103 protein-coding genes and 1 tRNA gene (2 of these 104 cut by a window edge) are annotated in these 115,343 nt (G+C 69.2%); 60 read left to right on the top strand and 44 right to left on the bottom strand.

Going from position 1 to position 115,343, the window contains the following annotated elements; genetic code table 11:
• The 5 genes in view from sufD to QRN16_RS05025 are tightly spaced (at most 49 nt apart) and all read left to right on the top strand, a layout consistent with a single transcriptional unit that may run on beyond the window.
• Window positions 1–475 carry the final stretch of a Fe-S cluster assembly protein SufD gene (gene sufD, locus QRN16_RS05045; protein WP_285184962.1) on the top strand. Its footprint begins 743 nt before the window's first position, so only the last 475 of its 1,218 coding nucleotides appear in the window; its start codon lies off the left edge, out of view; its stop codon occupies window positions 473–475.
• 49 nt (window positions 476–524) lie between these two features.
• Entirely contained in the window at window positions 525–1,298 is a 774-nt protein-coding gene (sufC, locus tag QRN16_RS05040) for a Fe-S cluster assembly ATPase SufC (RefSeq protein WP_027505297.1), read from the top strand.
• Complete coding sequence (locus tag QRN16_RS05035; RefSeq protein ID WP_056444665.1) at window positions 1,295–2,563, top strand: cysteine desulfurase; 1,269 nt, start codon at window positions 1,295–1,297, stop codon at window positions 2,561–2,563. The genes sufC and QRN16_RS05035 overlap by 4 nt, the downstream gene beginning before the upstream one ends.
• Window positions 2,560–3,030 carry a Fe-S cluster assembly sulfur transfer protein SufU gene (sufU, locus tag QRN16_RS05030; protein WP_027505299.1) on the top strand — a complete coding sequence of 157 codons (471 nt, stop codon included), beginning with the start codon at window positions 2,560–2,562 and terminating at the stop codon, window positions 3,028–3,030. The genes QRN16_RS05035 and sufU overlap by 4 nt, the downstream gene beginning before the upstream one ends.
• Complete coding sequence (locus QRN16_RS05025) at window positions 3,027–3,374, top strand: metal-sulfur cluster assembly factor (RefSeq protein WP_027505300.1); 348 nt, start codon at window positions 3,027–3,029, stop codon at window positions 3,372–3,374. Before sufU ends, QRN16_RS05025 begins: the two co-directional genes overlap by 4 nt.
• Window positions 3,375–3,381: 7 nt before the next feature.
• On the opposite strand, the gene QRN16_RS05020 is transcribed toward QRN16_RS05025, so the two are convergent.
• The 7 genes from QRN16_RS05020 to QRN16_RS04990 form a co-directional block, all read right to left on the bottom strand.
• Window positions 3,382–4,572 (bottom strand): GNAT family N-acetyltransferase, encoded by a 1,191-nt coding sequence (locus tag QRN16_RS05020; RefSeq protein ID WP_285184950.1) that lies wholly within the window; start codon window positions 4,570–4,572, stop codon window positions 3,382–3,384.
• Window positions 4,569–5,330, bottom strand: coding sequence for a phosphatidylserine decarboxylase (locus QRN16_RS05015; RefSeq protein WP_285184948.1), 762 nt, complete (start codon window positions 5,328–5,330; stop codon window positions 4,569–4,571). Before QRN16_RS05015 ends, QRN16_RS05020 begins: the two co-directional genes overlap by 4 nt.
• Window positions 5,327–5,542 (bottom strand): hypothetical protein, encoded by a 216-nt coding sequence (locus QRN16_RS05010; RefSeq protein WP_056444659.1) that lies wholly within the window; start codon window positions 5,540–5,542, stop codon window positions 5,327–5,329. Before QRN16_RS05010 ends, QRN16_RS05015 begins: the two co-directional genes overlap by 4 nt.
• Window positions 5,543–5,606: 64 nt before the next feature.
• On the bottom strand, window positions 5,607–6,857 hold the full coding sequence (locus tag QRN16_RS05005; RefSeq protein ID WP_261775613.1) for an SDR family oxidoreductase: 1,251 nt from the start codon (window positions 6,855–6,857) through the stop codon (window positions 5,607–5,609).
• A 183-nt stretch (window positions 6,858–7,040) separates the two neighbouring features.
• Window positions 7,041–8,063 (bottom strand): non-homologous end joining protein Ku, encoded by a 1,023-nt coding sequence (ku, locus tag QRN16_RS05000; RefSeq protein ID WP_027505303.1) that lies wholly within the window; start codon window positions 8,061–8,063, stop codon window positions 7,041–7,043.
• Window positions 8,064–8,106: 43 nt separating this feature from the next.
• Complete coding sequence (locus QRN16_RS04995) at window positions 8,107–9,234, bottom strand: lycopene cyclase family protein (protein WP_285186013.1); 1,128 nt, start codon at window positions 9,232–9,234, stop codon at window positions 8,107–8,109.
• Entirely contained in the window at window positions 9,231–10,001 is a 771-nt protein-coding gene (locus tag QRN16_RS04990; protein WP_285184942.1) for an SDR family oxidoreductase, read from the bottom strand. Before QRN16_RS04990 ends, QRN16_RS04995 begins: the two co-directional genes overlap by 4 nt.
• A gap of 141 nt (window positions 10,002–10,142) precedes the next feature.
• Between QRN16_RS04990 and QRN16_RS04985 the strand changes: the two genes are divergently transcribed.
• Window positions 10,143–11,774: an ABC-F family ATP-binding cassette domain-containing protein gene (locus QRN16_RS04985; RefSeq protein WP_027505305.1), complete on the top strand. Its 1,632-nt coding sequence runs from the start codon at window positions 10,143–10,145 to the stop codon at window positions 11,772–11,774.
• A gap of 6 nt (window positions 11,775–11,780) precedes the next feature.
• Here QRN16_RS04985 and QRN16_RS04980 read toward each other — a convergent pair whose 3' ends face one another.
• Window positions 11,781–12,350, bottom strand: a complete 570-nt coding sequence (locus QRN16_RS04980) for a TetR/AcrR family transcriptional regulator (RefSeq protein ID WP_027505306.1) — start codon at window positions 12,348–12,350, stop codon at window positions 11,781–11,783.
• A 134-nt stretch (window positions 12,351–12,484) separates the two neighbouring features.
• Window positions 12,485–15,289 carry an aconitate hydratase gene (locus QRN16_RS04975; RefSeq protein WP_056445197.1) on the bottom strand — a complete coding sequence of 935 codons (2,805 nt, stop codon included), beginning with the start codon at window positions 15,287–15,289 and terminating at the stop codon, window positions 12,485–12,487.
• Between the two features lie 380 nt (window positions 15,290–15,669).
• Here QRN16_RS04975 and QRN16_RS04970 point away from each other — a divergent pair, with 380 nt between their 5' ends.
• The 8 genes from QRN16_RS04970 to QRN16_RS04935 all read left to right on the top strand — a co-directional run bounded on the left by QRN16_RS04970 (window position 15,670) and on the right by QRN16_RS04935 (window position 24,356).
• Entirely contained in the window at window positions 15,670–16,239 is a 570-nt protein-coding gene (locus QRN16_RS04970; RefSeq protein ID WP_285184938.1) for an Rv1476 family membrane protein, read from the top strand.
• A gap of 288 nt (window positions 16,240–16,527) precedes the next feature.
• Window positions 16,528–18,138, top strand: coding sequence for an NlpC/P60 family protein (locus QRN16_RS04965; protein ID WP_502943979.1), 1,611 nt, complete (start codon window positions 16,528–16,530; stop codon window positions 18,136–18,138).
• 95 nt (window positions 18,139–18,233) lie between these two features.
• Window positions 18,234–19,481, top strand: coding sequence for an AAA family ATPase (locus QRN16_RS04960; protein WP_285184936.1), 1,248 nt, complete (start codon window positions 18,234–18,236; stop codon window positions 19,479–19,481).
• On the top strand, window positions 19,478–20,488 hold the full coding sequence (locus QRN16_RS04955; protein WP_374197736.1) for a DUF58 domain-containing protein: 1,011 nt from the start codon (window positions 19,478–19,480) through the stop codon (window positions 20,486–20,488). Before QRN16_RS04960 ends, QRN16_RS04955 begins: the two co-directional genes overlap by 4 nt.
• Window positions 20,485–21,480, top strand: a complete 996-nt coding sequence (locus tag QRN16_RS04950; RefSeq protein ID WP_056444650.1) for a VWA domain-containing protein — start codon at window positions 20,485–20,487, stop codon at window positions 21,478–21,480. The genes QRN16_RS04955 and QRN16_RS04950 overlap by 4 nt, the downstream gene beginning before the upstream one ends.
• Window positions 21,481–21,588: 108 nt before the next feature.
• A complete protein-coding gene (fabG1, locus tag QRN16_RS04945; RefSeq protein WP_037185384.1) occupies window positions 21,589–22,347 on the top strand; it encodes a 3-oxoacyl-ACP reductase FabG1 in 759 nt (252 codons plus the stop codon).
• A gap of 68 nt (window positions 22,348–22,415) precedes the next feature.
• Complete coding sequence (inhA, locus tag QRN16_RS04940) at window positions 22,416–23,240, top strand: NADH-dependent enoyl-ACP reductase InhA (protein WP_027505312.1); 825 nt, start codon at window positions 22,416–22,418, stop codon at window positions 23,238–23,240.
• Between the two features lie 63 nt (window positions 23,241–23,303).
• A complete protein-coding gene (locus QRN16_RS04935) occupies window positions 23,304–24,356 on the top strand; it encodes a ferrochelatase (RefSeq protein WP_222637577.1) in 1,053 nt (350 codons plus the stop codon).
• Window positions 24,357–24,460: 104 nt separating this feature from the next.
• Here the strand turns inward: QRN16_RS04935 and QRN16_RS04930 are convergent, their stop codons facing one another.
• On the bottom strand, window positions 24,461–25,282 hold the full coding sequence (locus QRN16_RS04930; protein WP_222649005.1) for an Rv1486c family protein: 822 nt from the start codon (window positions 25,280–25,282) through the stop codon (window positions 24,461–24,463).
• Between the two features lie 133 nt (window positions 25,283–25,415).
• Here QRN16_RS04930 and QRN16_RS04925 point away from each other — a divergent pair, with 133 nt between their 5' ends.
• The 3 genes from QRN16_RS04925 (at window position 25,416) to QRN16_RS04915 (ending at window position 27,989) form a co-directional block, all read left to right on the top strand.
• On the top strand, window positions 25,416–26,264 hold the full coding sequence (locus QRN16_RS04925) for a DUF3097 domain-containing protein (protein ID WP_056444639.1): 849 nt from the start codon (window positions 25,416–25,418) through the stop codon (window positions 26,262–26,264).
• A 63-nt stretch (window positions 26,265–26,327) separates the two neighbouring features.
• A complete protein-coding gene (locus tag QRN16_RS04920; protein WP_027505316.1) occupies window positions 26,328–26,759 on the top strand; it encodes an NfeD family protein in 432 nt (143 codons plus the stop codon).
• On the top strand, window positions 26,760–27,989 hold the full coding sequence (locus QRN16_RS04915) for an SPFH domain-containing protein (RefSeq protein ID WP_051613228.1): 1,230 nt from the start codon (window positions 26,760–26,762) through the stop codon (window positions 27,987–27,989). It abuts the gene before it with no gap.
• Between the two features lie 3 nt (window positions 27,990–27,992).
• Here the strand turns inward: QRN16_RS04915 and QRN16_RS04910 are convergent, their stop codons facing one another.
• From QRN16_RS04910 to QRN16_RS04900, 3 genes are all read right to left on the bottom strand, one after another.
• Window positions 27,993–28,571, bottom strand: a complete 579-nt coding sequence (locus QRN16_RS04910; protein ID WP_037185388.1) for a hypothetical protein — start codon at window positions 28,569–28,571, stop codon at window positions 27,993–27,995.
• Window positions 28,571–29,167: a hypothetical protein gene (locus tag QRN16_RS04905; RefSeq protein WP_027505318.1), complete on the bottom strand. Its 597-nt coding sequence runs from the start codon at window positions 29,165–29,167 to the stop codon at window positions 28,571–28,573. The genes QRN16_RS04910 and QRN16_RS04905 overlap by 1 nt, the downstream gene beginning before the upstream one ends.
• 115 nt (window positions 29,168–29,282) lie before the next feature.
• Window positions 29,283–29,906, bottom strand: coding sequence for a TVP38/TMEM64 family protein (locus QRN16_RS04900; protein ID WP_285186007.1), 624 nt, complete (start codon window positions 29,904–29,906; stop codon window positions 29,283–29,285).
• Between the two features lie 274 nt (window positions 29,907–30,180).
• Between QRN16_RS04900 and QRN16_RS04895 the strand changes: the two genes are divergently transcribed.
• Genes QRN16_RS04895 through meaB form a run of 3 tightly spaced genes read left to right on the top strand, consistent with a single transcriptional unit; the run spans window position 30,181 to window position 35,401 of the window.
• On the top strand, window positions 30,181–32,112 hold the full coding sequence (locus QRN16_RS04895; protein WP_285184918.1) for a methylmalonyl-CoA mutase family protein: 1,932 nt from the start codon (window positions 30,181–30,183) through the stop codon (window positions 32,110–32,112).
• Entirely contained in the window at window positions 32,109–34,388 is a 2,280-nt protein-coding gene (gene scpA / locus QRN16_RS04890) for a methylmalonyl-CoA mutase (protein ID WP_235578919.1), read from the top strand. The genes QRN16_RS04895 and scpA overlap by 4 nt, the downstream gene beginning before the upstream one ends.
• A 2-nt stretch (window positions 34,389–34,390) precedes the next feature.
• Window positions 34,391–35,401 (top strand): methylmalonyl Co-A mutase-associated GTPase MeaB, encoded by a 1,011-nt coding sequence (gene meaB, locus QRN16_RS04885; RefSeq protein ID WP_285184914.1) that lies wholly within the window; start codon window positions 34,391–34,393, stop codon window positions 35,399–35,401.
• Window positions 35,402–35,403: 2 nt separating this feature from the next.
• On the opposite strand, the gene QRN16_RS04880 is transcribed toward meaB, so the two are convergent.
• From QRN16_RS04880 to QRN16_RS04855, 6 genes are all read right to left on the bottom strand, one after another.
• Complete coding sequence (locus QRN16_RS04880) at window positions 35,404–36,447, bottom strand: nucleoside hydrolase (protein WP_285184912.1); 1,044 nt, start codon at window positions 36,445–36,447, stop codon at window positions 35,404–35,406.
• 12 nt (window positions 36,448–36,459) lie between these two features.
• On the bottom strand, window positions 36,460–37,863 hold the full coding sequence (locus QRN16_RS04875) for a CoA transferase (RefSeq protein WP_285184909.1): 1,404 nt from the start codon (window positions 37,861–37,863) through the stop codon (window positions 36,460–36,462).
• Window positions 37,860–39,161 carry a saccharopine dehydrogenase family protein gene (locus tag QRN16_RS04870; RefSeq protein WP_222648994.1) on the bottom strand — a complete coding sequence of 434 codons (1,302 nt, stop codon included), beginning with the start codon at window positions 39,159–39,161 and terminating at the stop codon, window positions 37,860–37,862. The genes QRN16_RS04875 and QRN16_RS04870 overlap by 4 nt, the downstream gene beginning before the upstream one ends.
• Window positions 39,162–39,199: 38 nt before the next feature.
• Entirely contained in the window at window positions 39,200–40,696 is a 1,497-nt protein-coding gene (locus QRN16_RS04865; protein ID WP_027505325.1) for a glutamate-cysteine ligase family protein, read from the bottom strand.
• A 57-nt stretch (window positions 40,697–40,753) separates the two neighbouring features.
• Window positions 40,754–42,226 carry an SDR family NAD(P)-dependent oxidoreductase gene (locus QRN16_RS04860; RefSeq protein WP_285184905.1) on the bottom strand — a complete coding sequence of 491 codons (1,473 nt, stop codon included), beginning with the start codon at window positions 42,224–42,226 and terminating at the stop codon, window positions 40,754–40,756.
• A 78-nt stretch (window positions 42,227–42,304) separates the two neighbouring features.
• Window positions 42,305–42,390: transfer RNA gene (locus tag QRN16_RS04855), tRNA-Leu, on the bottom strand.
• A gap of 153 nt (window positions 42,391–42,543) precedes the next feature.
• On the opposite strand from QRN16_RS04855, the gene QRN16_RS04850 reads away from it, so the two are divergent.
• Complete coding sequence (locus QRN16_RS04850) at window positions 42,544–43,908, top strand: M20/M25/M40 family metallo-hydrolase (protein ID WP_285184903.1); 1,365 nt, start codon at window positions 42,544–42,546, stop codon at window positions 43,906–43,908.
• A 34-nt stretch (window positions 43,909–43,942) separates the two neighbouring features.
• On the top strand, window positions 43,943–44,473 hold the full coding sequence (locus QRN16_RS04845) for a YbhB/YbcL family Raf kinase inhibitor-like protein (RefSeq protein WP_285184901.1): 531 nt from the start codon (window positions 43,943–43,945) through the stop codon (window positions 44,471–44,473).
• Between the two features lie 11 nt (window positions 44,474–44,484).
• On the opposite strand, the gene QRN16_RS04840 is transcribed toward QRN16_RS04845, so the two are convergent.
• Genes QRN16_RS04840 through QRN16_RS04830 form a run of 3 tightly spaced genes read right to left on the bottom strand, consistent with a single transcriptional unit; the run spans window position 44,485 to window position 46,935 of the window.
• On the bottom strand, window positions 44,485–45,570 hold the full coding sequence (locus tag QRN16_RS04840; protein ID WP_285184900.1) for a quinone-dependent dihydroorotate dehydrogenase: 1,086 nt from the start codon (window positions 45,568–45,570) through the stop codon (window positions 44,485–44,487).
• Window positions 45,571–45,624: 54 nt separating this feature from the next.
• On the bottom strand, window positions 45,625–45,843 hold the full coding sequence (locus QRN16_RS04835) for a DUF5703 family protein (protein ID WP_037185612.1): 219 nt from the start codon (window positions 45,841–45,843) through the stop codon (window positions 45,625–45,627).
• A gap of 48 nt (window positions 45,844–45,891) precedes the next feature.
• Entirely contained in the window at window positions 45,892–46,935 is a 1,044-nt protein-coding gene (locus QRN16_RS04830; RefSeq protein WP_285184897.1) for an NHL repeat-containing protein, read from the bottom strand.
• A gap of 140 nt (window positions 46,936–47,075) precedes the next feature.
• Here QRN16_RS04830 and QRN16_RS04825 point away from each other — a divergent pair, with 140 nt between their 5' ends.
• A complete protein-coding gene (locus tag QRN16_RS04825) occupies window positions 47,076–47,432 on the top strand; it encodes a hypothetical protein (RefSeq protein WP_056444616.1) in 357 nt (118 codons plus the stop codon).
• Between the two features lie 3 nt (window positions 47,433–47,435).
• Here QRN16_RS04825 and QRN16_RS04820 read toward each other — a convergent pair whose 3' ends face one another.
• Entirely contained in the window at window positions 47,436–48,365 is a 930-nt protein-coding gene (locus QRN16_RS04820; protein WP_222631102.1) for an aldo/keto reductase, read from the bottom strand.
• A gap of 161 nt (window positions 48,366–48,526) precedes the next feature.
• Between QRN16_RS04820 and QRN16_RS04815 the strand changes: the two genes are divergently transcribed.
• From QRN16_RS04815 to QRN16_RS04790, 6 genes are all read left to right on the top strand, one after another.
• Entirely contained in the window at window positions 48,527–49,372 is an 846-nt protein-coding gene (locus tag QRN16_RS04815; RefSeq protein ID WP_027505333.1) for an undecaprenyl-diphosphate phosphatase, read from the top strand.
• A 47-nt stretch (window positions 49,373–49,419) separates the two neighbouring features.
• On the top strand, window positions 49,420–50,148 hold the full coding sequence (locus QRN16_RS04810; RefSeq protein WP_285184893.1) for a histidine phosphatase family protein: 729 nt from the start codon (window positions 49,420–49,422) through the stop codon (window positions 50,146–50,148).
• A gap of 65 nt (window positions 50,149–50,213) precedes the next feature.
• Window positions 50,214–50,810, top strand: a complete 597-nt coding sequence (locus tag QRN16_RS04805) for a DUF3090 domain-containing protein (protein WP_027505335.1) — start codon at window positions 50,214–50,216, stop codon at window positions 50,808–50,810.
• The gene (locus tag QRN16_RS04800) at window positions 50,807–51,646 is read left to right on the top strand and encodes an SCO1664 family protein (RefSeq protein WP_374197815.1); all 840 of its coding nucleotides are present in this window, start codon (window positions 50,807–50,809) and stop codon (window positions 51,644–51,646) included. Before QRN16_RS04805 ends, QRN16_RS04800 begins: the two co-directional genes overlap by 4 nt.
• A 47-nt stretch (window positions 51,647–51,693) precedes the next feature.
• Window positions 51,694–52,932: a cysteine--1-D-myo-inosityl 2-amino-2-deoxy-alpha-D-glucopyranoside ligase gene (gene mshC / locus QRN16_RS04795; protein ID WP_027505337.1), complete on the top strand. Its 1,239-nt coding sequence runs from the start codon at window positions 51,694–51,696 to the stop codon at window positions 52,930–52,932.
• A 177-nt stretch (window positions 52,933–53,109) separates the two neighbouring features.
• A complete protein-coding gene (locus tag QRN16_RS04790) occupies window positions 53,110–53,937 on the top strand; it encodes a DUF559 domain-containing protein (protein ID WP_222631106.1) in 828 nt (275 codons plus the stop codon).
• A 77-nt stretch (window positions 53,938–54,014) separates the two neighbouring features.
• Here QRN16_RS04790 and QRN16_RS04785 read toward each other — a convergent pair whose 3' ends face one another.
• The 8 genes from QRN16_RS04785 to QRN16_RS04750 all read right to left on the bottom strand — a co-directional run bounded on the left by QRN16_RS04785 (window position 54,015) and on the right by QRN16_RS04750 (window position 66,244).
• Window positions 54,015–58,157: a TIGR02680 family protein gene (locus QRN16_RS04785; RefSeq protein WP_285184888.1), complete on the bottom strand. Its 4,143-nt coding sequence runs from the start codon at window positions 58,155–58,157 to the stop codon at window positions 54,015–54,017.
• On the bottom strand, window positions 58,154–59,485 hold the full coding sequence (locus QRN16_RS04780; protein WP_222631118.1) for a DUF2398 family protein: 1,332 nt from the start codon (window positions 59,483–59,485) through the stop codon (window positions 58,154–58,156). The genes QRN16_RS04785 and QRN16_RS04780 overlap by 4 nt, the downstream gene beginning before the upstream one ends.
• On the bottom strand, window positions 59,482–60,972 hold the full coding sequence (locus tag QRN16_RS04775; RefSeq protein WP_235578918.1) for a TIGR02677 family protein: 1,491 nt from the start codon (window positions 60,970–60,972) through the stop codon (window positions 59,482–59,484). Before QRN16_RS04775 ends, QRN16_RS04780 begins: the two co-directional genes overlap by 4 nt.
• A gap of 17 nt (window positions 60,973–60,989) precedes the next feature.
• Entirely contained in the window at window positions 60,990–61,307 is a 318-nt protein-coding gene (locus tag QRN16_RS04770; protein ID WP_056444601.1) for a Rieske (2Fe-2S) protein, read from the bottom strand.
• Entirely contained in the window at window positions 61,304–63,790 is a 2,487-nt protein-coding gene (nirB, locus tag QRN16_RS04765; RefSeq protein ID WP_285184883.1) for a nitrite reductase large subunit NirB, read from the bottom strand. The genes QRN16_RS04770 and nirB overlap by 4 nt, the downstream gene beginning before the upstream one ends.
• Window positions 63,790–64,137, bottom strand: coding sequence for a hypothetical protein (locus QRN16_RS04760; protein ID WP_042572487.1), 348 nt, complete (start codon window positions 64,135–64,137; stop codon window positions 63,790–63,792). The genes nirB and QRN16_RS04760 overlap by 1 nt, the downstream gene beginning before the upstream one ends.
• A 90-nt stretch (window positions 64,138–64,227) precedes the next feature.
• Window positions 64,228–65,361 (bottom strand): MFS transporter, encoded by a 1,134-nt coding sequence (locus tag QRN16_RS04755; protein WP_285184871.1) that lies wholly within the window; start codon window positions 65,359–65,361, stop codon window positions 64,228–64,230.
• Between the two features lie 16 nt (window positions 65,362–65,377).
• A complete protein-coding gene (locus QRN16_RS04750; protein ID WP_197027772.1) occupies window positions 65,378–66,244 on the bottom strand; it encodes a PAC2 family protein in 867 nt (288 codons plus the stop codon).
• Between the two features lie 189 nt (window positions 66,245–66,433).
• On the opposite strand from QRN16_RS04750, the gene metH reads away from it, so the two are divergent.
• From metH to QRN16_RS04725, 5 genes are all read left to right on the top strand, one after another.
• A complete protein-coding gene (metH, locus tag QRN16_RS04745; RefSeq protein ID WP_285184869.1) occupies window positions 66,434–70,003 on the top strand; it encodes a methionine synthase in 3,570 nt (1,189 codons plus the stop codon).
• A gap of 53 nt (window positions 70,004–70,056) precedes the next feature.
• Window positions 70,057–70,725, top strand: coding sequence for an HAD family hydrolase (locus QRN16_RS04740; protein ID WP_285184867.1), 669 nt, complete (start codon window positions 70,057–70,059; stop codon window positions 70,723–70,725).
• A gap of 21 nt (window positions 70,726–70,746) precedes the next feature.
• Window positions 70,747–71,028 carry a phosphoribosyl-ATP diphosphatase gene (locus QRN16_RS04735; RefSeq protein WP_197027761.1) on the top strand — a complete coding sequence of 94 codons (282 nt, stop codon included), beginning with the start codon at window positions 70,747–70,749 and terminating at the stop codon, window positions 71,026–71,028.
• A 55-nt stretch (window positions 71,029–71,083) separates the two neighbouring features.
• The gene (hisG, locus tag QRN16_RS04730) at window positions 71,084–71,935 is read left to right on the top strand and encodes an ATP phosphoribosyltransferase (RefSeq protein ID WP_027505349.1); all 852 of its coding nucleotides are present in this window, start codon (window positions 71,084–71,086) and stop codon (window positions 71,933–71,935) included.
• 95 nt (window positions 71,936–72,030) lie between these two features.
• Window positions 72,031–73,413: an FAD-binding oxidoreductase gene (locus QRN16_RS04725; RefSeq protein ID WP_285184863.1), complete on the top strand. Its 1,383-nt coding sequence runs from the start codon at window positions 72,031–72,033 to the stop codon at window positions 73,411–73,413.
• Between the two features lie 15 nt (window positions 73,414–73,428).
• Here QRN16_RS04725 and QRN16_RS04720 read toward each other — a convergent pair whose 3' ends face one another.
• Both QRN16_RS04720 and QRN16_RS04715 read right to left on the bottom strand, forming a co-directional pair.
• Window positions 73,429–74,232: a thioesterase family protein gene (locus QRN16_RS04720; RefSeq protein WP_285184860.1), complete on the bottom strand. Its 804-nt coding sequence runs from the start codon at window positions 74,230–74,232 to the stop codon at window positions 73,429–73,431.
• Window positions 74,229–75,104 carry a RecB family exonuclease gene (locus QRN16_RS04715; protein WP_373428291.1) on the bottom strand — a complete coding sequence of 292 codons (876 nt, stop codon included), beginning with the start codon at window positions 75,102–75,104 and terminating at the stop codon, window positions 74,229–74,231. Before QRN16_RS04715 ends, QRN16_RS04720 begins: the two co-directional genes overlap by 4 nt.
• A gap of 128 nt (window positions 75,105–75,232) precedes the next feature.
• Here QRN16_RS04715 and QRN16_RS04710 point away from each other — a divergent pair, with 128 nt between their 5' ends.
• The gene (locus tag QRN16_RS04710; RefSeq protein ID WP_027505353.1) at window positions 75,233–76,114 is read left to right on the top strand and encodes a tRNA (adenine-N1)-methyltransferase; all 882 of its coding nucleotides are present in this window, start codon (window positions 75,233–75,235) and stop codon (window positions 76,112–76,114) included.
• A gap of 138 nt (window positions 76,115–76,252) precedes the next feature.
• Complete coding sequence (gene arc / locus QRN16_RS04705) at window positions 76,253–78,046, top strand: proteasome ATPase (RefSeq protein ID WP_027505354.1); 1,794 nt, start codon at window positions 76,253–76,255, stop codon at window positions 78,044–78,046.
• Here arc and QRN16_RS04700 read toward each other — a convergent pair.
• Window positions 78,034–78,564, bottom strand: a complete 531-nt coding sequence (locus QRN16_RS04700) for an NUDIX hydrolase (RefSeq protein WP_056444586.1) — start codon at window positions 78,562–78,564, stop codon at window positions 78,034–78,036. The two genes, arc and QRN16_RS04700, sit on opposite strands and share 13 nt — an antisense overlap.
• 57 nt (window positions 78,565–78,621) lie before the next feature.
• Between QRN16_RS04700 and dop the strand changes: the two genes are divergently transcribed.
• The 4 genes from dop (at window position 78,622) to prcA (ending at window position 82,053) form a co-directional block, all read left to right on the top strand.
• The gene (gene dop, locus QRN16_RS04695; protein WP_285184854.1) at window positions 78,622–80,121 is read left to right on the top strand and encodes a depupylase/deamidase Dop; all 1,500 of its coding nucleotides are present in this window, start codon (window positions 78,622–78,624) and stop codon (window positions 80,119–80,121) included.
• Between the two features lie 116 nt (window positions 80,122–80,237).
• The gene (locus QRN16_RS04690) at window positions 80,238–80,429 is read left to right on the top strand and encodes a ubiquitin-like protein Pup (protein ID WP_027505357.1); all 192 of its coding nucleotides are present in this window, start codon (window positions 80,238–80,240) and stop codon (window positions 80,427–80,429) included.
• Complete coding sequence (prcB, locus tag QRN16_RS04685; protein WP_222631127.1) at window positions 80,426–81,304, top strand: proteasome subunit beta; 879 nt, start codon at window positions 80,426–80,428, stop codon at window positions 81,302–81,304. The genes QRN16_RS04690 and prcB overlap by 4 nt, the downstream gene beginning before the upstream one ends.
• Window positions 81,301–82,053: a proteasome subunit alpha gene (prcA, locus tag QRN16_RS04680; RefSeq protein WP_285184849.1), complete on the top strand. Its 753-nt coding sequence runs from the start codon at window positions 81,301–81,303 to the stop codon at window positions 82,051–82,053. Before prcB ends, prcA begins: the two co-directional genes overlap by 4 nt.
• 22 nt (window positions 82,054–82,075) lie before the next feature.
• On the opposite strand, the gene QRN16_RS04675 is transcribed toward prcA, so the two are convergent.
• Complete coding sequence (locus QRN16_RS04675) at window positions 82,076–83,560, bottom strand: bifunctional phosphatase PAP2/diacylglycerol kinase family protein (protein WP_285184847.1); 1,485 nt, start codon at window positions 83,558–83,560, stop codon at window positions 82,076–82,078.
• A gap of 71 nt (window positions 83,561–83,631) precedes the next feature.
• On the opposite strand from QRN16_RS04675, the gene pafA reads away from it, so the two are divergent.
• The 7 genes from pafA to QRN16_RS04640 all read left to right on the top strand — a co-directional run bounded on the left by pafA (window position 83,632) and on the right by QRN16_RS04640 (window position 92,153).
• Window positions 83,632–84,990, top strand: a complete 1,359-nt coding sequence (gene pafA, locus QRN16_RS04670) for a Pup--protein ligase (protein ID WP_197027762.1) — start codon at window positions 83,632–83,634, stop codon at window positions 84,988–84,990.
• A gap of 93 nt (window positions 84,991–85,083) precedes the next feature.
• Window positions 85,084–86,100: a helix-turn-helix transcriptional regulator gene (locus QRN16_RS04665; protein ID WP_285184843.1), complete on the top strand. Its 1,017-nt coding sequence runs from the start codon at window positions 85,084–85,086 to the stop codon at window positions 86,098–86,100.
• Complete coding sequence (locus tag QRN16_RS04660) at window positions 86,097–87,059, top strand: helix-turn-helix transcriptional regulator (protein WP_027505363.1); 963 nt, start codon at window positions 86,097–86,099, stop codon at window positions 87,057–87,059. Before QRN16_RS04665 ends, QRN16_RS04660 begins: the two co-directional genes overlap by 4 nt.
• Window positions 87,060–87,199: 140 nt before the next feature.
• Entirely contained in the window at window positions 87,200–87,475 is a 276-nt protein-coding gene (gene tatA / locus QRN16_RS04655; RefSeq protein ID WP_027505364.1) for a Sec-independent protein translocase subunit TatA, read from the top strand.
• 155 nt (window positions 87,476–87,630) lie between these two features.
• Window positions 87,631–88,572 carry a twin-arginine translocase subunit TatC gene (gene tatC, locus QRN16_RS04650; RefSeq protein WP_056444573.1) on the top strand — a complete coding sequence of 314 codons (942 nt, stop codon included), beginning with the start codon at window positions 87,631–87,633 and terminating at the stop codon, window positions 88,570–88,572.
• A 106-nt stretch (window positions 88,573–88,678) separates the two neighbouring features.
• The gene (locus QRN16_RS04645) at window positions 88,679–91,408 is read left to right on the top strand and encodes a DEAD/DEAH box helicase (protein WP_056445154.1); all 2,730 of its coding nucleotides are present in this window, start codon (window positions 88,679–88,681) and stop codon (window positions 91,406–91,408) included.
• A 49-nt stretch (window positions 91,409–91,457) separates the two neighbouring features.
• Window positions 91,458–92,153: a DUF4333 domain-containing protein gene (locus tag QRN16_RS04640; protein ID WP_285184837.1), complete on the top strand. Its 696-nt coding sequence runs from the start codon at window positions 91,458–91,460 to the stop codon at window positions 92,151–92,153.
• A 1-nt stretch (window position 92,154) separates the two neighbouring features.
• On the opposite strand, the gene QRN16_RS04635 is transcribed toward QRN16_RS04640, so the two are convergent.
• On the bottom strand, window positions 92,155–93,105 hold the full coding sequence (locus tag QRN16_RS04635) for a 5'-3' exonuclease (RefSeq protein ID WP_285184835.1): 951 nt from the start codon (window positions 93,103–93,105) through the stop codon (window positions 92,155–92,157).
• Window positions 93,106–93,159: 54 nt separating this feature from the next.
• Between QRN16_RS04635 and QRN16_RS04630 the strand changes: the two genes are divergently transcribed.
• Complete coding sequence (locus tag QRN16_RS04630) at window positions 93,160–94,284, top strand: M24 family metallopeptidase (protein ID WP_285184833.1); 1,125 nt, start codon at window positions 93,160–93,162, stop codon at window positions 94,282–94,284.
• Window positions 94,281–95,039 carry a maleylpyruvate isomerase family mycothiol-dependent enzyme gene (locus tag QRN16_RS04625; RefSeq protein ID WP_285184831.1) on the top strand — a complete coding sequence of 253 codons (759 nt, stop codon included), beginning with the start codon at window positions 94,281–94,283 and terminating at the stop codon, window positions 95,037–95,039. The genes QRN16_RS04630 and QRN16_RS04625 overlap by 4 nt, the downstream gene beginning before the upstream one ends.
• Window positions 95,040–95,041: 2 nt before the next feature.
• On the opposite strand, the gene QRN16_RS04620 is transcribed toward QRN16_RS04625, so the two are convergent.
• Window positions 95,042–95,881: an alpha/beta fold hydrolase gene (locus QRN16_RS04620; protein WP_285184829.1), complete on the bottom strand. Its 840-nt coding sequence runs from the start codon at window positions 95,879–95,881 to the stop codon at window positions 95,042–95,044.
• A 118-nt stretch (window positions 95,882–95,999) separates the two neighbouring features.
• Between QRN16_RS04620 and QRN16_RS04615 the strand changes: the two genes are divergently transcribed.
• Window positions 96,000–96,572: a TetR/AcrR family transcriptional regulator gene (locus tag QRN16_RS04615; RefSeq protein ID WP_321163706.1), complete on the top strand. Its 573-nt coding sequence runs from the start codon at window positions 96,000–96,002 to the stop codon at window positions 96,570–96,572.
• Here the strand turns inward: QRN16_RS04615 and QRN16_RS04610 are convergent.
• The gene (locus QRN16_RS04610; protein ID WP_056444561.1) at window positions 96,535–96,936 is read right to left on the bottom strand and encodes a PPOX class F420-dependent oxidoreductase; all 402 of its coding nucleotides are present in this window, start codon (window positions 96,934–96,936) and stop codon (window positions 96,535–96,537) included. The genes QRN16_RS04615 and QRN16_RS04610 overlap by 38 nt on opposite strands.
• A gap of 32 nt (window positions 96,937–96,968) precedes the next feature.
• Here QRN16_RS04610 and dprE2 point away from each other — a divergent pair, with 32 nt between their 5' ends.
• From dprE2 to QRN16_RS04590, 4 genes are read left to right on the top strand one after another with little or no spacing between them, the layout of a single operon-like run.
• Window positions 96,969–97,751, top strand: a complete 783-nt coding sequence (gene dprE2, locus QRN16_RS04605) for a decaprenylphospho-beta-D-erythro-pentofuranosid-2-ulose 2-reductase (RefSeq protein ID WP_285184824.1) — start codon at window positions 96,969–96,971, stop codon at window positions 97,749–97,751.
• Entirely contained in the window at window positions 97,748–98,950 is a 1,203-nt protein-coding gene (gene cbiE / locus QRN16_RS04600; RefSeq protein WP_285184822.1) for a precorrin-6y C5,15-methyltransferase (decarboxylating) subunit CbiE, read from the top strand. Before dprE2 ends, cbiE begins: the two co-directional genes overlap by 4 nt.
• Window positions 98,947–99,696, top strand: coding sequence for a precorrin-4 C(11)-methyltransferase (gene cobM / locus QRN16_RS04595; protein ID WP_027505376.1), 750 nt, complete (start codon window positions 98,947–98,949; stop codon window positions 99,694–99,696). The genes cbiE and cobM overlap by 4 nt, the downstream gene beginning before the upstream one ends.
• Window positions 99,697–99,723: 27 nt before the next feature.
• Window positions 99,724–100,521 carry a cobalt-precorrin-6A reductase gene (locus tag QRN16_RS04590; RefSeq protein ID WP_285184817.1) on the top strand — a complete coding sequence of 266 codons (798 nt, stop codon included), beginning with the start codon at window positions 99,724–99,726 and terminating at the stop codon, window positions 100,519–100,521.
• Here QRN16_RS04590 and cobJ read toward each other — a convergent pair.
• Together cobJ and QRN16_RS04580 are read right to left on the bottom strand one after the other, a co-directional pair.
• Entirely contained in the window at window positions 100,450–101,976 is a 1,527-nt protein-coding gene (cobJ, locus tag QRN16_RS04585; protein ID WP_285184815.1) for a precorrin-3B C(17)-methyltransferase, read from the bottom strand. The two genes, QRN16_RS04590 and cobJ, sit on opposite strands and share 72 nt — an antisense overlap.
• Window positions 101,973–102,599, bottom strand: a complete 627-nt coding sequence (locus tag QRN16_RS04580) for a precorrin-8X methylmutase (protein WP_056444549.1) — start codon at window positions 102,597–102,599, stop codon at window positions 101,973–101,975. Before QRN16_RS04580 ends, cobJ begins: the two co-directional genes overlap by 4 nt.
• 183 nt (window positions 102,600–102,782) lie before the next feature.
• On the opposite strand from QRN16_RS04580, the gene QRN16_RS04575 reads away from it, so the two are divergent.
• Window positions 102,783–102,911 carry a hypothetical protein gene (locus QRN16_RS04575; RefSeq protein ID WP_261775611.1) on the top strand — a complete coding sequence of 43 codons (129 nt, stop codon included), beginning with the start codon at window positions 102,783–102,785 and terminating at the stop codon, window positions 102,909–102,911.
• A gap of 15 nt (window positions 102,912–102,926) precedes the next feature.
• Here QRN16_RS04575 and cobG read toward each other — a convergent pair whose 3' ends face one another.
• Window positions 102,927–104,060, bottom strand: coding sequence for a precorrin-3B synthase (cobG, locus tag QRN16_RS04570; RefSeq protein WP_222648933.1), 1,134 nt, complete (start codon window positions 104,058–104,060; stop codon window positions 102,927–102,929).
• A gap of 162 nt (window positions 104,061–104,222) precedes the next feature.
• On the opposite strand from cobG, the gene cobN reads away from it, so the two are divergent.
• The 3 genes from cobN (at window position 104,223) to QRN16_RS04555 (ending at window position 109,746) form a co-directional block, all read left to right on the top strand.
• The gene (gene cobN / locus QRN16_RS04565) at window positions 104,223–107,858 is read left to right on the top strand and encodes a cobaltochelatase subunit CobN (RefSeq protein ID WP_285184807.1); all 3,636 of its coding nucleotides are present in this window, start codon (window positions 104,223–104,225) and stop codon (window positions 107,856–107,858) included.
• 19 nt (window positions 107,859–107,877) lie between these two features.
• Window positions 107,878–108,258: a PPOX class F420-dependent oxidoreductase gene (locus tag QRN16_RS04560; RefSeq protein ID WP_285184805.1), complete on the top strand. Its 381-nt coding sequence runs from the start codon at window positions 107,878–107,880 to the stop codon at window positions 108,256–108,258.
• Between the two features lie 81 nt (window positions 108,259–108,339).
• A complete protein-coding gene (locus QRN16_RS04555) occupies window positions 108,340–109,746 on the top strand; it encodes an HNH endonuclease signature motif containing protein (protein WP_285184803.1) in 1,407 nt (468 codons plus the stop codon).
• An 8-nt stretch (window positions 109,747–109,754) separates the two neighbouring features.
• Here the strand turns inward: QRN16_RS04555 and QRN16_RS04550 are convergent, their stop codons facing one another.
• Genes QRN16_RS04550 through QRN16_RS04540 form a run of 3 tightly spaced genes read right to left on the bottom strand, consistent with a single transcriptional unit; the run spans window position 109,755 to window position 113,450 of the window.
• A complete protein-coding gene (locus QRN16_RS04550) occupies window positions 109,755–111,149 on the bottom strand; it encodes a metallopeptidase TldD-related protein (protein ID WP_222648926.1) in 1,395 nt (464 codons plus the stop codon).
• On the bottom strand, window positions 111,146–112,672 hold the full coding sequence (locus tag QRN16_RS04545; RefSeq protein ID WP_285184799.1) for a TldD/PmbA family protein: 1,527 nt from the start codon (window positions 112,670–112,672) through the stop codon (window positions 111,146–111,148). Before QRN16_RS04545 ends, QRN16_RS04550 begins: the two co-directional genes overlap by 4 nt.
• 10 nt (window positions 112,673–112,682) lie before the next feature.
• A complete protein-coding gene (locus tag QRN16_RS04540; RefSeq protein WP_222631166.1) occupies window positions 112,683–113,450 on the bottom strand; it encodes a TSUP family transporter in 768 nt (255 codons plus the stop codon).
• A 43-nt stretch (window positions 113,451–113,493) separates the two neighbouring features.
• Between QRN16_RS04540 and QRN16_RS04535 the strand changes: the two genes are divergently transcribed.
• Window positions 113,494–114,699 carry a sensor histidine kinase gene (locus tag QRN16_RS04535; protein ID WP_285184796.1) on the top strand — a complete coding sequence of 402 codons (1,206 nt, stop codon included), beginning with the start codon at window positions 113,494–113,496 and terminating at the stop codon, window positions 114,697–114,699.
• 10 nt (window positions 114,700–114,709) lie between these two features.
• Window positions 114,710–115,343, top strand: partial view of a response regulator gene (locus QRN16_RS04530; RefSeq protein WP_056444522.1) — the 5' portion only. The gene runs 29 nt beyond the window's last position; 634 of the gene's 663 nt are visible here — the first part of the coding sequence; the start codon lies at window positions 114,710–114,712; the stop codon falls past the right edge of the window.

Below are 115,343 nucleotides of genomic sequence, written 5' to 3'. Positions count from 1 at the left end.
CTTCGCGGACGACGGTCAGCATCTCGAGCAGCGCCTGCTGGTCAACCACACCGCGCCGCACTGCAAGTCCAACGTGGTCTACAAGGGCGCCCTGCAGGGCGACCCGGCGTCGAAGAAGCCCGACACCCACACCGTGTGGGTCGGCGACGTCGTCATCGGTGCGAAGGCGGAGGGGACGGACACGTTCGAGCTCAACCGCAACCTGATTCTCACCGACAGCGCGCGCGCGGACTCCGTCCCGAACCTCGAGATCGAGACCGGCGAGATCGTCGGGGCCGGTCACGCGAGTGCCACGGGTCGCTTCGACGACGAGCAGCTGTTTTACCTCCGTGCTCGCGGCATCCCGGAGGACCAGGCACGCAAGCTCGTCGTGCGCGGCTTCTTCCACGACATCATCGCGAAGATCCCGGTCGCGTCCATCCGTGAGCGTCTCTCCGACGCGGTCGAGGCGGAACTCGCCATCACCGGCGTCTGACCCCTCGCGCGACCACCTTCTCCCGATTCACAGACAGGCAAGGAACATCATGTCCACTCTCGAAATCCGCGATCTGCACGTCGACGTCGCGAACACCGACGACGCCGCGCAGCCGATCGAGATCCTGAAGGGCGTCGATCTGACGGTCTCGTCGGGCGAGACGCACGCCATCATGGGCCCCAACGGCTCGGGCAAGTCGACGCTCTCCTACGCGATCGCCGGCCATCCCAAGTACCGCGTCACCTCGGGCACCATCCTGCTCGACGGTGAGGACGTGCAGGAGATGTCCGTGGACGAGCGTGCTCGCGCCGGCCTGTTCCTCGCGATGCAGTACCCCGTCGAGGTTCCCGGTGTCTCCATGTCCAACTTCCTCCGCACCGCTGCCACCGCCGTGCGCGGCGAGGCCCCGAAGCTGCGGCACTGGGTGAAGGAGGCCAAGGAGGCGATGACCGAGCTCGACATCGATCCGGCCTTCGCCGAGCGCAGCGTCAACGAAGGCTTCTCCGGCGGCGAGAAGAAGCGCCACGAGATCCTGCAGCTGGGTCTGCTCAAGCCGAAGATCGCCATCCTCGACGAGACCGACTCGGGCCTCGACGTCGACGCCCTGCGGGTCGTGTCGGAGGGTGTCAACCGCTACAAGGAGCGGGAGAACGGCGGCATTCTCCTGATCACGCACTACACCCGCATCCTGCGCTACATCACGCCCGATCACGTGCACGTGTTCTCCGCGGGCCGCATCGTCGAGTCCGGTGGACCCGAGCTGGCCGACGAGCTCGAGGCGAACGGATACGAGCGCTTCACGAAGACCACCGCGGGCGCATGACGGCCGTCGCGTCGGTCGGCACCCTGGACGTCGCGAGGCTTCGGGAGGACTTCCCGATCCTCGGTCGTACCGTGCGAGACGACAAGCCTCTCGTGTACCTCGACTCCGGCGCGACGTCTCAACGTCCGGTGCAGGTGCTCGATGCCGAGCGGCACTTCCTCACCACCTGCAACGCCGCCGTGCACCGCGGGGCCCACCAGCTGGCCGAGGAGGCCACGGACGCCTACGAGGGTGCCCGCGCGGGCATTGCCGCCTTCGTGGGTGCCCGCGCGGACGAGATCGTGTTCACCAAGAACGCCACCGAGTCGCTCAACCTGGTCACGCACGTCCTCGGCGACGACCGCTTCGCGCGGTCGCTGCGTCCCGGTGACGAGATCGTCATCACCGAGCTCGAACACCACGCGAATCTCGTTCCATGGCAGGAGCTCTCACGCCGCACCGGTGCGACGCTCCGGTGGTACGGGGTCACCGACGACGGCCGGATCGATCTCGACTCGCTCGAGCTCACCGACCGCACGCGCGTGGTCGCGTTCACCCACCAGTCCAACGTGACGGGCGCGGTGGCTCCCACCGAGGAACTCGTCCGTCGTGCACGGGCGGTCGACGCACTGGTCGTCCTCGACGCCTGCCAGTCGGTGCCGCACATGCCGGTGGACGTCTCCGCGCTCGACGTCGACTTCGCGGCGTTCTCCGGGCACAAGATGCTCGGACCGTCCGGGGTCGGTGTCCTGTACGGCAAGTCGGCGCTCCTGGCCGAGATGCCTCCCTTCATCACCGGCGGGTCGATGATCGAGACCGTGACGATGGAGCAGACCACCTACGCACCGCCCCCGCAGCGGTTCGAGGCCGGTGTGCCCATGACGTCGCAGGTCGTCGGTCTGGGTGCCGCCGTGGAGTACCTGAACGCGCTGGGGATGGACGCCGTCGCCGCGCACGAACAGACGCTCACTGCTGCCGCACTGTCGGAGCTCGCCACCATCGACGGGCTCCGCATCATCGGGCCCACGGACACGCAGGACCGCGGGGGAGCCGTGTCGTTCGTCGTCGATGGCATCCATGCGCACGATCTGGGGCAGATCCTCGACGACGAGGGCGTCGCCATCCGCGTCGGGCATCACTGCGCGTGGCCGCTGCACCGTCGTTTCGGCGTGGCCGCGACGGCCCGTGCCTCGTTCGCCGTCTACAACACGGTGGAGGAAGTGCACGCGCTGCGCGACGCGATCCGCACGGCACAGTCGTTCTTCGGCGTCGGCGGTGCCGCGTGAGAATGGAACAGATGTACCAGGAAGTGATCCTCGATCACTACAAGCACCCGCACGGTCGTGGGCTCCGCGAGCCGTTCGGCGCCGAGGTGCACCACGTCAACCCCACGTGCGGTGACGAGGTCACGTTGCGCGTGAACGTCGCCGACGGTGTCGTGGCCGACGTGTCCTACGACGGGCAGGGGTGCTCGATCAGTCAGGCGGCCACCTCGGTTCTGACCGACCAGGTCGTCGGACTCTCCGTCGAGGACGCGCTTCTCACGGTGGACGCCTTCTCGGCGATGGTCGGCAGCCGCGGCACCGTCGAGGGTGACGAGGACGTCATCGGCGACGGCATCGCCTTCGCTGGTGTGGCGAAGTACCCGGCACGCGTGAAGTGCGCGCTGCTCGGATGGATGGCATTCAAGGACGCCGTTGTTCGTACTGTGGAGACGCAGGACGAGCACGCGAACAGTGGAGGACGATCATGACCGATACCGACAACGGCGCAGTGGCGCCCGATTCCGTCATCGAAGACCTCGAGGAGGCCATGCGTGACGTCGTCGACCCCGAGCTCGGCATCAACGTCGTCGACCTCGGACTGGTCTACGGAATCACCATCGACGACGAGGCCGTGGTCACCCTCGACATGACGCTGACGTCCGCGGCGTGCCCGTTGACCGACGTCATCGAGGACCAGAGCCGCACCGCCCTGGTGCGCAGTGGTCTGGCCGAGGACCTCAAGATCAACTGGGTCTGGATGCCGCCGTGGGGACCGGACAAGATCACCGACGACGGCCGCGAGCAGCTGCGCGCGCTCGGCTTCACCGTCTAGAGCCGGCTCACCCGATCTCACGCGAGAAGATGCGGTACGTCCTGCTCGGGTCCACCGGGTAGGACGAACGCACCGAGTGGAACCAGCCTCCGTCCGCCAGCACGGGGGCTGCTTCCACGGAGGCGTATCCGCCGTCGTGGATGCGCTGGAACAGTTCGAAGATCAGCAGTGCCGAGGTGCCCTTGTCGGGGCAGCTCGGGTCCACGAACATCATGTCGAGCCGCACGTGCGTGCGGTGTCTGCGTCCGCCGGGCCCCCGCCACCGCGCGATCGTGTGGAGATCGCGCACGATGCCGAACCGTGAGCGCACCGCTCCGAGGGCCGCCTTGTTCACGTCCGGGATCCCCATGACGAAGCCGACGACCTCGCCGTCGAGTTCGGCGAACAGCACGATCTCGGGATCGAGGATCGGACGCATGGTCGCCACGAGCGCATCGAGTTCGTCGGGTTCCACGGGCGTGAATCCCCAGAACGACGCGAATGCGGTGTTGTAGAGCACGCGCAGCTTGGCCACGTCCTCGTCGAACGTCGCCGGATTCATCGGCCGGACGACGACGGACGATCGCGCCTTCCACCTCTGGCCCATCGCGTACTTGCGTGCGAACGGCGGCGACTGGACGAGCGTGTGCGGGTCGTCGTGATAGAAGCTGTGGAACTCCTTGATGCTGGTCATACCCCACGACTCGAGGAGATCGGCGTAATACGGGGGATTGTGGGGCATCCCGACCAGCGGCGGAATGTCGTTGCCGTGCACCAGCACTCCCGCGCTCCACAGCAATGACGGGCTCATCGGACCCACCACGGTGCTCAGCGACCGCCCCCGAGCCCAGGCGGCCACGGCGTCGAGCAGAGCGTGCGCGGCCTCCCGGTCGTCGAGGCACTCGAAGTAGCCGAAGTACGCGGTCTGCTCCTCGTAGTGCGAGATGAAGACCAGGTCGGCGATGGCCGCGATCCGCCCCACGAGCCGCCGACCGCGATACGCGAGGAACGCCTGACTCGTCATCCGGCTCTGCGTCTCCTCAGAGGGCCGACGCAGCATCGAGCCCACGTCCGCGATGTCGCCGGGGATCCAGTTCGGGTCGTTCCGATAGACCGCGAACGGGACCTTCGCGAAGGCCGACCAGTCGCGACGGGTGCGTACCGCTGTGATGGTCACGGCCGCGGTCGTGACCGGCCAACCGACCGTACGTGAGGTCATGAGAGGGCCTCCTCGAGGTCGTCCTGCATCGTGCTCCGGGTCGTCGGTGCCGGCCGCACGACGGACCGGGCGAGCACCGACTCACCGGCCCACACGTACTGCCCCGGCCGTACCAGGACGTCGCCGTCGAGCAGAGCGTCGGGAAGGAACACGTCGCACTGTGACCCGAAGCGGATCAGGCCGTACTGCTCGCCGCGAGCGAGATTCTCACCGACCTCGACGTGGGCGACGATCCGGTCCACCCACAGATCGGCGATCTGCGTGACGAAGACGGTGGGACCGTCGGCGTGCCGGACACCGATGGTGAGCCGCTCGTTGGTCAGGAGGTACTCGCACCCCTCGTCGTAGGGCGTGCGGTGCAGGAACAGGTTCGCCGTCATGCGAGCCATCGACCTGTTGAACGGCGCCGCGCCGCGGTGTTCACGCACCACCACCGCCCCCTCGATCGGTGCGCGATTGCGGTGGACCGAGTGCTCGGTCATGTAGGTGCCGACGAGCCACCCGCTGGCGTCGGAGTCGATCCCGGCGTACTCGGACAGCCGGATGGCGCGCCGCTTCTTCACGGCGACCGGCATCTGGCCCGACTCGACACGCTTGACGTAGGTGATGTACCCGTCGGCCGCCGACACGATGGACGACGGGTCCGGGGGCACCGACCGCTCCGGATCACGGAGGAAGGCGGCGCTGCGCCAGTACGAGTACCCGCCTACGAGCGCAGCGAGAGCCACGGTTCCAGCGGTGGTGGCTGCTCTGGTCACGACGGCTCCACCGCCGTCTCCTTACCGTGGTCGATGCGCTCGACCAGTGCGATGAACGCGTCGTAGAGATGGGTGCGCAGCACGGCGTCGATCGCGACGGCGAGCACTCCGAGGGTCGCGCAGGCGACGTAGTAGACGAGCCCGAGGGTGAAGTTCACGAAATCGCCGAGGAACACCCGGACCCGGTACCTCGCGCCGGTTTCCAGGAACATCGGTTGCGGCGGGACGCGACTCATCGTGCACGACCGAGGACGTCGCGGGTCTGTGCGCTTCTGCTCACGCGGTGACCAGTCGGGGTCGGCGCGCCGTCGCGTCGCGGAACTGGATGACCGACAGGTACAGCGCGAAGAGCGCATCGTGATCCCACGAGGATCCGTCGAAGGACGACGGCATGAGCGACGGTGCGTTGGAACGGCGGATGAGGTCGTTGACGTCGGACCCGAGCAGGGACGCCGTCTTCTCCGCCGGGATCTTGCTGTCGACGATCGCTTTGAACTCCGCCCACGGCACGAGGTCCAGGCCGAGAGCCGATGCCAGGACGGCGTTGCTGTAGGGCACCGGATTGGACGGCACGAGGTGGGGGAGCGTGCCGTCGCCGAGAGCGTTGTCCGCCAGCACGCGCGCGAGCACGTCGACGGGCGCGTAGTTCATGCCCGGACCGTCCCACATCGCACCGACACTGTTCGCCAGCTCGATCGCGCGCCAGAAGCTGTAGACGCGACCCGGGTCCTTGCCGACGGTGGTGCTGCCGAGCACGTACGGCGACTCGACCAGGGTGACGGAGGCGACGCCGTCCCGTGCGAGCCATCCGAGGAGCTGACCGTTGATCCACTTCATCTGACAGTAGCCCGAGTACCACCAGGAATCGGGACGCAGGAAGTCCTCCGGGCTGGTGTAGATGAAGGCGCCGATCGACCCCATGTAGGTGAGGTGCTTGCGACGGTCCTCCAGGGTGAACTGGACGACGCGCAGCAGGGAGACGAACCAGTCCTGTCGCAACTCGAGGTAGCTGGAGTCGTAGTCGGTGGAACTGGCCGAGTTGAACACCTGGTCGACGGTGCCGCGGAGCCGCAGGTAGGTGTCCTCGTCCAGACCGAAGTTCGTCCGGGTCGGAACCGCCTCGATGACGACGATCTTCGCGAGATCGATCCCGGTGATCGAGTACTGGGCGACGGTCTCCTCGAAACGCTCGGCGGCGGAGGAGTCGCCGGCGGATCGGACACCGGCGTAGACCGTCGTGATTCCGGGGCGCAGAGACAGTTCCGCGACGAGATGCGCTCCGACGAAGCCGTTGGCACCGAACACCAGCGCGACCTCGTCAGCGGGCGGCGCCATGGAGCGCACCTGCTCGGCGGTGCTCGGATCGACGATCGGTCGCAGCAGCTCGTGGTCGCCGGCCGACAGCGCCGCGACGTCCGCATACTTTCGCGAGAACAACAGCGACGGCGCGTCGCCCGTCAGAGCGACGACCGGACTGACCAGGTGCCCGTCGTTGGCGACAGTGCTGAACGTGTACTCGTCGAACATGTGATCTCCCCCGATGGATGCGGCGCCCGTCGCCGGTGTGACCGGGACGACTCGCTGTGTCTCTCCAGAGAGAGTAAAAGCATCCTTGGGGTGATCAACCACGTTTGGCGTTGTGAGACATACGGTTCCGTGGGCACTTGATTGTGAGGCCCGTGCGGACGCGCACGCCGTGGTCGTGAGACCTCACGCCCCCTTGCGCTGCTGGTCCTCGTCGCCCGACGACGTGCCGCTCCCGGCCTTCTTCGCCGCCGCCTTCTTCGCGGCCGTCTTCTTGGCGGGCGCTTTCTTCGCCGCCGCCTTCTTGGCCGGTGCCTTCTTCGCGGCTGCCTTCTTCGCCGGAGCCTTCGTCGCGGACTCTTCGTTCCCCGACTCGTCCTTCGTCGATGCCGAGTCGGTGTCGCCGCGACGACCACGGCCGGACCGGCCCGCCGCCTCGACGCTGCGTTGGAGTGCCGCGACCAGGTCGACGACCTCGGCGTCCTCTCCCGAGTCGGTGTCCTCCGGTTCGGCGTGCACCACCTTCTCGCCGCCGTTCTCGATCATCTCGTCGAGGACCTTGCGGAGTTCGATCTGGTAGTCGTCGGTGTACTCGGACGGGTCGAAGTCGCCCGACATGCTCTCGACGAGTGCCCCCGCCATCTTCAGTTCGTTGGGGCGGGGCGCGGTGACGTCGTCGAGCGAGGAGAACTCGGCGGCCCGCACCTCGTCGGGCCACAGCAGCGTCTGGATCATCAGCACGTCGTCGTGCACGCGGAGGGCCGCGAGGCGCGTCTTCTGTCGCAGCGTGAAGTGCACCAGTGCGGTGCGATCGGTCGTGGACAAGGTCTCCCGGAGGAGCACGTACGCCTTCGGGGACGTCGAGTCCGGCTCCAGGTAGTAGCTCTTGTCGAACAGGATCGGATCGATCTGGTCGGTCGGCACGAACTCGAGAACCGGGATCTCGTGCTTCTCGGCGGCGGGCAGCGACGAGAAGTCCTGATCGGTCAGGATCACCCGGTCGCCGTCGGGGGTCTCGTAGGCCTTGTCGATGTCGGCGAACTGCACCGACTCACCGCACACGGAGCACTTCCGGTCGTACTTGATGCGACCGCCGTCCTTGCCGTGGACCTGATGGAACTTGATGTCGTGGTCCTCGGTGGCCGTGTACACCTTGACCGGGACGTTCACCAGGCCGAAGGCGATGGAGCCTTTCCAGATCGATCGCATGTGTCCAATCTTGGGGCACGCCCGGTCACATTTCCACCACCCGTCACGAACGCGTCCCCACCGCTGCGGAGAACATCGCCCGACGGACCGCTCCGAGGATCACGCGGCGGTCGGACGAACCGATCCGCGAGAACAGCGTCAGCATCGCCCGGGACATGCCGGCGACGTCGTCGTCCGACGACAGATAGGCGCGTTGCAGCGTCGACGGCATCTCGAAGAATCGGTCGAAGAACGGCGCGAGGGCATCGGGCGGGAAGGACAGCAGAGCGTCCGCGCCCACCGACCGCAGCCGGGTGACCGCCCGCGATCCCGCCGAGTCGACGCCGCCGCCGTCCAGCACGACCGACGCGATGACGTCCGCTCGGCGCAGGGAGGCAGCGACGCTGTACCCGGTGGCGGTGTGCAGAGCCGGACTCCGCGTCCCGGTGGTGACGACCCCGCGCGTCGGACGGGTCGGCGGACGCATCGCGAAGCGCACCCGCTCGACGGGCTCGTCGCCGCGCAGAGTCACACCCCGCGCAGCCAGTCGTGCGAGCAGCCGACGCGCGAGCTCGGGTGAGGTGAGGCCGGGCCGGCCGACCAGGCAGGTTTCCTCGAGCAACACCGCGCCGCCGCCCAGCGGCACGACGTACAGAAAGGACGGCACCGCGTCCGCGTCGGCACCGTTGTCCCGCCGCCAGTCCATGATCACCGCGGACTCGCCGCCGCAGGCACGTGCGGCGGTGTCCTCGTCGACCACGACCCCGTGGGCCGTCTGCTCGGGGACTCCGGGGCCCACCGCCGAGCCACGGGCGTCGATCACCGTCCGGCCGGACAGGGTCGTGCCGTTCCGCAGGGTCATCGACGTGGGCGTGACCTCCGCCGCGGACTCCGCGACCACCGACACTCCGTCGAGCGTGAGGCCGTCCTGCAGTCGTCCGGTGTCGAGCACCGAGTACTCACGGTCCACCACGTGTCGGCGTGTGCCGACCACGACGGGGGAGCGGGACGTGGACGCGCGCGTCGACTCCGGCACCCAGTCCGGAATCTCGTCGGTCCACATCCCGTACGTGTTGATCCATCGACGATCCGGACGGGGGTCGACGAGAGTCACCGTTGCCCCCGCGGCCGCGCAGCGATGTGCCGCCGCGCGGCCGGACGGGCCGGCGCCGACGACGAGGACGTCGGTCAGAACGTTCCCGTCGCCAGCAGTCCGCCGTCGACGCGCACCGTCTCACCGGTGATCCACGACGCGGCGTCGGACACGAGGAACCCGACGAGCGAGGCCACGTCCTCGGGCGTTCCCAGCCGCTTCATCGGGTAGCCGGCGGCCGCCGCCTCCTCACCATTGGCGACGAGTGCCTCGGCGAACTTGGTCTTGACGACGCCCGGGGCCACCGCGTTCACACGGATCGAGGGTCCGAGCTGCCACGCGAGCTCCTCGGTCAGCCGGATGAGCGCCGCCTTGGACGAGCCGTACGCGGCGATGACTCCGGTGGATCGGATTCCCGCCACGCTGGCGAGGTTCACGACCGAGCCGCCGTGCTCGCCCATCCACGCTCGGTGCGCCTCCTGGATGAAGCCGAGTGTCGCGACGACGTTGACCTCGAAGATCTTGCGGACGCCGGCCAGATCGGCCTCCATCAGCGATCCGTACACCGGATTGATGCCGGTGTTGTTGATCAGAATGTCGAGTGAGCCGAGCTCGGCGACCGTGCGGTCGACCGTCTCGCGGCGGGACTCCGCGTCCCCGGCGTTGCCGGCGATGGCGAGCACGGTGGCCCCCGGTACCGCGGCGCGCAACTCCTCGGCGGTGGCGTCGAGCTGCTCCTTCTTGCGGGCGGTCACCGTCACGGCGGCGCCGCGAGCGAGGAGGTCGGCCGCGATGGCCCGACCGATTCCGCGGCTCGCGCCGGTGACCACGGCGACACGCCCCTGCAGATCCTGTTCCTTCTCCATGCGTCGGAACGTTAGCGGAGTCACGTCTGCGTGGACCGTGGGAGCCCGCGGAGGCGTTAAAATGAGGGATTGCTGCGCAGTCGACTTCGCGCTGCGCCCGGTCTGCCACCGGACAACTACGACGATCGAGGAGTTCGCACCGTGATCACCGCCACCGACCTGGAGGTTCGTGCCGGCGTGCGTACTCTTCTGTCCGCTCCCGGGCCCGCCCTGCGCGTGCAGGCCGGCGACCGCATCGGCCTCGTGGGCCGCAACGGCGCCGGAAAGACCACCACTCTTCGCATTCTGGCAGGAGAGGGCGAGCCCTACGCCGGCTCGGTCACCCGCACCGGGGACATCGGTTACCTGCCGCAGGACCCCAAGGAGGGCGACCTCGACCTGCTGGCCAAGGATCGCGTCCTGTCCGCCCGCGGACTCGACACCTTGCTCCACGACATGGAGAAGCAGCAGGCGCTCATGGCCGAGGTGGCCGACGAGGATCGCCTCGACAAGGCCGTCCGCCGATACGGCGAGCTCGAGGAGCGTTTCGCCTCGCTCGGCGGCTACGTGGCCGAGAGCGAAGCGGCGCGCATCTGCAACAGCCTCGGACTTCCCGACCGTGTCCTGGCGCAGCCCCTACGCACCCTCTCCGGCGGTCAGCGCCGCCGCGTCGAGCTGGCACGCATCCTGTTCGCGGCGTCCGACGGCAGTGGTGGTCGCTCCGCCACCACGCTGCTGCTCGACGAGCCCACCAACCACCTCGACGCCGATTCCATCACCTGGCTCCGCGGCTTCCTGCAGAGCCACGAGGGTGGGCTCATCGTCATCAGTCACGATGTGGAGCTGCTGAACGACGTCGTGAACCGCGTGTGGTTCCTCGATGCCGTCCGCGGCGAGCCGGACGTCTACAACATGAACTGGAAGAAGTACCTCGACGCGCGCTCGACGGACGAGCAGCGTCGTCGTCGCGAGCGTGCCAACGCGGAGAAGAAGGCCGGCGCTCTGCGCGCGCAGGCCGCCAAGATGGGTGCGAAGGCCACCAAGGCCGTGGCCGCCCAGAACATGGCCAAGCGTGCCGACAAGCTGATGGCGAACCTCGACGAGGAACGCGTGTCCGACCGGGTGGCACACATCCGCTTCCCCGAGCCCGCACCGTGCGGCAAGACGCCGCTCATGGCGTCGAACCTCACCAAGATGTACGGGTCCCTGGAGATCTTCGCGGGTGTGGATCTGGCCATCGACCGCGGTTCCCGCGTCGTGGTGCTCGGCCTCAACGGCGCCGGCAAGACGACGCTGCTCCGCATCCTCGCCGGCACGGAGAAGAGCGACTCGGGCCAGATCGAGCCCGGTCACGGTCTACGCATCGGCTACTTCGCCCAGGAACACGACACCCTCGACGACATGGCGTCGGTCTGGGAGAACGTGCGGCACGCGGCACCGGACACCCCGGAGCAGGAGCTGCGGTCGCTGCTCGGTGCGTTCATGTTCACCGGCCCGCAGCTCGAACAGCCGGCCGGCACTCTCTCCGGCGGTGAGAAGACGCGACTCGCGCTCGCCGGCCTGGTCTCGTCGGCGGCCAACGTGCTGCTGCTCGACGAGCCGACCAACAACCTCGACCCGATCTCGCGTGAGCAGGTCCTCGAGGCGCTGCGGAGCTACAAGGGCGCCGTCGTGCTGGTGACGCACGATCCGGGTGCGGCCGAGGCACTGTCTCCCGAACGAGTGATCCTCCTGCCGGACGGCAACGAGGACCACTGGTCGCAGGACTACCTCGACCTGATCACGCTCGCCTGAGTCGGCTCACGGCCGATCGCGACGGACCGACTCCTCGACCAGGTCGAGGACGGCCGACAGGTTCTCGGTGCCCTGGCCCGACGCGATGCGGGTCACGAGACCGTCCATGACGAGGTCGAGGTATCCCAGCAGTACCGCGGTGGGCACGTCGTCCCGCAGTCGGCCCGCAGACTTCTGACGCTCGAGACGTGACAGGACGGCGTCCTGCAGCTCGACCGAGCGCTCCGACCACCCGGCCCGGAACTCGGCGTCGGTCTTGAGCCGTCGGGCGATCTCCAGACGTGTACCGAGCCAGTCGAACTGGTCGGGAGCGGCCAGCATGTCCCGCATCACCTGGACGAGCCCCTGCTCGGCGGCGACGTCCGCCATGCGGCGCGCGTCGTCGCGGGCGAGCGCGAGGAACAGCCCGTCCTTGTCCTTGAAGTGGTGGAAGATCGCTCCTCGCGAGAGCGAGGTGGCCTCCTCGAGTCGCCGCACCGTGGCGCCCTCGTAACCGTATTCGGCGAAACAGCGGCGCGCGCCGTCGAGGATCTGACTTCGGCGCGCCGCGAGATGGTCGTCACTGACCTTCGGCACTCGGTGCTCCTGTCGTGTGCTGGGGACATCGTGCTGATCGCAGAACGCGCACGACCGAACCGGCGATACACGCGGTATCGCGGCGCGGTCGTGCGCGTTCTGCTCCCCTCACGGGGCAGTGATCACTGCGGTGATCAGCCGATCATGTTGCGCAGCACGTACTGCAGGATGCCGCCGTTGCGGTAGTACTCCGCCTCGCCGGGGGTGTCGATGCGGACCACGGCGTCGAACTCGACGGCAGAGCCGTCTTCCTTCGTCGCGGTGACGTGCATCGTCTTCGGCGTGCGGCCCTCGTTCAGCTCGGTGATGCCCGAGATGTCGAAGGTCTCGGTGCCGTCGAGCTTCAGCGACGCCGCCGACTCGCCGGCGGGGAACTGCAGCGGGACGACGCCCATGCCGATGAGGTTGGAGCGGTGGATGCGCTCGAACGACTCGGTGATGACGGCCTTGACGCCGAGCAGGCGGGTGCCCTTGGCAGCCCAGTCACGCGAGGATCCGGAGCCGTACTCCTTGCCGCCCAGGACGACCAGCGGGATGCCGGCGTTCTGGTAGTTCTGCGACGCGTCGTAGATGAAGGCCTGCGGGCCACCGTCCTGCGTGAAGTCGCGGGTGTAGCCACCCGAGACGTCGTCGAGGAGCTGGTTGCGCAGCCGGATGTTCGCGAACGTTCCGCGGATCATGACCTCGTGGTTGCCGCGACGCGAGCCGAAGGAGTTGTAGTCCTTGCGCTCGACACCGTGCTCGTCGAGGTACTGCGCAGCAGGCGTTCCTGCCTTGATGTTGCCGGCGGGGGAGATGTGGTCTGTGGTGACCGAGTCTCCGAGGTACGCCAGCACGCGCGCACCGGAGATGTCCGTGACGGCTTCCGGGTCCTTGGGCATGCCGTCGAAGTACGGGGGCTTCCGCACGTAGGTCGACTGCGGGTCCCACTCGAACGTCTTGCCGTCCGGGGTGGGCAGTCCGCGCCAGCGTTCGTCGCCCTTGAAGACGTCGGCGTAGCCCTTGGTGTACATCTCCTTGGAGATGGACGAGTCGATCGTGTCCTGGATCTCCTTGGGCGAGGGCCAGATGTCCTTCAGGAAGACGTCGTTGCCCTCGTTGTCCTGACCGAGAGCGTCGTGCTCGAAGTCGAAGTCCATGGTGCCGGCCAGCGCGTAGGCGATGACGAGCGGCGGGGACGCCAGGTAGTTCATCTTCACGTCGGGGGAGATGCGACCCTCGAAGTTGCGGTTACCGGACAGGACCGCGGTGACCGTGAGGTCGTTGTCCTGGATGGCCTCGGAGATCTTGGGATCGAGCGGTCCCGAGTTACCGATGCACGTGGCGCAGCCGTATCCGACGAGGAAGAAGCCGAGCTTCTCCAGGTACGGCCACATGCCGGCCTTGTCGTAGTAGTCGGTGACCACCTGCGAGCCCGGCGCCATCGAGGTCTTGACCCACGGCTTGCTGGTCAGACCCTTGTCGACGGCCTTCTTGGCCAGCAGGGCAGCGCCGAGCATGACCGACGGGTTCGAGGTGTTGGTGCACGAGGTGATCGACGCGATGGCGACGGCGCCGTGGTCGAGGACGAACGAGCCCTGCTCGTCCGAGTCGACGCGCACCGGGTTGGTCGGGCGACCCTCGGCGTTGCCGGCGGCGGAGTGCAGCGGAGCCGCATCGTCGTCGGCGAAGGACAGCGTGGCCGGATCCGAGCCCGGGAAGGTCTCGTCGAGTGCCTCGTCCAGCTTCGACGGGGTGGCGTCGACGTCCTCGCCACCCACGTAGTTGTGGATGTCCTTGCGGAACGCGATCTTGGACTCCGACAACAGGATTCGGTCCTGCGGACGCTTCGGTCCGGCGATGGACGGCACCACGTCGCCGAGGTCGAGCTCGAGGTACTCGGAGTACGTCGCCTCGTTCTCGGGGTCGTGCCACATGCCCTGTTCCTTGGCGTACGCCTCGACGAGCGCGAGCTGCTCGTCGGAACGTCCGGTCAGGCGCAGGTAGTCGACGGTCTCCGAGTCGATCGGGAAGATCGCCGCGGTGGAACCGAACTCGGGGCTCATGTTGCCGAGCGTCGCGCGGTTGGCCAGGGGGACCTCGGCCACACCCTCGCCGTAGAACTCGACGAACTTGCCGACGACGCCGTGCTTGCGCAGCATGTCGGTGACGGTGAGCACGACGTCGGTCGCGGTGACGCCGGGCTTGATCTCGCCGCTGAGCTTGAAGCCCACGACACGGGGGATGAGCATGGAGACGGGCTGGCCGAGCATGGCCGCCTCGGCCTCGATGCCGCCGACGCCCCAGCCGAGCACGCCGAGGCCGTTGACCATCGTGGTGTGTGAATCGGTGCCGACACACGTGTCGGGGTAGGCCTGACCGCCCCGCACCATGACGGTGCGGGCGAGGTGCTCGATGTTGACCTGGTGCACGATGCCGGTGCCGGGCGGGACGACCTTGAAGTCGTCGAACGCACCCTGGCCCCACCGCAGGAACTGGTAGCGCTCGCCGTTGCGCTGGTACTCGATGTCGACGTTGCGCTCGAAGGCGTCCGCGCGGCCGAACACGTCGATGATGACGGAGTGGTCGATGACCATCTCGGCCGGAGCGAGCGGGTTGACCTTCTCCGGGTCGCCACCGAGAGCGGTGACGGCCTCACGCATGGTCGCGAGGTCCACGATGCAGGGGACGCCGGTGAAGTCCTGCATGATCACGCGGGCCGGCGTGAACTGGATCTCGATGCTCGGATCGGCGGACGGGTCCCACGCGGCGATCGCGTCGATGTGGTCCTTGGTGATGTTCGCGCCGTCCTCGGTACGCAGGAGATTCTCCGCGAGGACCTTGAGGGCATAGGGCAACTTCTCGGTGCCGGGGACGGCCTTCAGGCGGAAGATCTCGTACGAGTTCTCTCCGACCTCCAGCGTTCCCTTGGCGCCGAACGAATCGATACTTGCGGTCACGTCAGCTCCACTCGTCTTCTGGGCTGCCGTCGACGGGGCTGTGTCGACGGCGTGGCGAGAGCGGGCGGACATCGCCGGTGGGTGAGGGTGCACCCGGGTGGCGTCGAGGCCGCCGCAGTCTCGGTGTTTCGATTCTAACAGTACGCTTGTCCTGTGAGAACGAGTGGCCGAATCGCCGTGTCGCTCTCACCGTGGTGCGCACTCATCGTTCCCCGGCAGCGTTCCGGGCGCAACGAAGGGCTGCCTCCGTGCACCTCGGTGCGCCTCGGACTCGGCGACGGTCCCGTCCCGTAGGGTCCCGCTCGACGGCGCACACACTTCGACCATCATCGCCTCGCGATCCACCGCATCGCCTCGCGATCGACGACAACGGACGGACGATGTCTCTCTCTCCTCTCCCGGCCCTACCGCTGAGTGATCAGCCGCTGGTCGCCCTCCCGATGATCAGCGAGGTGCCGACGTTCGTCGACCTGCAGGCGACCCTCGCCGACGTCGCGGACGACGGGGTGGCCGCGCCGGGTCAGGACGTCGTCGGGCTCGAGGGTGTTGTGGCGCGCGCCGGCGAGCACGGGATCGACCTGAGCATCGTCGTGCTCGACGCGCCGGCGCCGCTCGATTCGCAGCTCCGCGATCTCGCCACGTCGGTCGGTGCCACCGACGGTGGGACGGTCCTCGTGATCGGTCCGGGACAGGTCGGCACGTTCAGCGACTCGATCGATCGCGTGACGCTCGAAGCGGGTCAGGATCAGGCGTACACCGGCAACGCGGTGCAGACCGCGGACAACTTCCTCGACGTGCTCGTCGAGCCCGGCCCACCGTGGACCGGCATCACTCTGGGCCTCGTTCTCGTGGTCGTCGCCGTACTTGGTGGCACCTGGTGGGTGAACGAACGCCGTCATCGTTCTGGAGATGTCACCGATCGAGAGGCCGTCACGCCCGACGGGCAGTGACCGTTCCCAAAAAAGTCTCAACGAATCTTTCTCGGACAACGTCCTGATCAGCGCGGATGCGGTCGGCGGAATGACACATGTGTCATTTGTGACTGGAGTTCCTTAAGCGTTCGAAGTGTCGTACGGTTCGCATGGCACTGCTTGGGGAAGAAGTGTCGCAGAGGGGCTGATCGTTGCTCCCGGGTCGGCCGTTGTCGGCTGTGGTCCGGGATCCTGTCACGCTGCGTCGTGTCCTCCCCACGCGTGCGGTGGGTGAATCCGCACTGCGGACGTGAGGGAGACGAACAGGTGAAGCGATACTCCGGAGGTCGACGGCACGTCGGTCGATCGCGGGCTCTGCGTCGCACGATCGGGGGCGCCGTCGTCGCGACGACGCTGCTGCTGTCCGGGACGGGGTTCCTCGCACCGAGTCTCGCGTCCGCCGTGCCGCCGCCCCCGCCCAATCCCTCCGACTCCGACATCGCCGCCGCCGGTGCGCGCGTGGGGGACCAGCTCGGACGAGTCGGTCAACTCATCGACCAGGTCGCCTCGGCCAACCAGCAGCTCGCCGCGATCGACGCGCAGGTGGCCGTCAAGCGCGAGGACGTCAACAAGGCCCTCGTCGACCTGCAGAACGCTCGCACCGTCGCCGACGCCGCCGCCGCGGCCGTCGGCATCGCGCAGCAGGCCCTCCGCGACGCCGGCCAGATGATCTCCGACGCGCAGAAGAAGTTCGACGCCTTCGCCGTCACCGACTACGTCAAGGGCACCGGGTCCGCCGGTGTCTCCTCACTGCTGGACGCGCAGGGGCCGCAGGACGTGCTCGATCGCGCGCAGATCCTGCGGATGCTGTCCGCCAAGCAGAACGCCACCCTGGACAGCCTGCAGCGGGCGCGTACCGAGGAGGCCAACCGAGACTCCACCGCACGCCAGAGCAAGATTGAGGCCGACCGTGCCTCCGCGGAAGCGGACGCGAAGAAGGACGAGGCGGAACAGGCCATCGCCGCGGCCGTGACCGCACAGCAGGAGCAGGCAGCGCAGAAAGCGGCCGTCGAGGCGCAGCGGGACAGCGCCTCCGCCGAGCTGGAGCAGGCGCGCAACGACGCCGCGGGGCTCGAGGGACAGCGCGACGCGTACTCGCAGTGGGACCAGCAGCGTCAGGCGGAGGAAGCCGCCGCCGCGGCAGCCGCGCAGGCAGCGCAGGAGGCAGCGGTGGCCGCGGCCGCCCGGGTGGCCGCGAACCAGGCCGCCGCCGATCGTGCCGCAGCGTTGGTGGACGGGGAGCGCGACCACACCGACCTGACCGGATCGACGTCGAGCGGCACCTCGTCGGGCGGCACGTCGTCCGGTACCTCGTCCTCGGGCGGCACGTCCTCGGGTACCTCGTCGTCGGGAAGCACGTCGTCGGGAAGCACGTCGTCGGGAAGCACGTCGTCGGGAAGCACGTCGTCCGGCGGCGGTCGCGGGACCGCCACCAAGGATCCGTCGCTCACCGGGTCCGCAGCCATCGAACTCGTCATCGACCGCGGCATGTCCGTGTTGGGCACCCCCTACTCGTGGGGTGGCGGCAACGAGAACGGGCCGACCAAGGGCATCCGTGACGGCGGTGTCGCCGACAGCTACGGCGACTACAACAAGGTGGGCTTCGACTGCTCCGGCCTCATGATGTACGCCTTCGGTGGTCTCGGCATCTCGCTCCCGCACTACACCGGCTACCAGTACACGGCCGGCAAGCAGGTGCCGTCGTCCCAGATGCGCCGCGGCGACATGATCTTCTACGGTCCGGGCGCCTCGCAGCATGTCGCCCTCTACCTCGGTGACGGCAAGATGCTCGAGGCTCCGCAGTCGGGATCGGTGGTGAAGGTGTCGCCCGTCCGTTTCGACGGCATGACGCCGTACGCCGTCCGCATGGTGGAGTGACACCCCGTCCGAGCAGCTAGAACGTCATGTGTCCTCGCCACCTGCAATAGTGGTGCTCGGCAGCAGAGTCCGGGTAGAAAGCGGTGGTTCCACAGGTGACGTCACGAGAGACCGACACGACCGACATCTCTCGGGACGTGCAGACGCTCGAGAAGGCCGTCTACGAGGTCAAACGCGTCATCGTCGGTCAGGACCGACTGGTCGAACGCATCCTCGTCGGGCTTCTCGCACGTGGGCACGTCCTGCTCGAGGGTGTTCCCGGTGTGGCGAAGACGTTGGCGGTGGAGACGTTCGCGACGGTGGTCGGGGGCTCGTTCTCCCGCGTGCAGTTCACGCCCGACCTGGTGCCCACCGACCTCATCGGTACGCGCATCTACCGTCAGGGCAAAGAAGAATTCGACACCGAGCTCGGCCCGGTGGTCGCGAACTTCGTGCTCGCGGACGAGATCAACCGAGCTCCGGCCAAGGTGCAGTCGGCTCTCCTCGAGGTCATGGCCGAGCGCCACGTCTCCATCGGTGGTCACACGTACCCCATGCCGGATCCGTTCCTGGTCATGGCGACGCAGAACCCCATCGAGAACGAGGGCGTGTACCCCCTTCCCGAGGCGCAGCGCGACCGCTTCCTGTTCAAGATCGTCGTGGACTACCCGACGGTCGAGGAGGAGCGCGAGATCGTCTACCGCATGGGCGTCGCGGCACCGAAGCCCAAGCAGATCCTCGACCCGGTCGAGTTGGTGCGCCTCCAGAACGTCGCGGCATCCGTGTTCGTCCATCACGCTCTGGTCGACTACGTCGTGCGCGTCATCGCCGCCACCCGTACTCCGCGCGACGTGGGCCTCGACGACGTGGCCGGCTGGATCGCCTACGGCGCATCACCCCGTGCGACCCTCGGCATCATCAGTGCCTCCCGTGCGCTGGCGTTCCTGCGTGGACGGGACTACGTCGTGCCGCAGGACGTCCTCGACGTGGTGCCGGACGTGCTGCGGCACCGTCTCGTGCTCTCGTACGACGCCCTGGCCGACGAGATCACGCCCGAGCAGATCATCACGCGCATCCTGCAGACCGTGGGTCTGCCGCAGGTTGGCGCCCAGCCGGTCCAGCAGCAGGCGCCGGCTCCCCAGCACAACGGACCCTTGCAGAACGGACCCCAGCAGAACGGACCCCTGCAGAACGGCCCCCAGCAGCAGGGACCGGGCGGACCGCATCAGTTCCAGCCCGGACCCCCGCAGCCCGGTCCCGACGGACCGTCGCAGCAGGGTGGCCCCCAGCAGAACGGTCCCCAGCAGGGTGGCCCGGCGCCGTGGATGCAGAAGCAGACTCCCGCGACCGATCCCACGCGGTGACCATGGCGTCACCCACGGGTGGCCGGCCCGGTGATCCGGTGTTCGGCGCACCCGCCGTGCAGCAGTCGTTGCGCGGTGCGCCCCCGTCCTTCGCCTCGGGATCGCTGGAGGATCCTCGGTTGTCGGCTGCGCTGCGCACCCTCGAGCTGACCGTTCGCCGGCGCCTCGACGGCGTGCTGCACGGCGATCATCTGGGTCTCATCCCGGGCCCGGGTTCCGAGCCGGGCGATGCACGCGAGTATCAGCCGGGCGACGACGTACGTCAGATGGACTGGTCCGTCACCGCGAGGACGACGCACCCCCACGTTCGGCAGAGCGTCGCGGACCGCGAGCTCGAGACGTGGATGGCGATCGACCTGTCGGCCTCCCTCGACTTCGGCACCGCGGGGTGCGAGAAGCGGGACCTTGCCGTCGCGGCCACATCGGCCATCGCGCATCTGACCAGTGGCGGCGGCAACCGCATCGGCGCCGTCGTCGCGACGGGCGAACGCGTCGTCCGGGTCCCCGCGCGGGGCGGTCGGGCGCACATCCAGTCCCTGCTCCGCACCGTGGCCACCACACCGCACGCACCCGACGGCACCCGCGGCGACTTCGTCGGCGCCATCGACGCTCTGCGACGGCCCGAACGTCGACGCGGCATGGTGGTCGTCGTCAGCGACTTCCTCGGTCCGACGGACTGGGAGCGTCCGCTCCGCGCCCTGGCGGCCCGCCACGACGTGCTGGCCGTGGAGGTCGTCGACCCCCGCGACCTCGAGCTGCCGGATGTCGGTGACGTGGTGTTGCACGACCCGGAGACGGGACGGACGCGGGAGTTCAGCACGACACCCCGGTTGCGGGAGGACTTCGCGGCCGCCGCTGCGGCGCACCGCGCGAACGTCGAGAAGATCCTGCGTGGCTGCAGCGCGCCTCGGCTCACCCTGCGGACGGACGGCGACTGGATCGCCGACGTCGTCCGCTTCGTGTCCCGGCGACGCCACGGCGCGAGCATGGGAGCGAGTACGCGGTGAGCCTGTCCGATTTCTCGTCACCCTGGTGGCTGCTCTTCCTCCTCGTGGTCGCGGGCCTGGTGGTGGCCTACGTGCTCGCGCAGCGCCGCCGTCAGCGCAACACCATGCGCTTCACCAACATGGAGTTGCTCGAACGCGTCGCACCGAGGCGCCCCGGACTGGTGCGCCACGTCCCCACGGCGCTCGTGCTCGTGGGGCTGCTCTTCCTGACCGTCGCACTGGCCGGACCGACGTCCGATCAACGGGTTCCGCGTAATCGGGCGACGGTCATGCTGGTCATCGACGTGTCGTTGTCGATGGAGGCCACCGACGTCCAGCCGACGCGACTGGCAGCGGCGCAGGAGGCCGGCAAGCAGTTCGCCGACGGCCTGACTCCCGGCATCAACCTCGGACTCGTCGCGTTCGCGGGCACGGCATCGGTGCTGGTCTCACCGACCACCGATCGTGAGGCGACGAAATCGGCCATCGATCGGCTGCAGCTGGCCGAGCGGACCGCCACGGGCGAGTCCATCTTCACGGCGATGCAGTCGATCGAGACACTCGGCGCGGTGCTCGGTGGATCGGACGCGGCGCCGCCGGCACGGATCGTGCTGCTGTCCGACGGCAAGCAGACCGTTCCCGAGAACCCGGACGACCCGCGCGGTGGGTACACGGCGGCCCGCGAGGCGGAGACGAAGGGGATCCCGGTCTCCACCATCTCGTTCGGCACCAGTTACGGCACGGTGGACATCACCGACGAGCAGGGCGACACCCAGCGCGTCGCGGTGCCCGTCGACGACCCGTCGCTCGAGGAGATCGCACGCCTGTCGGGTGGCAACTTCTTCACGGCGTCGAGTCTCGAGGAACTCACCGAGGTGTACGACACGCTCGAGGAGCAGATCGGCTACGAGACCACCCGCGGTGACGCGAGTCGGCCCTGGTTGATCGCCGGAGTGCTGTTCGTATCGGCGGGACTTGTCACAGCATTGTCACTACGCCAGCGAGTCCCCTGACACGCATCGGTAAAGTACGCGCGGGTCGAGGCGATCGACGACGTCCGTGGTCGCCCACCGACTGGCCGTTGCTGCGAGCAGCACCCCCGAGAGAGAAGGTTCATCCGTATGTCCTCTGCGCCCGAGTCCGCGACACCCGACGCGACGGCCGGCGGGGGATTCGTCTCCCGGTCCGTGCTCGTCACCGGCGGTAATCGGGGCATCGGCCTGGCCGTGGCCCGCCGACTCGCCGCGGACGGCCACAAGGTCGCGGTCACGCACCGCAGCTCGGGTGCACCGGACGGACTGTTCGGGGTGCAGTGCGACGTCACCGACACCGCGTCCGTCGATGCCGCGTTCACCGAGGTGGAGAAGCATCAGGGCCCCGTCGAGGTGCTCGTCGCCAACGCGGGCATCACGGACGACACCCTGCTGATGCGGATGACCGAGGAGCAGTTCACCTCCGTCATCGACGCCAATCTCACCGGCGCGTTCCGGGTGGCCAAGCGAGCGAGCCGCTCGATGCTGCGGGCACGCTTCGGACGGTTCGTCTTCCTCGGTTCCGTCGTCGGTCAGGCCGGCGGACCCGGCCAGATCAACTACGCGTCCTCCAAGGCGGGTGTCGTCGGCATGGCGCGCTCGCTCACCCGTGAGCTGGGCTCGCGTTCGATCACCGCGAACGTCGTGGCACCCGGGTTCATCGAGACCGACATGACGGCCGAGCTCGACGACAAACTCCGGGACACCGCGCGCGAGTACATCCCGCTGAAGCGACTCGGTACTCCCGAGGACGTCGCCGCGGTGGTGAGCTTCCTCGCGTCACCCGATTCGAGCTACGTCTCCGGCGCGATCATCCCGGTCGACGGCGGTATGGGCATGGGCCACTAGCCCACCTCGTCCCGACTCCTGCCCGATCGACTCGGGCACACCAGACTTCACACGAAAGGCACACGCACATGGGCGGACTGCTCGAAGGCAAGACCATCCTGATCACCGGGATCATCACCGACGCGTCCATCGCGTTCCACGCGGCCAAGGTCGCGCAGGAGCAGGGCGCCAAGGTCGTCATCACCGGGTTCGACCGGCTGCGACTGATCGACAGGATCGCCCAGCGACTGCCGGAGCCCGTGCCGCCGGCGATCGAGCTGGACGCGACGAACGAGGAGCATCTCGCCGCGCTCGCCGGTCGCATCTCCGAGGTCGCTCCGGAGGGCATCGACGGCGTTCTGCACTCCATCGCGTTCGCTCCGCGCACCCTGATGGGTCCGGGGTCCAAGCCGTTCCTCGAGGGACCGGGTCCCGACGCCGCCGCTGCGTTCCAAATCTCCGCCTGGTCCTACGCCTCGCTCGCACGCGCCGTGCTCCCCGTCATGAACGAGGGTGGATCGATCGTCGGCATGGACTTCGATCCGCGCACGGCGATGCCGTTCTACAACTGGATGGGCGTGGCGAAGGCTGCGCTCGAGTCGGTCAACCGCTACGTCGCCCGCGAGGTAGGCGAGGCCAAGAAGGTCCGTTCCAACCTGGTCGCCGCGGGCCCGATCAAGACGCTCGCCGCCAAGGCCATCGCGGGTACCGCGACGGGTGACGCGGACAAGATGAACCAGCTCAACGAGTACTGGAACGGTGCGTCCCCGATCGGCTGGAACTTCAACGACCCGACGGCCGTGGCCAAGTCGATCTGCGCGCTGCTGTCGGACTGGCTGCCGGCGACCACCGGGTCGATCGTCTACGTCGACGGCGGCGCGAGCCACAACACCTGGCTGCCCGAGAATCTCTGACATCTCGCCTCGATCCGAGCATCCTCTCGGGTCCACCGAAACGGGTTCCGGCACAATGGCGTCATGACCTACGACGCGCTTCTGCTGCTGTCCTTCGGTGGGCCCGAGGGGCCGGACGAGGTGCGGCCGTTCCTGGAGAACGTCACCCGTGGCCGCGGAATCCCGCCCGAGCGCCTCGATGCCGTCGCCGAGCACTATCACCACTTCGGTGGGGTCTCGCCGATCAACCGACTCAACCGCGAGATCATCGCCGCGGTCGAGACCGAGTTCGCGCTCACGGGCATCGATCTGCCGGTGTACTTCGGCAACCGCAACTGGCATCCCATGGCGGAGGACACCGTCGCCGCGATGAAGGCCGACGGCGTGCGCAACGCGCTGGTGTTCCCCACCTCGGCCTGGGGCGGGTACTCGGGCTGTCGGCAGTACCATGAAGACATCGCCCGCGCCCGTGCCGCCGTGGGGGAGGGCGCTCCGCAGCTCACCAAGCTGCGGCAGTACTACGACCATCCGCTGATGGTGGATGCCTTCGCCGACGCGATCCGCGCGGCGATCGGCAGGCTTCCGGCGGATCGCCGGGCCGGTGCTCGCGTGGTCTTCACGGCGCACTCGGTGCCCGTCTCGGCGGACGAGGCCGCGGGTCCGCCGTCGGCGGGCGGCCACCTCTACAGCCGTCAGGTCACCGAGGCGTCCCGATTGTGCGCCGCCGCAGCAGGTGTCGACGAGTTCGACGTCGTGTGGCAGTCCCGGTCGGGACCGCCGCAGATCCCGTGGCTGGATCCCGACATCTGCGATCACCTCGAGGCCCTGGCGGAGACGGGCGTCGACGCCGTGGTGATCTGCCCGGTCGGGTTCGTCTCGGATCACCTCGAGGTGGTGTGGGACCTGGACACCGAGGCGGTCGAGAAGGCGCAGGAACTCGGCATCGCTCTCGAGCGTGCCGGCACCCCGGGTGCGGACCCTCGATTCGCCCGGCTCGTGCGCACGCTGGTCGAGGAACGCACCGTGGGCACCGCGCCGCTGCGTCTGGGTTCCGAGCCCGCCTTCGGGACCACCGTCGACGGAACGCCGTGCAATCCCGGCTGCTGTGAGCCCCCGGTGCGTCGCCGCCCGGCCTGACAGCTCGAACATCCCGGGAACCACCCACCCGCGAGTACGCCGAAAGTGTCGTGATCCGGGCATGGATCGCGACACTACGGACGTACTCGCGCGAGGGGGTACCGCTAGCGGCGATCGGGCGACAGGTATCCGTCCACGGCGGCGCGCACGGCGGCACGTCGCGCGGCGCGCACGGCGCGACGCAACGGTCGGAGCACGGCCTCGCGGGCCTCGGCACCGCTGCTGCTGGGTGCCTCCGAGGGCGCCGACGTCTGCGCGGCCGCGAGGATGGCGTCCACCCGATCGGCCGTGTCGAGAACTCGGGTGGTGCGTTCGGGGAGCGGCGGGTAGCGATGGCGGCTCGCGATGGCGAGGCGCTCGGCGATCATCGTGTGCGGGTCGCCGCCGGAACGGCCGGTGTCGACCGTCTGCACCGCGGTGAGGGCCTCGGCCGCACTCCGGACGGTGTCCCGCATCGAGTACTCGATCTCCCCGAGCGCCAGCTCCTGGTAGGTGACCGGCACGGTGACGGTGAACACCGTCCACCGCATGACGTCGGGGCCCTCGTCGGTGGGGACGAGTCCGACACCCGGCTGACCCGGCACTCCGATGACGACGCCTTCGCCCGCGAGCACGGCGGCTGCCGAGAACGCGGAGTCGGTCGGCAGCCCGGCGACGTCACCGGGGGCGGGAAGAACCATGTCGACGGTCACCTCGCGGTCGCCGACGGGCGCCGCGGCGCGGACGACTCGGAGCAACTGGGCGATGCCGACGTCACGAGGAGTGGGCCACGGGAGGTCGTGCCGCTCGGCTGTCTCGGGATCGGCGGCGACGACGAGGGCCAACGGTGCCCACTCGGTGAGGGCATCGATCACGTCGTCGGGCGGCGCGGCTCCGGCGAGCCAGGCGCCGCACCAGATGGCGAGGCTCGAGGATGGGGACGACACCGTCCGATCATAGGCGGCGTCGGAGGCGACCGGCGTGGCTGCGGTCGGGGAGTGCGCGGCGCCGATACCGTGGGACGGCCCGGTGACCCGACAGTCCTGTCCCGGGAGTGAGCGCGGAGGGCGAGGGAAGACGATGACAGCGGACAACCGGTACGGCGGCGACATCTTCGCCGGGCACGCGAGGCGAGCGCGACGCGTGGTCCCGACGATGGCGGCCGAACGGGACGTGGTGGTCGAGGACGCGGCGACCGGATTCTGCGGCGCCGTGGTGGGTTTCGAGCGCACGTACGACGGTGACTTCGTCCGGCTCGAGGACGGCCGAGGCGTACGGAGGCTCTTCGCGATGCGCGAGGCCGCCTTCCTCGTCGACGGAAGCCCGGTGACGCTGACGCGTCCGGCGCCGACCCGTGCCGTCGCTCCGACCCGCTCGGCCTCCGGGTCGACGCGGGTGGAGAACGTACGAGCGAAAGTGGCTCTGCCCAGCCGTATCTGGGTGGAGGGCATTCACGACGCCGCCATCGTCGAACGGGTCTGGGGCCACGACCTGCGGGTCGAGGGTGTGGTCGTCGAGCATCTCGAGGGACTGGACAACCTGGCAGAGCGGTTGCAGGAGTTCGGACCCGGGCCGGGACGCAGGGTGGGGGTTCTCGTCGACCACCTCGTCGACGGTTCGAAGGAGGACCGCCTGACGCGGTCGCTCGGCCCGTACGTGACGGTCACGGGACACCCCTACATCGATGTGTGGGAGGCGGTGAAGCCCGCCGCGGTGGGCATCGAGGCATGGCCACGGATCCCGCGCGGCACCGACTGGAAGACCGGCATCTGCCGCGAGTTGGGTTGGGGCACACCGCAGGACGGGTGGCGCCGGGTCTACGGTGCGGTGTCCAGTTTTCGCGATCTCGAGGCGCCGCTCATCGGCGCGGTGGAGCGCCTCGTCGACTTCGTCACCCTGGGTGACGAGAACGGGGAGACAGGTCGGTAACGATCTCCCCACGACGGTCGCGCGCACCCCACGGGCTCGTCGTTCGTCGCTACTGTGGAGTTCGTGGTTGCACTTCTGTGGCTCGTCGGAGCGGTGATTCTCGCTGCGGGTGAAGCGCTGTCCGGAGATTTCTTCCTTCTCATGCTGGCCGGCGGAGCCCTGGGTACCGCGGGCATCTCGGCGCTGACCGACTTCCCCGTGTGGGGCGACGCGATCGTGTTCGCGATCCTGTCCGGAGCACTCATCCTGGGTGTCCGGCCGGTGCTGACCCGCCGGTTCTCGACGCCCCCGCCGACCCCCACCGGGATCGCCGCGCTCACCGGGCGATCCGCGCAGGTGCTCGATGCCATCGATCAGCACTCCGGCACGGTGCGGCTGGACGGTGACGTGTGGACGGCTCGTCCGCTCGATCCCACCGAGGTGTACGCGGCCGGAACGACCGTGACCGTGATGAAGATCGACGGCGCCACGGCCGTCGTGTGGAAAGGACCCTAGATGGGTGACTATGCCGCCTTGATCGCCCTTGCCGTGGTGGTGCTGTTCGTCGCCGTGGTGGTGGCGAAGTCGGTGACGCTCGTGCCGCAGGCCGAGGCCGCGGTGATCGAGCGTCTGGGCCGATACTCCAAGACGGTCTCCGGGCAGCTCACGTTCCTCGTGCCGTTCGTCGACCGTGTCCGGGCGAAGGTCGACCTGCGTGAGCGCGTCGTGTCCTTCCCACCGCAGCCGGTGATCACGCAGGACAACCTGACGGTGTCCATCGACACCGTCGTGTACTTCCAGGTCACCACCCCGCAGGCCGCGGTCTACGAGATCAGCAACTACATCGTCGGTGTCGAGCAGCTCACCACGACGACGCTTCGCAACGTGGTCGGCGGTATGACCCTGGAGGAGACGCTCACCTCGCGTGACTCCATCAACGGCCAGCTCCGCGGAGTGTTGGACGAGGCCACCGGGCGATGGGGCCTGCGTGTCGCCCGAGTGGAGCTCAAGAGCATCGATCCGCCGCCCTCCATCCAGGAGTCGATGGAGAAGCAGATGAAGGCGGACCGCGAGAAGCGTGCCACCATCCTCACGGCCGAGGGACACCGTGAGTCGTCCATCAAGACGGCCGAGGGTGACAAGCAGTCGCAGATCCTGTCCGCGGAGGGCGCCAAGCAGGCCGCCATTCTCTCCGCCGAGGGTGAGCGTCAGTCCCGCATCCTCCGTGCGCAGGGTGAGCGGGCGGCCAAGTACCTCAACGCACAGGGTGAGGCGAAGGCCATCGAGAAGGTGTTCGAGGCGATCAAGGCCGGCAAGCCGACGCCAGAGTTGCTCGCGTACCAGTACCTGCAGACGCTGCCGAAGATGGCGCAGGGTGATGCCAACAAGATGTGGGTGGTGCCGTCCGACTTCGGTGATGCCCTGAAGGGCTTCGCCAAGAATCTCGGTGCGCCGGGCGACGACGGCGTCTTCCGTTTCGAGCCCAGCGACCAGGGCGAGACGCACTCCAAGCCGGAGGACGACTCCGCGGAGGTGGCCGACTGGTTCGACACGAAGACGGACCCGGCCATCGCTCGGGCGGTCGCCGACGCCGAGGCCGTGGCACGCAAGCCTGTCGACACGTCGTTGGCCGCCGCACCCAACCCGGCGCGGGACTCGGCTCCGGAGCCCGCGAAGGCCGTCGAGGCCTCCACGCCGGACGGGTCCGGGTCGGGCGACGACGCACCGCGCGAACTGGACCGCTGACGGTCAGGCAGCCAGGCCCGCGCCGATGCCGCCCGCGGCGAGTGCCCAGAGCACGCTGGTGAAGGTGCCGATGATGAAGTACTCGGACGCCCGCGGATCGCGGAGTTCGGGGTAGCGCGCGAGTCCCTTCACCGCGAGCACGACGGCGATGCCCTCGGGCCACCCCGTGAGCACGGCGACCACGACGGCGATGCGTTCGAGTGTGCCGATGACGAGCCCCCCACGCAGGACGGGGCGCTCGTCGTCGGCATCGCCGTCTCCGGGCTCGGGCCGTCGGCGCGCGAGATGGAAGACCGCGGGAACGACGACGGTGCCGCCGGTGACGGCGACCGCGACGACCAGGACCATCGCGACGACGAGTGGTGGCCCGGTGACCGGTGCGCCGGCGATCGCGGCGGCGAGACCCGCCAGTGCGAGCATCCCGGCGGACAGGAGTGCCGGAATCCACCAGCGCAGCGGCGGCAGCCACCGGACGCGGCGACCCGGCGCAGCCGTCGGTGGGATCGTCGGCACCGGTCGGGCGGGAAGCAGTGCTGCTCCGGCGGAGAGCGCGAGTGCGAGCAGCGCGAGGGTGGTCGCCATCAGGCGTCCGTTCCGCGTGCGCGCAGATCGGCGAGCGCGAGCATCCGCGCCACGACCGGTCGTGCTGCACGCTCGGCCTGCCACCCCGCGACGGCCAGTCGTTGGGACACTGCCTGCGGTGTGATGGACAGTTCCTCGGCGACGGCGGTCTGCGATCCGAGCCTGCGGACGCTGTCGACCGCGGCGCGGCCCTGCTCGGTGCGCCGGACCAGGAGCAGTGCCAGCAGTGCCACCACGGCGTCGGCATCGCCGGCGGACTCGGCGTCACCGCCGCGGACCGCGATGTGGGCGACGGCGTTCTTGGCGCTGTCGACGGCGTCCCGCGCGGCTTCGAACGCCGGGCCCCGACCCGCTCTGGTGGAGCGTGGCAACGGATCCTCCACGGCCCCCACCCCGATCCCGACGCTCCAGTGCCCGTCCTCGAGGAAGTCGAGGGCGAGGTCGAGTGCCACCGACGCGTCGTCCGCCACACCCTGGACCTCGTCGCCGGCCGTGCGTTCGAACGGGCGCACCAGGTCGGTGGCTCGGTCGAGGATGTCGGCGACGCGATCGATGTCGCGTCGACTTCCGCGTTGGTCCACGGTCAGAACGAACATCGATCAACCCTAGAAGCTTGATCAGTCCGAATCAAGCCTCGAGTCTTGATGCGTTGCGACGTACAGAGTTCGTCGTCGACCTTGATCCGGCCACATCAAGCCCGTGACCTTGACCTCATCGATCGCCGGCCACCGGCATCCGCGCGTCCAGGATCAGTCCCACGACGCCCACGGCAATGCAGACCCCCGAGATCGCGAGCAGGACCGGATCGCCGTGACCGGCCAGAGCGTCGCCGAGCAACACGATGCCGACCGTCCCCGGGATCACCCCGACCACCGTCGCCAGCGCGAACGGCACCACGGCCACCGAGGACAGGCCGGCGGAGTAGTTGACCACCGAGAACGGCACCGGCGCGATGAGTCGAAGACTCCCCACCGCCAACCATCCCCGTCGCGCGAGACGGGAATCGACGGCCCGGATCACCGGATGGTCCCAGCGTGCGGTCACCACGTCGCGGCCGAGTGCTCGGACCAGCAGGAACGCGAGCACTGCACTCACGGTCGTCGCCGCGACCGCCACGCCGACCCCCGTCACGGGTCCGAACAGCACACCCGCCGACACCGTGAACAGGGTGCGGGGGATCGGCGCCACCGTGATGATCGCGTGCGCCGCGAAGAAGACGAGGGGGAAGGCCGGCCCGACGGCGACGGCCCACTCCCGCACGCGGTCGATGGTGGGGAGGGGTACGAGCAGTGCCACGACGATCAGGGCGGCGAGCACGGTGACGGTCGCGGCCACGCGCAGCACGAGCGCGCGGCGGCCTCCGACGACGATCGACTCCTCCGACGGCACTGTGTCGTGCGGGTCGATGTCGGGGGTCGTCACGTCTGCTCACGCTACCGAAGAGCGATGCGAGCGGTGCTCGTCGACGCGGTCGGAACGGTCACTAGGAGGACCGATGCTCGGACGCCCTACTAGTGTGAAGTTTGTCTCAGGCCACTGTGATGGGACTCGGGATAGCGTGCCCGGAGTGCGGTTAACATCACAGCATCCGCAGGCGCGAAAGGGACACATGGCCACGTCACACACCGGGACACCGGATTCCGTCGCTGCCGAGGACGTCGGCGCGGCCGTACCGGTGAGCAGCGCCGAGGAGGGTTTCGCGACCTGGCGCCGCGGCGTGGCCGGGGTGCTGGCCAAGGCTCGTCGGGTGGACGTCTCGGAGCTCCCCGAGCATCCGGAGACGCTGCTCGAGGTGACCACGTACGACGGGGTCACGGTGCGGCCCCTGTACGGGCCGCTGGACGAGACTGCCGAGGCTCCGCTGCCCGGCACCTTCCCCTTCACGCGCGGCACGGACGCGCATCGCGACGTCAACGTCGGGTGGCTGGTCGCCGGTCGGTTCGGCCGTCCCGCCGGTGCGGACTCGGACGCGGCAACGCTCAACGACCAGCTCCTCGACGCGCTGCAGAACGGCACGAGCGCCCTGTGGCTCGACACGGCGTCCGTGGGCGCCGAGGGCCTGGCCCGCGCACTCGACGGGGTCCTGCTCGACCTCGCGCCCCTGACGCTGGACGCGGGTGCGGACGTCACAGCGGTGGCCGACGCGCTGTTCGCGCTCCTGGACGAGCGCGGTGCCGCCGCCGACGTCCGACTGGGGGCGTCACCGCTGACCGATCGATTCGCCGACCTCCCGGGTGCGAGCGAGCAGGACGCGATCGATCTCGCGGTGCGGGCAGTGGCGCGCACCGAGCGGGTGCGCGCGATCACGTTGGACGGCACCGTGTTCCACGCTGCCGGGTCGGCAGACGCGCAGGAGGTCGGTCTGACCGTCGCGGCCGGACTCGAGTATCTGCGCGCGCTCACGGCGGCGGGACTGTCCGCTGGCGAGGCATTGGGACAGGTGGAGTTCCGGCTCGCGGCCACCGACGAGCAGTTCGAGACCATCGCCAAGTTCCGTGCGGCCCGGCGGGTCTGGGCCCGGGTGGCCGAGGTGCTCGGGGCGCCGGAGCACGGCGGGGCCCCACAGCACGCCGTCACCTCGGCGGCGATGATGACGCAGCGCGATCCCTGGGTGAACATGCTGCGCACGACGCTGGCCGCGTTCGGCGCCGGTGTGGGCGGAGCCGACGCGGTGACCGTCCTGCCGTTCGACGCCGCGATTCCCGGCGGCGCCGCGGACGTCTCGCAGACCTTCGCCGCACGGATCGCGCGCAACACCCAGCTGCTCCTGCTCGAGGAGTCCCACCTGGGTCGGGTGGTCGATCCGGCCGGTGGTTCCTGGTACGTCGAGTCGCTCACCGACGCGCTCGCGGACTCGGCGTGGTCGGTCCTGCAGGCGGTCGAGGCCGCCGGCGGTTACCGCGCCGCCCTGGAGTCCGGTGAGATCGCGCGCCGGGTCGAGGAGACCCGAGCTGCCCGTGCGAGCGACATCGCCCACCGCCGCACCGCGGTCACCGGTGTCAACGAGTTCCCGAACCTGCAGGAGCCGTCGCCCGCGGCCTCGGGGAACGGCACCGTCGCCGGACGTCCCGCGACGCGGTACGCCGCCGAGTTCGAGGCGCTGCGTGATCGCAGCGACGCGGTGCTGGCGGACAAGGGCAGTCGCCCGGTGGTGCTGCTGGCGCCGTTGGGCAGCGTCGCGGAACACAACGGACGCACCACGTTCGCGGCGAACCTCATGGCGTCGGGCGGGATCGAGGCGGTGAACCCCGGTGCGGGAGCCGATCTCGCCGCGGTGGCACGCGAGACCGCCTCGCCGATCGCCGTGCTGTGCGGCACCGACAAGCGGTACGCCGCCGAGGGACCGGACGCCGTCGCCGCTCTGCGGTCGGCGGGGGTGCGGACGGTGCTCGTCGCCGGCGGTGCCTCGGCCTTCGCGGACGCGTCGCCGGAACAGACCCCGGACGGACATCTCACGCTCACCATCGATGCCGTCGCCGAACTGAGTGCTCTTCTCGATGCACTCACCGGCGAGGCTCGTACGGAAGGACACACCGCATGACCGACGACGCTGGTGACATGGGCCCCGTGGGCAGTTTCGCGGACGTTCCGCTCGTCGACCCCCGCGGCGCGGACGCGGCAGCGCCGGCGGCCGACGATGCGCGCGCCCACGTCGAGGCGGCCGCGGCGGCCCACGGCTACTCGCCCGAGCAGGTGGTGTGGTCCACCCCCGAGGGCATCGACGTCCGACCCCTGTACACCGGCGCCGACCGGGCGGAGGCGGCCGAGGCCGGGTACCCGCTCGACTCCTACCCGGGCACGGCTCCGTTCCTGCGCGGTCCGTACCCGACGATGTACGTCAACCAGCCGTGGACGATTCGTCAGTACGCCGGATTCTCGACGGCGTCGGAGTCCAACGCGTTCTACCGTCGCAACCTCGCTGCCGGTCAGAAGGGGCTGTCGGTCGCGTTCGACCTCGCGACGCACCGCGGCTACGACAGTGACCACCCGCGCGTGCAGGGCGATGTCGGCATGGCGGGTGTCGCGATCGACTCGATCTACGACATGCGCCAACTCTTCGACGGGATCGACCTGGGGTCGGTGTCGGTGTCGATGACCATGAACGGCGCCGTGCTGCCGATCCTGGCGCTGTACGTCGTCGCGGCGGAGGAGCAGGGCGTCGGACCCGAGAAGCTCGCCGGCACCATCCAGAACGACATCCTCAAAGAGTTCATGGTGCGCAACACCTACATCTATCCGCCCGAGCCGTCGATGCGGATCATCTCCGACATCTTCGCGTACACCTCGACGCACATGCCGAAGTTCAACTCGATCTCCATCTCCGGCTACCACATCCAGGAAGCCGGCGCGACGGCCGATCTGGAGCTCGCGTACACCCTCGCCGACGGGGTGGAGTACATCCGCGCCGGGCTGGCCGCGGGCATGGACATCGACACGTTCGCCCCGCGGCTGTCCTTCTTCTGGGCCATCGGCATGAACTTCTTCATGGAGGTCGCCAAGCTGCGCGCAGGCCGGTTGCTGTGGGCGGAGCTGGTGCAGAAGTTCGACCCGTCCAGCGCGAAATCACTGTCGCTGCGCACACATTCGCAGACGTCCGGCTGGTCGCTGACGGCGCAGGACGTCTTCAACAACGTCTCCCGCACGTGTATCGAGGCGATGGCGGCGACGCAGGGACACACGCAGTCACTGCACACCAACGCGCTCGACGAAGCGCTCGCGCTGCCCACCGACTTCTCCGCCCGGATCGCCCGCAACACCCAGCTGCTGCTGCAGCAGGAGTCCGGCACGACGCGGCCCATCGATCCGTGGGGCGGCTCGTACTACGTGGAGTGGCTGACCCACCAGCTCGCCGATCGGGCCCGCGCGCACATCGCCGAGGTCGAGGAGGCCGGTGGAATGGCCAAGGCCATCGGTGAGGGCATCCCGAAGCTCCGCATCGAGGAGGCGGCGGCGCGGACGCAGGCGCGCATCGACTCCGGTCGGCAGCCGCTGGTGGGTGTCAACAAGTACGTTCCCGACGAGCCCGACGCCATCGAGGTGCTCAAGGTCGAGAACTCGCGGGTGCGCACCGAGCAGATCGAGAAGCTGGAGCGGCTGCGCGAGGAGCGCGACCCCGGCCGCGTCGAGGCGGCGCTGTCCGCCCTCACCGCGGCGGCCGCGTCCACCGACGGCGGGATGGAGAACAACCTGCTCGCCCTCGCCGTCGACGCGGCGCGGGCCATGGCGACGGTGGGCGAGATCTCCGACGCTCTCGAGAAGGTCTACGGACGGCACCGCGCCGAGATCCGCACGATCAGCGGTGTCTACCGGGACGAGGCGGGGAAGGCCACGAACATGGTGCATGCAGGCGAGCTGGCGACGGCGTTCGCGAAGGCGGAGGGCCGCCGACCCCGCATCCTGGTGGCGAAGATGGGGCAGGACGGACACGATCGCGGGCAGAAGGTCATCGCGACGGCGTTCGCCGACATCGGCTTCGACGTCGATGTCGGCCCCCTGTTCCAGACCCCCGAGGAGGTGGCGAACCAGGCCGCCGACAACGACGTCCACGTCATCGGGGTGTCGTCGCTCGCCGCCGGTCACCTGACGCTGGTTCCGGCGCTGCGGGAAGCACTCGCCGCCGTCGGCCGGTCCGACATCATGGTCGTGGTCGGCGGCGTCATCCCGCCGGGCGACTTCGACGCGCTGCGTGAGGCCGGGGCGGCCGCGATCTTCCCGCCCGGCACGGTGATCGCCGACGCCGCGGTCGATCTCATCGGCCAGCTCGCAGAGAGCCTGGGTCACGGCGCGGCCGTCTCGGACGCAGGAGCGAACGCCTGAGCATGTCCGACGCGACCGCAGCACGTCCCACGCGTCCGGCGATCGATCTCGACGCGCTCGTGGCCTCGGTGCGGGCCGGTGAGCGTGCCGGGCTGGCGCGTGCCATCACCCTCGTCGAGTCCACCCGCGACGACCATCGCGACCTCGCCCAACAGATGCTGCTCGAGCTCCTTCCGCACGCCGGGGGGTCACATCGGGTGGGCATCACGGGCGTACCGGGAGTCGGCAAGTCGACGTTCATCGACGCCCTGGGCATGACGCTCATCGAGAAGGGCCACCGCGTCGCGGTTCTCGCGGTGGATCCGTCGTCGACCCGTACCGGGGGCTCCATCCTCGGGGACAAGACGCGGATGGCACGGCTCACGGTCGCGCCCGAGGCGTACATCCGGCCGTCCCCGACGTCGGGAACCCTCGGCGGTGTCGCGAAGGCGACCCGCGAGACGATCGTGCTGCTCGAGGCGGCCGGCTACGACGTCGTGTTGGTGGAGACCGTCGGGGTCGGGCAGTCCGAGATCACGGTCGCGGGCATGGTGGACACCTTCTGCTTCCTGACGCTCGCGCGCACGGGAGATCAGCTGCAGGGCATCAAGAAGGGTGTCCTCGAACTCGCCGACGTGGTCGCCGTCAACAAGGCCGACGGGAACCATCTCCGCGACGCCAGGGGTGCCGCGCGCGAACTCGCCGGAGCGCTCAGACTGATCTACCCGCACGATGCCCTGTGGACGCCGCCCGTGCTGACGATGAGCGCGATTGAGGAGACCGGACTCACGGAGTTCTGGGACACTGTGTGCCGCCACCGCGACGTCCTCACCGCGGCAGGCGACTTCGACGCCCGCCGCCGCGACCAGCAGGTCCAGTGGGTGTGGACCATGGTGCAGGACCAGCTGATGCGCCGACTGTCGTCGAGTCCCGCGGTGACCGCCGTCCGCGCCGACGTGGAGAGGCGCGTGGCCGACGGATCGCTCACGGCCGCACTGGGTGCGCAGGAGATCCTGACCGCCTTCGACGGCTGAACTCAGGTCCCGGCGGCGAACGCCCCGACCGTCGCGAGCAGGTGATCGAAGAAGGCGTCCGGATCGGTCGACACGGCGATCGCGGCATTGGGGCGACGTCCCCAGAACCCGCGCCGGTCGGCCACCGTCGTTCCCCGCGTGAGGGTCCCGACGAGTTCGACGTCGACGGTGGCCAGGGCGTACTCGGCGATCTCCGGGTGCAGTGCGACGGCCGCCGCGAACGGGTCGTGCATGTGCGCCAGGTATCCCTCACCCTGCGCGTGGTGGAACTCCATGTAGAACCGCACCGCGTCGGTCAGGTACCGCACGACGGGCACGGACGCCGTCGAGCGTGCTCCCACCTCGTCGATCGAGAGATGCTCCACCGGAACGGATCCGGCGATCTCTGCCAGACGTGCCACGTGAGACGGGTGCATCTCGATCCGTTCCGTCAGGCCCAGGGCGCACACGATCGGCTCCCGGCCCGAGGGCAACGCGTCGAATGCGTCGAACACCTCCTTCGCGGCTTCCGGGTCGACCGCCACGTTCCATTCGGAGGTGGGCGTCGTGTTCCCCGGGTGATCGATGCTGCCGCCCATGATCACCAGACGCTTCAGCAGCACGGGCAGTGCGGGCTCGAGCCGCAGTGCCAGAGCCAGATTCGTCATCGGACCGGTCACCAGCCCGACCAGCTCGCCCGGGTTCTCGCGCGCCAGGTCCACCCACGCCTGCGCCGCCGTCCGATCGGAGACGGTCATGGTGGGCGCCGGCAGATTCGCGTAGCCCACTCCCAGCGGACCGTGCGTGTCCTCCGTCGTCATCAGCGGGGCGGTCAGAGGTGCGTCGACGCCGACGGCCACCTCCACGTCGGTCAGACCACAGATCTCCAACCAGGACAGCGTGTTCCGTGTCACCTGCGCGGTGGGCACGTTGCCCGCCGTGCAGCACACGGCCACGATCTCGGCCTCGGGACTCGCAGCCAGGTAGACCAGAGCGAGGGAGTCGTCGATTCCGGTGTCGACGTCGACGAGGAGTCGAGTGCGGGCGGGGGAGTCGACGTCGGTCATGCCGCCATCCTGTCAGGACGGGAAGCGTGGCTCGTCGCGTCCCCACGGGCGGGCCGGGAAGGGGTGATCGTCGTACTCCGCGAGCGCCGGTCGGGCCGTGCGCACGTCGTCGTGGAGGACGGTGTGCTCGTCCGTCGGCAGCACGGGGTCGGCCGGAGTGTCGACCCTGCCGTCGGCATCGAGCAGCCAGGCGGCAGTGCGTGCCAACGAGACCGACACCGTCCTACCGATGCCACCGTCGAGGCGCTGGGTCAGAGCGTCGACGATCCCCGCCGCCAGCAGGTGGCCGGACGCGTGGTCGAGCGCCTGCACCGGCAGCGCCCCCGGAACCCCGGTCGTCCCGCCGTCATCCGACCGGCCTCCGGCCTTCCCGCCGTCATCCGACCGGCCTCCGGCCTTCCCGCCGCACATGTTCGCGATGCCGGACGCCGCCTGCACCAGGCTGTCGAATCCGCGCCGCCGCGCCCACGGCCCCCGGCCGCCCCACGCACTCACCGTCCCGATGATCGCTCCGCTCGGCCGGTGCGCGCGGAGGTGGTCGTCGATGTAGGAGCCCGGCCGGTAGCCGCCGACCACCACGTCCACCGACGACATCAGCGCCGTCAGTCGCTCGTCGTCGTCGTCGACGAGCACGTCCAGGAGTGTCGAGTACTTGCCGGCGCCGGTGTCGAGGTGCTGGGCTTCGATCTCCGGCAGCAGTGGGGAGTCGACCCGCAGTACCGATGCACCGAGGAGGGCCAGATCGCGCGTGGCGACCGGGCCGGCGATGACCCGCGTGAGATCCAGTACGCGCACCCCGGCCAGCGGTCGCATCGGGTCGGTCGGTGGTTCGGGGAGCGACGGCAGACCGTCGGGACGCACGGTGGACGAGACGATGGGGCCGGAACGCGTGAAACGGCCGGGCGCCGAGCCGAACCACTCGTCCGGGGTCCGCACCGCCACGACGAGCGCGCCGAGTTCTGCTGCACGCTCCTCCACGTCCAGAGCCTCGTGGCGGAGCAGAGCCGCCGCGACGGCGGTGTGGTCGGCGTCGTCGGCGAGCTCCAGTAGCGAGAGCAGTCGCGCCCGGTGGTGCGGGTAGTTGGCGTGGGTGCGCACCCACCCGTCCGCTGTGCGGAAGAAGCCGGACAGGGCGGCGAACCCTGCGACCGGCCGCCCGTCGATGCGCAACAGTCTGTCTCCCGCGAACGACGCGGCGACCCGATCGCCGACCACCACGCGCGGTGACGGTGCGGTCAGCCCCGAGGCGACGCGGAACCGGTCGACCGCGGAACCGAGTGCAGCGACCGCACCGACGGCCAGCGCGGCCACCGGCAGGGTCGACGACAACACGCCCTCGGACACGGGTCGCACGGTGATGTCGGCGGCCTGAGCGAGACCCAGGTCGGCCTGGTACCGGTGCAGCAGGTCGGTCATACCTTGCGCGCGGAGATCTCCATGCCGGCGCCGCGGAGTCGGTGGATCAGCGCGTCACCGATTCCGGAGGCCGGGGTGAGCACGCCGCCGCCGACGGAGGGGAGTGCGTCACGGTCGAGCGCGAGCGCCAGTGCCGATTCGCCCAGCATCATGGCGGTGGCCGCGTAGCCGGGATCTCCCTTCGCCTTCACGCGCGAGACGTACCGGTCACCGGTGCTGGTGGTGGTGTAGACGTCGATCGTGAAATGCCCCTTCTGCCGGGTCTTCTCGCTGGGACCGTCGCCCGGCTTGGGCAGGATCTTGTCGAGGAGGAAACGGGTGGGCTTGAAGGCCATGCCCGCGACGAAGGCGCCCAGTCCGGCGAGCACGGCACCGGCGATCACCGGGGAGGCGGGCGACGAGCCGACGCTCATGACCTCGCTGTAGCGGAAGTTCTTGCCGTACGGGTATCCGAGCAGCGCGTTCGTGCGGCGCACGACCCGAGTGTTGTACGAGGACATCACGAACGGTGCCTTCCACCCCTTGAGATCGGGGTGGATGTCGGCGCCCTTGACGATGGGGGTGTCGCTCTGGCGTCCCAGATCCGGCTCGATCGAGCGGTCGGGGCTGAGCGAGTAGGGGCTCGCCGCCATCTTCGCCGCGGCGCGGTCCTTCGTGATCTCGTCGATCTGGCCGCGCAGCGAGTCGATGGTGCCGCCGCTGACTCCGCCGCTCATCGACGTCACGACGAGGGTGGTGTCTGTCAGGTCGCCTGCTCCGTCCTCGTGGACCTTGGAGTAGAGCGCGTGCACGCCGATGTCGGACGGCACCGAGTCGAAGCCGCAGGAGTGCACGATCCGAGCGCCGGTGGAGTGTGCGAGATCGTGGTTCTGGTCGGCACTGAGACGAGCGAACAGCACTTCGCCGGTGAGGTCGACGTAGTCCGTGCCCTGCGCCGCGCAGACGTGCGCGAGCGTGCGTCCGAACTTCGCGTACGGCCCGACCGTGGTGATGACGACCTGTGTGCGAGAAGCGATGTCGGTGAGCGCGGCCTCGTCGTCCGCGTCCGCGACGAGCAGTGGCCAGTCGGCGGCGCGGGACGGCAGACCGCGACGGGTCGACTCCAGCTTGGATCGGGACCGGCCCGCGAGAGCGATCGACGTGCCCTGCGGGGCATGATTCGCCAGGTACTCGGCGGTGAGCGCGCCCACGAAACCGGTGGCGCCGTAGACGACGACGTCCAACTCGCGATCCCCTGCCGTGTCGAGATCGGACGCAGTGTCGAGTTCGGATGGGTCAGGTGCGGAAGTCTCGGCCATCACCCGAGCCTACAAGCGCTCCTGTGACCCACCACCACTCACCACGACCACGTGTGGACGGCCTCGCCCTCGTGCATGAGCTGCAGGTAGTCGGACAACATGCCCGCCACGGCGCGCTCGCGCGACTCCCCGGCACGCTCGCGCGCGACGACGGCATTGCGTTGCCACACCGATCCGGACTGACGGCGCAGGCATCGACCCTCGATGACCCGGAGGTAGCGGTCGCGCACCTCGGTGTCCACGCCGTACGACGCGAGACCCGCCTCGGCCATGGGCAGCAGTCGGCGCAGGACCAGCTCCTGCGGCGAGATCCAGCCGACCTCCGGCCAGTAGAGCCGCGAGTCGAACCCGCCGCGGGCCGCCGAGTGCAGGTTCTCCACGGCGGCGTCGAACGACATCTGCGTCCACACCGGCCGGTCCGCGTCGACGAGCGACCGCAGGGTGCCGTAGTACAGCGCCGCGTCGGCGAGGACGTCGAGCACGGTCGGCCCTGCGGGAAGAACGCGGTTCTCGAGGCGGATGTGCTGCTCGCCGTTCGAGGTGTCGTAGATCGGACGGTTCCATCGGTAGACGGTGCCGTTGTGCATCTTCAGCTCGGTCAGGCCGGGCGCTCGGCCCGCCGCGAGTTCGGCCATCGGATCCTCGTCGGACACGACCGGCAGCAGCGCGGGGAAATACCGCGAGTTCTCCTCGAACAGATCGAAGATCGACGTGATCCAGCGCTCGCCGAACCACACGCGGGGTCGTACTCCCTGGTTCTTGAGCTCCTGTGGGCGCGTGTCCGTCGCCTGTTCGAACAGGGGGATCCGGGTCTCGTGCCACAGTGCCTTGCCGGCGAGGAAGGGGGAGTTGGCGGCCAGTGCCACCTGCACTCCCGCCAGCGCCTGCGCGGCGTTCCAGTGCGCGGGGAACTCCGTCGGCGAGACCTGCAGGTGTAGTTGCACGGAGGTGCACGCGGCCTCGGGGAGGATCGTGTCGGAGATCTCGTTCAACGACTCGATGTCGTGGCTGCCGGGCAGAGGGACCCCGGTGATCGACAGTTCGATGTCCTCGCCGCGCGCCGCGAAGATCTGTTGGTTGAGCAGGTCGTATCGCGGATTGCTGGACAACCACTGGTGGGCGAAGTGATCCTTGCCCAGCGTGGGCAGCATCCCGATCATCGCCAGGGCGCATCCCTGCTCACGAGCACGGGCGTCCGCGGTGTCCAGGGAGGTGCGTAATCCGTTCTCCAGGATGCGCATCCGGTCGCCCGCCAGCGGTTCCGGGGCCACGTTGATCTCGATGTTGAACTGGCCCAGCTCGGTCTGGAAGTCCGGATCGGCGATCGCCTCGAGCACGGCCGCGTTGGCCATGGCCGGCTGCATCGACTCGTCCACCAGGTTGAGCTCGATCTCCATGCCCAGGCGTGGCTCGTCCACCCGGAAGGTGTCGTCCGCCAACATCGCCGCCAGGGCGTCCAGACACTCCTGCACCTTGTGCCGGAACATCTGCCGGTCCTTACGGCTGAACGTGCGCTGCTCGACCTCGTCGCCCATCACGACATTGCACCACGTGGGCGGCCGCCAGGCGCACGACACGGGGGTTCGGCGGTGTCACCAGGGCGAGGCCGCGTAGTCCTTGAGGAACTTCCCGTGCAGATCGACACCGAGCTCACCCTGGACGATGGGGTCGTAGACACGAGCCGCGCCGTCCACCAGATCCAGGGGCGCGTGGAAGCCCTCGTCGGCGAGGCGGATCTTCGTCGGGTGCGGGCGTTCGTCGGTGATCCAGCCGGTGTCCACCGCGCTCATCGAGATGCCGTCGTCGAGCATCTCGTTCGCACTGGTGCGCGTCAGCATGTTCAGTGCGGCCTTGGCCATGTTGGTGTGCGGATGCCCCGGTCCCTTGTAGCCGCGGCCGAACTGGCCCTCCATCGCGGAGACGTTGACGACGTAGGACCGGCGATGCGGCGACGCCGCCAGGGCGGCGCGCAGGCGCGAGACGAGGATGAACGGCGCCACCGAGTTGCACAGCTGCACCTCGAGCAGCTCGACGGGATCCACCTGGTCGACGGTGTGCACCCAGCTGTTGGTCGGCGCCTCGTCGGGTACCAGCCCACCCGCGTCGATCGCCGTTCCGGCAGCCATGCGCTGCAGGGACGCCGAACCGGCGACGAGGGCCATGGAGGTCACCTGCGACGGCCCCATGTTCGCCATGACGGCGGTGTCGAGAGCGACGGTGTCGCCGTCGGTCTCGCCGAACGCCCCCACCAGCGCTGCCGGGTGGGCATCGCTCGTCGCGCCGAACGTGCGCACCCCGAGCGCTGCCAGATCGACGCCGTGCTCACCGTCCTCGAGGGCGGTGTACGAGCCGGCGGACCGCTTGACGGTCTGAGCGGCGTTGTTGATCAGGATGTCGAGCGGGCCCTCCGCCGCGACGGAGTCCGCGAACGCGACCACCTGCGCGGGATCACGCAGGTCGATGCCGACGACGGACAGCCGATGCATCCAGTCGTGGCTGTCGGACATCGAGGAGAACCGGCGCACCGCGTCCGCGGGGAAGCGCGTCGTGATGGTCAGGTGAGCACCGTCGCGCAGCAGGCGCAACGCGATGTACATGCCGATCTTCGCGCGCCCGCCGGTGAGCACGGCGCGGCGGCCGGTGAGATCGGTCCGGGCGTCCCGCTTCGCGTGGTTCAGGGCGGCGCACTCGGGGCAGAGCTGGTGATAGAACGCGTCCACCGTCGTGTACCGCTGCTTGCAGATGTAGCAGGGACGCGCACGCTGCAGTGTGCCCGCGGTCTCGGTGGTGGCGGCCGACGTCAGCGCCAGCCCGGCGGTCTCGTCGTCGATGCGGTCGGGTGATCCGGTCGCCGTGGCGGCGACGACGGCGCGGTCGGCGTCGGCGACGCGGGCGCGCGACTCCAGGCGGCGACGCTTCTTCGCGGCCTTGAACATGCCGGCCGTGGCACGCTGCACGGTCACGGCGTCGGGGTGATCGTCGTCCAGGGCCGCCGCGCGGTCGAGCACGCGCAGGCACGCGGCGAGTTCGTCGGGGTCGATGCCCGTCACGCTGTGCTCCGTCATCGCCGCCTCCACGCTCCCGTGTCATGACGAAAGCCCCGATTCCGTGAGGAATCGGGGCTTTCGTCGGTCTGTCTTCGGTGTCCGAGGGGGGACTTGAACCCCCACGTCCGTTAATAGGACACTAGCACCTCAAGCTAGCGCGTCTGCCATTCCGCCACTCGGACAACCCGCGTCACACCCTGCTGGTCACACACAGTTCACGATCGCGTCGCACCCATGTTCTCGGTGCGGTCGCTAAATCTAGCCGATACCGCGCCCTGGACCAAAACCGCACGTCGGAGCACCTGCCGAGGCACCTGGAGTGGTAGGAACGAGCTGTGTCCGCAACAGGAGAGAACGACCACCAGACCGAGAAGCAGACCGTGGCCGTGGACGAGGTGGTCGACCTCGTCTCGTCGCTGATCCGCTTCGACACCTCCAACACCGGTGAGCTCGAGACCACCGCCGGCGAGAAGGAGTGCGCCGAGTGGGTGGCGCGCCAGCTCGAGGCCGTGGGGTACGAGACCGAGTACGTCGAGTCGGGTGCGCCCGGCCGCGGCAACGTCTTCGCCCGACTGGCCGGCGCCGACAGCTCACGCGGCGCGTTGCTCGTGCACGGCCACCTCGACGTCGTTCCGGCCGAGCCCGCCGACTGGAGCGTGCATCCCTTCTCGGGTGCCGTCGAGGACGGCTACCTGTGGGGACGCGGCGCCGTCGACATGAAGGACATGGTCGGCATGGCCCTGGCGCTGGCCCGACAGTTCAAGTCGGCCGGCACCGTCCCGCCCCGCGACCTGGTCTTCGCGTTCCTGGCCGACGAGGAGGCCGGCGGCAGGTACGGGTCGCACTGGCTCGTCGAGCACCGACCCGATCTGTTCGAGGGTGTCACCGAGGCCGTCGGCGAGGTCGGCGGCTTCTCGCTGACGGTGTCCACCCCCGAGGGCGACGAGCGTCGCCTCTACCTCGTCGAGACGGCGGAGAAGGGGCTCGCCTGGATGCGTCTGACGGCCAAGGCTCGCGCCGGTCACGGATCGTTCCTGCACGAGGACAACGCCGTGACGTACCTCGCCGAAGCCGTTGCAGCACTGGGTAACCACCAGTTCCCGCTGGTGATGACGGACTCGGTGACCGAGTTCCTCGCCGCCGTGAGCTCGGAGACAGGCCTGGCCTTCGACCCCGAGTCGCCCGACATCGACGGCACCCTCGCCAAGCTCGGCAGCATCGCCCGCATCGTCGGCGCGACACTGCGCGACACGGCAAACCCCACGATGCTCTCGGCCGGGTACAAGGCCAACGTCATCCCGCAGACGGCCTCCGCCACCATCGACTGCCGCGTCCTGCCGGGACGCAAGGCGCAGTTCGAGCGCGAGGTCGACGCGCTCATCGGTCCGCACGTCGAACGGTCCTGGATCACCGACCTGGAGCCGTACGAGACCACGTTCGACGGGCACCTCGTCGACGCGATGAACGACGCGATCCTGGCGTTCGACGAGAACGGTCGCACGGTGCCCTACATGCTGTCCGGCGGCACCGACGCCAAGGCGTTCGCCAAGCTGGGCATCCGCTGCTTCGGCTTCGCGCCGCTCAAGCTGCCGCCCGAGCTCGACTTCGCGGCGTTGTTCCACGGCGTGGACGAACGGGTACCCGTCGAGTCGTTGATCTTCGGTACCAGGGTCTTCGAGCACTTCCTTCTGCACAGCTGACAACCCCCGAACCCATATCTCCCGAGAGGACCTCATGTCACACGATCCCTACGCCGCACTGCCGTCGCTGCCGTCGTTCGAGCTCACGTCGGACAACGTCACCGACGGTCAGCCGCTCCACGAGGACCAGGTCAGCAGCATCATGGGCGCGGGCGGCCACGACAACTCGCCGCAGCTGTCGTGGTCGGGTTTCCCGGAGGAGACCAAGAGCTTCGCCGTCACCGTCTACGACCCCGATGCGCCGACGGCGTCCGGTTTCTGGCACTGGGCGGTGGCGAACATCCCCGTCTCGACCACCACCCTGGTCACCGGAGCGGGCGACGACAGCTCCACCGGGTTGCCGAACGACGCGATCACGCTGCGCAACGACGCGGGCCTGGCCCGGTTCATCGGTGCCGCACCCCCGCAGGGGCACGGACCGCACCGCTACTTCGTGGCGGTACACGCCGTCGACGTCGAGAAGCTCGAGATCGACGAGAGTGCGTCACCGGCGTACCTCGGATTCAACCTCTTCAGTCACGCCATCGCGCGTGCCGTCATCGTGGGCACGTACGAGCAGAGCTGACGAGAACCGAGTCAGCGCGGCCCGGGCCGCGGGACAGTCTCCGTGCCGACCGCGTCGGCCACCGAGGCGAATCCCGCGGCCCGGGCTCGTCGAGCCAGGCCGACGGCGACGCGGCGCGCCCAGAACGGACCGCCGTAGACGAAGCCGGTGTACCCCTGCACGAGGGTGGCACCGGCGAGGATGCGTTCCCACGCGTCGTCGGCGGTCTCGACACCGCCGACCGAGATCAGCGTCATCGAGTCCCCGACGCGTGCACGCAGTCGGCGCAGCACCTCGAGTGATCGGTCCGCGACGTACGGGCCGGAGACGCCACCCGCTCCGAGATCCGCGGCCCCGGCCGTCCGCAGCCCGTCGCGCCCGATGGTCGTGTTGGTCGCCACGATGCCGGCGGATCCCAGCTCCATGGCCAGGTCTGCCACCGCGTCGACGTCGTCGTCCGACAGGTCGGGCGCGATCTTCACCAGGACGGGCACCGTCACGACGCTCGCCACGGCGGCCAGCAGAGGCCGCAGCGATTCCACCGCCTGCAGATCCCGCAGTCCGGGGGTGTTCGGCGAACTCACGTTGACCACGACGAAGTCCGACAGCGGGCCGAGCAGCCGCGCACTCTCCGTGTAGTCGATCGCGGCGTCCGCCGCGGGAACCACCTTCGTCTTGCCGATGTTGGCGCCGACCGGGATGTCCCCGCGTCGTCCGCGCAGACGCTCGGCCACCGCCGCCGCACCCGGATTGTTGAAACCCATGCGGTTGAGCAGGCCTCGGTCGGCGGGAAGCCGGAAGAGTCGAGGCTGTGCGTTTCCGGGTTGCGCCTGCGCGGTCACGGTGCCGACCTCCGCGAAACCGAACCCCAGCGGACCCCACGCGTCGACACCCTCACCGGTCTTGTCGAAACCGGCGGCCAGCCCGACCGGGGTGGGGAACGTCACGCCGAAGGCGGTCGTCCGCAGTGCCGGATCTCGGACCGAGAGCACGCGCGAGACCAGCGCACGCAGGGGCGCGAATCGAGTCACCGCGACCATCGCCGCGAATGCGAGGTGATGAATGCGTTCCGGAGGGAGCAGGAACATCGCGCGGAGCAGCAGCCGGTACGGGCTCACAGCCTGGAAACCTCTCGTCGGGAATCTCGTCGGTGGTGCGGCGCCGCCACTCGGTCAGAGACCGGGATCGGGCACGTGGTGCGCGGTCTTGCGTCGTTTGAGAAGTACTCGCCTGCTGCCGTCGGTGTACAGCCGGACCCGGGAGAGCTCCCACCCACCGAACTCGGCGGAGATGGCCAGCCGCATCGAGGCCGTCACTCGGGTGACGTCCGGCGGCAGCTTGATGGGCACGTACTCCCAGTCGTCCGACTGGGTCTCCCAGCCGACGGGCATCGCACGGTTGTTCCGGTTCACGGATCTCGCTCTCGTCCTCGCGGGCACTCACGCCCGGGTCGGGATCACCTGGACCCCGGCGCCACTGTTCGAGCCTACGAAAAGTTCGCCGGACTGCGAGTCCACGGCGAGCGAGTCGGGCTGGCGCACTGTGGGGAACCGTGCCGACTCGACAGGAATTCCGGAGGTGATGTCGAATCCCACCACCTCGTTCAGTGCGGTCACGGTCACCCACACGGTGCCGTCGTCCTCGCACGCGACGGCGAACGGGGAACCGGCGACGGGGTAGCGCTGTCGCATGATCAGATCGGGGTCGCCCGTGAAGACGAGCAGTTCGTCGTCGGTCGTGTCGGCGACCACGACGGCACCGTCGGCGCATCCGGTCATGCGGGTGGCCCCGTCGCCTGCGCGCAGCGCGGCGCCGAGACGTTCGGCACCGACGTTCACGGACGTCACCGACGTCTGCCGGGTGTCCAGGGACACCAGATCGTCTCCGGTGCGTACGAGACCGTCGACCGACGCCTGACCGGGGATGGTGCTCTCGACCGCGCCGTCGGCTCCCGTGATCACGACGGTTCCGGTCGGCGTCCCGACGGCGTACCCGTCGTCCCACGGCGTCACCGAGGCGGCGCCGCCGTCGATCGCGACGTCGGTCGCCTCACCGGACTGCGCGTCCACCCGGCTGATGCCCGACGACGACGTGACCAACAGTTCGCCGTCCCTGCCGGCGGAGACGGACGTGCCGGGTGCGGAGAGTCGCACCGAGCGCGGATTCTCCTCCGAGTCGAGCGGGGTCAGCAGCAGCGTCGTACCGTCGTCGGTGAGGATCCCGGCGATCCGGTCGCGAGGCTCGATCGCGAGGCCGTCGACGGTGGCCGGACCGCCGAAGCGCGGGTCGGCCGTGACGCCCGCCGGCGTGACGGTCGTGTCGGGGGACACCGCGGCGACCTCCGGCTCACGCGTGTTCAGCTGCTCCGGATCGTCGGAGTTCGCGCATCCTGCTGTGACCGTCGTCACCAGGGCGAGGCCGAGAAGGACGAAACGGGTACTGCTGCGTCGTGCCGAGTGGGCACTGGTCGGTCGGGGTGCCATGGGGGTGATTCTCCTTCAGGTCTTCTCTCATCCGATCATCTCGCCGTCCCGGCGCGAGCACAGGGGAGGGATGTGTCCACCATGACGCGTCTGTACGTTTCGACGAGTGCCTGTCGACGAGAGAGAGCGAGGGAGGGCGCATGACGGGGCCGAGCAATACGGAGTTCTCGGTGGAGGACGTGTCGGTGGGGGCGCACGCCCACGGGTTCGGGTCCACTCCGGACGGGCGGAGCTTCGCCTTCCGGGTACGCGGTAAGTCGTTGCGCGTGGAGGTCTACCGCTCCGACCTGGCGCAGGCCGTTCCCGACGATCTCGACGTCGACGCGGTCGCGGAGCGCGATGTCACGGACGTCGACCTCTCGGACGAGCGCTCGATCGTCGCCGCGGTCCGGGACGCGGTCGCCGACGTCCGTCCGCTCGACTCGCCGCAGCCGCCCGACACCACACTCCTGCGATCGCTGCTCGGGCGGCTGGGCAACGCGATCGACCCGAAGTGACGGTCAGGAACTGACGTCGTCCAGCGCGGAGGTGATGGCCGACGGAAGCGCGACCTCCTCGGCGGCCAACACACCCGTCAGCTGACCGATGTCCCGCGTCCCGACCACGACCGACGCGACACCGGGGCGATCTCGGGCCCACGCCAGAGCCACCGCGAGTGGCGACGTGCCCAGACCGTCGGCCGCCGTGATGACAGCCTCGACCACCTTCCCGCCGTCCTCACCGAGGAAGGGTGCGAGCGCGTGGCGTCGGTGATCGTCCGCGCCGCGTGAATCCGCGGGTACACCGTCCCGGTACTTGCCCGTGAGCACGCCGCCCGCCAGAGCCGACACCGCGAGAACGCCCACGCCGTGGTGGTCGGCCGCGGGGAACAGCTCGTCCTCGGCGCCGCGCGCGAGCAGGGAGTACTCCGCCTGCGCCGCGGTGATGTCGACGGACGCCGACACGGTGGCCAGCTGCCACGCCGTGAAGCCGCGAACACCCGCGTAGCGGACCCGCCCGGACGAGACCGCGTGCTCCAGAGTCGCCGCCACCTCACCGAGAGGGGTCTGCGGATCCCACGCGCCGACGCTCCACAGATCGAGGTGATCGGTGCCGAGCTCGCGCAGTGTCCTGTCCAGGTCTGCGAGGAGCGCGCGCCGCGAGCAGTCGACGGTCCAGTGCCCCGAGGTGTCCGGACGCGAGACGCCGGAATCGATGCTGAGAACCAGCTCACCGCGCGGAACCACGTCGTCGACGATTTCGGCCAACACCCGCACCGCGCGTCCGTCTCCATACGAGGCGGACGCGTCGACGAGGGTCCCGCCCGCGTCGACGAACGCCGTCACCTGCGCCGCGGCGTCGTCACCGTCGACTCCGCGTCCCCATTCACCCGTTCCGAGCCCCAGGCGTGACACCCGCAGCCCGCTGCTCCCGACCGTTCTGTGCTTCATGAAGGCAGTGCATCCGTTTCGCCGTGTTCCGTCCGTGTCTCGTCCTGCCGACACGGTGGTCGAGGCACGACCCTAGTACGGTCGTGCCTCGTGACTTCGACAGGAAACCTCGTCGGTGGCGTCTGCGCGCCGCGGAATCGGACGGCAGGAGAGCAGCGATGATCGCGGAATCGATGTCCTGGGTGCAGGCCCTCGTGCTCGGCGCCGTGCAGGGGTTGACCGAGTTCCTCCCCATCTCCTCCTCGGCGCACCTGCGCATCGTCTCCGAGGTCTTCTTCGGTGACGACGCCGGAGCGTCGTTCACCGCGGTGACGCAGCTCGGTACCGAGGCCGCGGTCCTGCTCTACTTCGCCCGCGACATCGGGCGCATCGTCGCGGCGTGGTTCCGCGGAATCGCCGACAAGTCCCAGCGCGACACGCTGGACTACCGCATGGGGTGGTACGTCATCTTCGCCACCATCCCGATCGGGGTGCTCGGCTTCGTCTTCAAGGACGCGATCCGGACGGGCGCGCGCAACCTGTGGATCATCGCGACGCTGCTCATCGTGTTCGCCGTGGTCATCGCCGTCGCGGAGAAGGTCGGCCGACAGACGCGACCGATCGAGAAGCTCACCACCCGCGACGGCCTCGTCATGGGCGCGGCGCAGTGTCTCGCGCTCATCCCCGGCGTGTCCCGATCCGGCGCCACCACGAGTGCCGGTCTGTTCATGGGGCTGACGCGTGCCGCCGCGGTCCGCTTCTCGTTCCTGCTCGCGATCCCGGCCGTCACCGCGTCCGGACTCTTCTCCTTGCCGGATGCCTTCGAACCGGCGGGCGAAGGTCTGCAGGCATCGGGATCCCAGCTCGTCGTGGCGACGCTCGTGGCCTTCGTACTGGGGTACGCCTCCATCGCCTGGTTGCTGCGCTTCGTCGAGAACCACTCGCTGTACTGGTTCGTCGGGTACCGCATCGTCGTCGGCGTCGCGGTTCTCGGCCTCCTCGCCACGGGTGTCGTCGCAGCGAACTGACGCCACCGCGACGCCGGGCGCCCCTCGCGTCTCACTAGGCTGAGGTCATGACGGTCATACTCCTGCGCCACGGACGCTCGACGTCCAACACGGCCGGCACGCTCGCGGGCAGGTCGGACGGCGTGGAACTCGACGATCTCGGTCGGGAGCAGGCGGAGCGTGTCGTCGCCCGTCTCGAGGTGCTTCCGCTCGCGGCGATCGTGCGATCACCGTTGCTCCGGTGCGAACAGACGGTCGCGCCTCTCGCTGCGGCGCGCGAGCTCGAACCCGTCGTGGAGGATCGGCTGCTCGAGGTCGACTACGGCGAGTGGACCGGCAAGCCGATCAAGGATCTCGTGGGGGAGCCGCTGTGGAAGGTGGTGCAGCAGCACCCGTCCGCTGCCGTCTTCCCCGGGGGTGAGGGCCTCGCCGACGTGCAGATCAGGGCGGTGCGCGCGATCCGTGAGATCGACGCGCGGCTCGCCGCCGAGCACGGCGCCGACGTGCTGTGGGTGGCCTGTTCGCACGGCGACGTCATCAAGTCCGTCCTGGCCGATGCTCTGGGGTCGCACCTGGACCAGTTCCAGCGCATCGTGGTGGACCCGGCGTCGATCAGTGTCGTCCGGTACACCGAGACGCGGCCGTTCGTCCATCGTCTCGGCGATCTCGGTGGGGATCTGACGCAGTTCGTTCCGACGCCGCCCGCCGAGACGGACACCACTGCCGGGGCCCCGTCCGACCAGGCTCCGACCGCGTCGGAATCGGACGCCGTCCCCGGTGGTTCCACCGGACAGTGACAACACGCGGATAATGGGAGTCACAGCCGCGGCAGTTCGGCGGCGCGATCTTTGGAGGTGCAGATATGCCACGCGCGATTCACGTCTTTCGCACCCCCGACCGGTTCGTCGCCGGAACGGTGGGTGAGCCCGGCGATCGATCCTTTTACCTCCAGGCAGTGCACGACGCCCGAGTGGTGTCGGTGGCGCTCGAGAAGCAGCAGGTTCAGGTCCTGGCCGACCGTGTCGGGCTCCTGCTCGACGAGGTGGCGAGGCGCTTCGGTACCGATGTGCCACCCGAGGAAGCCGATCCGAGCGACGTCGACCCACTGGTGATGCCCGTGGATGCCGAGTTCCGGGTCGGGACCATGGGGCTGGGCTGGGACGCCGACGCCGGCGCCGTCGTGGTGGAGCTGCTCGCCATCACCGAGACCGAGATCGACGAGTCGGTGGTGCTCGACGACACGGACGAGGGTCCGGACGCCGTGCGGGTGTTCCTGAGTCCGGAGCAGGCCCGTGAGTTCGCCGCGCGCAGCGAGCGCGTCATCGCTGCCGGTCGGCCCCCGTGCCCGCTCTGCGGTGAGCCCCTCGCGCCCGGTGGTCACATGTGCGTGCGGACCAACGGGTACCGGCGCGGCACCGTGCTGGGAAGCGACACCACCGAGTTCGGGGACGAGTCCTGACCTCCGCCGGCGACGCCACCGCGCCCTGGACCGACGACGACACGGACCTGCTCGCGCACGGCGAGATGACCATCGTCGGTCGCGTGGTGCAGGCGTCCAACGCGACGCTCGTGTGCGAGATCGAGCGTGAGGATCCGGCGCCGGCACTGCGCTGTGTCTACAAGCCGGTGCGCGGGGAACAGCCGCTGTGGGACTTCCCCGACGGCACGCTGGCGGGCCGCGAGATCTCGTCCTACCTGATCTCCGACGCACTGGGCTGGGGCGTCGTGCCCACGACCGTGCTACGGGACGGTCCGCTCGGTGTCGGCATGGTGCAGCGGTGGATCGACACCGTCGAGCGCCTCCCCGAGAAGGGCGAGGGCTACGACATGGTGGACCTCTGCCGCCCCGACCTCGTGCCCTCGTCCTACATCCCCGTGCTCCGGGCCTACGACGATGCCGGCGACGAGGTGGCACTGGTGCACGCGGACGATCCGCGGCTGCACCGGATGGCTGTTCTCGACGTCGTCATCAACAACGCCGACCGCAAGGGCGGACACGTGCTCGAGGCACTCGACGGCTCCGTGTACGGCGTGGACCACGGCATCGCCCTGCACCGGCAGAACAAGCTGCGGACCGTGCTGTGGGGGTGGGCCGGTCGACCCGTCGACGCCGCTCTGTTGGCCGACCTCGTCGACTTCTCCCGCGACCTGCGCGGTGCCTTCGGGGACACCCTCGCGCCACACATCACCGACGAGGAGATCGAGGCGCTGGCCGGTCGCGTGTCGCGGTTGCTCGCGGAACCGGTCATGCCGGCGCCCGACTCCAGCAGGCCCATTCCCTGGCCCGCGTTCTAGACCGGGCACGCGGCGGCGGCTCCGGCCCGACCGGATAGTCTTCACCCATGCAGTCGTGGCCCGAAGTGGACGTTCCCAGCGTGCCGGGCGAGGGCCCGCCGCTCCGTTTGTACGACACGGCCGATCGCGCCGTGCGTCCCGTCGCGCCCGGTTCGACCGCCACCATGTACGTCTGCGGCATCACCCCGTACGACGCGACGCACCTGGGCCATGCGGCCACCTACCTGACGTTCGACCTCGTCAACCGGGTCTGGCGCGACGCCGGCCACGACGTGCACTACGTCCAGAACGTCACCGACGTCGACGACCCGCTCTTCGAGCGCGCGGCACGCGACGGCGACGACTGGGTGTCGCTCGGACAGCGCGAGACCGACCTCTTCCGGTCGGACATGACCGCGCTCCGCGTCATCCCGCCGCGCGACTACATCGGCGCGGTCGAGTCTGTGACCGAGGTCGTGGAGCTCGTCGAGAAGCTCGTCGCCTCGGGCGCCGCCTACGTGGTGGACGACGCCGAGTACCCCGACGTGTACTTCCGCGCGGACGCCACCGAGCAGTTCGGCTACGAGTCCGGGTACGACCGGGCGACGATGGACACCTTCTTCGCCGAGCGCGGCGGAGATCCCGACCGCCCCGGCAAGCGCGACCCTCTCGACGCCCTCGTCTGGAAGGCCGAGCGTCCGGGTGAGCCGTCGTGGCCCTCGCCGTTCGGTCCGGGGCGCCCCGGCTGGCACATCGAGTGCGCGGCGATCGCGTTGAACCGCATCGGATCCGGCTTCGACGTGCAGGGCGGCGGCAGTGACCTCATCTTCCCGCACCACGAGTTCTCCGCGGCCCACGCCGAATCGCTCACGGGTGCAGACCGTTTCGCGCGACACTACGTGCACACCGGCATGATCGGCCTCGATGGCGAGAAGATGTCCAAGTCGCTGGGCAATCTCGTCCTCGTCTCGAAGCTCACCGCTGCGGGTGTCGATCCCGGTGCCATCCGCCTCGGTCTCCTCGCCGGCCACTACCGGCAGGACCGCACCTGGACCGACGAGATCCTCGCCGCTGCGCAGGACCGACTCGCGTTGTGGCGCAAGGCCGTGGCGCTCGAGTCGGCACAGTCCGCCGAGGACACCGTCGCCCGCGTGCGCCAACACCTGGCCGACGATCTCGACTCCGCCAAGGCACTCGACGCGATCGATGCGTGGGCACACGACGCCGTGACGCTCGGCGGCTCCGACCCCGCGGCGCCGGGGCTGGTGTCGCTGGCGGTGGACGCGCTGCTGGGTGTGAAGCTCTAGCTCGTCGGGAGTGGTGTTTTTGCTCCTCTCGGTGCGATATCGAGCGGGATCCCGCCGATTCGGCGCTCGAGCGGAGCAGAAACTCCACATCCACAGGTAGCCGTCCGTCCCCGGGGTCGACCATCGCCGCAGATCGCCGTCATCGGGCAGTGTCCGCGATGGGCCATCGTCGATGCTGTGCCCGTCACTCGAGTGTCGACCCTCGCCCAGTTGACCGGTGCCGGAATGTCCGCCACGACGATTCGTCGACGCTTCCACCGCGTGCTGCCCGGAGTCTTCTGCCAGGAGGAGCCCGCCTGGTTCGACCGCTGCCTGGCCGTGACTCTGTGGCGCCCCGACGCGTTGCTGAGTCATACGAGTGCTGCCCGGCTGTACGGGTGGATCGGCGAACCGTCCGGTGTTCACGCTCTGGTCGGCGAATTCGCAAGGCCACGGGCACCTGAATGGTTGACGGTGCACAGACGCAGGCAGGGTGCCTGCGACGAGGTGCTGGGGTTGCCGGTCACCACTCGGGAGCAGACCCTCATCGACTGCGCGGCGGTGCTGAGCGATGCCGCTGCCGAGCGGCTCGTGGACGACGCTCTGGTGCACGAGGTCGACGAGAACCGCGTTCGCGCGCTCCTCGACGCACTACCTGGCCGGCGCGGGCACATCCGTGCGCGGCGCCTCGTCGACACCGCTGCGCGCGGCTTCGCCTCCGAGCCCGAGCGAGTTCTCGGGCGTGAGCTGATCCGGCGACATCTCCGCATGCAGACCAATGTCCGGGTGGGTGCGTTCGTGGTGGACTTCTACGACGAGCTCGCCAACCTGGTGGTGGAGGTGGACGGGTACGCATTCCACAGTGCACCGGAGGTGTTTCGCCACGACAGGCGACGGCAGAACGTTCTGATCCTCGGCGATCTGCGAGTTCTGCGGTATGCCGCGTTCGACGTGCTGAAGGATCCCGGTGCCGTCGCCGACGAGATCGTCGCGGAGGTACGACGTCGTCGGCACGCGCGGCGGTGATGGTTCTGCTCCGCTCGCCCAGCTTTCAAGCGGGTTCCCGCTCGAATGGGGTCACGAGAGGAGCACCACATGCACCATCACACCTCGGCGAAGTCCAGCCCACCCTCCGCGGGGAGGTCGACGCGGCGGCTCAACGGCGAGCCCAGTGCCGCGGCGAGGTCGGACCCGTCGTGCTCCGCGAGCAACTCCCCGTTCTCCCACACGAGAAGCGCTGCGCTGACGGTGTTCTCGACCGTCGAGTGCGCGAGGTCGTAGTGGGCGCACCCGGGCACGTCGCGGTAGGTGATCCAGAGGTCGTAGCCCGTCATGAAGAGGTCCAGGTCGAACTGCACACTGAGACCGAGGAGTTCGCTGCGACCGTTGTCGTCGACACCCGCGAACGCCTCGTCCAGTGCGAGCAACCGCGGTGAGTGCGGGTCCGCGGACGACAGCATCACGTGCGCCGCTGCGAACAGCGGGAGGTGCAGCGACACCGACTGCTCGCCGCCCGAGAGCGCACTGTGGCGTGCGACGGTGAGCCTGTCCTCGGAGCCGTCACCGGAGATGAGCGTGAACGCGAAGACGCGCCACTGCCGGTAGTCCAGTGCGGCACTGAGGATCTCGGGGTACGAGCGCTCAGGATGCTGCGCCCGCGCCGTCCGAATCTGTGCCGCGAAGTGCACACGCATCTCGGCCAGTTCCTCGGGTCCGAGCGCGGAGGCGTCCCGCTCGAGCAGCTTCGACACGGCACGGGTGCTGTCGTCGAGGTTGTCCGCGAGCACCCAGTGCACGCCGATGGTGTTGCCCGACGACATGCGGCGCTGCTTCATCTCCGATCCCATACGGGCGATCAGTTCGCGGGCGTCGACCGTGCGCTCGTGGATCTGCTGCGCCAGGCCGGTGAGCAGAGCGTCCTCGAGGATGCGGCGCTCGGCATCGGTGAGCAGCGTCTCCTGGTCGCGTCGTGCCGCGTCGATGCGATCCGCGAAGTCGGCGATGGTGGAGTGGCCCTGCTCGTCCTGCACCCGCACCACCGTGACCCCGTCGGCCGCGTCCCAACTGAGCCGGAAATCCTGACCCGACGCGGCCAGCTGAGCGTCGAACTCCTGCAACGCCGCCGTCAGCGCGCTGCGTGTGGAGCGTCGGCTCGCATCGCTGACCTTGACCTGCGCCGTCGCCTCGGTGAGCTCGGTGTGCAGTCGGTGCACTTCCGGGGGCAGTACGTCCGGGGCCTCGTCGGGCCCGGCAGCCGTGTCGGTTCGGTAGAGCAGTTGCTCGACCGTCGACCAGGCCGCGTCGCTCGCCGGCCAGGAGCAGTCGCGCGCCGCACCGAGCACCGCCAGCAGATCGCGGTGCGCGTAGGGAGCCAGTCGCGCGGCGTCGCTGAGCGCTTCGGTCAACGCGGTCGTCAGTCCGGCGACGGCCGTCTCGTGCGCGCCCTCCGCCTTGCCGATGGCCTCGCCCGATTCACGGTCCGCCTTCGTGGCGGCGCGCTGCTCGGTCTTGCACGCCTCGATGCGCATCCTGATCGCGTCGAGTTCGGCATCGATCTTCTCGGCGCTCGCACCGAGCGAGTCCCGCAGCATCTCCAACTTGGCGTGCTGTTGCTCGTAGTCGGATTCGGCGATGGCCGCTTCCTCCGCGTACTCCTCGGCCAGAATCATGGCCTCGTCGAGGCGCCCGGCAGCTTCCCGGTCGCGCTCGGCGGACCGGTCCGCGTCGCCGCGGTGGCGCAGGATGGCGGAACCGGTGTTCTCGAAGTGGCGGATCGCCGCCGCGAGCGCGTCGAGGTCTCGCGGCGTGAACGGAGCCCGCCGCGCGACGGCGTCCGTCCGCAGACGTCGTTCGGCGGCAGACAGTTCGGCGATCGCGTGGTCCAGTTCTCGGTCGGCGGACGCGACCGACTCGGTCGTCGATCGCAGAGCGCCGGCGGCCGACGTGACCGCCCGGAGCGCCGCGGTGACCTCCGACGTACGAGGAACCGTCGAGACGGCGGCGCGGATCGAGTCGAGACGTTCTCGACACTGCTCGGCGACTCGATCGGCCTCGTCGCGCCGCGCGGTGGCCACCTCGAGGGCCTCGTCGATCTCCGCGATGCGGGACGTGCGCCGTGCAGCTCGTGCCGTCGCGCCGATGTACTCGGCGGCGTCCTTGTGGTGCGCGCCGCGCACGAGACCGTGCGCGAAGCTCCCGTCCCGTCCGACCCCCGCAGAACTGCCCACGTCGTCCAGAGCGATCGAGTCGAGGATCGCCCGCACGGTGCTGTGCTGCACGGGGATGTCGTCCTCGACGACGAGGACGTCGGCCAGCGATCGCCCGGTCACCGGTGTGGTGGCGGTCAGGTACTGATCCGAGACGAGCCCCGTCGGAGCCGTGTCGGCGACCCACGCGTCCAGCAGGGTGGCCGCGTCGAGCGCGGCCTCGAGGGCCGCGGCATCGTCGGCGCTGACGTCGTCGGCGAAGCGGACGAGTGTCCAGAACGGTGCGCCGTCGAGACCCGCACGGTCGCCGGTACGGGTGCGCAGCGCCGGGGGAGCGTCGTCGTGCTCGGCGGCGACCGACGCGCGCTCGGCCGTCGACTCGGCGATGGTGCGCGCCGCGTCGTCCCGGTCCTGCAGTGCAGCACTCCGTCGGTCCCGCACCGTGTCGAGCAGCTCGCGAACTCCGTCGCCGAGTACCTCGCCGAGCGTGGGTGCGTCGTCCTCACCGATGCGTGCGAGCGCGGTGTGCAACGACTCGAAGATCTCGCCGTCGTCCAGCACCGAGGCGTGCGTGGCCCACCACGCGCGCAGCGATTCCGCTGTCGCGGCACGGGACGACTCGACGGCGGCCTCGGCCTCGCGGACGGAGGCCACCGCGGCGTCGTGCAGTGTGTGGGCGCGGTCGGCGGCCCGTTCGGTACGGGCACGCTCGGTGGTGGCACGGTCGACGACGGACAGCGCGGCACGCACGGCCCGGACGTCCCCGTCCCGCTCCTCGGCATGACCGCGTACCGCTGCCGTGATCTGGTCGGTACGGGCGTCGCGGGGGAGTGGCGTCCAGGCGATGCCGGCGTCCTCGGCGGCCGCGAGGAGCTCGTCCTCGGCGCGGACGATCGACGCGGTCGACTCCCGCAGCGCCACTGCGGCCTCGTCTGCCTCTCGTCGCCGGACGTCGACGGCCTCCGTCGCCTTGCGAGCCTTGTCGCGCTGCTGCACGGTGGACACCTCGAGCTTGCGGACCGCATCCGCGAGATCGTCGAGCTGCTGCTTGCCCTCGTAGGCGGTGGACCGTTGCAAGGTCTGCTGGTCGGCGACGGCGAGATCGAGTGCGCGCTCGGCTGCCTCGTACCGCTTCTCCGCCTCGACGCGCTCGACCCGTCGTCGTTCACGCAAGCCCTTGGCGGCGAAGAGGGCGACGGTGGCGTGGTCGACGGCCTCGAGACGTCGACCGACCTGATCGACGTCGGTGCGCGCCTGGACGGCAAGGTACTTCGAGTAGACCTCGACGAACCTCTTCGACGCGTGGTCGGCCTGCACCAGTCCCTCGAGGGCACGGCCCACCTCCTCCATGTCGCTGAAGGAGCGCGCCGCCTCGAGGACGAGGTGCTCGTCGAGGGGGCGCAGTCCGTCGGACAGCGCACGGGACAAGCCCTTCGGGTCGAGGTTCTTCGCCAACTGCGGGCGTCGCAGCGTGAGAATCAGGGTGATGAGCTGGTCGTACCGCTCGGCGCCGAGACCGAACAGTCGCGCGTCGATGGCGGCGCGGTAGTCCACCGGCCGATCGACGATGGCGTCGGTCCCGATCTGCTCGGCCAGTTGCTTCTTCGTCAGCGGCCTGTCGTCGGTGCCCAGCAGCGAGAAGTCGACGCCCACGCGGCCGTCGGCGACGAAGTACCAGCGCGTCACCTTGTCCGCCGACCGTGTCGCACGCATGCCGATGCCGACGGTCACCGCTTCGGGCTCGTCCCGATCGCCACGTGCGAACTCCATCCACACGTACGAGTGCGCCGAATCCTGGCCGCGGTAGAGCAGATTGGACTTCATGGTGCGTTCCTCACCCGCGAACGGGTTGAGGCGACGCGGCTCGATCCGGCCGTCGAACACGAACGGGAACAGCACCTCGAGTGCCTTGGTCTTGCCGGATCCGTTGGGGCCACGCAACACCAGCCGACCGTCGGCGAACGAGAACTCCTGATCGCGGTAGTCCCAGAGGTTGATGATGCCGGCGCGCGTGGGCCGGAATCGGGTGCTGCGCGTCACGGGGTGTGCTCCTCGAGGGTGCTCGTGTGATCGGTGGGAAAGAGGCCGGCGGACGCCTGTTCTCGGACGGTGACGACCACTCCCCGATAGCGCGCCAGGGCCGGCAACGCGACGATGCCCCCGCGTACCGGTGCCACCAGAGTGAGGTTCGTCAGGAGTGCGACAGCGGCCGCGCGAACCCCGGCACGGTCCGCCTGCCACTGAGCGGCGAAGGTGCGGCCGTAGGCGTCGACGAGGGCGCCGACGGTCTCGTCGAGCCAGGAGTCTGCGACGAACGGGTGCCGGATCGGCTCGTCCGACGCCTCCACCGTGTCCGGGGCGACCGAGTCGTCGACCAGGTCGTCCACGACGCCGCCGTCCGGGATCGCGCTGTCGAGTGCCGCGAGCAGCTCGTCGGTGGGGTCGATGTCCGCCTCGAGCGTGGTCCGATCGTCGGCATCGGGATCGAGTACCCGCTCCGCGATCTCACCGGCGAGGAGAAGGGCGACCTGCGCGACCGTGCCGGTGGACGGAAACCTGATGTCCGACAGGCGTCCCGACGTGTCGATGAGCGCGATGCCCTCCGCCCGGCGTTCGACGGACAGTCCGGTCAGCAGCCGGACATCCTCGACGGACCGGTCGTCCGGCACCGAGTCGGGTCCGTGGACCACGGGCTGCTCGACGAGCGCACGGCGGGCACGGCGAGCGCGATCGGCCGGGTCGTCCGTGGTGCTGTGCAGCAGGTGTGCCGTGCTGCGCAGATGCTGGAGCGCGCGCGGTGGACGAAACAGGGCCACGACGACGGAGCGGTCGATGTCGTACAAGGCCTCTCCCGCGTCGGGGTTGTGCGCCCACCCGCCGGCATCGCCGTCGGCCAGGGTGATCGCACCGCGAACGGACAACCAGCCGACGGCGTCGACGAAGGCGTCCCGGTCGGTCGCGCGTTCGGTGTCGAGGTCGACCCCGACCACCCGTCCGGCATCGGAGGCGACCTGAACCGCCAACTCGGACAACGTGATCTGGTCACCCGCGCGACCGAGTGCCGCCAGGGTGAGCGCCAGGAATGCGTAGCGGCGACGGTCGAAGACGCGGTCGGAGGTCGTGCGGGCCGGTCGACTCGCGTCCAACCGGTCGAGTACGGGGTAGAGCCGGGCCGTGGTCTCCGTGACCTCGAGTCGGTATCCGAAGAGATCGAGCATGTCCTCGCGCAGTTCCGTGGCCCATCGGCGAACCAGGGGCAGGGCGATGCGGTCCGGGTAGGTGCGGGTGATCAGGTGGTGGGACAACACGACTCGGGCGGCGCGCTGGTACGAGTCGAGTGCCAGGCTCGGAATGGTGCGTGCTCTCATCGCCGCGCGCCGATGGTGAGTGACAGCCGTTCGAGGTGCAGTAGACCGCGTTCGGTGCGCACCACGGTGGACTGCTCGTGCGGTGCCAGTGTCAGGGTGACGCCACCCTCGGAGCCGGTCGAGCTGCCCACGCGGCCGCTGACCGGGACGCGTGCGGTGAGGGCGGCGTTGAGCAGCCCGAGCAGCACGTCGGTCTCCTCGTTGGTCAGATCCCGTTCGTACACCCCGTGTTCGGCGAGTGATCGCGCGGCCTGAGCGCGGCGACGCTGCACGCTCAGCTGTTCCTCGCGCAGACGCCGGACACCGGCGTCGTTGCGGTGGACCCTGGCAGGAGCACCGGCGGCGGGGGGCCGACCGGTCTCGGCGAGCGTGCGCGAGATCTCGACAGGCGGAGCGTCCCACCACGATCGCGTGGTGGGAATGATGTCGTCGTCGGGGTGGACCATCGACAGGTGACGAGGCCGGCCGAGGCCGAACACGGCACCGAACAGGGCGTGGGCGGACTCCTCGGAGGGAGCGGACGCGAACCACCCGGCGAGATGTCGCAGCTGGGACTCGCGACTGACTCCGCCCCTGCGGGTCTCGGTGACGCGGCGCAGCAGCGACAGCACGGCGGCGATGGCGCTCATGGTGCCCTCCCGCAGACGATCCGACTCGGTGAGCTCGCCGTCGGTGGAGGTGAACCAGTGCACGAGACCGGTCCACCGGCCCGCCCAGTCGGCGCGGCGCTCCTCGCGGCTGAGGAAGACGCGTTCGTCACTGGCTGCCACCCGGTCGAGCAGCGAGTCGAGTCCGGTGGCATCCACCCGCTCGATGGCGGCGGTGAGCTTGGGGCCGAAGCGGGCGAGGTCGAGGGAGAACTCCCGCATGTGGGAGAGCAATGCGTCCTTGTGTGCCAGGAACGACTCGGGTGTGACGTCCGTGGTGCGGACGAGGTCGCCCAGCGACAGGTAGAAGTGCGCGGCGCGGGTGGCCATGTCGTTGAGAGCGGTGTCGAGCCGATCGAGTTTGCGGTACACCAGGTCGGCGTCCCCGGCGAGGTTCGCCGCCGCGAGATCCTCCAGGTCGGCGAGCAGCTCGGGCAGCACCAGACGCGAGAGCGAGGCGTCCTCGGGGCGGGCGGCCAGGACGTCCTCGACGGCGCGGTATGCCTGGTAGCCGACCTGACCGAACTGGTAGACGTAGTGGCGATTGCGGTACTCGGCGAGCGTGGCCGCGCGGGTGCCGTCGTAGCTGCGTTCGAGGACGCCCCACGTGTGCAACTGTTCGAGCAGCGGGCCGATCTCGACGCCGGTCAGAGTGTCGCCGCCGTCGGTGCGGGCCAGGATCTCGGCCACCTCGCCGGCGTGCAGCAGAACGACGTAGCCGGTGCGTGCATGTTCGAAAGCGCGCAGAACCCGCAGGTAGTCGGCCCGTTTCTCGGCTGTCGCGAACGAGAAGAGCCGGAGCCTGTCGTCCACCACGAAGGAGTCGGCGGATTCGGTCACTGCAACAGGGTAGGCGGTCAGGACAGTCGGACAGCCACCTGCCCGTCGACGACGTCGGCACGGTGGGTCGCGACCGTTCCGATGCCGTCGGTGGTGCACCGGCCGGTGTCCAGGGAGAACTGGTACTGGTGCAGGGGACACACGACGACGGCCCCGTCGATCTGCCCGTCCGCCAGCGGCCCGCCGCGATGGGGGCACACCGCGTCCATGGCGCGGACCGTCCCGTCGGTCAGGAGGAAGACGGCGATCTGTCGTCCGTCGACCACGTAGGTCCGGCCCTCGCCGGGGGTGAGATCGTCGACGGTTCCCACCACGGTCGCCTGTGCCGTCGTCATCGAACCGGCACCTGAGGCAGCGGGAGAAGCGGGAGGGAGGGCGCGAACTGGGCCGGTGACCGCGGCGCCGCGCGTTCCTTCCACGGATCGGTGTAGCCGTCGATGGATATCTGGATGCGCTCGTCGAGTCCTGCACAGAGACCCTCGGCGTCGTCGACGAGCAGTCGCTGCAACGTCTCGAGGCCGACCCGCGGGACGAAGGCGTAGGTCCGCTCGAGCCACTTCGCCTCCTCGCGGTAGTACTGGATGAATCGGCCCGCGAGGGTCAGGACCTCCTCGGGGGAGTCGACCGTGGCGAGGACGTCGCCCTTGCGGATGTGTGCGCCGGCCGCGCCGCCGATGTAGATCTCCCAGCGGCCGTCGCCGACGGCCACCACACCGAAGTCCTTGCAGAGCGCCTCGGAGCAGTTGCGGGGGCATCCGGCCACGGCCAGCTTGAGCTTTGCGGGAGTTTCGAGACCCTGGAACCGTTCCTCGATCGCGATGCCGAGTGCGGTGGAGTCACCGAGCCCGAAACGGCAGAAATCGCTGCCGACACAGGTCTTCACGGTGCGCATGCTCTTGCCGTACGCGAACCCGGACGGCATGTCGAGATCGCCCCACACCTTCGGCAGGTCCTCCTTCTTGATGCCGAGAAGATCGATGCGCTGTCCACCGGTGACCTTGACCAGCGGGACCCCGTACTTGTCGGCGACATCGGCGATGCGCCGCAACTGGTCCGGGGTGGTCACGCCGCCCTTCATCTGCGGCACGACGGAGAAGGTGCCGTCTCGCTGGATGTTGGCGTGAACGCGGTCGTTGATGAACAGCGCGCCTCGCTCGTCGACCCAGTCGGGTCCCCAGACCACGCGCAGCAGCGAGGCCAGCGGCATCTTCGCTGTCGCGTCCTCGGCATCGGCCAGCGCATCGAACACTGCGGAGACGGATCGGAGGTTCTGCGTGCGGACGGCCTCGATGAGCTCGCGCTTGGACATCGGGATGCAGGGGACGTACCAGTCCGCCGCGGGATCGACCGAGAGCGCTCCACCGGCGGCGCAGGCGACGATGTCCGCGACCAGGCCCTTGCAGGATCCGCATCCCTTGCCCGCACGGGTCTTTCCCACGACCTCGAAGACGGTGGTGGCCCCGCCGTGCACGCAGGCGACGATGTCGCCCTTCGTGACCCCGTTGCAGTTGCACACCTGGACATCGTCGGACAGTTCGGCGGCGCCGGTCTCCGCGCTCGGCGTGCCCATGTCGAACAGCATGCTGATGCGCTCGTCGGGAAGCGGTACCTTCTCGTCGAACGCCTGAGTCAGGAAGCTCACCTTGCTGATGTCGCCCAGCAGCATCGCGCCGATCAGCTTGTTGTCGCGCACGACCACCGACTTGTAGGTGCCGCTGCGGGGTTCGTAGAACTGCACGAACTCGTCGGTGTCCCGCTCGGGACCCTTGACGCCCATCGCCGCAACGTCGACGCCCGCGACCTTCAGCTTCGTCGTCAGCCTCGAACCATGATATGCCGCAGCCGGATTCGCGCCGGTCAGCACGTCGGCCAGGACCGACGCCTGCTCCCACAGCGGGGCCACGAGGCCGTACACCTCACCGCGGTGCTGACAGCATTCCCCGACGGCGTGGATCGCTCCCTCGTCCTCGCACCGCATCTGATCGTCGACGACGATGCCGCGCTCGATCACCAGTCCGGCACGCCGCGCGAGGTCTACGTTGGGGCGGATACCGGCCGTTACGACGATCATGTCCGCGGGCAGGGTGGAACCGTCGTTGAACGCGACCCCGGTGACGGCACCGCTCTCGTCCCGCAACACAGCCGTGGTGCGCTTGGACGTGTACACGCCGACGCCGAGGTCCTCGATCTTGTTGCGCAGCACGCGTCCACCACGTTCGTCGAGCTGCTGGTTCATCAGGTGACCGGGGGAGTGCACGACGTCGACGTCGATGCCTTGAGTGCGCAAACCGTAGGCGGCTTCGAGTCCCAGCAGTCCGCCACCGATGACGACGGCGCGGATGCCGTCGCGGGAGGACGCCATCTGCAGCATCCCGTTGGTGTCCTCGATCGTCCGGAAACCGAAGACGCCGCGCGCCAGTCTGCCGTCGGCCTCTCGAAGTCCGTCCATGTTGGGAAAGAACGTCGTGCTCCCGGTCGCGATGATCACGGTGTCGTAGGGGACGACGCGTCCGCTCTCGCACGTCACGTTCTTGGCGAAGCGGTCCAACGCCACCGCCCGGTCTCCGACGTGGAGGGTGACGCCGTTCTCCCGGTACCAGGCCATCGGGTTGAGCATCAGATCGTCGTCGTCGATGGACGACTCGCCCGAGAGCACGTGCGAGAGCATGATGCGGTTGTAGTTGCCGTACGGCTCGTCGCCGATCATCGTGACGTCGAACTTCGCACGGTCGCGGCCGAGGATCTCCTCGACGGTGCGGGCCCCCGCCATTCCGTTGCCGACGACGAGCAGGCGCTGCCGTTCTCCTGCAGCCGGCATCAGAAGATCATCATCCCGAAATCGACGACGACCTCGCCGCTGCAGCCGTCGGGCGCCGCGACGGTGAGCTCGAGAACCGAGTCGGGATCGACGTCCTCGACGACGCGCAGCGGAACGTTGACGCTCGCCTTCGCGCCCATCGGGAACACGCGCATCGACTCTCCGTCGCGCGTGAGCGTGACGACGACCAGTTCGTCGGAGGAGTTACCGCCGCGGAAGTAGAGCGGCTGGGCGGTCAGGCCCGACGGAACGGTGTACGCCGTGGCGGCGTCGAGAAGCTCGGACTTGCCCAGGCCGTGCCCGACGAAGGGAAAGACGCCTTGGATGAACTTCGGAGTGCTGGCCATGGGTCGACTGTCCGTGCACGCGGTGACGGCACTGCTGCGCTCGTGTTACGGCGGCGTCATCATTCACTCTCGAGCGCGACCGGCGCGCTGTCAGGTCTTCGGCCCGGTCATCACCAGCGGCGCGACGACTGCCAACAGAACGGCGGGGATGACGAACGCCAGCGTCGGGTGCACCCCGTACAGCGGGGTGAGCGCGAGAGGAGCGAAGGCCGCCCCGGAGAACCGGAACGACTGGACGACCGACACGGCGCCGCCGCGGTTCGCCCCCGACGAGCCGAGGACAGCGGCGTTGACGCCGACGAGGATGAACTGGCTGGCCACACCCGCTGCCGCCCAGACGAGGCCGACGACCACCAGGCTGGGCATGGTGCCGGCGAGGGCGATGAGGACTGCGCCGACAGGAGCTGCGCCGACGATCGCTCGACGTGGACCGATGCGGTCGATCAGTCCACCGACGCGTCGTGCCACCAGGATTCCGGCGACCCCGAACACGGTCAGCAGCAGTCCGCGCTGTGTGGAGGACAGACCGAACGTGTCCTCCGCGCGGAAGGCGACGAGGAAGTTGAGTCCCCCGAGGGCGCCCCAGCCGAGGAGCGCGACCACTGCCACGCGGAGGACCGGGACGGTGAGAGCGTCGCGCAACCGTTCGGGACGACCGCCGGGGGTGGACGGCGCGGTGGCCGCGGGGAGCCCGACCAGCCCGAGGATCGCGGCGACGACGGCCAGCACGACGAACGCGTACCGCCAGTCGAACTCGGCGGCGAGGCCACCGACCAGCGGCGCACTGGTCTGACCCGCCGCCTGCAGGGCGCCGAAGGTACCCAGCACCCGTCCCAGGCGCTCGCGGGGAGTGACGGCCGCCAGTGACGCGAGGAGCAGCGGCGTCGTGAAGGAATTGCCGATACCCTGCAGTGCGCGCGCACCCAGCAACAGGTCGAGCGTGGGCGCGACCGCACACAGGAGCGAGGAGACGACGTAGAGCAGGTAGGCGAGGCGCACGGTGCGCACCCGGCCCCATCGCGCGCCGAGAGTGCCCGACACCAGCATGGCCAGAGCGAACGGAAACAGGTACGCGCTGAGAGTCGATGCCGCCGACCCGGTGGACACCCCCAGATCCGCGCCCATCTCGGGCAGCATCGAGGACACCACTCCGCCGCCGAACGGGCCGAGGAAGCCACCGGCGTACAGAGCGCCGATGCGGAGCCGTGCGAGTCGTGCGCTCACCGGTGACGAGCGCGCGTCACAGCCCGAAGCTGCCCGGCCCGCGTCGGCGCAGGTAGCGCTCGAACTCGGCGGCCAGCGCATCGCCGTCCACCTTGGAGACGGCCTCCGACATGTCGACCTCGGCGTCGCCGCGCTCCTCGAGGGTGCGGACGTACTCGGCGATCTCGTCGTCGTCCTTGGTCATCTCGGTGACCGACTCCTCCCAGTCCTCCGCCTGGGACGGCAGCTCGCCGAGCGGCACCTCGATGTCGAGGACGTCCTCGACACGCTGGAGCAGGGCGACGGTGGCCTTGGGGTTCGGCGGCTGGGACACGTAGTGCGGGACCGCCGCCCACAGGGACACTGCCGGAATCCCCGCTTTGACGCACTCGTCCTGCAGAACACCGGTGATGCCGGTCGGGCCCTCGTACCGGGTCTGCTCGAGGTTGAACTGCTCCGCCGACTCGGTGCTGTACGCGGTGCCGGTCACGGGAACGGGCCGGGTGTGGGGCGTGTCGGCGAGCAGTGCGCCGAGAATCACGACCGTCTCGACCCCGAGCTGGTCGATGAACTCGAGCAGGTCGTCGCAGAAGCTCCGCCACCGCATGTTGGGCTCGATACCGCGCAGCAGCACGACGTCGCGGTCGCTGCCGGGAGGCGAACACACCGACAACCTCGTCGACGGCCACTCGATCTCGCGCGTCACACCGTCCACCTGTCGGACCGTCGGGCGGTTGACCTGGTAGTCGTAGTAGTCCTCGGAGTCGAGCTCGGCCAGGGGCGTCGCGTCCCAGATCAGTTCGAGATGCTCCACCGCGCCGCTCGCGGCGTCGCCCGCGTCGTTCCATCCCTCGAACGCCGCGACGAGAATCGGGCTGCGCAGGGTCGGCAGGATCTCGTCCAGCTCGGACTCGTCCGTCGCGGAGTCCTGATCGTCCGCTCCGACACCGGCCACCAGCTCGGCAGCGACGCCGGCGGCGAGGTCTGTCGGGGGGTCCTGGACCACGGGGAGATCGCCCTCGGGCGTTTCTGGCGCACTCACCCGCCCAGCCTACGACCAGAGCTGTCGGGACAGACCACTACGCTTGGGGGCATGCCTGTCGAATTCCGATCACGCCTGCTCGATGCGCTGTCCCAGCGTGTTGTCATCGGCGACGGTGCCATGGGAACGATGCTGCAGGCCGCAGACCTGACGCTGGACGATTTCCGCGGCCTCGAAGGCTGTAACGAGATCCTCAACGACACGCGTCCCGACGTGCTCCGCCAGATCCACCGGGAGTACTTCGAGGCGGGCGCGGACGCCGTCGAGACCAACACCTTCGGGTGCAACCTCCCCAACCTCGCCGACTACGACATCTCGGACCGCATCCGCGAGCTGTCCTACAAGGGAACGATCCTGGCCCGCGAGGTCGCCGACGAGATGGGTACCGGGCGAGACGGCATGGGCCGCTTCGTGCTCGGGTCCATGGGGCCGGGCACCAAACTGCCCACCCTCGGCCACGCCCCGTTCCGGGCGCTGCGCGACGCCTACGCCGAAGCTGCGCTGGGAATGATCGACGGTGGCGCCGACGCCGTCCTGATCGAGACGTGCCAGGACCTGCTCCAGGTGAAGGCCGCCATCCTCGGCAGTCAGGCCGCGATGGAGCAGCTGGGTATCCGCATCCCGATCATCACGCACGTGACGGTCGAGACCACCGGCACGATGTTGCTGGGCAGCGAGATCGGCGCGGCACTGACCGCGATCGAGCCGCTCGGGGTCGACCTGATCGGCCTCAACTGCGCCACGGGCCCCGCCGAGATGAGCGAGCACCTGCGTCACCTCAGCAGGCATGCCACCGTGCCGGTCTCGGTCATGCCCAACGCCGGCCTGCCGCAGCTCGGCCCCAAGGGTGCCGAGTACCCGCTCGGTCCCTACGAGCTGGCCGAGGCGCTCAGCGGCTTCGTCACCGAGTTCGGCCTCTCCCTGGTGGGTGGCTGCTGTGGAACCACCCCGGAGCACATCCGCCAGGTCGCCGACGCGGTGCACGACGCGCGCCGCGGAGTGCGGGACCCGAAGCCCGAGAAGGGTGTCTCGTCTCTCTACGCAGCGGTGCCGTTCGAGCAGGACGCCAGCATCCTCATGATCGGCGAACGCACCAACTCCAACGGTTCGAAGGCGTTCCGTGACGCGATGCTGGCCGAGGACTACCAGAAGTGCCTCGACATCGCGAAGGACCAGACGCGCGACGGCGCGCACATGCTCGATCTCAACGTCGACTACGTCGGCCGCGACGGTGCTGCCGACATGTCGGCTCTGGCCTCGCGCCTGGCCACCTCCTCGACGCTGCCGATCATGCTCGACTCCACCGAGCCCGCAGTCCTGGAGGCCGGGCTCGAGCACCTCGGTGGGCGCAGCGCGGTCAACTCCGTCAACTACGAGGACGGCGACGGGCCCGACTCGCGCTTCCAGCGCATCATGACGCTGGTCAAGCGTCACGGAGCGGCGGTCGTCGCGCTGACGATCGACGAGGAGGGTCAGGCCCGGACGGCGGACTGGAAGATCCGCATCGCGGAGCGGCTCATCGCCGACATCCGCGACAACTGGGGTCTTCCGGAATCGGACATCATCCTCGACACCCTGACGTTCCCCATCTCGACGGGCCAGGAAGAGGTCCGGCGGGACGGCATCGAGACCATCGAGGCCATCCGTCGACTGCACGAGAGTCATCCCGAGGTGCACTTCACCCTGGGTATCTCGAACATCTCGTTCGGCCTCAATCCTGCTGCGAGGCAGGTGCTCAACTCGGTCTTCCTGCACGAGTGCACGGAGGCCGGGCTCGACACGGCCATCGTCCACGCGTCGAAGATCCTCCCCATGGCGCGTATCCCCGAGGAGCAGCGCCAGGTCGCGCTCGACCTCGTGTACGACCGTCGCCGCGAGGGCTACGACCCGTTGCAGGCGCTCATGGCGCTGTTCGAAGGCGTCTCCGCGGCGTCCGCACGCGAGTCGCGGGCGCAGGAACTGGCCGGCCTTCCCTTGTTCGATCGCCTCGAGCGCCGCATCGTCGACGGTGAGCGTGCCGGGCTGGGAGACGATCTCGACGAGGCGATGCAGGAGAAGCCGCCGCTCGCGATCATCAACGAGACGCTGCTGTCCGGCATGAAGACCGTCGGTGAGCTGTTCGGGTCCGGGCAGATGCAGCTTCCGTTCGTGCTGCAGTCCGCCGAGGTGATGAAAGCCGCTGTGGCACACCTCGAGCCGCACATGGAGGCGTCCGACGAGGACGGCAAGGGCCGCATCGTGCTCGCCACCGTCAAGGGCGACGTCCACGACATCGGCAAGAACCTCGTCGACATCATCCTGAGCAACAATGGCTACGAGGTGGTCAATCTCGGTATCAAGCAGCCCATCTCGGCGATCCTCGACGCCGCGGTGGACAAGCGTGCCGACGTCATCGGCATGTCCGGTCTGCTGGTGAAGTCCACGGTGGTCATGAAGGAGAACCTGCTCGAGCTCAACGCCAAGGGCGTCGCCGAGAAGTTCCCCGTCATGCTCGGTGGCGCAGCGCTCACCCGGTCCTATGTCGAGAACGATCTCGCCGAGGTCTACGAGGGTGAGGTGTCGTACGCGCGTGACGCGTTCGAGGGCCTGCGCCTGATGGACACGATCATGAACACCAAACGCGGTGTGGCGCCGGCTCCCGACAGCGAGGAGGCGCTCGCCGCTCAGCAGAAGACCGCGGAGCGCAAGGAGCGGCACGAGCGGTCCCGGCGCATCGCCGCGAAGCGCAAGGCCGCGGAGACACCGGTCGTCGTTCCCGAGCGCTCCGACGTCTCCGTCGAGAAGGAGCTTCCGGCGCCCCCGTTCTGGGGCAGCAGGATCGTCAAGGGCATCTCGCTGTCCGAGTACTCGGGGCTTCTCGACGAGCGTGCCCTGTTCCTCGGTCAGTGGGGTCTGCGCGGCGCACGCGCCGGTGAGGGCCCGTCCTACGAGGACCTGGTGGAGACCGAGGGCCGTCCGCGCCTGCGGTACTGGCTCGACCGCCTCAGCACCGATGGCATCCTCGCGCACGCGGCACTGGTGTACGGGTACTTCCCGGCAGTGTCCGAGGGTGACGACGTGGTGGTTCTCGAATCCCCGGAACCCGATGCGGCGGAGCGCTTCCGGTTCACGTTCCCGCGCCAGGACCGCGGCAGGTTCCTCTGCATCGCGGACTTCGTGCGGTCGCGAGACCTCGCCCGTGAGACGGGGGTGGTCGACGTCCTGCCGATGAACCTGGTGACGATGGGTCAACCCATCGCCGACTTCGCCAACGAGCTCTTCAAGGCGGATGCGTACCGCGACTACCTCGAGGTGCACGGCATCGGCGTGCAGCTCACCGAGGCGCTCGCGGAGTACTGGCATCGCCGCGTCCGCGAGGAACTGGTGCTGCCCAGCGGCCGCTCCCTCGTGGATCAGGATCCGTCCGACGTGGAGGGGTACTTCAAGCTCGAGTACCGCGGTGCCCGGTACTCGTTCGGGTACGGCGCGTGCCCCGATCTGGAGGACCGCATCAAGCTCGTCGCGATGCTCGAACCCCAGCGCATCGGGGTGGATCTGTCCGACGAGCTGCAGTTGCACCCCGAGCAGTCGACGGATGCGTTCGTGCTGCACCACCCGGAGGCGAAGTACTTCAATGTCTAGCGGGCAGGCCGGAGGCCGGTCGGAAATGGGCGGGCAGGCCGGAGGCCGGTCGGATGTCTGAGCTCCAGGCCGTCTTGTTCGACATGGACGGGACGCTGTTGGACTCGGAGCGCCTGTGGGACATCGCGGTGTACGAGCTGTCCGTATCACTCGGGCGCGAGCTCACTCCGGAGGTGCGGGAGTCGACTCTGGGCAACTCGATGATGGGTGCGCTGGCGAAGGTCTACGCGCACGTGGGACGGGAGGCGTCGCCGGAGAACCTGGCGGAGTCCGCTGCCTGGCTCAACGGCCGTGTGGTCGAGCTGTTCGCGGGTGGTCTGCCGTGGCGTCCGGGTGCGGAGGCCGCGCTGGATCTGGTGCAGTCGGCCGGTCTGGGGTGTGCCCTCGTCACCAACACCGAGCGCATGCTGACGGAGATCGCGCTCGAGACGTTGGGCCGTCACCGCTTCGGCGCGACCGTGTGCGGCGACGAGGTGACGCACGCGAAGCCCGCTCCCGATCCGTACCGCCGGGGCGCAGAGCTGCTCGGTGTCGACACGGCGTCGTGCGTCGCCGTCGAGGATTCGCCCACGGGAACCGAGTCCGCCGTCTCGGCGGGATGCGCCGTCGTGGTGGTGCCCTCCGAGGTGCAGGTGCCCAGCGGACCGGGCCGTACGTTCCGCACCACCCTCGAGGGGCTCACCCTCGACGATCTCCGGTCTGCGCGCGCCGGGGGACACTGATAGCGGTCCGCGGGCCGCGTCGTGGAACAATCATCACCCGTGAAGAACTTCGAGTCCCTGTTCGCCGAGCTCACCGACCGCGCTGCCACCAGGCCCGAGGGCTCGGGCACCGTCGCCGCGTTGGACGCGGGTGTGCATCAGCAGGGCAAGAAGATCCTCGAGGAGGCCGGCGAGGTGTGGATCGCCGCGGAGCACGAGACGGACGAGGCGCTGGCGGAGGAGATCTCGCAGCTCCTGTACTGGATCCAGGTGTTGATGGTCGGGAAGAACCTCTCCCTCGAGGATGTCTACCGACATCTGTGAGCGGACCACCCCACTTCCACCGCCACCGATCTTCCCGCACCCCAGGAGTCCCACCATGCTTCGCGTCGCCGTCCCCAACAAAGGTTCCCTGTCCGAGCTCGCCGGAGAGATTCTGAGCGAGGCGGGCTACCGTCGCCGCGCCGATTCCCGCGATCTCACCGTGCTCGACAACGCCAACAACGTCGAGTTCTTCTTCCTCCGTCCCAAGGACATCGCCATCTACGTGGGCTCGGGTGAGCTCGATCTCGGCATCACCGGCCGGGATCTGTCGCTCGATTCGGGCGCACCCGTGACCGAGCGGCTCGCACTCGGGTTCGGCAACAGCACCTTCCGCTACGCCGCGCCGGCCGGCAAGGAGTGGACCCCGAACGATCTGGCGGGGCTCCGCATCGCCACGTCGTACCCCAACCTGGTCCGCCGGGACCTCGCGGCGCGGGGCCTCGAGGCCACCGTGATCCGTCTGGACGGAGCCGTCGAGATCTCCATCCAGTTGGGTGTCGCCGATGCGATCGCCGATGTCGTGGGCTCGGGACGCACACTGCGCCAACACAACCTGGTGGCGTTCGGTGAATCCCTGTGCGACTCGGAGGGCGTGCTCATCGAGCAGGCGGGCTCGCCAGTCGACGACAAGGCGCGCAACCAGCTCATCGCGCGTGTCCAGGGCGTCGTCTTCGCCCAGCAGTACCTGATGCTCGACTACGACTGCCCGCGCAGCATCCTCGACGACGCCGTCAAGATCACGCCCGGCCTCGAGTCGCCGACGCTGTCCCCGCTCGCTGACGAGGCGTGGGTGGCCATTCGTGCCATGGTTCCGCGCAAGGGACACAATGCCGTGATGGACGAGCTCGCCGAGCTCGGCGCCAAGGCGATTCTGGCGTCCGACATCCGGTCGTGCCGCGCATTCTGACGCGTCCGCTCCGTTGTGATCGGTCCCAGTAGTTCCTGATCGGTACCGACCAGTCTCCTCTCGTCGCTAGAGTCGCGTCGTCGAGAGGATCCGTCATGACCGTCGTCGATTCTGCGAGCCCCGACCTGCTGGTCTCGCTCGCCGCCGCACTCACCGGAACACTGTCGCGTCCGGGGGAGCCCGGATACGAGCGGTCGGTGCCGTGGAACGTCGCCGTCCCCGTCGATCCGGTGGCAGTCGTCGCGGCCGCCACCGCGGACGACGTCGCCGCCACCGTGCGGGCAGCGCGCGAGGCCGGGCTTCGCGTGGCCGTACAGGCCACCGGACACGGGGCGGTGCGCATCTGTCCGGACACGATTCTGGTCCTCACCGGTGATCTCGACGAACTGACGATCGACCCCGACACGCGCGTCGCCCGACTCGGCGCCGGGGTCCGGTGGCAGCAGGTTCTCGACGCCGGCGCGCCGTCCGGATCGGCGCCGCTGTGTGGGTCGTCGCCGAACACCGGCGTCACGGGATTTCTGACCGGTGGGGGAATCGGGCCGGTGGCTCGGACGTACGGGGTCTCGTCGAGTCGCGTGCGCGCGTTCGATCTCGTCACGGGCGACGGCACACTGCGCCGGGTGACACCGGACAGCGACGCCGATCTCTTCCGCGGCCTGTGTGGGGGCAAGTCGACACTCGGCATCGTCACCGCGGTCGAGACGGAGCTGCTGCCGATCGCCGAGTTCTACGCGGGCGCACTGTATTACGACGGCCGGCACGCGGCGGCGGTACTCGAGGCGTGGCGGGTGTGGAGCGCCACGCTGACCGAGGAGCACAACACCTCGCTCGCGTTCCTCCAGCTCCCACCGCTGCCCGGCGTGCCGGAACCGTTGGCCGGGAAGTTCGTGGTCGCGGTGCGTTTCGCATCGGTCGCGGAGCCGGGGATCGCAGCCGACGTCCTCGCACCGATGCGCGCTGCGGCCCCGACCGTCATCGACACGGTCACGACCATTCCGTACGCGGCGGTGGGGTCGGTGCATGCCGACCCGGTGGATCCGATGCCGACACGTGAGGCCACGACGATGCTCCGCGTGTTCGACGAGGAGGCGGCAGCGACCGTGTTGGTCATGACCGGCCCCGCGTCGAGTTCACCGCAGGTGATCGTGGAGCTGAGGCTGCTCGGCGGCGCTCTCGGCCGGCCGGGACCGCATCCCGACGTGTACTGCCATCGCGAGGCCGCCTACAGCCTCCTGTGCATCGGAGTGCTGGCGCCTCCCGTGGCCGATGCGGTGATCGCGCACAGCGAGGCAGTCGTGGAGGCTCTGGCACCGTGGTCGACCGGTGGCGCGTTGCCCAACTTCGCGGCGTCCGACGACCCCGCTCACCTCGCACGGGTCTACGACGAGGACACCCGGGCCTGGCTCGGAGCCCTGGCCGAACAGCACGATCCCGCGGGGACCTTCCGCGTCGGACAGGTGGTCCGGCTCGGCTGATCCGGTGTGGAGACGTCAGGGGCGAGCGCGCACCTCGAGTGTTTGGAACGTGCGGCCCACCGACCCCGTCGCGTCGTACAACGTCGAGGTGCACAGCCCGATGCCGTCGTCGCCGATCGCGGTGCGGGCCTGCACACCCACCCATTCGCCGACGGGTTCGCGCACGATCTGCACCGTCAGATCGGTGTTGAGGAACGTCCACTTCGTCGGATCGAGAAGTGCCGCGACGCCGTTGGCGATGTCCGCCACGGCGAACAGTCCGACGATCGGCGACGTCTGCTCGCCGGCCACCACGGGATACCTGGGACGTGCCCACACCCGGCCGGGCTCCGACGCCGTCACCGGGCGGGCGCCCCGGAACTCGAGACTGTCGAGGAACCCGCCGTGCCAGTGGTCCGGAAAGGCCCACCCGGCCTCGGACTCGTCCGGACCGGGCACCAACGGTGGATCGAGAGTCTGCCCGGCCGCCGAGGTGTCGGTCATCGCCACGCGCCAGGCCGTGGCACGCGCGACCGCCCTGGTCGACCCGTCGGGCAGATCCGCGACGAGGTCGGCCGTCAGCATGGCGACCCGGCGACCGGGGCGTTCCACACGGGCCTGCACGGTGAGTTCTCCGACGGGCACGGGCCCGAGGATCTCCATCGTCACCCGCGCCAGCCGGGTGCCCGGCACCGGCGAACACTGCTCCAGCGCTCGGGCGAGCAGCGCCGACGGGGGAGCGCCGTGTTGCATGGTCTCCGCCCACACACTCGTGGTGAGCCGCGTGGCGCGATAGCGATCGGTTCCCTCGACACGGACGAAGAGTGCGTCCTCGCTCACGCCGTGACCTCCGTCGGCTCGCTCGGCCACCCCGGGTACTCGGGCGGAGTGCCGCCGAAGGACGGGCACAGGGCCTGGAAGTCGCACCACCCACACAGCTTTCCGGGCTTGGGGCGGAAGTCGCCCGTCTCGCCGGCGGACCGGATGGCCGTCCAGATGGCGGACAGCGTCCGTTCGAATCGGCGGAGCTCGTCCTCGTCCGGGGCGTAGGTGAGAATCTGGCTGTCCTTCAGGAACAGCAGGCGCAGCTGCGCGGGAACGATGCCGCGCGTGCGCATCAGCACCACCGCGTAGAACTTCATCTGGAACAGCGCCTTGGCCTCGGCGATCTCGCGCGGCGCCTTGCCCGTCTTGTAGTCGACGACGCGCAGTTGCCCGGTGGGCGCGACGTCGATGCGGTCGATGTAACCGCGCAACAGCACGCCGTCGTCCAGTTCGGTCTCGACGAGCTGTTCGCACGACTCGGGATCGAACCGTGTGGGGTCCTCGAGCGAGTAGTAGGACGCCACGAGCGACTGCGCCTCGGCGACGAACTTCTCGCGCTCGTGCTCCTCGACGAGATCGGCCGCGTACTCGTGCGACACGACCATGGCGTCCCATTCCTCCCGCACGAGGGTGCCGGCCCGCGTCGAGACCCGGTCCGCCGCGGGCAACGCGTAGAGCGACTCGAGGGCGGAGTGCACGAGGGTGCCGCGCAACTGCGCCTTCGACGGCGGTGCGGGCAGGCGGTCGATGGCCCGGAACCGGTAGAGCAGGGGGCACTGCTTGTAATCCGCTGCGCGCGAGGGCGACAACGCGGGACGACGGCGAGGACGGTCGGGTGCCGCCGCGGCGACGTCGGTGACGACGGGGTCTTCGGTCGAGATGCTCACGGGGCCGACACTATGCCCGCTCACCGACACGATCCGGTATCTGCCCTACAGTTCCCCGGGGCGCGTCGCGCCCCGAGAGCGCCCCGCTTCGTGGGCGGGACCAGAGTGCACCGGAAAGAGGACCACCCGTGGAACCGACCGACACCGACACGTCTGCGCGCGCGAGCGGACCGTTCCGCGTCGGTGATCGCGTGCAGCTCACCGACGCCAAGGGGCGGCACTACACGGTGGTGCTCGACGCGGCCAAGGAGTTCCACACCCACCGCGGCGGGATCCGCCACGACGATCTGATCGGTGTCGACGAGGGCAGCGTCGTGAAGTCGACGAACGGCACCCCGTATCTCGCTCTGCGCCCGCTCCTCGTCGACTACGTGCTGTCGATGCCGCGCGGCGCGCAGGTCATCTACCCCAAGGACGCCGCCCAGATCGTGCACGAGGGCGACGTCTTCCCGGGTGCCCGCGTGCTCGAGGCGGGTGCCGGTTCCGGCGCCCTGACGTGTTCGCTGCTGCGTGCCGTCGGTCCGCAGGGGCGCGTCATCTCCTACGAGGTGCGCGAGGACCACGCCGTGCACGCGGTGCGCAACGTGGAGACCTTCTTCGGCGAGCGGCCGGAGAACTGGGACCTGGTGATCGACGACGTCGCCGCGTTCGACGTCGCGCGTCACGAGGGCATGGTCGACCGGGTGGTGCTGGACATGCTGGCGCCGTGGGACGCACTCGACGCCGTCGCCGGTGCGCTGGTTCCGGGCGGCGTGCTGATCGTCTACGTGGCCACCGTCACGCAGTTGTCCAAGGTCGTCGAGGCCCTGCGTGCGCAGGAGTGCTGGACCGAGCCGCGGTCGTGGGAGTCGATCGTGCGGGGGTGGCACGTCGTCGGGCTGGCAGTGCGACCCGAGCACCGCATGCAGGGGCACACCGCGTTCCTGGTCAGTGCGCGTCGTCTGGCCGAGGGCACCGTCACCCCGAAACCGCAGCGACGGGCCGGCAAGACCCCCACCGAACCCGCCTGACACCGGGGGTTCATGCACCGACCGTGTGCCGTTCGTCCGCTGTCTGTCGGTGGTCGGTGACAGTGTCTGACCACGGTCGTCACACACGTTTGCGTTTCGCCCGGTAGCGTTGAGAAATCGCTTTGGGAGGAGTCCTGCATGAGCCCTACAGACAACCCGGACCAGTCCGCAGTCCTGGCCGAACTCGATGCCCTGCGAGCCGAGGCCACCGTCCTGCGCCGACAACTCGACGCTTCCCGTGGGGGTGCGCCGTCGGCGGACACCCGTAACACCGACGTGCGTGATCTCGAGTCGCGGGTCGACTCGCTCTCCACACGCAACACGAAGCTGATGGAGACGCTCAAGGAGGCGCGCCAGCAGCTCATCGCCCTGCGCGAGGAGGTCGACCGGCTCGGCGCACCGCCCAGCGGTTACGGCGTCCTGGTGCACACCTACGACGACGCGACGGTGGACGTGTTCACCTCGGGCCGCAAGATGCGCCTGACGTGCTCGCCGAACGTCGACGCCACCGCACTCCGGCCCGGCCAGACCGTGCGTCTGAACGAGGCCCTCACCATCGTCGAGGCGTGTGAATTCGAACGCGTCGGCGAGATCAGCTCCCTTCGCGAGATCCTCGAGGACGGCAAGCGCGCCCTCGTCGTCGGCCACGCCGACGAGGAACGTGTCGTGTGGTTGGCGACTCCGCTGCAGGAGATGGCCGACGACGAGGCACCGGAGGATCCGGACGGGCCGTCGCGCCGCCTGCGCCCCGGCGACTCGTTGCTGGTCGACACCAAGGCCGGCTACGCGTTCGAGCGCATTCCCAAGGCCGAGGTCGAGGACCTCGTGCTCGAGGAGGTCCCCGACGTCGGCTACGAGGACATCGGCGGCCTCGGGCGGCAGATCGAGCAGATCCGCGACGCCGTGGAACTGCCCTTCCTGCACAAGGATCTGTTCCGTGAGTACTCGCTGCGCCCGCCCAAGGGTGTGTTGCTCTACGGGCCTCCCGGCTGCGGCAAGACACTCATCGCCAAGGCGGTCGCCAACTCACTGGCGAAGAAGATCGCCGAGGCACGGGGGCAGGACGCACGCGACGCGAAGTCCTACTTCCTCAACATCAAGGGCCCCGAGCTGCTCAACAAGTTCGTCGGTGAGACGGAGCGCCACATCCGGTTGATCTTCCAGCGGGCTCGCGAGAAGGCGTCGGAGGGCACTCCCGTCATCGTGTTCTTCGACGAGATGGACTCCATCTTCCGTACCCGTGGGTCGGGCGTCTCGTCCGACGTGGAGACCACCGTCGTTCCTCAGCTGCTGGCCGAGATCGACGGTGTCGAGGGCCTCGAGAACGTCATCGTGATCGGTGCGTCCAACCGCGAGGACATGATCGACCCGGCCATTCTTCGCCCGGGCCGTCTGGACGTGAAGATCAAGATCGAGCGGCCGGACGCCGAGTCCGCGCTCGACATCTTCTCGAAGTATCTCGACGACTCGCTGCCCGTCAACGCCGACGATCTCGCGGAGTTCGGCGGCGATCGCGCCGCCTGCATCCGCGGCATGATCGAACGCGTCGTCGAGCGCATGTACGCCGAGAGCGACGACAACCGATTCCTCGAGGTCACCTATGCCAACGGTGACAAGGAGGTCCTGTACTTCAAGGACTTCAACTCGGGCGCGATGATCCAGAACATCGTCGACCGCGCGAAGAAGTACGCCATCAAGTCGGTGCTCGACACCGGGACACCGGGTCTGCGCGTCGGACACCTCTTCGACTCCATCGTCGACGAGTTCGCCGAGAACGAAGATCTGCCCAACACCACCAATCCCGATGACTGGGCGCGCATCTCGGGCAAGAAGGGTGAGCGGATCGTCTACATCCGCACGCTCGTCACCGGTAAGAACGCCAGTGCGAGCCGCTCGATCGACACCGAGTCGAACACGGGTCAGTACCTCTGACCGCCCACCTGTAGCAGCGCCGAGACGATCACGCGGGTGTCCGGAACGAAGGGCCACGCGGGATCGTCCAGGTGTGTCAGCACCTCGACGTCCGACCACCACCAGCCGTCCGCGATCTCGGACGGCTGGTGGTGCATCGGTCCGTCGTGACGCACCTCGTACGCGAACAGGTGGCAGCGCACCGTCGCAGCGCCGGATCGTCCCGTCCAGCGGCCGACCACCGGGTCGCCCGTCACGTCCGCTACGACGCCGAGTTCCTCGGCGAGTTCTCGCGAGGCGGTCTGTCGAGGGTCCTCCCCGGCATCGACGACCCCACCGGCCAGAACGTCGTGCATCCCCGCGAACACCGACTTGGTCGTCGTGCGGCGGTGGACGTACACGCGTGACCCGTCGGTGGATCGCACCAGCACGCCGGCACTCGCGTGCCACAGGCCGCGCTCGTACACCTCGGTGCGCGGCGCTTCGCCCACCACGTGGCCACGCTCGTCGTACACGGCCACGATCTCGTCGTCAGGCATGCGTCACCGCTCCCACTCGATCAGGGGTCACAGGGTCGATAGCCTAGGGTCGAGAGCATGCAGCGCATCATCGGCATCGAGGTCGAGTACGGAATTTCCTCTCCTACCGAGCCTTCCGCCAATCCGATCCTGACATCCACCCAGGCGGTGCTGGCGTACGCCGCCGCGGCGGGTGTGCCGCGGGCCAAGCGGACGCGCTGGGACTACGAGGTGGAATCGCCGCTGCGTGACGCACGCGGGTTCGACCTGGGCCGGTTCAGTGGCCCGGCGCCGATCATCGACGCCGACGAGGTCGGCGCGGCCAACATGATCCTCACCAACGGCGCGCGTCTCTACGTCGACCACGCCCACCCGGAGTACTCCGCACCGGAGGTGCGCGATCCGCTCGATGCCGTCATCTGGGACAAGGCGGGGGAGCGCGTCATGGAAGCGGCTGCGCGCCATGCCTCGAGCGTGCCCGGCGCCCCGCGCCTGCAGTTGTACAAGAACAACGTCGACGGCAAGGGCGCGTCCTACGGCACCCACGAGAACTACCTGATGTCTCGCGAGACCCCGTTCTCCGCGATCATCGCCGGGCTCTCGCCGTTCTTCGCCTCCCGCCAGGTGTTCACCGGCTCGGGCCGCGTCGGCATCGGTCAGTCCGGAGACGAGCCCGGATTCCAGCTCTCGCAGCGCGCCGACTACATCGAGGTCGAGGTGGGCCTCGAGACGACGCTCAAGCGCGGCATCATCAACACCCGCGACGAGCCGCACGCCGACGCCGACAAGTACCGGCGCCTGCACGTGATCATCGGTGACGCCAACCTCGCCGAGATGGCGACCTATCTCAAGGTCGGAACGACGGCCCTGGTGCTCGACATCGTCGAGGCCGGCGTGGACCTGTCCGATCTGCAGCTGGCCCGTCCGGTGACGGCGGTGCACCAGATCAGTCACGACCCGACGCTGCGCCGCACGGTCGCGCTCGCGGACGGTCGCGAGCTGACGGCGTTGGCACTGCAGCGCATCTACCTCGAGCGCGTCTCCGCGCATCTCGACGCACAGGGCGAGAAGGATCCGCGCGCCGCCGACGTCGTCGAGAAGTGGGCGATGATCCTCGACAAGCTCGAGCGCGACCCGATGGACTGCGCGTCCCTCCTCGACTGGCCGGCGAAACTGCGGCTGCTCGAAGGGTTCCGCAACCGCGAGGGACTCGGCTGGTCGGCGCCGCGACTGCACCTCGTGGACCTGCAGTACTCGGACGTCCGCCTCGACAAGGGTCTTTACAACCGGCTCGTCGCGCGCGGATCGATGGAACGGCTGGTCTCCGAGCAGGACGTCATGGACGCCGTCTCGACCCCCCCGACCGACACCCGCGCGTACTTCCGCGGCGAGTGCCTCCGCAAGTTCGGCCGCGACATCGCGGCCGCGAGCTGGGACTCGGTCATCTTCGACCTCGGTGGAGACTCGCTGGTGCGTATCCCCACCCTCGAGCCACTGCGGGGGAGCAAGGCCCACGTCGGTGCTCTGCTCGAATCGGTGGACTCGGCCGCAGAACTGGTGGACCAGCTCACCACCTGACGGTCCGCCCGTGCCGGACGTACGGTGGGTTGTCACCCTGTGACGGCGCATGCTCGGTAGGGTGAAGTTTCGCTGCGTGTCGAGAGAACACGCGGTTCGTGACGAGGAGGTCGGCTATGGCACAAGAGCAGACCACACGCTCCGGCGGTGGCGATGACGACGACGGTTCGGCCGAGGGCGCATCGGGTCAGGAACGACGCGAGAAGCTCGCCGAGGAGACCGACGATCTCCTCGACGAGATCGACGACGTGCTCGAGGAGAACGCGGAGGACTTCGTCCGCGCCTACGTGCAAAAGGGCGGCCAGTGACGGACGCGAACTCCGTTCCCCGTCCCCACGAGAGCGACACCACCCTGCGCTACGGGTCGCCGTTCTCCTCCTTCAGTGAACACCTGCGGGCCTACGCACCGCACCTGTTGCCCGAGAACCGTTTTCGTGCGGATCTCGCTCTGTCCCCGGAGGCGACGATGCAGTCCGACATCGCACCGCACGGCACCACCATCGTGGCCGTCACCTTCGACGGCGGCGTCATCCTCGCGGGTGATCGCCGCGCGACGATGGGCAACCTCATCGCCAGTCGCGACGTCGACAAGGTGTACGTCACGGACGACTACTCGGCCGCCGGCATCGCGGGAACCGCCGGCATGGCGATCGAGCTGGTGCGGCTGTTCGCGGTCGAACTCGAGCACTACGAGAAGATCGAGGGCGTCTCCCTCACCTTCAACGGCAAGGCCAACAAGCTGTCCTCCATGGTGCGGGCCAATCTCGGTGCGGCCATGCAGGGTCTGGCTGTGGTTCCGCTGCTCGTCGGTTACGACCTCGACGCCGTCGACGCCCGCCATGCGGGGCGCATCGTCTCCTACGACGTGGTCGGTGGCCGCTACGAGGAACGGTCCGGCTACCACGCGGTGGGATCGGGATCGCTGTTCGCGAAGTCGGCGATGAAGAAGCTCTACCGCGAGGACATGACCGAGGACGAGGCACTGCGCGTCGCGGTCGAATCGCTGTACGACGCTGCCGACGACGATTCGGCGACCGGCGGACCGGATCTGACCCGCGGCATCTACCCGACGGCGGTGGCCATCGGTGCCGGGGGAGCGAACCTGGTGGGATCGGACCGCATCGAGGCTCTGGCCCGTGCGGTACTGCAGGACCGATCGGAAGAAGGGGGTGCGCGCCGATGACGATGCCGTACTACGCGTCCGCCGAACAGATCATGCGCGATCGTTCGGAACTGGCGCGCAAGGGAATCGCACGCGGTCGCAGCGTGGTCGTGCTGACCTACGCGGACGGCGTGCTCTTCGTCGCCGAGAACCGGTCCTCCGCACTGCACAAGGTGAGCGAGCTGTACGACCGCCTCGGCTTCGCCGCGGTGGGCAAGTACAACGAGTTCGAGAATCTGCGCCGCGCCGGCATCGTGCACGCCGACACCAAGGGCTACACCTACGACCGTGCGGACGTCACCGGACGATCGTTGGCCAAGGCGTACGCTCAGACGCTCGGCACCATCTTCACCGAGCAGCTCAAGCCGTACGAGGTGGAGATCTGCGTGGCCGAGGTCGGTGCCGTCGGCGAGAGCCCCCGGTCCCAGCTCTACCGCATCACGTACGACGGCTCGATCGTCGACGAGGTCGACTTCGTGGTCATGGGCGGTGCCACCGAACCGATCTCGACGGTCCTGCGCGAGAAGTACCGCTCGGGGCTCGATCTCGACGCGGCGGTCGCGCTGGCAGTCGGTGCGCTCCAGGACTCCACGTCGACGCCGCCGACCAACGGTGCCGCGAGCGAGCCCGCGGAGAAGCGCGTCCTCGAGGTCACGAGCCTCGAAGTGGCCGTTCTCGAACAGACGCGGCCGAGGCGTGCGTTCCGGCGGATCTCCGGAGCGGCGCTCCAGGGACTGTTGCCCCCCGGTTCGGAACCTGCGGGCACCTGACCGATCGGGTACGAAGCACCCGTCACGCGCGCGGCGCGTCGGCGGTTCCCGTTCCGTACAGCGTGAGCAGCGAGGGCCGGGCCCGGTAGTCGAAGGCCCGGCCCTCGCCCGCCACCTCCCCGTCCACCGCCACCGCCACTGTGGTCTGCAGGTTGCGCACCGAGACGGCCGGCACCCGCAGATGACGGTAGGTGGGCGACGTGCCGAGAGTCCCCGTCATCGCGGCGAGTGCGAGGCGGGTACGCGAGAGCCGCATGTGCGCGCGCAGGAACCGCACGTCCAGCACACCGCTCGCGATCGACGGCCGCGACATGGGCACCTGATCACCCGGCGTGTAGGTGCCGTTGCCGACGAACATCATCCACACCGAGTCGCGGCGCCCGTCGATCTCCACGTGCATCGGCTCGGCCACCGCCAGGACGGCCACCATCGCGGCCGCGGCCGCGGGCCACTTCCCGATGCGTGAGCTCCACTTGTCCCGCAGCCGAACCGAATCCGGGTAGCCCCCGATGCTGGCGGTGTTGACGAAGAGGATCTCCTCACCGCCGTCGATGCTCACACCGCCGAGATCCACCCGGCTGGACGCGCCGCGAGTGACGGCGTCCGCGGTGACCGACACCTCGACCGCGCCGACGTCCCGTGCGAAGTGGTTCAGCGTGCCGCCGGGGAACACCGCGAGAGGGAGCCCCGTCCGCACCGCGGCCGCGACGGCAGCGGCCACCGTGCCGTCGCCTCCGCAGACTCCGAGCGCGAGCACGTCCGATCCCGCGGCGCGGATGAACTGGGCGGTGAAGTCGTCGTCGGCGTCCGGCTCGAGGAACCGCGCCCTCGGCAGGGCCTTCGCCACGTCGGCGACGACTTCCGAATTGTGGGTGCCCGCGCCCGGATTGACCAGCACGAGCATTCCCTCACCCTCGTGCAGGGCGGGCGCCGGCCCCGCGGGGCCCAACTCGGCCGACTCGGTGGAGCGCACGGCCCACCAGCGGCGGGTCGACAGCGCGACCGCGACCCCGAGCGCCGCGCCCACCACCACGTCCGACGGCCAGTGCACACCGACGTGCACTCGCGAGTACGCGACGGTCGCGGCCAGCGGGGCGACGAGGAGACCGGCGAGCGGAGCCTCGAGCGCCACGCCCGTCGCGAACGCTGCGGCGGAGGCGGCGTGACCGGACGGGAACGACGAGGACACGGGCGGGGTCATGATCCGCCGGAGCGCGGGGACCGACGCGGCCGGTGGACGATCGCGGGGGAGCAGCGGCTTGAGCACCCCGTTCGCGAGCGAGCTGGCACCCACGACCGCGAGCATGCCGCGTACGGCACCTCGTCGTCGGGGGCCGCCGGACGCGGCGAGCGCCGACGCCACGATCGCCCACAGAACACTGTGATCGGCGAGCCCGGTGAGCGTGCGCAGCGCGGGGTCCAACCCCGACGGTCGCGACGCGAAACTGGCCTTCACCAGCGCCAGATCGACGGAACGGGTGCGGCCGCGCAGCGATCGGGGATTCACCTGCGCCACACTACGGCTGCCACGGGCTCGGGTAGCCGATGCCGCGGTCGATGCCGTTGTACTGTCGAAGTGTGCAGCGACGAATCATGGGGATCGAGACCGAGTTCGGTGTGACGTGCACGTTCCACGGGCACCGTCGACTCAGCCCGGACGAGGTGGCCCGGTATCTGTTCCGGCGTGTCGTGTCGTGGGGACGCAGCTCCAACGTGTTCCTGCGCAACGGTGCGCGGCTCTACCTGGACGTCGGCTCCCATCCCGAGTACGCCACTGCCGAGTGCGACAGCCTTCTGCAGCTGGTCACGCACGACCGCGCCGGCGAGCGTGTTCTCGAGGACCTGCTCATCGACGCCGAGCAGCGTCTCGTCGAGGAGGGCATCGGCGGCGACATCTACCTGTTCAAGAACAACACCGACTCCGCGGGCAACTCTTACGGCTGCCACGAGAACTACCTCGTGGTGCGCGCCGGCGAGTTCTCCCGCATCTCCGACGTGCTGTTGCCGTTCCTGGTCACCCGCCAGCTCATCTGCGGCGCGGGCAAGATCCTGCAGACGCCGAAGGCCGCCACGTTCTGCCTCTCGCAGCGCGCCGAGCACATCTGGGAGGGCGTGTCGTCCGCGACCACCCGCTCACGGCCCATCATCAACACGCGCGACGAACCGCATGCCGACGCCGAGAAGTACCGTCGTCTGCACGTCATCGTCGGCGACTCCAACATGGCCGAGCCGACGACCATGCTCAAGGTCGGCACCGCAGCGCTCGTCCTGGAGATGATCGAGGCGGGCGTCTCGTTCCGAGACTTCGCCCTGGACAACCCGATTCGCGCCATCCGCGAGGTGTCCCACGACTCGACGGGGCGGCGCCCCGTCCGTCTCGCGGGGGGACGCCAGGCCAGTGCACTCGAGATCCAGCGCGAGTACCACGCCCGCGCCGTCGAGCACCTGCGCAACCGCGAGCCGGACGCGCAGATCGAGCAGGTCGTCGACCTGTGGGGCCGCACCCTCGACGCCGTCGAGGCGCAGGACTTCGCCAAGGTGGACACCGAGATCGACTGGGTGATCAAGCGCAAGCTGTTCGATCGCTATCAGGACAGGTACTCGATGGACCTGTCCGACCCGAAGATCGCCCAGCTCGACCTGGCCTATCACGACATCAAGCGCGGCCGCGGCGTCTTCGACGTGCTGCAGCGCAAGGGACTGGTCAAGCGCGTCACCGAGGACGACCAGATCGACGAGGCGGTGAACACGCCGCCGCAGACGACACGCGCGAAGCTGCGTGGCGAGTTCATCAGCGCCGCACAGGAGGCGGGACGCGACTTCACCGTCGACTGGGTGCATCTCAAGCTCAACGACCAGGCTCAGCGCACGGTGCTGTGCAAGGACCCGTTCCGCTCGGTCGACGAGCGCGTGGAGCGCCTGATCGCGTCGATGTAGAGGCCGACGGTCCTCCTTCTCCACAGGAGTCCCGTCCTCCCCACCCCGGCGATGCGCACGGGTGGGGAGATGCTCAGCCACTAGGCTGGGTCGGTGGCGATCTCCAAAGTCGAGCGGTTGATGAACCTCGTCATCTGCCTGCTCTCGACACGGCAGTACCTGACCGCCGAGCGCATCCGCGAGTCCGTCGCCGGATACGAGGACTCGGCGAGCGACGAGGCCTTCAGTCGCATGTTCGAGCGCGACAAGAACGAGCTGCGTGATCTCGGCGTCCCGCTCGAGACCGGTCAGATCTCGCGCTTCTCGACGGTCGAGGGGTACCGCATCAACCGCGATCGGTACGAACTCCCCGACGTCGACCTGGCCAGCGACGAGGCCGCTGCGGTCGCCGTGGCCGTCCAACTCTGGGAGTCGCCCGAGCTCACCTCCGCCGCTCAGAGCGCGATGTTGAAGTTGCGCGCCGCGGGCGTGCAGGTGGACACCGAGAACTCGCCGGCCGCCGTGACCGCCGTTCCGTCCCGCAGTCGAGGTTCCGAGCCCGCGCTGGGCAAGCTGCTCGCCGCTATCGACGCCGGCCGGTCCGTGCGGTTCTCGCACCGCTCCACCCCGGCCGCCCCCTTCCGAGTGCGCACCGTCGAGCCGTGGGGAGTGGTCACCCACTCCGGACGGTGGTACCTCGTCGGGCACGACACCGAGCGCGACGCCGTCCGTACCTTCCGCCTGTCACGGATCGGGGACGACGTCGTGGCCTTCGGACCGGCGGGATCGGTGCGCAAGCCCGACGACGTCGATCTCGGTGTCATCGTGGCCCGCGCCGCCGCGAGCGGTGACGTGGCGGGCAGCGCCGACGTCTGGGTGTCGGAGGGACGCGGACTCGAGCTGCGCCGTCTCGGCACCGAGGTGGAGACACGTGATCTCGTGGGGCGACGCGGTTCCGTGGTCCGCATCCCGGTGCGGTCGTGGGAGTGGATCGCCCGGGTGGTCGCCGGCCACGGCGCCGACGCGATCGTGCTGTCGCCGACCGAACTCCGCGACATCGTCGTCGGCACCCTGTCCGTGAGCGCGCACCGCGCGCCGACCGACGCCGTCTCGCCCGGGAGCAGCTCATGAGCGTTCGCCTGTCCTCGCGGCTGGCCCGGCTGCTCAACCTCGTGCCGTACTTCATCGCCAATCCGGGTATCAGCGCGGCCGACGCCGCGGCCGAGCTCGGGGTCACGACCAAACAGCTGATGGACGACCTGAACCAGCTGTGGATGTGCGGACTGCCCGGATACGGTCCGGGCGATCTCATCGATCTGTCGTTCTCCGAGGACAGCATCGAGGTCACGTTCTCCGCAGGTATCGACAGGCCGCTGCGTCTGACGTCAACGGAAGCGACCGCGCTGCTCATCGCGCTGCGGTCACTCGTCGAGATGCCCGGCATGGTGGACCCGTCCGCGGCGTACCGCGCCATCGCGAAGATCGAGGCCGCGGCGGGTGTCGCGGCGGCCGAGGGGCCGGACGACACGCCCGAGCCGCAGGAGAGTCCCAGTGTCACGACCGTCCGTGGGGCGCTCGCCCGCGGTCGCGCGCTGCACATCACCTACTACTCGGCATCGCGGGACGTGGTGTCCGAACGCACCGTCGATCCGTTGCGCATCGTCCTCGTCGACGATCAGAGCTACCTGCAGGCCTGGTGCCGCGACGCGGAGGGCGTCCGGCTGTTCCGGCTGGACCGCATCGATGCCGCGACCGAGCTGGACGAGCCGTCCGCACCGCCCGAGCAGGCCCGGACCGGTGGGGACGCACTCGATCTCTTCCACGACGATCCGTCGCTGCCGCTCGCACGGCTCGTCGTCGCACCCGACCACGTGTGGATTCTGGACTACTACCCCATGACGCAGACCGCTGCGCACGACGACGGCTCGATCGAGGTCTCGATGCGATTCGCGACGCTCGACTGGATGAGCCGTCTGGCGCTGGGTCTGGGGTCGGGAGTGCGGGTGCTCGGACCGCCCGCACTGGTTCGTGAGGTCACCGCTCGGTCGCGCGACGCCCTCGACGTCTATCGCGCCGTCTCGGGAGCGTGACCGGCCCATCTCGAGTCGTCCGGACATGCAGGACTCGCCCGGTGAACTCTCGGCGAACGGTGGGTACGCGGGTCCACCGGACACCGGGTGGGAGCCCTCGGGTCCGGTAGCATCGAATCCACCGAAACTGGGAGGTTTTCATGGGTGCGTTACAACCCTGGCACTGGATCGTCCTGATCGTCGTGCTCGTACTGCTGTTCGGATCGAAGAAGCTGCCCGAGGCCGCACGTGGCCTGGGACGCTCGATGCGCATCTTCAAGAGTGAAGTGCAGGAGATGCAGAACGACGGCAAGAAGCCGGACACCACCACGAACACGGCGCCGGCACCGCAGTCGCAGTTGCCGTCCCCGAACACGGTCACCCCGACCGTCGCGTCGACCGAACCGACGCACGAGCAGCACCCGCGCTCGGCCTGACACTCGCAGGCACCACGGTCGGGGCGATGTCGCCTCGGCCGTTTCGTGGGTGGTGACCGAGGTTCGCGCCCGCTGCGGCGTGCGCACCTCGGCACCCGTCACCGCGAACCACAGTCTTCAGTCCAGGCACCGCAGTCGACAGGCGAAGAGTCACCGTGCGCATACCGTTCGATCCGCGACAGCGCAGGCGTCGCGTCAATCCCGACGGCACCATGTCGTTGGTGGAGCATCTCTACGAGCTCCGCACGCGTCTGCTGTGGTCGATGCTGGCCATCGTCCTCACCACGATCGTGGGGTTCTTCTGGTACTCGCACTCGCTGCTGGGCATCGAGTCGCTCGGTGACCTGCTCCGCGGGCCGTACTGCTCGCTCCCGTCCGAGAGTCGTGCCGAGCTCACCGACGACGGCACGTGTCGGCTGCTCGCCACCGGACCGTTCGAGCAGTTCATGCTCCGGTTCAAGGTGGCCATCACCGCGGGCGTCGTGCTCGCCTGCCCCATCTGGCTCTATCAGGTGTGGGCGTTCATCACGCCTGGCCTCTACCGCCAGGAACGGCGCTACGCCATCTCGTTCGTCACGGCGGCGGCCGTGCTCTTCGTCTCCGGCGCCGTCCTCGCCTACATCGTCGTCGCGAAGGCCCTGCACTTCCTGCTGACCATCGGCGACAACGTCCAGGTCACCGCTCTCAGTGGCGCCGAGTACTTCGGCTTCGTCATCAACCTGCTCGTCATCTTCGGCGTCAGCTTCGAGATCCCGCTTTTGATCGTCGCGCTCAACGCCGTCGGCGTCCTGAAGTACGAGAAGCTCCGCGGCTGGCGTCGCGGGCTCATCTTCGCGATGTTCGCCTTCGCCGCCGTCGTCACGCCCGGCGGTGACCCCTTCTCGATGACCGCGCTGGCGCTCGCGCTGAGCATCCTCGTCGAGTTCGCCATCCAGATCGCGCGCGTCAACGATCGACGGCGCGCACGGCGCGAGACCGAGGAGTGGGGGAACGTCTCCGATGACGAGGCGTCGCCTCTCGACACCTCGGCCGCCCCGGTCGGCAGGCCCGTCCCGGTGCGTCACGACGCCGACGCCGACTACTCCGACACTCTCTGAGTTGCCCACGCTGTCTGAGTGACCCCCATCGGCGGACACCCTCTAATCTGGAGTCGTGGCCAATCACAGCGGGCAGCAGAACACCGGCGACATCCGGACTCGACTCGTGGACGGGCCGAAGCTGACCGAGTTCGCGGCGTCGCTTCCGTTCCCGCTCGATCCCTTCCAGATCCGTGCGTGCTCGGCCCTCGAGGACGGGCACGGCGTACTGGTGTGCGCGCCGACCGGAGCCGGCAAGACCGTCGTCGGCGAGTTCGCCGTCCACCTCGCACTCACCAGCGGCGCGAAGTGTTTCTACACCACCCCCATCAAGGCACTGAGCAACCAGAAGTACGCCGAGCTCGTCGCGCGTTACGGCAAGGGCTACGTCGGCCTGCTGACCGGCGACCAGAGCATCAATTCGGACGCACCGATCGTCATCATGACCACCGAGGTGCTCCGCAACATGCTGTACGCGGAATCGCCTGCGCTGCGCGGACTCTCGCACGTGGTGATGGACGAGGTGCACTACCTCGCCGACCGGTTCCGCGGCGCCGTGTGGGAGGAGGTCATCCTGCACCTGTCCGAGGACGTCCGGCTCGTCAGCCTGTCGGCGACGGTGAGCAACGCCGAGGAGTTCGGCGCCTGGATGGAGACGGTGCGGGGCAACACCACCGTCGTCGTCGACGAGACCCGCCCGGTTCCGCTGTGGCAGCACATCCTCGTCGGTCGCCGCCTGTTCGACCTCTTCGACGTCGAGGCGAACAACGGTGCTCCGGGCGGCGTGGTCGTGGACAAGAACCTCGTCCGGTACGTCAAGGAACGAGTGCAGGCCGAGCGCATGGGCGCCTGGGAGGCCCCACGCGGCCGTGGCCCGCGGTCGGGTCGGTCCGGCGGCCGCCCCGGCCGGCCGGAATCTCGTCCGATCCCGCGGCCCGACGTCATCAAGCTCCTCGACGAGGAGGGGTTGCTCCCCGCCATCACGTTCATCTTCAGCCGCGCCGGGTGCGACGGCGCCGTCGATCAGTGTCTTCGATCGGGACTGCGGCTGACCTCCGAGGAGCAGGCGCGCGAGATCACCGAGGTCGTCGAACGCCACACCGCCGAGATCCCGCGCAGCGACCTCGAGGTGCTCGGCTACTGGGAGTGGCGCGACGCCCTCGAGCGGGGCATCGCCGCGCATCACGCAGGGATGCTGCCGGTGTTCCGGCACACCGTCGAGGAACTGTTCGTCCGCGGTCTGGTCCGCGCGGTCTTCGCGACGGAGACCCTCGCCCTCGGCATCAACATGCCGGCGCGGACGGTGGTGCTCGAGCGCCTCGTGAAGTTCAACGGTGAGGCGCACGCCAACCTGTCGGCGGGGGAGTACACGCAACTCACCGGCCGCGCCGGTCGTCGCGGTATCGACGTCGAGGGTCATGCGGTGGTGCTGTGGCAGTCGGGTGTCGAGCCGACCGAGGTGGCCGGGTTGGCCTCCACCCGTACGTTCCCTCTGCGGAGTTCGTTCCGCCCGTCGTACAACATGGCGGTGAACCTGGTCGACCGGATGGGTGTCGACGCGTCCCGGATGCTGCTCGAGCGGTCGTTCGCGCAGTACCAGGCCGATGCGTCCGTCGTCGGGTTGGTGCGCGGTATCGAGAAGAACGCCGTGGCTCGGCGCGAGTTGCTCGGCAAGTTGGGCGGCGAGGACTCGCCCTACGTCGAGTACACCGCCCTGCGCGCGCGCCTCAAGGAGCGCGAACGCGAGCTCGAGCGTCAGGGCCGCACGGATCGTCGCAACGATGCCGTCACGTCGCTGGTGTCGCTGCGGCGCGGCGACGTCATCTCCATCCCGTCCGGTCGACGCTCGGGACTGGCTGTCGTCCTGGAGACCGACGCGAACTCGGTGGACCCGCGGCCGCTGGTGCTCACCGAGGACAAGTGGGCGGGGCGCGTGTCGTCGGCGGACTTCCCCACACCGGTGTCGGCTCTCGGCCACATGCGCCTTCCCCGCCACGTCGATCACCGCACGGCGCAGACCCGTCGTGATCTGGCGTCCGCGCTCCGGGGAACGGGGATCAGCGCGCCGGGACGCGGTCGGCGTCGGCAGTCGTCGGCAGGCGACGATCGCGAGCTCGGAGTGCTGCGCCGCGCCGTCCGCTCGCATCCGTGCCACACCTGGCCGGATCGTGAGCACCTCGCCCGGCTGGCCGAGAAGTACAGCCGGCTCGAACGTGACACCGATGCGATGAAGCAGAAGGTCGCCGCGACCACCAACTCGTTGGCCCGTACCTTCGATCGCATCCTGGCGCTGCTCACCGAGCGCGGCTATCTGGCCGCCGGTCCTGACGGCGAGGTCGCGGTCACCGACCGTGGAGCCAAGCTCGGACGTCTGTACTCGGAGTCGGACCTGCTGGTCGCGGAGTGCCTCGCCGAGGGAATCTGGCGCGGCCTCGGGCCGGCCGAGCTCGCCGCCGTGGTCTCGACCGTCGTGTACGAGTCGCGCCAGGAGGGTGAGAGCGCGGAGCAGGGTCCGACCGGGAACATCCGACACGCGTTGACCCGCACCGTCGCCGCGTGGCACGAGCTCCGCGCGGACGAGATCCGACTGAAGCTGCCTCCGACGCGGGAACCCGACACCGGGTTCGCGGTGGCCGTCTACAAGTGGGCTCGCAAGGAGTCGCTCGAGGACGTGCTGTTCGCCGCGGGTCAGCACGGCCGCGCCCTGTCCGGCGGGGACTTCGTACGGTGGTGCCGCCAGGTCATCGATCTGCTCGACCAGATCCGCTCGGCGTCCCCCGACGACGAGGTCACCGCGACCGCCACGAAGGCGATCTCGGCGATACGGCGCGGAGTCGTCGCCGTCGATGCCGCATGATGGTCTCCACAGTCACAGCAGTCACCACAGGCACCCACCGGAGGCGATGATGAGCGGCCCGTACAACCCCGACGACCGTTCCTCGGCCGGTGAGGACACGCCCACCAGCCAGTACCCGAGCGGACAGCAGCCGGGCTACGACCAGCAGGCCTACGGTCAACAGCCCTACGGTCAGCAGCCCTATGGTCAACAGCCCTATGGTCAGCAGCCGGGCTACGACCAGCAGGCCTACGGTCAGCAACCCCAGTACGGGCAGCAGCCTTACGGCCAGCAGCCCCAGTACGGCAAACAGCCTTACGGCCAGCAGCCCCAGTACGGCCAGCAGCCTTACGGCCAACAGCCCTACGGCCAGCAGCCCCAGTACGGCCAGCAGCCCTACGGACAGCCGGGTTACCCGCAGGGCAACCAGCAGTGGAACGCCGCGCCGGCGCAGAAGCAGTCGAAGGTGCCGTTCATCGTGGGCGGCGTCGTCATCGCCGCGATCGTCGTGGCGGGTGGGATCTACGCGGCCACGTCGCTGGGCGGCGACACCCTGGACAACTCCGCGGTGCAGAGCGGGGTGGCCAAGATCGTGACGGAGTCCTACGGCGCGATCGATGTCTCCGCGGTGTCCTGCCCGTCGGGCCAGAAGGTGGAGGCGAACACGACCTTCTCCTGCGACCTGACGGTGGACGGTGAGGCGCGCTCGGTGACGGTGACCGTCAAGGACGACCAGGGCACCTACGAGGTCGGCCGGCCCCAGTAGCTCACCGCGCCATCGCGGTGAGAAGGCGGCCGACGGAGTTCTGCACGCCGAGTTCCTCGGCGAGCGCCGCGAGGCGTTCCGGATCGACGGGCTCGTACGGCAGCACGTCGGGGCGCGACCAGATGATGTCCGCATCGGTCACCACCCGTACCACCGGGAGTGCAGCGTCGATGTAGTCGCGGGAGCTCTGGATCTTCGCGCGCACCCCGGCCGACATCTCGGGGTCGCCCGAGTCGGCGGCGGCGAGCAACGCCTCGAGGGAGCCGAACTTCTGCATGAGGGACGCCGCGGTCTTCTCCCCGACGCCCTTCACCCCGGGCAGTCCGTCGGACGAATCACCGCGCAGCAGTGCGAGTTCCGCGTAGCCCGGCCCGGGTCGGTCCGCGGGCACCCCGTACTTCTCGGCCACTTCTGCCGGGCCGAACAGCTCGGCTTTCGCCAGTCCGCGTCCCGCGTAGAGCACACGCACCGGAACCGGATCGTCGGAGACGACCTGCAACAGGTCGCGGTCTCCGCTGACCACCACCACGGTGCCGTCGCGCTCGGTGGCGGCGAGGGTTCCCAACACGTCGTCCGCCTCGAGACCCTCCGCTCCGGCCGTCGCGATGCCCGCGGCCTCGAGGATCTCCAGGATCAGGTTCACCTGCGGACCCAGTGCGTCGGGTGCCTCCTCCGCGTCCGGGCCCGCAGCGGACTCGGTGAGCACCCGATGCGCCTTGTAAGACGGCACCAGATCGACCCGGAAGGTGGGACGCCAGTCGAGGTCGAGGCAGACGGCCAGTCGGGACGCACCCGTCCGCGTGATGAGGGACGCGACCATGTCGGTGAAACCACGCACCGCGTTCACCGGCCGACCGTCGGGCGCCGTGATCGATTCGGGCAACGCGTGGAAGGCCCGGAACCACAGGCTCGCCGCATCGAGGAGAAGTACCGTGTCTCTGCTCTCGGCCATCATGCGCCACATCCTGCCGCATGTGGGCGGCACCGGAGTCGATAGCCTGGCGTCATGACGTCTCGGTTTCCCTCCTCCGTGTATCGCACCCGCCTCGACCGAGCGGCGGCTCTCGCCGCCGAGGCCGGTCTCGACGCGCTGTTGATCACGCCCGGACCCGACCTGCGCTATCTGCTCGGCTCGCGCGCCCAGTCGTTCGAGCGTCTGACCTGCCTCGTCGTCCCGGCGGACGGCACGGCCGCGTCGGTGGTGGTGCCTCGCATCGAATTGGCGGCGTTGAAGGACTCGGCCGCGGCCGACCTGGGAATCGAGCTGCGGGACTGGGTGGACGGGGTGAACCCGCACGGCCTGGTGGCCTCGCTGCTTCCGAGCCCCGCACGCGCAGCCGTCACGGATGCGATGCCGGCGCTGCATCTGATCCCGCTCGCCGACGCCCTGGGCGCACTGCCCGTCCTCGCGACACCGGTTCTGCGCGAGCTGCGCATGACGAAGGACGACGCGGAGATCGGCGCGTTGCGCACGGCGGGCGCCGCCATCGACCGCGTCCACGCGCGCATGGGCGAGTTCCTCGCGGCCGGGCGCACCGAAGCGCAGGTCGCTGCCGACATCTCGGCCGCGATCCTCGAGGAGGGACACACCGAGGCGGCGTTCGTCATCGTCGGCTCGGGCCCGCACGGCGCCGACCCGCACCACGAGGTGTCCGAGCGCGTGATCGAGGAGGGCGACGTCGTCGTCATCGACATCGGTGGCCCCGTCGAGCCGGGCTACAACTCGGACTCCACCCGGACCTACAGCATCGGCGAGCCGTCGGACTCGGTCGCTGCGACCGTGGCGGTCCTCGAGCGCGCGCAGCAGGCAGCCGTCGATGCAGTCCGTCCCGGAGTCACCGCGGAGTCGATCGACGCCGCCGCACGCGACATCCTGGTCGACGCCGGCTACGGCGACGTCTTCGTGCACCGCACCGGGCACGGCATCGGCCTCTCGGTGCACGAGGAGCCGTACATCGTGGCGGGCAACGACATTCCGCTCGAGGTGGGGATGGCGTTCAGCATCGAGCCGGGGGTGTACTTCACCGGCGAGTGGGGCGCCCGCATCGAGGACATCGTCATCGTGACTCCGGAGGGGTGCGAGTCGGTCAACACGCGGCCGCACGGCCTGACCGTGCTTCCGGTGCGATGAGCCTCGACCTCCTCGCCACACTGCGACGCGAGGGCGACCGCCTCGCGTCGATGCCTGTCGATGCGCTGACGGCGCCGGTACCCACCGTGCCGGGATGGACGCTCGAGCACGTGGTCCGACACACGGGCAAGGTCCACCGGTGGGCGAACGCGGTGATCCTGGCGGGCCCGGGTGCGGACACGGGCGCGGTGGCGAAGCAGCAGGTCGAATCGTTACCCAAGGGCCCGGACAGTCTCCCCGCGTACCGATCGTCGCTGGAGGCGATGGTCGCCACGTTCGAGTCGACGGATCCCGAGGCGGTCGTGGAGACGTTCGTCGGCGCGCGCACGGCCGCGTGGTGGCTCCGACGGCAGGCACACGAGGTCGCCGTGCACCGCATCGACGCCGCCGACGCCGTCCGCGCCGCCGGGGGAGTGGCGCCTGAGGCGCTCGATCCCGACGCCGCCGCGGACGCCGTGGCCGAGCTGACGGAGGTGCAGTATCCGCACCGACTGCTCCTCGACCGCCTGACGCCCGAGTCGATCGGGCGCACCGTGCACGTGCACGGAACGGACGTGGACGACCTGGAGTGGACGTTCACGCTCGGGGCCGACGGCCTCGCCAGTGCGCGCGGACACGGGAAAGCCGATGTGGCACTGCGGGGTACGGCAGAGCACCTGCTGCTGGTGCTCTGCCGTCGTCGACCACTCGACGTGCTCACCGTCTTCGGTGACACCTCGGTCGCGGAGTCACTGCTCGACGCGTCCCGCTTCTGACGTCACTCGAGGAAGTCGAGCAGCGCCGTGTTGACCTCCTGGTAGTGGGTCCACAGGAGACCGTGGGGCGCGCCCTCCACCTCGACGTAGGTGGCCTCGGGGAAGGCGTCGTGGAACGGGCGACCCGTCGAATCGATCGGCAGGATGTTGTCCGCGGTACCGTGCAGGATCAGCGTGGGCTTGCCCGACTCGCGAACGGTGCGGACGTCGTCGCGGAAATCGGTGAGCCACGTCGGAACCACCGCGTACGCGGCGATCGGCGCACTCGCCGCCGCGACATTCCAGCTGTTGCGGACGGCGGCCTCGCTGATGCGCGTGCCGAGCGTGCCGTCCAGGTTGTAGAAGTCCTTGTAGAACGCGTCGAACCAGGCGAAGCGGTCCCCACGCGCGGCGGCTTCGATGCCGTCGAACACCGACTGCGGCACACCCGTCGGGTTGTCGTCGGTCTGCAGGAGGAACGGCTCTAGCGACGCGAGGAAGGCGAACTTCGCCACACGGTCGGTCCCGTATCGCGAGGCGTACCGCGCCAGTTCACCGGTACCCATGGAGAATCCGACGAGAATCACGTCGCGCAGATCCAGCGCTTCGAGCACCTCGTTCAGGTCCGAGGCGAAGGTGTCGTAGTCGTACCCGGACGTGGGCTTGCTCGACTGTCCGAAGCCTCGACGGTCGTACGTCACGACGCGGTGGCCGGCGTCGAGCAGAGCCGCGGTCTGGCGCTCCCACGAGTGTCCGTCGAGCGGATATCCGTGAATGAGGACGACGGGCTGTCCACTGCCGTGATCCTCGTAGTAGACGTCGACCGGGGTGCTGTTCTCGTGTCCGACAGTGATGTGTCCCATGGCGTGCGCGACCTTTCGACGGGAATGTCTCTCGTGGAGAACGAGCGTTCTCGCTCGTGTCGGCTAAAGTAGAGAACGTTGGTTCTCGCCGCAAGTGCTCATGACGACAGGAGGGTTCGTGGAGACCGATCATCGCGCCAGGATCCTCTCGGCGGCAGACACGCTGTTCTATGCCAAGGGGGTGCAGGCCGTCGGTATGGACGAACTGCGCACCGAGGCGGGCGTTCCGCTCAAACGGCTCTACGCGGAGTTCCCGTCCAAGTCCGCGATCGTCACCGCGGTGCTCGACGGCCGGACGACGATGTGGAACAGCCGCATCGACGAGGCCGAGAGCGCACACGAGTCACCGCGGGACAAGCTGTTGTCTATCTTCGACTTCCTGCACGACTGGTTCCTCGAGGACGACTTCCGCGGGTGCGCGTTCATCAACTCGTTCGGGGAACTCGGCGCCACGATGCCCGCGGTGTCCGATGCCGCGCGCGCCCACAAGCTGACGTTCATCGACCATGTCACGACGCTGGCCGTCGCGGCCGGGGCGTCGCCCACCGTGGGACTGCAGATCGCGCTGTTGGCCGAGGGTGCTCAGACCACCGCGGCCATCACGCGGTCGAGCGAGACCGCGCGGGCGGCCAGGGAGGCCGCCGCCCGATTGCTCAGTCCCGCAACGACTGGGAGCCCATCACCCGGGTGACGGTGATCTCGATGACCACGCGCTCCGGGTTCTCCCGCGGCGTCCGGTAGCGCTGGGCGTAACGGTTCTCCGCATCACGCACGGCGTCGGGTTCGCGCAGGATGCGCGCCGGCCCCTCAAGGGTCAGCCATCGCGCCCCGTCGACCTGAGTCACGGCGCCGTAGCCGCCGCGCTCGGCGTTGCGCACCTTCTGCGATCCGTCCCGCGTGATCACTCGCGCCAGACCTGCCTCCGGATCCCACGTGAATCCCACCGCCACCACGTGCGGTGTGCCGTCCTGACGCTTCGTGGCCAGCGTTGCCAGATGACGCTCGGTGAGGAAGGTTCCGGCGTCGGCGTTCAGCGAGGAGGGGGTGGCGGGCATGACCGCCACGATAATCGAGGACACTGGACGCCGTGACCCACCCACCGGCCGGCCGTGACCTGACCACACCCGACCAGTCGAGCACCGGCATCCTGCTGCTCCTCGGTGGTCGCAGCGACATCGGTCTCGAGATCGCGGAGCGCCTCGCGCGCGGCCGCCACGTCGTCCTCGCCGCCCGGCGGTCCGACGATCTGGTCGCCGAGTCGGATCGAGTGCGCGCGGCCGGCGCCAGTCGGGTGACGACGCTCGAGTTCGACGCCGACGACCTGGCGTCGCACGACGGTCTCGTGACGTCAGTTCTGGCTCGCGGGCCGATCGACACGGCGGTCCTGGCCTTCGGCATCCTCGGCGATCAGACGCGCGCCGAGACGGATGCGGCGCACGCGGTGGCCGTCGTCCACACGGACTACGTGGCGCAGGTCAGCATGCTGACACATCTCTCGACGGCGTTGCGCGAGCAGGGATCCGGCCGGCTCGTCGTCTTCTCTTCCGTCGCCGGCGCTCGGGTCCGCAGGGCGAACTACGTCTACGGGTCGGCGAAGGCCGGACTGGACGGATTCGCGTCCGGTCTCGCCGACGCGCTGCACGGGACCGGCGTGCGGTTGCTGCTGATCCGACCGGGTTTCGTCATCGGCCGGATGACCGAGGGGATGTCTCCCGCACCGATGTCGAGCACACCCGGCCAGGTGGCCGACGCGGTGGTCCGCGCGTTGAGCTCGCGGACCGACGTCGTGTGGGTGCCCGGCCGTCTGCGCCTACTCGTCGCCCTGATGCGCGTCCTCCCACGTCCTATCTGGCGCCGGATGCCGCGATGATCGACGTCGTGGGCGTGGGCGCCGACGGGTGGGCCGGGCTGTCGCCGACCTCCCGTGACGCCGTCGAATCCGCGGACGTCCTGTTCGGCTCCGAGCGTCAACTCGACGCGGTGCCGGGCACCGCGGCTCGGCGAATCGCGTGGCCCACCCCGATGCTGCCCGCCCTGACCGGTCTCCTGGACGAGCATGCCGGTACGCGGCGATGCGTGCTCGCGAGCGGTGACCCGATGTTTCACGGGATCGGCGTGACGTTGACGCGGCTCCTCGGTGCTGATGCGGTGCGCGTCCTTCCGCACCCGTCGTCGGCGTCGCTCGCGTGCGCCCGTCTCGGCTGGGCGCTCCACGACGTCGAGGTGGTGTCCCTGGTGAACAGGCCGATCGAGACCGTACTGCCCGCCCTGACACACCGACGCCGCGTCCTCGTGCTCGCCGAGAACGAGAGCACCGCAGCCGAACTCGCGACTCTGCTGCTGAGCCGTGACCTCGGCTCCAGTGCCATGTCCGTGCTCGAGCAACTCGGGGGACCGCGCGAGCGGGTGCGTGCGCTGCCCGTCACCGACTGGCTGCACGCGCGCGACGTCGACTCACTGAACGTCGTCGCGCTCGAGGTGAGGGGCCACACCGTCTCGCGCGCACCCGGACTCGACGACGCGCTCTACGTGGGCGACGGTCAGCTGACCAAACGCGAGGTCAGGGCGCTGACTCTCAGCGCCCTCGCGCCCTCACCGGGTGAACGTCTGTGGGACGTCGGCGGCGGGTCGGGAAGCATCGCGATCGAATGGATGCGCACGCATCCGGCATGTTCCGCGATCGCGTTCGAGCGCGTCGAGTCCAGATCCGCCACCATCCGGACCAATGCTGTCGCCCTGGGCGTTCCGTCGCTCGTCGTCCGCGGCGCGGCACCCGATTCCTTGTCCGGTGCGCCCGAACCCGACGCCGTGTTCGTCGGGGGCGGCGCGACGCAACCCGGAGTGATGGACGCCTGCTGGGACGCCCTGCCCGAGGGTGGGCGGCTGGTGGCCAATGCCGTCACCGCGGAGTCGGAATCGTTACTTCTGCAGTGGTATTCGCAGCACGGCGGTCTGCTGCGACGACTGCAGGTGCACCGCGGCGAACCGCTCGGCGGATTCACCGGGTGGCGTCCGCAGATGCCGGTGACGCAGTGGAGCGTCGTGAAGAACGAGAAGGAGACAGCGTGACCGTCAGATTCGTCGGCGCGGGACCCGGTGCAGCCGATCTCGTGACCGTCCGCGCAGCCCGCATCATCGCGTCGAGCCCGGTCTGCCTGTACGCCGGGTCGTTGGTGCCACGCGAACTGCTCGACACGTGCCCGGCAGACGCCCGCGTCGTGAACACCGCTCGCATGACGCTCGACGCGATCGTCGACGAACTCGTCACCGCCTCGCGTGACGGCCTCGACGTCGCCCGCGTGCACTCCGGCGATCCATCGCTGTACAGCGCCGTCGCCGAGCAGTCGCGACGACTCGACGCGGCGGGTGTGGACTACGAGATCGTGCCGGGCGTTCCGGCGTTCGCCGCAGCTGCGGCCGCGCTGGGTCGCGAACTCACCGTGCCCGGGATCTCGCAGAGCGTGGTGCTGACGCGGGTGTCGACGTTGTCGACGGCCATGCCCGACGGCGAGGATCTGCCCACGTTGGCACGGAGCGGGGCGACACTGGTCATTCATCTCGGTGCGCGCCAGATCCACAGCATCACCGAGCAACTCGTGCCGCACTACGGATCCGACTGTCCCGCAGCGGTGGTGGCCTTCGCCAGCCGCGCGGACGAGGTCATTGTGCGGGGCACCCTGGCCGATCTCGCGGACGCGACGGTGGCGGCGGGCATCGTCAAGACGGCGGTCGTGGTCGTGGGCCGCGTCTTGTCGGCCGAGGGCTTCCCGGACAGCTTCCTGTACTCGGCGGCCCGGCGACGGCTCGATCACTGACCGTCCGGGGCCGGTAAGGTCGCCCCAATGCATGTTCTGGTTCTCGGTGGCACGTCCGAAGCACGTCAGCTCGCGATCAAGCTGGACGGACTGCACGGCACCACCGTGACCTCCTCGCTCGCCGGCCGAGTGGCCGATCCCGTGCTCCCGGTGGGGGAGGTGCGGATCGGCGGCTTCGGTGGCGTGGACGGTCTGCGCGAGTGGATCACGGAGCACGAGGTGACGCACGTCGTCGACGCCACGCATCCCTACGCCGCGACGATGACGGCGCACGCGGTCGAGGTCTGCACGGCGGCCGACGTGGCGCTGGTGCTGGTGCGTCGCGCGCCGTGGAGTCCGCTGGCCGAGGACGACTGGATCACGGTGCCGTCGATGCCGGCGGCAGCGCAGGCACTCGCCGACCGACCCGCTCTCGCCCGCGTCCTGCTCACCATCGGCCGACAGGGCGTGCACCACTTCGCGTCCCTGGACGACCGGCACTTCATCGTGCGGTGCATCGATCCGCCCGAGGGCGAGGTCCCCGCGCACTCGAGCATTCTGGAGTCACGCGGGCCGTTCGACCTCGAGGGCGAGCGCGAGCTGTTGGACGAGCACCGCATCGACGTGGTGGTGAGCAAGAACAGCGGCGGCAAGCTCACGTCGGCCAAGCTTCAGGCCGCCCGCGAGCGCGGCATCCCCGTCGTCATGGTGGAACGGCCGCCCGTTCAGGACGACGTTCCCGTGGTGCCGACAGCCGACAAGTGCGTGACCTGGTTACTGAAGCGACGCACTCCCCGCGCCGCTCCCGACGCGGGCGATGGGATCGACGGTGTCGTAACGCCGTGACGTGAATACCCGCGGGCCGTCCGCGGTGTGATCGACCGTCGTGGTGGACGCTCCGACGATGAGCAGACAGCGCATGTCGATCGTGGCCGGGTCAAGATCCCCGAGCCGGACGACGGTCACCGATTCCTCGGGTCCCGAGACGTCGCGGCCCACGACGACGGGAGTGTCCGGGCCACGGTGCTCGAGCACGAGCGTCTTGAGCGCCTCCACCTGCCAGGTCCGCGAGCGCGAGGCCGGGTTGTAGACGGCCAACGCCATGTCGGCCGCCGCGATCGCGCGGATGCGGCGCTCGACCACGTCCCACGGCTTGAGGCGATCGGACAGGGACAGAACGGCGTAGTCGTGGCCCAGGGGAGCGCCGACGCGGCTCGCGACCGCGTTGGCGGCCGTGACCCCGGGGCAGACGCGCACGGGAACGTGGCGCCATCGGTCCTGCGCCGCCACCTCGAGAACCGCTGCGGCCATGGCGAACACGCCGGGATCGCCGGAGGACACGACGACGACCCGACCGCCGCGAGACGCGAGATCGAGTGCCATCTCGGCCCGTTCCGATTCGACTCGGTTGTCACTCGCGTGTCGACGCTGGCCGGCTCGAACGGGCACCCGGTCGATGTAGGTGGTGTAGCCCACGAGATCGGTGGCGCGGAGCAGCTCGCCGCGCACCTCCGGCGTGGTCCACTCGGCCGAGCCCGGCCCCAATCCGACGACCACCACCTCGCCCGACGCAGCGGGTTCGCTGACCACGTAGGACGGGCTCGAGACCACGGCGATGGAGAAGTACGGAACGTCCGTCGCGTCGTCGGCGGCGAGAACGCGTTCGCCGGTGGTGCTCGCGCGCTCGACGTAGCGGGCGCGGTCGATCATGCCGCTGTCGCGCAAGGCTTCGCGCACAGCGGGATACGTGCGGCCCAGCTTGAGGATCGCGGCAGAGTCGGTGTCCTCGAGTCGCCGCGTGAGTTCAGCGCGGGGCAGGGTCCCCGGCAGGATGGTCAGGACCTCGTCACCCTCGACGAGCGGTTCCCCGACCGCCGCGGACGCCGCACTGACCGACGTGACGCCGGGGATCACCTCGGTGTCGAAGCGGTGCGCGAGACGAACGTGCATGTGCTGATACGAGCTGTAGAACATCGGGTCGCCGGCGGCGAGCAGCGCGACCGAGCGACCGGCCTCGAGGTGCGCCGCCAGACGTTCGGACGCTTCGACGTAGAAGTCCGCGAGAGCGCCGTCGTACCCGCCGGGGTGGTCGGTGCCTTCCGTGGTCACCGGGTAGACCAGGTGCTCCTCGATCTGACCCTCGCGCAGGTACGGCTCCGCAGTGCGGCGAGAGATGCTCTTGCCGTGCCGGGCGCTGTGGAAGGCGACGACGTCGGCGGCGGTGATGACCCGCGCGGCTTTGACCGTCACCAGCTCCGGATCACCCGGGCCGATACCGACACCCCAGAGCTTTCCGCTCATTCGCGTTCCGTCGCAATGGCATTGACGGCGGCTGCGGCGATGGCGCTGCCACCGCGGCGGCCGAGGACGAGCAGGTGGTCGAGGCCGAGACCGGAGGCGACGAGATCGTCCTTCGACTCCGCGGCGCCGATGAAGCCCACGGGCCCACCCAGGATCGCGGACGGGCGCGGAGCGCCCTGCTGGATCAACTCCATGAGCCGGAACAGTGCGGTGGGTGCGTTGCCGATCGCGACGACGGCGCCGTCGAGGTGGTCGACCCACAGATCTACCGCTGCGGCCGTTCTGGTGGTGCCGCGCTCGCGCGCCATCTCCGGGACGTCCGGTGCGTTGAGGGTGCAGATCACCTCGTTGTCGGCCGGGAGCCGTCGACGGGTGATGCCGGACGCGACCATCGTCGCGTCGCACAGCACCGGGGCCCCGGCGCGGAGTGCCGCGCGACCCTTGGCCACGACGTCGGGTGTGGACGCGATCGACTGTGCGAGATTCACCTCGCCGCAGGCATGGATCATGCGCACGACGACCTGGGCCACATCGTCGGAGAAGGCCGACAGATCGGCTTCCTCGCGAATGGTCGCGAAGGAGCGCCGGTAGATCTCGTCGCCGTCGCGAATGTAGTCGTGCATGGCTCCACGATAGGGAGCGATGACGCGCCGCGGTCGGCCAGGGTCCGGCGCCGCGGCACGGGGGAGAGGCACCACGGATCGACACCGAATCGTGACGCTCGGTCTGTTCCGGTCGCGCTGCATCGTCCGTAACGTTGCCGAGACGAACGACCGCGGGGTCGTCGACGAGAACGGAGCCGAACCATGTTTCCGAGCGATCTGTTCGACCTCGCCGGCCACTGGCTGGTCGACAACTACGCCTTCCCGGGCCAACAGATACTGGCTATCGGTGCCACGCTGTACTACCTGATCGTGACCGCACCGGGCTCCTGATCGGATGCAGGCGGCTCAGGAGCGCTGGTAACCGCTCTCGGTCGCGACCACGTCGGTGACCTCACCGCGGGGTCGGCCACATCGGCGCTCACACCCGACCCAGTGCTCCCGGCCGTCGCCCACCTCGCCGTTCTCCACGGCGGCGTCGAGATCGGCGCGCACGTCGGAGTGCGACTTCGCGCAGCCGGGAGAGCCGACGCACGAGCTGGCCCGCACCCACGGTGACTCCGCGTCGAAGATCAGGCCCATCGGGGCCAACACTCGCACGACCTGCTCGGCGACGCCCTCGTCGAGATCGAGGAGCACGATGCCGCGCCACGGCGTGACGTGGATCGGCTTCTCGACCGCCGCGAGGAAGAGGGCGGTGCGGGCCGGCAGCACGCCGTGGGCGAGTGCGGCACCGAGCGCGACGGTGGCGTCGTCCTGCACGAACCATCCGATCGGCGGCTCCACCGACGTCTCGACGGCGACCCGAGGGTGGTCGCCGACAGCGTGATCGACGTGACCGAGCACAGCCTCCACGCCGTTCGGCATCTCCGCGATGCGCCAGTGCCCCTGCCGCTCGCGGCGGAACCCGCGTGCCGCGTCGAGCATCACCGCGACCGCGTCAGCCCGCGGGACCCGGACGCCGCTGTCGGCGCCCGCGAGGATGAGGGCGAAGGCGTCCTCGTCGACGGCGTGGACGCCGATGTCGGCGCCGAAACCCGTCACATCGCCGCGGCCGTCGTCGACCGAGAAGAGCACCCGACCCGGCAGGTCGGCCAGCTCAGGATCACTCGTGAGCGAGGTGTCCAGCGAGGACACCAGGTCGCGGACGTCGGCCGTTCCGCCGAGACGACCCGAGAGTGGCGACGCCAGGATGTTGCGGACCCGCTCGTGGGTCTCCGACGGCAGAAGTCCCGCGGCCGCGAGCCGGTCGGCCAGGTCGTCGGGATCGCGTACCGCGCGGAGCTGGACGTTCCCCCGGGAGGTGAGCACCAACTCACCGTCGGACAAATCTGTCGACGCCGCCGCGAGCACACCCATCTGCTCGGCGCTGAGCGCGCCGCCGGGCAGACGCACCCGAGCCAGCAAGCCGTCCTTCGCCTCGTGCAGTTGGAGCGCCCCGGGGCAGGCGTCCCGTCTGGTCCTGTCCCCGGCATCACTCATGCAGTCCAGGCTACGACGTACGATCATCGCGAAGCACCCCGGAAGCCGGTGAGACTCCGGCGCGGTCGCGCCACTGTGACTCCAGCGTCTCCGGAGAAGTCAGACCTGGGGTGCACACCGACGCCGACGGGGCGCGAAAACCCCAGGGAAGGCTCCACCACCGTGATCTTGCTGCTCTCGACATCCGACACCGACCTGCTGAGCGCACGTGCCTCCGGCGCCGAGTACCGCTGGGCCAACCCGTCCCGCATCCTCGTCGACGCCGATCTGCCGACGCTCATGGACGGTGTCGACCTGGTGGTCGTGCGCATTCTCGGCGGGCGCCGGATGTGGGAGAGCGGTATCGACGCGGTGCTCCGCGGCCCCGTTCCGGTGGTCATGCTGGGCGGCGAGCAGGCTCCTGATGCCGAGCTGATGGAACTGTCGACGGTTCCCGCGAATGTGGCAGCGCAGGCGCACCAGTACCTGGCCGAGGGCGGCGCGGACAACCTCGAGCAGCTCGCCTATTTCCTGTCCGACACGGTGCTGCTGACGGGCCACGGGTTCGCCCCGCCCGCCCATCTCCCCACCTGGGGTGTGCTGCGCACCCGTGCGCCTTTTGCGCATCCAGAGGTACGCGAAAGGCGCACGGGGGCAGAGCCCACGATCGCCGTCCTGTACTACCGAGCCCAGCACCTCGCGGGCAACGTCGACTACATCCATGCCCTGTGCGACGCCATCGAGGCGAAGGGCGCCCGCGCGCTCCCGATCTACTGTGCGTCGCTGCGCAGCGCGGAACCCGAACTGCTCGAGGCGTTGCGCGAAGCCGACTCCATGGTGGTCACCGTGCTCGCGGCCGGCGGAACCCGTCCCGCCAACGTGGGCGCCGGTGGCGACGACGAGGCCTGGGACGTCGCCGAGCTCGCCGCCCTCGACGTGCCGATCCTGCAGGGCCTGTGCCTCACCAGCTCCCGCGCGATGTGGGACGCGAACGACGACGGCATGTCCCCGCTGGACGTCGCGACCCAGGTCGCGGTGCCCGAGTTCGACGGTCGCATCATCACGGTGCCGTTCTCGTTCAAGGAGATCGACGCCGACGGCCTCAGCACGTACGTACCCGACCACGAGCGCTGTACGCGTGTCGCCGGCATCGCGGTCCGGCATGCTCGACTGCGCCGAATTCCCGCAGCCGACAAGCGCATCGCGCTGATGCTGTCCGCGTACCCGACCAAGCACGCCCGCATCGGCAACGCCGTCGGACTCGACACCCCGGCGTCGGCGATCGGTCTGCTGACGCGGATGCGCGAGTTGGGCTACGACATCGGACCCGTCGACGGTGACGACGCGGTGCCCGGCCTCGCCGCGCAGGACGGCGACGCCCTCATCCACGCGCTCATCGCCGCCGGTGGGCAGGACGCCGACTGGCTCACCGCCGAGCAGCTCGAGGGTAACCCCATCCGTATCTCCGCCGCGCGCTACCGACGCTGGTTCGACACGCTGCCGGAGGACCTGCGATCCGGCGTCGTCGAACACTGGGGCGAGGCACCGGGCGAGCTGTACGTCGACCGTTCGGCGGATCCGGAGGGCGAGATCGTCATCGCCGCACTGCGTTTCTCCAACGTCGTCCTCATGGTGCAGCCGCCTCGCGGGTTCGGCGAGAACCCCGTGGCGATCTACCACGATCCGGATCTTCCCCCCAGCCACCACTACCTCGCCGCTTACCGCTGGCTCGCGGCCCCGGAGGAGGACGGCGGTTTCGCCGCGGACGCCGTCGTGCACCTCGGCAAGCACGGCAACCTCGAGTGGTTGCCCGGCAAGACTCTCGGCATGTCCGCCTCGTGCGGCACCGACGCCGCGTTGGGCGATCTGCCACTGATCTACCCGTTCCTGGTCAACGACCCGGGCGAGGGGACACAGGCCAAGCGCCGCGCGCACGCGACTCTCGTCGACCACCTCATCCCGCCGATGGCCCGCGCCGAGAGCTACGGCGACATCACCCGCCTCGAGCAGTTGCTCGACGAGCACTCGAACATCTCGACGCTGGACCCGGCCAAACTGCCGGCGATTCGTCAGCAGATCTGGACGCTCATGACCGCGGCCCAGATGCACAAGGACCTCGGCCTGGAGGAACGCCCCGACGAAGAGGTGTTCGACGACATGCTGCTGCACGTCGACGGCTGGCTGTGCGAGATCAAGGACGTGCAGATCCGCGACGGGCTCCACGTCCTCGGGCAGGCTCCGCGCGGTGAGGCGGAGGTTGACCTCGTGCTGGCCATGCTGCGGGCCCGTCAGATGTGGGGCGGGGAGCGCACCGTTCCGGGTCTGCGGGAAGCGTTGGGTCTCAGCGAGGACGGCGACGAGGCCCGTACGTCGGTCGATGCCGTCGAGGAGCAGGCACGTGGTCTGGTGGCGGCACTGCACCGCGCCGACTGGTCGGTGGACGCCGTCGACGGCATCGCCGCGGGACTGCCCGACACGGTCGCCGAGATCCTCCGCTTCGCGGCCACCGAGGTGGTTCCCCGTCTGCGCGGAACCGACCAGGAGATCGACCGTGTGCTGCATGCGCTGAACGGCGGATTCATCCCGGCCGGTCCCAGCGGGTCGCCGCTGCGTGGACTCATCAATGTGCTGCCGACCGGCCGCAACTTCTACTCGGTCGATCCCAAGGCGGTGCCGTCGCGTCTCGCGTGGGAGACCGGCCAGGCGATGGCCGAGTCGCTCGTGGCCCGCTACCTGCAGGATCACGGCGAGTACCCGCGCTCTGTCGGGTTGTCGGTGTGGGGGACCAGCGCCATGCGTACCTCGGGTGACGACGTGGCCGAGGTGTTCGCACTGCTCGGCGTGCTGCCCGTGTGGGACGAGGCGTCGCGCCGCGTCACGCACCTCGAACCGATCGCTCTGGACGAGCTGAAACGGCCGCGTATCGACGTGACGGTCCGCATCTCCGGCTTCTTCCGCGACGCGTTCCCGCACGTGCTCGCGATGATGGACGACGCCGTCCGCATGGTCGCGAGCCTGGACGAGACCGACGAGCAGAACTACGTGCGTGCGCACGCACAGGCCGATCTCGCGGAGCATGGCGACGACCGCCGGGCCACCACCCGCATCTTCGGATCCAAGCCCGGCACGTACGGCGCCGGACTGCTGCAGTTGATCGACAGCAAGAGCTGGCGCAGTGACGAGGATCTGGCGCAGGTCTACACGACGTGGGGCGGCTTCGCTTACGGCCGCGGACTGAACGGCGTCCCGGCAGCGGACGACATGCGTTCGTCCTACCGGCGCATCGCGGTGGCGGCGAAGAACACCGACACCCGCGAGCACGACATCGCCGACTCCGACGACTACTTCCAGTACCACGGCGGCATGGTGGCGACCGTGCGTGCGCTCACCGGAACGTCTCCCGAGGCGTACATCGGCGACAGCACCCGCCCGGAATCGGTGCGCACCCGCACGCTGCACGAGGAGACGTCCCGCGTGTTCCGTGCGCGCGTCGTCAACCCGCGCTGGATGGACGCGATGCGGCGGCACGGGTACAAGGGCGCATTCGAGATGGCTGCGACGGTCGACTACCTGTTCGGGTACGACGCCACTACGGGAGTCGTGCAGGACTGGATGTACGAGAAGCTCACGCAGGAGTACGTCCTCGACGAGACCAATCGGAAGTTCATGTCGACGTCCAATCCCTGGGCGCTGCACGGAATCTCCGAGCGACTGCTCGAGGCCGTGGAACGCGGCATGTGGGCGGAACCGGACCCGGCAGTGCTCGCGGACCTCCGTGCGGCCTACCTCGAGAGCGAAGGCGAGCTCGAGGGCGACTGACCGGCCTATCCTGTCTCGTATGAGCAACCCGTTCGGTGACGTCGGCACCGCGAAGTACGTCCTCCTGACCACGTTCACCAAGGACGGCACCCCCAAGCCGACACCGATCTGGGCGGCGCTCGACGGGGACCGGCTCCTCATGTGGACGCAACGGGAGTCGTGGAAGGTCAAGCGGATCCGCAACACGCCGCGCGTCACGGTGGCCGCCTGCGACCGCAGTGGAAAGAACGTGGGCCCGGCCATGGACGCTGTCGCCGAGGTGCTGGACGACGCAGGCACCGCGCGTACCCGCGACGTGGTGATCGAGAAGTACGGCATCACCGGCCGCATCGTGGTGACGATGAGCTCGCTCTTCAAGGGCAAGAGCAGCACCGTCGGGTTGGCGCTGCGCGCGGCCTGATTCCGTGTCGGTGGTGTCGGTTACTGTCTGATCAGGTCGTCGGGGGGCGGTCTGATCGGGGCATCACCGGGGGGTGAATTCGTGTACGACGCAACAGTTTCCGTCGATGTGTTGGTGTCGGCGAAGGTCGACGCCCAGGCCTCGTTCGCCCGGACCGTGTCAGCATCGTGTGCGTACGTACAGGAGTCGTCGCGTCGGCCGGCGGTGCTCGGTCCGGGCGGGGTGTTCGACGCCAAGGCTGCTGAGATCTGTGCGGTGGCGGAGGTCGCGGCGGCGTTGGCGGTGTCGACGCGCACGGTGACCGAGTGGCTGTTCCTGACCCGCACCGCGCATCCTGCGGTGGCGGAGGCGTTCGATGCGGGCCTGTTGGCGTATGCGGCGTTCCGGACAGTGTGCCGATCCCTTGCCGGGGTTCCGAACGCCACCGAAGCACTGTTACAACGGGTGATCGCTGCCGCATCGAGGTGCACTCCGGGTGCAGTCGCAGCGGCGGTCGACCGGATCCTCGCGGAGTTCGACGCGGAATGGCACCGGGAAGCGCGTGAACGGGCGACGCGGGAGCGGTCGGCAACGGTGCGGAAGCTCCCGCGCGGTCAGGCCGAGCTGACGATTCGTGGTCCGGCCGACAAAGTCGCAGCAATGTGGCGGAACATCGCCGCTACCGCCGCACGCGGGGTGACCGATCCGACGTCGTTGCCGGCTCGGTTGTTCGACGCCGCGCACGCGCTCTTGACCGGGGCCGTTTCGGGTACGCCGGCCCGTGCCGTGATCGTCCTCGATGCTGCCACCGCAGCAGGGTTGGCGGGGGAACCCGGCCACCTCGTCGGCTGGGGACCGGTACCAGCTGATGTAGCCCGGAGAATTGCCGGGGATGCGACGTGGCAGGCGATGATCACCGCCGCGGAGGTCGCGGAACCGCGGGTGGGGTGCAGTTGCCCCTGCCCGGAGCACGACCCACCCACAATCCCCGACCCACCGGCCCCGCCGGTGCCCGCCGCCGGTCGAGAAGTCCGCCGAACTCGCCGCATGTCGGCAGGGTGGACCCCCATCAAGGGGAAACTGGGCAGCACGAAAAACCTAAAACTCCGGGAGCAGGTCGACTATCTCCGCACGCTCCCACCATCGGCGGTGGACCGTGCCGTCGACAACCCCGACGGCCACGGGGGCTTCGCCCTACCCCCGGCCGGGGCGTTGACGTACCGCCCGTCCGAGGCGATCGCCGCCCTGGTGACAGCCCTGTATCCGACATGCATCCATCCGGGGTGTGCTGTGTCCAGCGAGGACTGCGATCTCGACCATGTCGTCCCGTTCGACCACACCGACCCGGAGAGAGGCGGATGGACCGTCACCGGCAATCTCGCGCCGCTGTGCCGTCGGCACCACGGCCTGAAGACCCGGCGGCAGTGGCACCACCGCATGCTCCGGGACGGGATCGTCCATGTCCGCGACTCGCACGGCACAGACTATTTCACCGCACCCGGCGAGTGAGGCCCCTCCTACTGGGCCGCGCTCACGGACGACATGTGGAAGTCGGGGATCCGCATCGGGGGCATCGCTGCGCGGGTGAACCAATCCGACCACTCACGCGGCAGGGTGGGAACGGTCGTACCCGCCTCTGTCGCGCGGCGCAGGATGTCGAGCGGGCTCTCGTTGAACCGGAAGTTGTTCACGGCAGCAGTCACCCGGCCGTCCTCGACCAGGTAGACGCCGTCCCGCGTCAACCCGGTGAGGAGCATGGTCGTCGGGTCCACCTCGCGGATGTACCAGAGCGTCGTCAACAAGAGTCCTCGTTCGGTGCGCGCGACGAGGTCGTCGACGGAACCGCCGGCGCCGCCCACCATGACGAGGTTGTCGCCGGGCACAGTGGGTGTGGTCCCGAATTCTGCTGCGGCGGAACGCGGGTAGGCAAGGGAGGTGATTGCACCGTCGCGGATCCAGTCGGTGCGGCCGGCGTCCATTCCGTTGTCGAACACCGACACCGCGTCGCTCGAGGATCCGGTGACCACGAACGGGGCGTACTCGAGGCCGTTCTCGGACGGGTCGGAGTACAGCGTGAGACCGAGGTGTCCGAGCACCTCACCGACGCGGGTGCCGCCGCCGGGAGCGGACAGGGCGGTGCGGCCCTCCTGCGCGCCCCGGCCGTCCATCGACCACAGCAGATCGATCATCAGATCGGCGACCGCGGACGGTGGGAGGATCGTCTCGTAGCGTCCCGCGGGAAGGTCGACGGTGCGGGCGGACCAGTCGAGCCGGCGCGTCAGTTCGGCCAGGGACGCATCCAGATCGATGTCGCGGAAGTCTCGGGTACCGGTGCCCACCCAGGCACTGGCACCGCCCGAGAGACCACCCCTCTTACCGTTGATCTCGAGCGACCCGACAGGTTCGACGACGCGCCGCCGCACCCCGGTGGACGTGCCCAGCCACACGGTACGGACCGTGTGATGCGCGAAGCCGTACAACGCATCGGCTCCGTCGAATCCCCGCGCCAGGCCGGGTACCACGGAGTCGAACACGTCGATCCCCGTGCGGAGCGGGACGTCGCCCCAGCCGGAGTCCGGCGTCGGGGCGCCCTCGACGAGGGGCATCGCATCGGTGGCGGGCTGAGCCGCACGAGCGGCGTCCTCGGCGGCTGCCACGACGCCGGCGACATCATCCGGATCCATGCTCGTGGACGAGACCGTTCCCACCCGCGCCGCCGTGCCGTCCCGCACGATCGAGACGACGGTCCAGGACCTCGAGTCACCCACGCCGTTGGTGGTCATCGAGTTCCCGGCCCACCGCAGGGATGCCTCCGAGATGTCGGCGACGATCACGACGGTGTCCGAGACGGTGGCGTACGACAGCGCACGCTCCACCAGATCGTGGCCGCCGAGGGGAGTGCTGACGCTCACTGACCCGCCTCCGTTCGTGTGTTGAGGACGTTGACCGAACGGAAGAGAGCAGCGGGGCAGCCGTGCGACACCGCCGCCACCTGACCGGGCTGCGCCTTGCCGCAGTTGAACGCGCCGCCCAGACGCCACGTGGACGGTCCGCCCACCGCCTCCATCGAGCCCCAGAAATCGGTGGTCGTCGCCTGGTACGCCAGGTCCCGGACCTGGCCCGCGAGAGCCCCGTTCTCGATGCGGAAGAAACGCTGGCCGGTGAACTGGAAGTTGTAGCGCTGCATGTCGATCGACCACGACTTGTCGCCCACCACATAGACGCCGTGCTCGACGTCGGCGATGAGATCGTCCACGCTGCGATCGACGTGCGGGTCCGGTTGCAGCGACACGTTGGCCATCCGCTGGATCGGGACGTGATGGGGCGAGTCCGCGTACGAGCACCCGTTCGACCGCTCGAGTCCGAGGCGGGGCGCGAACACCCTGTCGAGCTGGTAGCCGACGAGAACACCGTCACGCACCAGATCCCACGACTGCGACGCCACGCCGTCGTCGTCCCACCCGATGCTGGACAACCCGTGGCGTTCGGTGCGGTCGGCGGTCACGTGCATCGACTCACTGCCGTAGCGCAGCGTGCCGAGCTGGTCGGGCGTCGCGAAGGACGTTCCGGCATAGGCGGCCTCGTACCCGATCGCACGGTCGTACTCCGTCGCGTGGCCGATGGACTCGTGGATGGTGAGCCACAGGTTGGTCGGGTCGATCACCAGATCGGTGAGCCCGGGCTCCACGCCGGGAGCCTTTGTCTTCTCGGCGAGCCAGTCGGGGATGCGCGAGAGTTCGTCGTCCCAGTCCCACAGTCCGTCGGCGCCGGTCCCGTCGGAGGTCAGGTACTCCCAGCCGCGTCCCGTCGGGGGAGCGAGGGTGCGCATCGAATCGAAACCACCGGACGCGGAATCGACGGACACGGCGTCGATCTGCGGGTGGAGCCGTACCCGCTGCTGCGTGATGCGTGACCCGGCGATATCGGCGTAGAACGTCTGCTCCTTGACCTGCAGCACGGAGGCACTGACGTGATCGACGCCGTCCGAGGCCAGCAGACGACCGGAGTACTCGCCCAGTAGGTCGACCTTGTCCGAGGTGGGGACGTCGAAGGGATCGATCTCGTAGTCCGACACCCACGACACGTTCTCGTACACCGGTTCGGAGGCGAGCACGACGGAGTCTCGGTTCAGGTCTCGCAACGCCTGTGCGACGAGCACGGCGCGCGAGGTGACGGAGACTGCCTCGTCCACCGACAGCACGGCTCCCGATGCGAAGCCCCAGGTGCCGTCGACGACCACCCGGACCGCGAGGCCGAGCGTCGTCGCCTCGACACTCGACTGCACCTCGCCGTCGCGGAGAGCGAGCGACTGCGTCCGCAAGCGATGCACCCGCAGATCCGCATGCGTGGCACCGGACGCACGTGCCGCTGTCAGCGCCGCATCCGCGAGCGCGTGCAGTGGCAGGGCGACGAAATCGCTGTCGACGTCTCTCACATCGGTGACGCTAGCCGAACTGTTGCCACCCGAGTCGGATGACGAGCGCGAACACCACCACCAGCAACACGATGCGCACGAACCCGGCGCCCCGCGAGATCGCCATGCGTGAGCCGACCAGCGAGCCCGCGACGTTCGCGACGGCCATGGCGAGGCCGAGCAACCACAAGACGTCGTCGGTCGCCGAGAAGTACAGGAGGGCGCCGATGTTGGATCCCAGATTCAGCACCTTCGCCATCGCCGCGCTGCGCACGAACTCCGTGCCGAGCAGGGTGGCGAACGTGATGATGAGGAAGGTGCCGGTGCCCGGACCGAGGATGCCGTCGTAGAACCCGATGCCGACGGCGGCCACCACCACCACGATGGTGATGCGGCGGCGCGTCGGCGGATCACCCACCACGACGCCGACGGTGGGGCGCAGCGTCACCAGCACCGCGACGCCGACCAGCACCACCAGCACGATGGGAATGAAGAGGTCCTTGTCGATGAGGCTGACGGTGGCGGCGCCGAACGCCGCGCCGACCGCGGCCACCACTCCGGCGGGTGCGAGGAGCCGCCAGTTCATCGGGACCTTGCGGGAGAAGGTCAGCACCGCGGCGGTGGTGCCGGCGACGGAGGCCAGCTTGTTGGTGGCCAGCACCGTCTGCTGGGTCGTGGCCGCCGGCGTGACCAACAGGAGTGCGGGCAGCAGGATGAGCCCGCCGCCACCGACCACGGCGTCCACCCACCCCGCCGCCAGCGCGGCAGCCAGCAACACCGACCAGTCACCAGCACCCATGGCGGACATTCGATCACAGCTCCCGCGCTACGCTTCGACCACGATGCGCCGATTCAGCGAATGGCTCCGCCACCGTCCGTTCGCGGTCGACTGTGCGCTGGCGGTGTCACTCTTCCTCATCGAGTTCACGGCCGTCGCTGCCGTGCAGCAGCCCCTCGTCTACGTGGCGATGGCGGTCGCCGTGTCCACGCCGATCGCCTGGCGCCGCCGCTACCCTGTGGCCGCCGCCTGGACGGCGCTCGCACTCGGCCAGGTCGCGACTCTGATGGTGTGGGCATCGGAGGAACCGCGCACGCTGCCGCCCGGGCAGCTCGGCTTCGTGGTGATGCTCTACACGCTGGCCGTGTACACCGACCGGCGCACGACCCTGCTCTTCGCGCTGGGCCTCGCGGCCGACATCGTCGTCGTGCGACTCGTGCTCGGGTCCGACTGGACCTCCACCATCTTCTTCGTCCTCCTCTACGCCCTGGCCTACATCACGGCGGAGTTCCTCGGGACTCGCCGGGCCTACGTCGCCGAGGTCAGCGCACGGCTCGCCGTCGCCGAATCCGATCGTGACCGACGCGCCGTCGAGGCGGTGTCCGCCGAGCGCACCCGCATCGCCCGCGAACTGCACGACGTGGTGGCCCACGCCGTGAGCGTCATGATCGTGCAGGCGGACGGGGCGTCCTACGCGCTGCGGTCGGACCCGGAGCGGGCCGCGGCGGCACTCGCGAACATCTCCGCGACCGGCCGCACCGCACTCACCGAACTCCGACGCACGGTGTCGCTGTTACGGACAGACGAGTCGTCCGAGTCCCACCCCGAGTACGGCACCGCGGCCCTCGCCAAGATCGTGGAGTTGATGCGGGCCGCCGGTCTGCGGGTGTCGATCGAGCAGACCGGCGAACTCGACGACCTGCCGCCGGCGGTGTCGCTCGGGGTGCACCGGCTGGTGCAGGAATCGCTCACCAACGTGCTGCGCCACGGCGGCGAGCGGCCCCGAGCCGTGGTGGCCGTGCGCCGCGAACCGTCCGCGGTGACGGTGTCGGTGATCAATTCCTCGGACGACACCGGCCCGGCCGTCGACATCCACGCCGCACCCACCACCAGCGGCTTCGGCGTCATCGGCATGCGCGAACGCGTCGCCGTGCTGGGCGGAGAGCTCCGCGCCGGTCCGCTGCCGGACGGCCGGTGGCGCGTGGCCGCGACGCTGCCCCTCGAACTGAAGGCCGCGCTGGGCGTCGACCAGGACCACCCGGACCGCTAGGTTGTCTCCCGTGTCCATCTCGGTGCTCCTGGTCGACGATCAGGAACTGATGCGCATGGGTCTGTCGATGGTTCTCGGCGCGCAGCCCGACATCGACGTGGTGGGCGACGTGCCCGACGGTGCCACCGCGATCGCCGCGGCCGCGCGCCTCGAACCGGACGTCGTGCTGATGGACGTCCGCATGCCCGGTATCGACGGTGTCTCGGCCACCGAACGCATCATCGCGGCGCAACCCGAGGTGCGGGTCATCGTCATGACGACCTTCGACCTGGACGAACACGCCCTGGGCGCACTGCGTGCCGGTGCCAGCGGATTCCTCCTCAAGGACACGCCTCCGGAGGACCTCGTGTCCGCGATCCGCAGCGTGGCGGCAGGGGACGCCGTCGTCTCGCCGCGGGTGACCCGACGTCTGCTCTCCCGCATCGTCGCCGGGCAACCGCGCGATGTTCCCGGACGATCGGCAGCCGTCGAGTCGCTCACCGACCGTGAGCGCGAGGTGCTGCTGCTCATCGCCGCCGGCAAGTCGAACGCCGAGATCGCGGGTGAGCTGTTCCTGTCCGAGGCGACCGTCAAGACCCACGTCGGCCGCATGCTCACCAAGCTCGGGCTGCGCGATCGCGTCCAGGCCGTCGTGCTCGCCTACG

The sequence above is a fragment of the Rhodococcus sp. MEB041 genome (genome assembly GCF_030208955.1).
Classification (GTDB): domain Bacteria; phylum Actinomycetota; class Actinomycetes; order Mycobacteriales; family Mycobacteriaceae; genus Rhodococcoides.
The sequence above is the reverse complement of the archived record's forward strand: the minus strand, read 5'-3'. Positions and strand labels throughout refer to the sequence as shown.

Bases quoted from the DNA above. Each gene is read 5' to 3' on its own strand.
- QRN16_RS04590 (WP_285184817.1), top strand. From the start codon at position 99,724: ATGCATGTTCTGGTTCTCGGTGGCACGTCCGAAGCACGTCAGCTCGCG.
- QRN16_RS04690 (WP_027505357.1), top strand. From the start codon at position 80,238: ATGGCACAAGAGCAGACCACACGCTCCGGCGGTGGCGATGACGACGAC.
- inhA (WP_027505312.1), top strand. From the start codon at position 22,416: ATGGGCGGACTGCTCGAAGGCAAGACCATCCTGATCACCGGGATCATC.
- QRN16_RS04820 (WP_222631102.1), bottom strand. From the start codon at position 48,365: ATGAAGCACAGAACGGTCGGGAGCAGCGGGCTGCGGGTGTCACGCCTG.
- QRN16_RS04640 (WP_285184837.1), top strand. From the start codon at position 91,458: ATGAGCGGCCCGTACAACCCCGACGACCGTTCCTCGGCCGGTGAGGAC.
- sufC (WP_027505297.1), top strand. From the start codon at position 525: ATGTCCACTCTCGAAATCCGCGATCTGCACGTCGACGTCGCGAACACC.
- prcA (WP_285184849.1), top strand. From the start codon at position 81,301: ATGACGATGCCGTACTACGCGTCCGCCGAACAGATCATGCGCGATCGT.
- QRN16_RS04895 (WP_285184918.1), top strand. From the start codon at position 30,181: ATGGCCACGTCACACACCGGGACACCGGATTCCGTCGCTGCCGAGGAC.
- QRN16_RS04865 (WP_027505325.1), bottom strand. From the start codon at position 40,696: ATGGGCGACGAGGTCGAGCAGCGCACGTTCAGCCGTAAGGACCGGCAG.
- QRN16_RS04905 (WP_027505318.1), bottom strand. From the start codon at position 29,167: ATGTTCGTTCTGACCGTGGACCAACGCGGAAGTCGACGCGACATCGAT.
- QRN16_RS04660 (WP_027505363.1), top strand. From the start codon at position 86,097: ATGAGCGTTCGCCTGTCCTCGCGGCTGGCCCGGCTGCTCAACCTCGTG.
- cbiE (WP_285184822.1), top strand. From the start codon at position 97,748: ATGATCGACGTCGTGGGCGTGGGCGCCGACGGGTGGGCCGGGCTGTCG.
- QRN16_RS04575 (WP_261775611.1), top strand. From the start codon at position 102,783: ATGTTTCCGAGCGATCTGTTCGACCTCGCCGGCCACTGGCTGGTCGAC.
- QRN16_RS04625 (WP_285184831.1), top strand. From the start codon at position 94,281: ATGAGCCTCGACCTCCTCGCCACACTGCGACGCGAGGGCGACCGCCTC.
- scpA (WP_235578919.1), top strand. From the start codon at position 32,109: ATGACCGACGACGCTGGTGACATGGGCCCCGTGGGCAGTTTCGCGGAC.
- QRN16_RS04915 (WP_051613228.1), top strand. From the start codon at position 26,760: ATGGGTGACTATGCCGCCTTGATCGCCCTTGCCGTGGTGGTGCTGTTC.
- meaB (WP_285184914.1), top strand. From the start codon at position 34,391: ATGTCCGACGCGACCGCAGCACGTCCCACGCGTCCGGCGATCGATCTC.
- QRN16_RS05010 (WP_056444659.1), bottom strand. From the start codon at position 5,542: ATGTTCCTGGAAACCGGCGCGAGGTACCGGGTCCGGGTGTTCCTCGGC.
- QRN16_RS04810 (WP_285184893.1), top strand. From the start codon at position 49,420: ATGACGGTCATACTCCTGCGCCACGGACGCTCGACGTCCAACACGGCC.
- arc (WP_027505354.1), top strand. From the start codon at position 76,253: ATGAGCCCTACAGACAACCCGGACCAGTCCGCAGTCCTGGCCGAACTC.
- QRN16_RS04860 (WP_285184905.1), bottom strand. From the start codon at position 42,226: ATGACGGAGCACAGCGTGACGGGCATCGACCCCGACGAACTCGCCGCG.
- QRN16_RS04760 (WP_042572487.1), bottom strand. From the start codon at position 64,137: ATGGCCAGCACTCCGAAGTTCATCCAAGGCGTCTTTCCCTTCGTCGGG.
- QRN16_RS04805 (WP_027505335.1), top strand. From the start codon at position 50,214: ATGCCACGCGCGATTCACGTCTTTCGCACCCCCGACCGGTTCGTCGCC.
- QRN16_RS04845 (WP_285184901.1), top strand. From the start codon at position 43,943: ATGTCACACGATCCCTACGCCGCACTGCCGTCGCTGCCGTCGTTCGAG.
- QRN16_RS04870 (WP_222648994.1), bottom strand. From the start codon at position 39,161: ATGGCCGAGACTTCCGCACCTGACCCATCCGAACTCGACACTGCGTCC.
- QRN16_RS04835 (WP_037185612.1), bottom strand. From the start codon at position 45,843: ATGCCCGTCGGCTGGGAGACCCAGTCGGACGACTGGGAGTACGTGCCC.
- QRN16_RS04535 (WP_285184796.1), top strand. From the start codon at position 113,494: ATGCGCCGATTCAGCGAATGGCTCCGCCACCGTCCGTTCGCGGTCGAC.
- QRN16_RS04725 (WP_285184863.1), top strand. From the start codon at position 72,031: ATGACCGTCGTCGATTCTGCGAGCCCCGACCTGCTGGTCTCGCTCGCC.
- QRN16_RS05025 (WP_027505300.1), top strand. From the start codon at position 3,027: ATGACCGATACCGACAACGGCGCAGTGGCGCCCGATTCCGTCATCGAA.
- cobG (WP_222648933.1), bottom strand. From the start codon at position 104,060: ATGAGTGATGCCGGGGACAGGACCAGACGGGACGCCTGCCCCGGGGCG.
- nirB (WP_285184883.1), bottom strand. From the start codon at position 63,790: ATGCCGGCTGCAGGAGAACGGCAGCGCCTGCTCGTCGTCGGCAACGGA.
- QRN16_RS04910 (WP_037185388.1), bottom strand. From the start codon at position 28,571: ATGGCGACCACCCTCGCGCTGCTCGCACTCGCGCTCTCCGCCGGAGCA.
- QRN16_RS04825 (WP_056444616.1), top strand. From the start codon at position 47,076: ATGACGGGGCCGAGCAATACGGAGTTCTCGGTGGAGGACGTGTCGGTG.
- QRN16_RS04830 (WP_285184897.1), bottom strand. From the start codon at position 46,935: ATGGCACCCCGACCGACCAGTGCCCACTCGGCACGACGCAGCAGTACC.
- QRN16_RS05020 (WP_285184950.1), bottom strand. From the start codon at position 4,572: ATGACCTCACGTACGGTCGGTTGGCCGGTCACGACCGCGGCCGTGACC.
- QRN16_RS04700 (WP_056444586.1), bottom strand. From the start codon at position 78,564: ATGCCTGACGACGAGATCGTGGCCGTGTACGACGAGCGTGGCCACGTG.
- QRN16_RS05005 (WP_261775613.1), bottom strand. From the start codon at position 6,857: ATGTTCGACGAGTACACGTTCAGCACTGTCGCCAACGACGGGCACCTG.
- QRN16_RS04970 (WP_285184938.1), top strand. From the start codon at position 15,670: ATGTCTCTCTCTCCTCTCCCGGCCCTACCGCTGAGTGATCAGCCGCTG.
- metH (WP_285184869.1), top strand. From the start codon at position 66,434: ATGCCTGTCGAATTCCGATCACGCCTGCTCGATGCGCTGTCCCAGCGT.
- QRN16_RS04620 (WP_285184829.1), bottom strand. From the start codon at position 95,881: ATGGGACACATCACTGTCGGACACGAGAACAGCACCCCGGTCGACGTC.
- hisG (WP_027505349.1), top strand. From the start codon at position 71,084: ATGCTTCGCGTCGCCGTCCCCAACAAAGGTTCCCTGTCCGAGCTCGCC.
- QRN16_RS04780 (WP_222631118.1), bottom strand. From the start codon at position 59,485: ATGAGAGCACGCACCATTCCGAGCCTGGCACTCGACTCGTACCAGCGC.
- QRN16_RS05035 (WP_056444665.1), top strand. From the start codon at position 1,295: ATGACGGCCGTCGCGTCGGTCGGCACCCTGGACGTCGCGAGGCTTCGG.
- dop (WP_285184854.1), top strand. From the start codon at position 78,622: ATGCAGCGCATCATCGGCATCGAGGTCGAGTACGGAATTTCCTCTCCT.
- QRN16_RS04990 (WP_285184942.1), bottom strand. From the start codon at position 10,001: ATGGAGAAGGAACAGGATCTGCAGGGGCGTGTCGCCGTGGTCACCGGC.
- QRN16_RS04580 (WP_056444549.1), bottom strand. From the start codon at position 102,599: ATGCACGACTACATTCGCGACGGCGACGAGATCTACCGGCGCTCCTTC.
- tatA (WP_027505364.1), top strand. From the start codon at position 87,200: ATGGGTGCGTTACAACCCTGGCACTGGATCGTCCTGATCGTCGTGCTC.
- QRN16_RS04630 (WP_285184833.1), top strand. From the start codon at position 93,160: ATGACGTCTCGGTTTCCCTCCTCCGTGTATCGCACCCGCCTCGACCGA.
- fabG1 (WP_037185384.1), top strand. From the start codon at position 21,589: ATGTCCTCTGCGCCCGAGTCCGCGACACCCGACGCGACGGCCGGCGGG.
- QRN16_RS04560 (WP_285184805.1), top strand. From the start codon at position 107,878: ATGAGCAACCCGTTCGGTGACGTCGGCACCGCGAAGTACGTCCTCCTG.
- QRN16_RS04740 (WP_285184867.1), top strand. From the start codon at position 70,057: ATGTCTGAGCTCCAGGCCGTCTTGTTCGACATGGACGGGACGCTGTTG.
- QRN16_RS04935 (WP_222637577.1), top strand. From the start codon at position 23,304: ATGACCTACGACGCGCTTCTGCTGCTGTCCTTCGGTGGGCCCGAGGGG.
- QRN16_RS04635 (WP_285184835.1), bottom strand. From the start codon at position 93,105: ATGGCCGAGAGCAGAGACACGGTACTTCTCCTCGATGCGGCGAGCCTG.
- mshC (WP_027505337.1), top strand. From the start codon at position 51,694: ATGCAGTCGTGGCCCGAAGTGGACGTTCCCAGCGTGCCGGGCGAGGGC.
- QRN16_RS04880 (WP_285184912.1), bottom strand. From the start codon at position 36,447: ATGACCGACGTCGACTCCCCCGCCCGCACTCGACTCCTCGTCGACGTC.
- QRN16_RS04875 (WP_285184909.1), bottom strand. From the start codon at position 37,863: ATGACCGACCTGCTGCACCGGTACCAGGCCGACCTGGGTCTCGCTCAG.
- QRN16_RS04770 (WP_056444601.1), bottom strand. From the start codon at position 61,307: ATGACGACGGCACAGGCGACCGTGGTGGGAACCGTCGACGATCTCACC.
- QRN16_RS04610 (WP_056444561.1), bottom strand. From the start codon at position 96,936: ATGCCCGCCACCCCCTCCTCGCTGAACGCCGACGCCGGAACCTTCCTC.
- QRN16_RS04540 (WP_222631166.1), bottom strand. From the start codon at position 113,450: ATGGGTGCTGGTGACTGGTCGGTGTTGCTGGCTGCCGCGCTGGCGGCG.
- cobJ (WP_285184815.1), bottom strand. From the start codon at position 101,976: ATGAGCGGAAAGCTCTGGGGTGTCGGTATCGGCCCGGGTGATCCGGAG.
- ku (WP_027505303.1), bottom strand. From the start codon at position 8,063: ATGCGATCGATCTGGAAAGGCTCCATCGCCTTCGGCCTGGTGAACGTC.
- QRN16_RS04925 (WP_056444639.1), top strand. From the start codon at position 25,416: ATGACAGCGGACAACCGGTACGGCGGCGACATCTTCGCCGGGCACGCG.